The organism is Martinezella paranaensis (genome assembly GCF_014200235.1).
GTDB lineage: Bacteria > Pseudomonadota > Alphaproteobacteria > Rhizobiales > Rhizobiaceae > Rhizobium > Rhizobium paranaense.
Genome location: NZ_JACHBI010000006.1, coordinates 1 through 112,629 on the forward strand (window position 1 = coordinate 1; position 112,629 = coordinate 112,629).

115 protein-coding genes and 9 pseudogenes are annotated in these 112,629 nt (G+C 59.3%); 59 read left to right on the forward strand and 65 right to left on the reverse strand.

The features are described from left to right. The first annotated feature begins 161 nt into the window (after window positions 1-161). The 5 genes from GGD50_RS15810 (at window position 162) to GGD50_RS33490 (ending at window position 4,031) form a co-directional block, all read left to right on the forward strand. The gene (locus GGD50_RS15810; protein ID WP_183938314.1) at window positions 162-854 is read left to right on the forward strand and encodes an aspartate/glutamate racemase family protein; all 693 of its coding nucleotides are present in this window, start codon (window positions 162-164) and stop codon (window positions 852-854) included. A gap of 313 nt (window positions 855-1,167) precedes the next feature. Then, the gene (gene tnpA / locus GGD50_RS15815) at window positions 1,168-1,605 is read left to right on the forward strand and encodes an IS66-like element accessory protein TnpA (protein ID WP_183938315.1); all 438 of its coding nucleotides are present in this window, start codon (window positions 1,168-1,170) and stop codon (window positions 1,603-1,605) included. Next, the gene (tnpB, locus tag GGD50_RS15820; protein WP_183938316.1) at window positions 1,589-1,942 is read left to right on the forward strand and encodes an IS66 family insertion sequence element accessory protein TnpB; all 354 of its coding nucleotides are present in this window, start codon (window positions 1,589-1,591) and stop codon (window positions 1,940-1,942) included. Before tnpA ends, tnpB begins: the two co-directional genes overlap by 17 nt. Window positions 1,943-1,986: 44 nt before the next feature. Beyond that, window positions 1,987-3,585, forward strand: coding sequence for an IS66 family transposase (gene tnpC, locus GGD50_RS15825; RefSeq protein WP_183938317.1), 1,599 nt, complete (start codon window positions 1,987-1,989; stop codon window positions 3,583-3,585). A gap of 308 nt (window positions 3,586-3,893) precedes the next feature. Further along, window positions 3,894-4,031, forward strand: a complete 138-nt coding sequence (locus GGD50_RS33490; protein WP_425503983.1) for a hypothetical protein — start codon at window positions 3,894-3,896, stop codon at window positions 4,029-4,031. Between the two features lie 296 nt (window positions 4,032-4,327). Here GGD50_RS33490 and GGD50_RS15835 read toward each other — a convergent pair whose 3' ends face one another. Continuing rightward, window positions 4,328-5,125, reverse strand: coding sequence for an alpha/beta fold hydrolase (locus GGD50_RS15835; protein ID WP_183938318.1), 798 nt, complete (start codon window positions 5,123-5,125; stop codon window positions 4,328-4,330). Between the two features lie 307 nt (window positions 5,126-5,432). Between GGD50_RS15835 and GGD50_RS15840 the strand changes: the two genes are divergently transcribed. Together GGD50_RS15840 and GGD50_RS33495 are read left to right on the forward strand one after the other, a co-directional pair. Beyond that, a complete protein-coding gene (locus GGD50_RS15840; protein ID WP_183938319.1) occupies window positions 5,433-6,023 on the forward strand; it encodes a TetR/AcrR family transcriptional regulator in 591 nt (196 codons plus the stop codon). A gap of 142 nt (window positions 6,024-6,165) precedes the next feature. Continuing rightward, a pseudogene (locus tag GGD50_RS33495) lies at window positions 6,166-6,402 on the forward strand (SDR family oxidoreductase); the annotation flags it as partial. A gap of 242 nt (window positions 6,403-6,644) precedes the next feature. Here GGD50_RS33495 and GGD50_RS33500 read toward each other — a convergent pair. Continuing rightward, window positions 6,645-6,794, reverse strand: a pseudogene (locus GGD50_RS33500) (IS256 family transposase); the annotation flags it as partial. A 333-nt stretch (window positions 6,795-7,127) separates the two neighbouring features. On the opposite strand from GGD50_RS33500, the pseudogene GGD50_RS15850 reads away from it, so the two are divergent. Continuing rightward, window positions 7,128-7,660, forward strand: a pseudogene (locus GGD50_RS15850) (transposase); the annotation flags it as partial. Between the two features lie 47 nt (window positions 7,661-7,707). Continuing rightward, window positions 7,708-7,965: pseudogene (locus GGD50_RS15855) on the forward strand (ATP dependent DNA ligase); the annotation flags it as partial. Between the two features lie 132 nt (window positions 7,966-8,097). On the opposite strand, the gene GGD50_RS15860 reads toward GGD50_RS15855, so the two are convergent. Continuing rightward, window positions 8,098-8,667: a helix-turn-helix domain-containing protein gene (locus GGD50_RS15860; RefSeq protein WP_183938320.1), complete on the reverse strand. Its 570-nt coding sequence runs from the start codon at window positions 8,665-8,667 to the stop codon at window positions 8,098-8,100. Window positions 8,668-8,785: 118 nt separating this feature from the next. Between GGD50_RS15860 and GGD50_RS15865 the strand changes: the two genes are divergently transcribed. From GGD50_RS15865 to GGD50_RS15945, 17 genes are all read left to right on the forward strand, one after another. After that, complete coding sequence (locus GGD50_RS15865) at window positions 8,786-9,727, forward strand: ornithine cyclodeaminase family protein (RefSeq protein ID WP_183938321.1); 942 nt, start codon at window positions 8,786-8,788, stop codon at window positions 9,725-9,727. A gap of 23 nt (window positions 9,728-9,750) precedes the next feature. After that, complete coding sequence (locus GGD50_RS15870) at window positions 9,751-10,884, forward strand: aminotransferase (RefSeq protein ID WP_183938322.1); 1,134 nt, start codon at window positions 9,751-9,753, stop codon at window positions 10,882-10,884. Between the two features lie 77 nt (window positions 10,885-10,961). Continuing rightward, window positions 10,962-11,741 carry a substrate-binding periplasmic protein gene (locus GGD50_RS15875; protein WP_183938323.1) on the forward strand — a complete coding sequence of 260 codons (780 nt, stop codon included), beginning with the start codon at window positions 10,962-10,964 and terminating at the stop codon, window positions 11,739-11,741. A 48-nt stretch (window positions 11,742-11,789) separates the two neighbouring features. After that, a complete protein-coding gene (locus tag GGD50_RS15880; protein WP_183938324.1) occupies window positions 11,790-13,160 on the forward strand; it encodes a M20/M25/M40 family metallo-hydrolase in 1,371 nt (456 codons plus the stop codon). Continuing rightward, a complete protein-coding gene (locus GGD50_RS15885) occupies window positions 13,153-13,824 on the forward strand; it encodes an ABC transporter permease subunit (protein WP_183938325.1) in 672 nt (223 codons plus the stop codon). The genes GGD50_RS15880 and GGD50_RS15885 overlap by 8 nt, the downstream gene beginning before the upstream one ends. A gap of 4 nt (window positions 13,825-13,828) precedes the next feature. Then, on the forward strand, window positions 13,829-14,512 hold the full coding sequence (locus GGD50_RS15890) for an ABC transporter permease (protein ID WP_183938326.1): 684 nt from the start codon (window positions 13,829-13,831) through the stop codon (window positions 14,510-14,512). Window positions 14,513-14,535: 23 nt separating this feature from the next. Then, window positions 14,536-15,456 (forward strand): arginase, encoded by a 921-nt coding sequence (gene rocF / locus GGD50_RS15895; protein ID WP_183938327.1) that lies wholly within the window; start codon window positions 14,536-14,538, stop codon window positions 15,454-15,456. Then, entirely contained in the window at window positions 15,456-16,523 is a 1,068-nt protein-coding gene (locus GGD50_RS15900) for an ornithine cyclodeaminase (RefSeq protein WP_183938328.1), read from the forward strand. The genes rocF and GGD50_RS15900 overlap by 1 nt, the downstream gene beginning before the upstream one ends. A gap of 133 nt (window positions 16,524-16,656) precedes the next feature. Further along, entirely contained in the window at window positions 16,657-17,187 is a 531-nt protein-coding gene (locus GGD50_RS15905; RefSeq protein ID WP_210318870.1) for a hypothetical protein, read from the forward strand. 84 nt (window positions 17,188-17,271) lie between these two features. Next, window positions 17,272-18,159, forward strand: coding sequence for an amino acid ABC transporter permease (locus GGD50_RS15910; protein WP_183938330.1), 888 nt, complete (start codon window positions 17,272-17,274; stop codon window positions 18,157-18,159). Then, window positions 18,156-18,917, forward strand: coding sequence for an amino acid ABC transporter ATP-binding protein (locus GGD50_RS15915; RefSeq protein WP_331371146.1), 762 nt, complete (start codon window positions 18,156-18,158; stop codon window positions 18,915-18,917). Before GGD50_RS15910 ends, GGD50_RS15915 begins: the two co-directional genes overlap by 4 nt. Before the next feature lie 26 nt (window positions 18,918-18,943). Next, a complete protein-coding gene (locus tag GGD50_RS15920) occupies window positions 18,944-19,768 on the forward strand; it encodes an ABC transporter substrate-binding protein (RefSeq protein ID WP_183938331.1) in 825 nt (274 codons plus the stop codon). Between the two features lie 64 nt (window positions 19,769-19,832). Further along, on the forward strand, window positions 19,833-20,711 hold the full coding sequence (locus tag GGD50_RS15925; protein WP_183938332.1) for a polysaccharide deacetylase family protein: 879 nt from the start codon (window positions 19,833-19,835) through the stop codon (window positions 20,709-20,711). Then, window positions 20,708-21,598, forward strand: a complete 891-nt coding sequence (locus GGD50_RS15930) for a polysaccharide deacetylase family protein (RefSeq protein WP_183938333.1) — start codon at window positions 20,708-20,710, stop codon at window positions 21,596-21,598. Before GGD50_RS15925 ends, GGD50_RS15930 begins: the two co-directional genes overlap by 4 nt. Beyond that, window positions 21,591-22,958, forward strand: coding sequence for an MmgE/PrpD family protein (locus tag GGD50_RS15935; RefSeq protein ID WP_183938334.1), 1,368 nt, complete (start codon window positions 21,591-21,593; stop codon window positions 22,956-22,958). The genes GGD50_RS15930 and GGD50_RS15935 overlap by 8 nt, the downstream gene beginning before the upstream one ends. Before the next feature lie 34 nt (window positions 22,959-22,992). Continuing rightward, a complete protein-coding gene (gene argH, locus GGD50_RS15940) occupies window positions 22,993-24,381 on the forward strand; it encodes an argininosuccinate lyase (RefSeq protein ID WP_183938335.1) in 1,389 nt (462 codons plus the stop codon). Between the two features lie 71 nt (window positions 24,382-24,452). Then, window positions 24,453-25,358, forward strand: coding sequence for a LysR substrate-binding domain-containing protein (locus tag GGD50_RS15945; protein WP_183938336.1), 906 nt, complete (start codon window positions 24,453-24,455; stop codon window positions 25,356-25,358). Window positions 25,359-25,706: 348 nt separating this feature from the next. Here GGD50_RS15945 and GGD50_RS15950 read toward each other — a convergent pair whose 3' ends face one another. The 9 genes and pseudogenes from GGD50_RS15950 to GGD50_RS15980 all read right to left on the reverse strand — a co-directional run bounded on the left by GGD50_RS15950 (window position 25,707) and on the right by GGD50_RS15980 (window position 30,777). Further along, entirely contained in the window at window positions 25,707-26,609 is a 903-nt protein-coding gene (locus GGD50_RS15950) for an amidohydrolase family protein (RefSeq protein ID WP_246451226.1), read from the reverse strand. Window positions 26,610-26,631: 22 nt separating this feature from the next. Further along, window positions 26,632-27,030, reverse strand: coding sequence for a lipocalin-like domain-containing protein (locus GGD50_RS15955; RefSeq protein ID WP_183938338.1), 399 nt, complete (start codon window positions 27,028-27,030; stop codon window positions 26,632-26,634). 102 nt (window positions 27,031-27,132) lie between these two features. Next, a complete protein-coding gene (locus GGD50_RS15960) occupies window positions 27,133-27,822 on the reverse strand; it encodes a type 1 glutamine amidotransferase domain-containing protein (RefSeq protein WP_183938339.1) in 690 nt (229 codons plus the stop codon). Window positions 27,823-27,834: 12 nt separating this feature from the next. Then, complete coding sequence (locus GGD50_RS15965) at window positions 27,835-28,884, reverse strand: NAD(P)-dependent alcohol dehydrogenase (RefSeq protein WP_183938340.1); 1,050 nt, start codon at window positions 28,882-28,884, stop codon at window positions 27,835-27,837. A gap of 33 nt (window positions 28,885-28,917) precedes the next feature. Beyond that, window positions 28,918-29,169 (reverse strand): alpha/beta hydrolase family protein, encoded by a 252-nt coding sequence (locus GGD50_RS32560; RefSeq protein WP_210318871.1) that lies wholly within the window; start codon window positions 29,167-29,169, stop codon window positions 28,918-28,920. Between the two features lie 45 nt (window positions 29,170-29,214). Then, complete coding sequence (locus tag GGD50_RS32760; RefSeq protein ID WP_246451227.1) at window positions 29,215-29,412, reverse strand: hypothetical protein; 198 nt, start codon at window positions 29,410-29,412, stop codon at window positions 29,215-29,217. Window positions 29,413-29,510: 98 nt separating this feature from the next. Then, a pseudogene (locus GGD50_RS33505) lies at window positions 29,511-29,828 on the reverse strand (alpha/beta hydrolase); the annotation flags it as partial. Between the two features lie 51 nt (window positions 29,829-29,879). Next, complete coding sequence (locus GGD50_RS15975; protein WP_183938341.1) at window positions 29,880-30,179, reverse strand: YciI family protein; 300 nt, start codon at window positions 30,177-30,179, stop codon at window positions 29,880-29,882. A 28-nt stretch (window positions 30,180-30,207) separates the two neighbouring features. After that, window positions 30,208-30,777 carry a flavodoxin family protein gene (locus tag GGD50_RS15980; protein ID WP_183938342.1) on the reverse strand — a complete coding sequence of 190 codons (570 nt, stop codon included), beginning with the start codon at window positions 30,775-30,777 and terminating at the stop codon, window positions 30,208-30,210. Between the two features lie 188 nt (window positions 30,778-30,965). Between GGD50_RS15980 and GGD50_RS15985 the strand changes: the two genes are divergently transcribed. Next, window positions 30,966-31,880 (forward strand): LysR family transcriptional regulator, encoded by a 915-nt coding sequence (locus GGD50_RS15985; RefSeq protein WP_183938343.1) that lies wholly within the window; start codon window positions 30,966-30,968, stop codon window positions 31,878-31,880. 14 nt (window positions 31,881-31,894) lie between these two features. Here the strand turns inward: GGD50_RS15985 and GGD50_RS15990 are convergent, their stop codons facing one another. After that, window positions 31,895-32,788: a LysR family transcriptional regulator gene (locus GGD50_RS15990; protein ID WP_183938344.1), complete on the reverse strand. Its 894-nt coding sequence runs from the start codon at window positions 32,786-32,788 to the stop codon at window positions 31,895-31,897. A 133-nt stretch (window positions 32,789-32,921) separates the two neighbouring features. Further along, entirely contained in the window at window positions 32,922-33,716 is a 795-nt protein-coding gene (locus GGD50_RS15995) for a carboxymuconolactone decarboxylase family protein (protein ID WP_183938345.1), read from the reverse strand. On the opposite strand from GGD50_RS15995, the gene GGD50_RS16000 reads away from it, so the two are divergent. Next, window positions 33,694-33,861, forward strand: coding sequence for a hypothetical protein (locus GGD50_RS16000; RefSeq protein WP_183938346.1), 168 nt, complete (start codon window positions 33,694-33,696; stop codon window positions 33,859-33,861). The genes GGD50_RS15995 and GGD50_RS16000 overlap by 23 nt on opposite strands. A 3-nt stretch (window positions 33,862-33,864) precedes the next feature. Here GGD50_RS16000 and GGD50_RS16005 read toward each other — a convergent pair whose 3' ends face one another. Both GGD50_RS16005 and GGD50_RS16010 read right to left on the reverse strand, forming a co-directional pair. Then, on the reverse strand, window positions 33,865-34,848 hold the full coding sequence (locus tag GGD50_RS16005; protein WP_183938347.1) for an aldo/keto reductase: 984 nt from the start codon (window positions 34,846-34,848) through the stop codon (window positions 33,865-33,867). A gap of 115 nt (window positions 34,849-34,963) precedes the next feature. Next, the gene (locus GGD50_RS16010; protein WP_183938348.1) at window positions 34,964-35,341 is read right to left on the reverse strand and encodes a DUF2255 family protein; all 378 of its coding nucleotides are present in this window, start codon (window positions 35,339-35,341) and stop codon (window positions 34,964-34,966) included. 461 nt (window positions 35,342-35,802) lie between these two features. On the opposite strand from GGD50_RS16010, the gene GGD50_RS16015 reads away from it, so the two are divergent. Together GGD50_RS16015 and GGD50_RS16020 are read left to right on the forward strand one after the other, a co-directional pair. Further along, entirely contained in the window at window positions 35,803-36,045 is a 243-nt protein-coding gene (locus GGD50_RS16015; RefSeq protein ID WP_183938349.1) for a type II toxin-antitoxin system VapB family antitoxin, read from the forward strand. Beyond that, on the forward strand, window positions 36,045-36,458 hold the full coding sequence (locus GGD50_RS16020) for a type II toxin-antitoxin system VapC family toxin (RefSeq protein ID WP_246451228.1): 414 nt from the start codon (window positions 36,045-36,047) through the stop codon (window positions 36,456-36,458). The genes GGD50_RS16015 and GGD50_RS16020 overlap by 1 nt, the downstream gene beginning before the upstream one ends. Before the next feature lie 260 nt (window positions 36,459-36,718). On the opposite strand, the gene GGD50_RS16025 is transcribed toward GGD50_RS16020, so the two are convergent. The 18 genes from GGD50_RS16025 to GGD50_RS16105 form a co-directional block, all read right to left on the reverse strand. Further along, window positions 36,719-37,585 carry a nucleotidyl transferase AbiEii/AbiGii toxin family protein gene (locus GGD50_RS16025; protein WP_183938351.1) on the reverse strand — a complete coding sequence of 289 codons (867 nt, stop codon included), beginning with the start codon at window positions 37,583-37,585 and terminating at the stop codon, window positions 36,719-36,721. Further along, the gene (locus GGD50_RS16030; protein ID WP_183938352.1) at window positions 37,582-38,400 is read right to left on the reverse strand and encodes a type IV toxin-antitoxin system AbiEi family antitoxin domain-containing protein; all 819 of its coding nucleotides are present in this window, start codon (window positions 38,398-38,400) and stop codon (window positions 37,582-37,584) included. The genes GGD50_RS16025 and GGD50_RS16030 overlap by 4 nt, the downstream gene beginning before the upstream one ends. A 190-nt stretch (window positions 38,401-38,590) precedes the next feature. After that, complete coding sequence (gene qatD, locus GGD50_RS16035) at window positions 38,591-39,346, reverse strand: Qat anti-phage system TatD family nuclease QatD (protein ID WP_183938353.1); 756 nt, start codon at window positions 39,344-39,346, stop codon at window positions 38,591-38,593. After that, complete coding sequence (gene qatC, locus GGD50_RS16040; protein WP_183938354.1) at window positions 39,343-40,713, reverse strand: Qat anti-phage system QueC-like protein QatC; 1,371 nt, start codon at window positions 40,711-40,713, stop codon at window positions 39,343-39,345. The genes qatD and qatC overlap by 4 nt, the downstream gene beginning before the upstream one ends. Next, the gene (qatB, locus tag GGD50_RS32565; protein WP_331371149.1) at window positions 40,710-41,411 is read right to left on the reverse strand and encodes a Qat anti-phage system associated protein QatB; all 702 of its coding nucleotides are present in this window, start codon (window positions 41,409-41,411) and stop codon (window positions 40,710-40,712) included. The genes qatC and qatB overlap by 4 nt, the downstream gene beginning before the upstream one ends. A 27-nt stretch (window positions 41,412-41,438) precedes the next feature. Further along, window positions 41,439-41,606 carry a hypothetical protein gene (locus tag GGD50_RS32570; RefSeq protein WP_210318874.1) on the reverse strand — a complete coding sequence of 56 codons (168 nt, stop codon included), beginning with the start codon at window positions 41,604-41,606 and terminating at the stop codon, window positions 41,439-41,441. After that, the gene (gene qatA, locus GGD50_RS16050; RefSeq protein WP_183938355.1) at window positions 41,606-43,057 is read right to left on the reverse strand and encodes a Qat anti-phage system ATPase QatA; all 1,452 of its coding nucleotides are present in this window, start codon (window positions 43,055-43,057) and stop codon (window positions 41,606-41,608) included. The genes GGD50_RS32570 and qatA overlap by 1 nt, the downstream gene beginning before the upstream one ends. 159 nt (window positions 43,058-43,216) lie before the next feature. Continuing rightward, window positions 43,217-44,032 carry a heavy metal-binding domain-containing protein gene (locus GGD50_RS16055; protein WP_183938356.1) on the reverse strand — a complete coding sequence of 272 codons (816 nt, stop codon included), beginning with the start codon at window positions 44,030-44,032 and terminating at the stop codon, window positions 43,217-43,219. A gap of 2 nt (window positions 44,033-44,034) precedes the next feature. Then, window positions 44,035-44,973, reverse strand: a complete 939-nt coding sequence (locus GGD50_RS16060; protein WP_183938357.1) for a heavy metal-binding domain-containing protein — start codon at window positions 44,971-44,973, stop codon at window positions 44,035-44,037. A gap of 9 nt (window positions 44,974-44,982) precedes the next feature. Further along, a complete protein-coding gene (locus GGD50_RS16065) occupies window positions 44,983-45,369 on the reverse strand; it encodes a hypothetical protein (protein WP_183938358.1) in 387 nt (128 codons plus the stop codon). Then, window positions 45,366-45,755 (reverse strand): hypothetical protein, encoded by a 390-nt coding sequence (locus GGD50_RS16070; protein ID WP_183938359.1) that lies wholly within the window; start codon window positions 45,753-45,755, stop codon window positions 45,366-45,368. The genes GGD50_RS16065 and GGD50_RS16070 overlap by 4 nt, the downstream gene beginning before the upstream one ends. 44 nt (window positions 45,756-45,799) lie before the next feature. Then, window positions 45,800-46,516: a toxic anion resistance protein gene (locus GGD50_RS16075; protein WP_246451288.1), complete on the reverse strand. Its 717-nt coding sequence runs from the start codon at window positions 46,514-46,516 to the stop codon at window positions 45,800-45,802. 830 nt (window positions 46,517-47,346) lie between these two features. Then, window positions 47,347-48,555, reverse strand: a complete 1,209-nt coding sequence (locus tag GGD50_RS16080; protein WP_183938361.1) for an FAD-dependent oxidoreductase — start codon at window positions 48,553-48,555, stop codon at window positions 47,347-47,349. A gap of 3 nt (window positions 48,556-48,558) precedes the next feature. Beyond that, the gene (locus GGD50_RS16085; protein WP_183938362.1) at window positions 48,559-49,272 is read right to left on the reverse strand and encodes a gamma-glutamyl-gamma-aminobutyrate hydrolase family protein; all 714 of its coding nucleotides are present in this window, start codon (window positions 49,270-49,272) and stop codon (window positions 48,559-48,561) included. A gap of 25 nt (window positions 49,273-49,297) precedes the next feature. After that, on the reverse strand, window positions 49,298-49,960 hold the full coding sequence (locus GGD50_RS16090; protein ID WP_183938363.1) for an amino acid ABC transporter permease: 663 nt from the start codon (window positions 49,958-49,960) through the stop codon (window positions 49,298-49,300). Then, on the reverse strand, window positions 49,957-50,616 hold the full coding sequence (locus GGD50_RS16095) for an amino acid ABC transporter permease (protein WP_183938364.1): 660 nt from the start codon (window positions 50,614-50,616) through the stop codon (window positions 49,957-49,959). Before GGD50_RS16095 ends, GGD50_RS16090 begins: the two co-directional genes overlap by 4 nt. A gap of 10 nt (window positions 50,617-50,626) precedes the next feature. Next, window positions 50,627-51,379, reverse strand: a complete 753-nt coding sequence (locus GGD50_RS16100) for an amino acid ABC transporter ATP-binding protein (RefSeq protein ID WP_331371143.1) — start codon at window positions 51,377-51,379, stop codon at window positions 50,627-50,629. A gap of 65 nt (window positions 51,380-51,444) precedes the next feature. Further along, a complete protein-coding gene (locus GGD50_RS16105) occupies window positions 51,445-52,326 on the reverse strand; it encodes an ABC transporter substrate-binding protein (protein ID WP_183938366.1) in 882 nt (293 codons plus the stop codon). A gap of 167 nt (window positions 52,327-52,493) precedes the next feature. Here GGD50_RS16105 and GGD50_RS16110 point away from each other — a divergent pair, with 167 nt between their 5' ends. Next, window positions 52,494-53,552 (forward strand): GlxA family transcriptional regulator, encoded by a 1,059-nt coding sequence (locus GGD50_RS16110; RefSeq protein ID WP_183938367.1) that lies wholly within the window; start codon window positions 52,494-52,496, stop codon window positions 53,550-53,552. 469 nt (window positions 53,553-54,021) lie between these two features. Here GGD50_RS16110 and GGD50_RS16115 read toward each other — a convergent pair whose 3' ends face one another. The 3 genes from GGD50_RS16115 to GGD50_RS16125 all read right to left on the reverse strand — a co-directional run bounded on the left by GGD50_RS16115 (window position 54,022) and on the right by GGD50_RS16125 (window position 55,483). Continuing rightward, the gene (locus GGD50_RS16115) at window positions 54,022-54,387 is read right to left on the reverse strand and encodes a type II toxin-antitoxin system VapC family toxin (RefSeq protein ID WP_040112719.1); all 366 of its coding nucleotides are present in this window, start codon (window positions 54,385-54,387) and stop codon (window positions 54,022-54,024) included. After that, complete coding sequence (locus tag GGD50_RS16120) at window positions 54,381-54,596, reverse strand: ribbon-helix-helix domain-containing protein (RefSeq protein ID WP_183938368.1); 216 nt, start codon at window positions 54,594-54,596, stop codon at window positions 54,381-54,383. The genes GGD50_RS16115 and GGD50_RS16120 overlap by 7 nt, the downstream gene beginning before the upstream one ends. A 536-nt stretch (window positions 54,597-55,132) precedes the next feature. After that, entirely contained in the window at window positions 55,133-55,483 is a 351-nt protein-coding gene (locus GGD50_RS16125; RefSeq protein ID WP_183938369.1) for a response regulator, read from the reverse strand. A gap of 112 nt (window positions 55,484-55,595) precedes the next feature. Between GGD50_RS16125 and GGD50_RS16130 the strand changes: the two are divergent. From GGD50_RS16130 to GGD50_RS32765, 4 genes and pseudogenes are all read left to right on the forward strand, one after another. Continuing rightward, a pseudogene (locus GGD50_RS16130) lies at window positions 55,596-57,174 on the forward strand (transposase). Window positions 57,175-57,180: 6 nt separating this feature from the next. Further along, window positions 57,181-58,061 (forward strand): annotated as a pseudogene (locus GGD50_RS16135) (TniB family NTP-binding protein). Beyond that, window positions 58,061-58,873 carry a TniQ family protein gene (locus GGD50_RS16140; RefSeq protein ID WP_246451229.1) on the forward strand — a complete coding sequence of 271 codons (813 nt, stop codon included), beginning with the start codon at window positions 58,061-58,063 and terminating at the stop codon, window positions 58,871-58,873. The pseudogene GGD50_RS16135 and the gene GGD50_RS16140 overlap by 1 nt, the downstream one beginning before the upstream one ends. Window positions 58,874-58,879: 6 nt before the next feature. Further along, complete coding sequence (locus GGD50_RS32765; RefSeq protein WP_246451230.1) at window positions 58,880-59,092, forward strand: hypothetical protein; 213 nt, start codon at window positions 58,880-58,882, stop codon at window positions 59,090-59,092. 33 nt (window positions 59,093-59,125) lie between these two features. Here GGD50_RS32765 and GGD50_RS16145 read toward each other — a convergent pair whose 3' ends face one another. Continuing rightward, window positions 59,126-59,758 (reverse strand): TetR/AcrR family transcriptional regulator, encoded by a 633-nt coding sequence (locus GGD50_RS16145; RefSeq protein WP_343069941.1) that lies wholly within the window; start codon window positions 59,756-59,758, stop codon window positions 59,126-59,128. A 297-nt stretch (window positions 59,759-60,055) separates the two neighbouring features. On the opposite strand from GGD50_RS16145, the gene GGD50_RS16150 reads away from it, so the two are divergent. The 3 genes from GGD50_RS16150 to GGD50_RS16160 all read left to right on the forward strand — a co-directional run bounded on the left by GGD50_RS16150 (window position 60,056) and on the right by GGD50_RS16160 (window position 64,051). Next, a complete protein-coding gene (locus tag GGD50_RS16150; RefSeq protein WP_246451232.1) occupies window positions 60,056-60,883 on the forward strand; it encodes an MBL fold metallo-hydrolase in 828 nt (275 codons plus the stop codon). Window positions 60,884-61,317: 434 nt separating this feature from the next. Beyond that, complete coding sequence (locus GGD50_RS16155; protein ID WP_183938371.1) at window positions 61,318-62,691, forward strand: NAD-dependent succinate-semialdehyde dehydrogenase; 1,374 nt, start codon at window positions 61,318-61,320, stop codon at window positions 62,689-62,691. Between the two features lie 166 nt (window positions 62,692-62,857). After that, on the forward strand, window positions 62,858-64,051 hold the full coding sequence (locus tag GGD50_RS16160; RefSeq protein ID WP_183938372.1) for an MFS transporter: 1,194 nt from the start codon (window positions 62,858-62,860) through the stop codon (window positions 64,049-64,051). Between the two features lie 73 nt (window positions 64,052-64,124). Here the strand turns inward: GGD50_RS16160 and scpB are convergent, their stop codons facing one another. Further along, window positions 64,125-64,811 (reverse strand): SMC-Scp complex subunit ScpB, encoded by a 687-nt coding sequence (gene scpB, locus GGD50_RS16165; protein ID WP_183938373.1) that lies wholly within the window; start codon window positions 64,809-64,811, stop codon window positions 64,125-64,127. 10 nt (window positions 64,812-64,821) lie between these two features. Beyond that, the gene (locus GGD50_RS16170) at window positions 64,822-65,775 is read right to left on the reverse strand and encodes a DUF1403 family protein (protein WP_183938374.1); all 954 of its coding nucleotides are present in this window, start codon (window positions 65,773-65,775) and stop codon (window positions 64,822-64,824) included. A gap of 262 nt (window positions 65,776-66,037) precedes the next feature. On the opposite strand from GGD50_RS16170, the gene GGD50_RS16175 reads away from it, so the two are divergent. From GGD50_RS16175 to GGD50_RS16200, 7 genes are all read left to right on the forward strand, one after another. Continuing rightward, window positions 66,038-66,292: a type II toxin-antitoxin system VapB family antitoxin gene (locus GGD50_RS16175; protein WP_183938375.1), complete on the forward strand. Its 255-nt coding sequence runs from the start codon at window positions 66,038-66,040 to the stop codon at window positions 66,290-66,292. Beyond that, entirely contained in the window at window positions 66,292-66,678 is a 387-nt protein-coding gene (locus GGD50_RS16180) for a type II toxin-antitoxin system VapC family toxin (RefSeq protein ID WP_007538498.1), read from the forward strand. The genes GGD50_RS16175 and GGD50_RS16180 overlap by 1 nt, the downstream gene beginning before the upstream one ends. Continuing rightward, entirely contained in the window at window positions 66,675-67,745 is a 1,071-nt protein-coding gene (locus tag GGD50_RS16185) for a site-specific integrase (RefSeq protein WP_183938376.1), read from the forward strand. The genes GGD50_RS16180 and GGD50_RS16185 overlap by 4 nt, the downstream gene beginning before the upstream one ends. A gap of 372 nt (window positions 67,746-68,117) precedes the next feature. Continuing rightward, entirely contained in the window at window positions 68,118-68,357 is a 240-nt protein-coding gene (locus GGD50_RS16190) for a type II toxin-antitoxin system Phd/YefM family antitoxin (protein ID WP_183938377.1), read from the forward strand. Then, window positions 68,333-68,776, forward strand: a complete 444-nt coding sequence (locus tag GGD50_RS16195; protein WP_343069943.1) for a type II toxin-antitoxin system VapC family toxin — start codon at window positions 68,333-68,335, stop codon at window positions 68,774-68,776. Before GGD50_RS16190 ends, GGD50_RS16195 begins: the two co-directional genes overlap by 25 nt. Further along, window positions 68,766-68,900: a hypothetical protein gene (locus tag GGD50_RS33230; RefSeq protein WP_281397173.1), complete on the forward strand. Its 135-nt coding sequence runs from the start codon at window positions 68,766-68,768 to the stop codon at window positions 68,898-68,900. The genes GGD50_RS16195 and GGD50_RS33230 overlap by 11 nt, the downstream gene beginning before the upstream one ends. Continuing rightward, window positions 68,890-70,032, forward strand: a complete 1,143-nt coding sequence (locus tag GGD50_RS16200) for a site-specific integrase (protein WP_183938378.1) — start codon at window positions 68,890-68,892, stop codon at window positions 70,030-70,032. The genes GGD50_RS33230 and GGD50_RS16200 overlap by 11 nt, the downstream gene beginning before the upstream one ends. A gap of 80 nt (window positions 70,033-70,112) precedes the next feature. Here the strand turns inward: GGD50_RS16200 and GGD50_RS16205 are convergent, their stop codons facing one another. From GGD50_RS16205 to GGD50_RS16230, 6 genes and pseudogenes are all read right to left on the reverse strand, one after another. Next, entirely contained in the window at window positions 70,113-70,439 is a 327-nt protein-coding gene (locus GGD50_RS16205) for a helix-turn-helix domain-containing protein (RefSeq protein WP_183938379.1), read from the reverse strand. 18 nt (window positions 70,440-70,457) lie between these two features. Then, window positions 70,458-70,796, reverse strand: a complete 339-nt coding sequence (locus GGD50_RS16210; RefSeq protein ID WP_343069944.1) for a type II toxin-antitoxin system RelE/ParE family toxin — start codon at window positions 70,794-70,796, stop codon at window positions 70,458-70,460. A 580-nt stretch (window positions 70,797-71,376) separates the two neighbouring features. Continuing rightward, window positions 71,377-71,502, reverse strand: a pseudogene (locus GGD50_RS16215) (DUF932 domain-containing protein); the annotation flags it as partial. A 79-nt stretch (window positions 71,503-71,581) separates the two neighbouring features. After that, a complete protein-coding gene (locus GGD50_RS16220) occupies window positions 71,582-71,857 on the reverse strand; it encodes a hypothetical protein (protein WP_183938380.1) in 276 nt (91 codons plus the stop codon). Window positions 71,858-72,060: 203 nt separating this feature from the next. Further along, window positions 72,061-72,642: a flagellar biosynthesis protein FlhF gene (locus GGD50_RS16225; protein WP_183938381.1), complete on the reverse strand. Its 582-nt coding sequence runs from the start codon at window positions 72,640-72,642 to the stop codon at window positions 72,061-72,063. A 30-nt stretch (window positions 72,643-72,672) separates the two neighbouring features. After that, window positions 72,673-73,068, reverse strand: coding sequence for a transposase (locus GGD50_RS16230; protein WP_183938382.1), 396 nt, complete (start codon window positions 73,066-73,068; stop codon window positions 72,673-72,675). A gap of 545 nt (window positions 73,069-73,613) precedes the next feature. On the opposite strand from GGD50_RS16230, the gene GGD50_RS16235 reads away from it, so the two are divergent. Next, the gene (locus GGD50_RS16235) at window positions 73,614-73,775 is read left to right on the forward strand and encodes a hypothetical protein (RefSeq protein ID WP_246451236.1); all 162 of its coding nucleotides are present in this window, start codon (window positions 73,614-73,616) and stop codon (window positions 73,773-73,775) included. A gap of 646 nt (window positions 73,776-74,421) precedes the next feature. Here GGD50_RS16235 and GGD50_RS16240 read toward each other — a convergent pair. The 6 genes from GGD50_RS16240 to GGD50_RS16265 form a co-directional block, all read right to left on the reverse strand. Then, the gene (locus tag GGD50_RS16240) at window positions 74,422-74,691 is read right to left on the reverse strand and encodes a hypothetical protein (RefSeq protein WP_183938383.1); all 270 of its coding nucleotides are present in this window, start codon (window positions 74,689-74,691) and stop codon (window positions 74,422-74,424) included. 60 nt (window positions 74,692-74,751) lie between these two features. Beyond that, entirely contained in the window at window positions 74,752-75,660 is a 909-nt protein-coding gene (locus GGD50_RS16245; protein WP_183938384.1) for a homocysteine S-methyltransferase family protein, read from the reverse strand. Between the two features lie 159 nt (window positions 75,661-75,819). Further along, window positions 75,820-76,509: an ABC transporter permease gene (locus GGD50_RS16250; RefSeq protein ID WP_183938385.1), complete on the reverse strand. Its 690-nt coding sequence runs from the start codon at window positions 76,507-76,509 to the stop codon at window positions 75,820-75,822. 12 nt (window positions 76,510-76,521) lie between these two features. After that, complete coding sequence (locus GGD50_RS16255; RefSeq protein ID WP_183938386.1) at window positions 76,522-77,247, reverse strand: ABC transporter permease; 726 nt, start codon at window positions 77,245-77,247, stop codon at window positions 76,522-76,524. Window positions 77,248-77,259: 12 nt separating this feature from the next. Further along, window positions 77,260-78,033, reverse strand: coding sequence for a transporter substrate-binding domain-containing protein (locus tag GGD50_RS16260; protein ID WP_183938387.1), 774 nt, complete (start codon window positions 78,031-78,033; stop codon window positions 77,260-77,262). Window positions 78,034-78,077: 44 nt separating this feature from the next. Then, a complete protein-coding gene (locus GGD50_RS16265) occupies window positions 78,078-78,857 on the reverse strand; it encodes an ABC transporter ATP-binding protein (protein WP_183938388.1) in 780 nt (259 codons plus the stop codon). Between the two features lie 176 nt (window positions 78,858-79,033). On the opposite strand from GGD50_RS16265, the gene GGD50_RS16270 reads away from it, so the two are divergent. From GGD50_RS16270 to repC, 5 genes are all read left to right on the forward strand, one after another. Beyond that, window positions 79,034-79,516 carry an Lrp/AsnC family transcriptional regulator gene (locus tag GGD50_RS16270; RefSeq protein WP_183938389.1) on the forward strand — a complete coding sequence of 161 codons (483 nt, stop codon included), beginning with the start codon at window positions 79,034-79,036 and terminating at the stop codon, window positions 79,514-79,516. A gap of 484 nt (window positions 79,517-80,000) precedes the next feature. Further along, entirely contained in the window at window positions 80,001-80,399 is a 399-nt protein-coding gene (locus GGD50_RS16275; RefSeq protein ID WP_246451238.1) for a DUF488 domain-containing protein, read from the forward strand. A gap of 311 nt (window positions 80,400-80,710) precedes the next feature. Beyond that, window positions 80,711-81,934, forward strand: coding sequence for a plasmid partitioning protein RepA (gene repA, locus GGD50_RS16280; RefSeq protein WP_183938390.1), 1,224 nt, complete (start codon window positions 80,711-80,713; stop codon window positions 81,932-81,934). Beyond that, window positions 81,931-82,959: a plasmid partitioning protein RepB gene (gene repB / locus GGD50_RS16285; RefSeq protein ID WP_183938391.1), complete on the forward strand. Its 1,029-nt coding sequence runs from the start codon at window positions 81,931-81,933 to the stop codon at window positions 82,957-82,959. Before repA (GGD50_RS16280) ends, repB (GGD50_RS16285) begins: the two co-directional genes overlap by 4 nt. Before the next feature lie 383 nt (window positions 82,960-83,342). Continuing rightward, window positions 83,343-84,653, forward strand: a complete 1,311-nt coding sequence (repC, locus tag GGD50_RS16290) for a plasmid replication protein RepC (RefSeq protein ID WP_183938392.1) — start codon at window positions 83,343-83,345, stop codon at window positions 84,651-84,653. Window positions 84,654-85,328: 675 nt separating this feature from the next. On the opposite strand, the pseudogene GGD50_RS33510 reads toward repC, so the two are convergent. Then, window positions 85,329-85,901, reverse strand: a pseudogene (locus tag GGD50_RS33510) (IS66 family transposase); the annotation flags it as partial. A 494-nt stretch (window positions 85,902-86,395) separates the two neighbouring features. Between GGD50_RS33510 and GGD50_RS16300 the strand changes: the two are divergent. Together GGD50_RS16300 and GGD50_RS16305 are read left to right on the forward strand one after the other, a co-directional pair. Next, window positions 86,396-87,304, forward strand: coding sequence for a GGDEF domain-containing protein (locus GGD50_RS16300; RefSeq protein WP_183938393.1), 909 nt, complete (start codon window positions 86,396-86,398; stop codon window positions 87,302-87,304). A 178-nt stretch (window positions 87,305-87,482) separates the two neighbouring features. Then, window positions 87,483-88,583 carry a heparin lyase I family protein gene (locus GGD50_RS16305; protein ID WP_183938394.1) on the forward strand — a complete coding sequence of 367 codons (1,101 nt, stop codon included), beginning with the start codon at window positions 87,483-87,485 and terminating at the stop codon, window positions 88,581-88,583. 40 nt (window positions 88,584-88,623) lie between these two features. On the opposite strand, the gene GGD50_RS16310 is transcribed toward GGD50_RS16305, so the two are convergent. After that, window positions 88,624-89,790: a M20 aminoacylase family protein gene (locus tag GGD50_RS16310; RefSeq protein WP_183938395.1), complete on the reverse strand. Its 1,167-nt coding sequence runs from the start codon at window positions 89,788-89,790 to the stop codon at window positions 88,624-88,626. A 326-nt stretch (window positions 89,791-90,116) separates the two neighbouring features. Here GGD50_RS16310 and GGD50_RS16315 point away from each other — a divergent pair, with 326 nt between their 5' ends. The 4 genes from GGD50_RS16315 (at window position 90,117) to pepT (ending at window position 96,093) form a co-directional block, all read left to right on the forward strand. Next, window positions 90,117-92,222, forward strand: coding sequence for a putative bifunctional diguanylate cyclase/phosphodiesterase (locus tag GGD50_RS16315; protein ID WP_183938396.1), 2,106 nt, complete (start codon window positions 90,117-90,119; stop codon window positions 92,220-92,222). A 253-nt stretch (window positions 92,223-92,475) separates the two neighbouring features. After that, window positions 92,476-93,738 (forward strand): adenylate/guanylate cyclase domain-containing protein, encoded by a 1,263-nt coding sequence (locus GGD50_RS16320; protein ID WP_183938397.1) that lies wholly within the window; start codon window positions 92,476-92,478, stop codon window positions 93,736-93,738. Window positions 93,739-93,984: 246 nt separating this feature from the next. After that, window positions 93,985-94,503 (forward strand): DUF992 domain-containing protein, encoded by a 519-nt coding sequence (locus GGD50_RS16325; protein WP_183938398.1) that lies wholly within the window; start codon window positions 93,985-93,987, stop codon window positions 94,501-94,503. Between the two features lie 357 nt (window positions 94,504-94,860). Beyond that, window positions 94,861-96,093: a peptidase T gene (gene pepT / locus GGD50_RS16330; protein WP_183938399.1), complete on the forward strand. Its 1,233-nt coding sequence runs from the start codon at window positions 94,861-94,863 to the stop codon at window positions 96,091-96,093. 71 nt (window positions 96,094-96,164) lie between these two features. On the opposite strand, the gene GGD50_RS16335 is transcribed toward pepT, so the two are convergent. The 11 genes from GGD50_RS16335 to GGD50_RS16385 all read right to left on the reverse strand — a co-directional run bounded on the left by GGD50_RS16335 (window position 96,165) and on the right by GGD50_RS16385 (window position 109,989). Further along, entirely contained in the window at window positions 96,165-97,259 is a 1,095-nt protein-coding gene (locus GGD50_RS16335; RefSeq protein WP_183938400.1) for an LLM class flavin-dependent oxidoreductase, read from the reverse strand. A gap of 89 nt (window positions 97,260-97,348) precedes the next feature. Then, a complete protein-coding gene (locus GGD50_RS16340; protein ID WP_183938401.1) occupies window positions 97,349-99,232 on the reverse strand; it encodes an MFS transporter in 1,884 nt (627 codons plus the stop codon). Window positions 99,233-99,759: 527 nt separating this feature from the next. Continuing rightward, complete coding sequence (locus tag GGD50_RS16345) at window positions 99,760-100,959, reverse strand: MFS transporter (RefSeq protein WP_183938402.1); 1,200 nt, start codon at window positions 100,957-100,959, stop codon at window positions 99,760-99,762. Between the two features lie 298 nt (window positions 100,960-101,257). Beyond that, window positions 101,258-101,629 carry a hypothetical protein gene (locus GGD50_RS16350; protein WP_183938403.1) on the reverse strand — a complete coding sequence of 124 codons (372 nt, stop codon included), beginning with the start codon at window positions 101,627-101,629 and terminating at the stop codon, window positions 101,258-101,260. Between the two features lie 93 nt (window positions 101,630-101,722). Next, entirely contained in the window at window positions 101,723-102,847 is a 1,125-nt protein-coding gene (locus GGD50_RS16355; RefSeq protein ID WP_183938404.1) for an NADH:flavin oxidoreductase/NADH oxidase, read from the reverse strand. Between the two features lie 135 nt (window positions 102,848-102,982). Next, window positions 102,983-103,939, reverse strand: a complete 957-nt coding sequence (locus GGD50_RS16360) for a S1C family serine protease (protein ID WP_183938405.1) — start codon at window positions 103,937-103,939, stop codon at window positions 102,983-102,985. Window positions 103,940-104,182: 243 nt separating this feature from the next. Next, window positions 104,183-104,599, reverse strand: coding sequence for an organic hydroperoxide resistance protein (locus GGD50_RS16365; RefSeq protein WP_183938635.1), 417 nt, complete (start codon window positions 104,597-104,599; stop codon window positions 104,183-104,185). A gap of 239 nt (window positions 104,600-104,838) precedes the next feature. After that, a complete protein-coding gene (locus GGD50_RS16370; protein ID WP_183938406.1) occupies window positions 104,839-106,605 on the reverse strand; it encodes a cytochrome c biogenesis protein DipZ in 1,767 nt (588 codons plus the stop codon). 182 nt (window positions 106,606-106,787) lie between these two features. Further along, complete coding sequence (locus GGD50_RS16375) at window positions 106,788-108,110, reverse strand: ATP-binding protein (protein WP_183938407.1); 1,323 nt, start codon at window positions 108,108-108,110, stop codon at window positions 106,788-106,790. Beyond that, window positions 108,107-108,847 (reverse strand): response regulator, encoded by a 741-nt coding sequence (locus GGD50_RS16380; RefSeq protein ID WP_183938408.1) that lies wholly within the window; start codon window positions 108,845-108,847, stop codon window positions 108,107-108,109. The genes GGD50_RS16375 and GGD50_RS16380 overlap by 4 nt, the downstream gene beginning before the upstream one ends. Window positions 108,848-108,936: 89 nt before the next feature. Beyond that, on the reverse strand, window positions 108,937-109,989 hold the full coding sequence (locus GGD50_RS16385; protein ID WP_183938409.1) for an alpha/beta fold hydrolase: 1,053 nt from the start codon (window positions 109,987-109,989) through the stop codon (window positions 108,937-108,939). Between the two features lie 426 nt (window positions 109,990-110,415). On the opposite strand from GGD50_RS16385, the gene repA (GGD50_RS16390) reads away from it, so the two are divergent. Together repA (GGD50_RS16390) and repB (GGD50_RS16395) are read left to right on the forward strand one after the other, a co-directional pair. Next, entirely contained in the window at window positions 110,416-111,591 is a 1,176-nt protein-coding gene (repA, locus tag GGD50_RS16390) for a plasmid partitioning protein RepA (RefSeq protein WP_183938410.1), read from the forward strand. Then, entirely contained in the window at window positions 111,588-112,613 is a 1,026-nt protein-coding gene (gene repB / locus GGD50_RS16395) for a plasmid partitioning protein RepB (RefSeq protein ID WP_183938411.1), read from the forward strand. Before repA (GGD50_RS16390) ends, repB (GGD50_RS16395) begins: the two co-directional genes overlap by 4 nt. Window positions 112,614-112,629: the final 16 nt, after the last annotated feature.

Sequence of the window (112,629 nt, forward strand, 5' to 3'; positions counted from 1 at the left end):
CTCGTCAGGTACTCTTCGGTGAGCTCATTTGACGGCCGAAAATCCGCCTCAGGTCGCTGCAACTGAAAAATCGATGGGGCGTGGACGCCGCATACGTTCATATCAACCCTGCTGCTACAGAACATTGAAGCGCATGCACAATCAAAAACAGAGATGAAGCCATGAGTACAGAGGTTCATGAGTCCCCTGCGCTTGCCATGATCCACACGGTCCCCGGGATCATCCCCGCGTTTAACGAACTCGTTGGCCGCCATCTGCCCGGTTGGCGCTCGTTCAACATGTTGGATGAGAGCCTGCTGGAGAACACGATCCGCGAAGGCACGCTGTCACGCCAGACCATGCGGCGTCTTGCGACTCACATCTGGTCGGCGGCGGACGCGGGGGCTTCGGCTCTCCTCGTCACCTGTTCCTCGCTCGGTCCTGCAGTCGATGCGGCAGTGCCGCTCTGCCCCGTACCCCTCTTCCGCATAGATGACGGGATGGCGATTGAGGCGATCCAGCGCGGGAACCGAATTGGCGTCCTTGCAACTCTGGCTACAACAATGAACCCTACAACCCGCCTAATTGAACGCCATGCTCAAAGAATAGGTCATAACGTTTCTGTAACCGGTCGTCTTTGTGAAGGAGCCTTTGATAAATTGCGCAACGGGGACAGGGCGGCGCATGATGCGATGATACGTGAAGGCCTCGCTTCCCTCGTGGGCAGTGTCGACGTGGTTGTTCTTGCTCAAGCATCAATGGCAAATGCTCTAAATGAGATAAGCGAGACATCGGTGCCAGTACTCACTAGCCCTGAACTTGGTGTGCTGCATATGTCCTCCGCACTAAGCGTCCAAGACAGTGCGCACAGTTAGGCCAGCGGTTTGCCGGTTTTCAGCAGTCCCGAACAGGCCGTCTTAAAGCTGCGCGATCTGATCGCAAAGCAGTGACCAAAGAAGGCTTCGCGTAAGGGCGGCGCGGGGCGATAAGAGGCAGTTCGCTGCAAGCCGCCCGTCGGGTGGTGTCTCGCGGGGAGAAGGGAAAGAAGTGCTTTTAGGAGTGATTGCCCACGATTTTACAGGCGCAAGCGATATTGCAAACGCACTTGCAAGGTAAGCGCGCAAATCGCTGCACCTGTTCATTGACGGAGCGTTGAGCGAATCTGTGTCCACAACGGAGACTGTGGACATGAGATTGGATGGCGCGGGAATTTCAGGAGAGCTTCGGGTCGTCAAGGTTCTTCGCAATGGCAAACGGCGGTTTGATCCGGTCGAGAAGGAGCTCTTGATCAAGGCATGCCTTGAGCCGGGGGTATCGGTTGCAGGGCTTGCGCTGAAGTACGGGGTGAACGCCAATCAGTTGCGCAACTGGATCAAGCTGCGTCAGCGCCGGCAGGCGGAGAAGGCGTTGACGGTTATTCCTTGCGCGCCATCGGCCTTCGTTCCGGTGGTTGAGGCAGCGCCGACTGCGAGGCCGCCGGCCATGTCGGCTCGGCCGACATCGACAGGGGTGCGGTTGAAGGCGAGGCTACCGAACGGTGTGCGGCTTGAGCTTGAAGATGCGGATGCTGAGGCTCTATCGGTAATGATCGAAGCGCTAGGACGTTGCTATGTTCCGGCTGGCTGACGATCTGCGTGTCTATCTTCACCGGGATCCGATCGACTTTAGGGTCGGGATCAACAGCCTCGCGATTTTGGTTGAGCAGTCTATGGGCCTCAATCCGTTCGAGCGGGCGGTGTTTGCCTTCTGCAACCGTCGTAAAACCCGGATGAAATTGCTGTTTTTTGATCGATCGGGCTTTGTGCTAATTTTGAAAGCGCTGACCGAAGACAAGTTCCGCTGGCCTCGGCGACAGGAGGCTGTGGTGTCGCTTGATGCCGAGCAATTGCACTGGTTGCTCGACGGCATTGATCTCGACGCGATGGTTCGCCATCCGGTGCGGCAATATGAATTTGTCGGGTGAATTTGCCTGTTGACGGGGGGTGCCGGTTCAGATTCAAGAATGCGATGACGAGAACCGGCACCCCGACCGTTGAAGAATTGATGGCGCTTCTGGCGGCGAATGCTGCCGAGATTGCCGCGCTGAAGGCCGAGAAGGATATCCTTGCGCAGCGCGTCTTCAAGCTTGAGGAAGAGCTGGCGCTGGCGCAGTTGCATCGTTTTGCGCCGCGCAGTGAAAAGCACGTGGATCGCATCTTCAACGAAGCCGAGCAGAGCGCCCTTGAGGGGGACGAGGACTGCGACCTCGCCGACGAGGCGGTTACCATCGATCTTCCGGACACGGGATTGCCGCAGACCGACAAGCCGGAACGCAAGAAACCCGGCCGCCGGCCTCTGCCGGAAAACCTGCCACGCCAGCGCGTCGAATATGACCTTGCCGACGATCAGAAGGTCTGCCCGTGCTGCAGCCACCCGATGCATCGCATGGGCGAACTGGTCACGGAACAGCTGCATATCGAGGTGAAGGCGAAGGTTTTGCAGAATGTCCGGGCCAAATACGCATGCCGCAACTGCGACCGGACCGGGATCACTACGCCTGTTGTCATCGCGCCGATGCCGAAGCAGCCCTTGCCCGGCAGCATAGCCACGGCCTCGACGCTGGCCTTCGCGCTCGTCCATAAATACGTCGACGGCACGCCGCTCTATCGTCTGGCGCAGGCCTTCGAGCGTGCAGGCGTTCCTGTCAGCCGTGGCGCTCTCGGCCATTGGGTGATTGGTTCGAGCGAGAAACACCTCGTTCGCATCTATGACGCGTTGAAACTGCAGCTCCAATCGCAGACTGTCATCCATGGTGACGAGACCACAGTCCAGGTGCTGAAGGAAGAGGGCAAGGATCCCACCAGCATCTCTTACATGTGGGCCTATCGCAGCGGCGAAGACAGTAAACAGCCGATCGTGCTGTTCGATTATCAGCCCGGCCGCGGACAGGAACATCCGCAGGCCTTTCTTGGCGACTACCGCGGCATCTTGATGAGCGACGGCTATCAGGCCTGGCGCACGTTGAAAGGTGCCACGCATGTCGGGTGCCTGGCCCATGCCAGGCGGCGCTTTGTCGATGCTCTCAAGGCGCGCAAGAAACCCGGCGGGCCGCCGGCGCAGGCCATCAAGCTCTTCGACCAGCTCTACCGGATTGAAAGGCAGGTGCGGGACGAAAAGCCCGATGACGGCGAAACGCAGGCCGATTACATGCGTCGCTTTCGCCAGAAACACGGCATCCCGGTGCTTTCCGCCCTCAAGGAATGGCTCGACAAAATCGCGCCAAAGGTCGTGCCCGACACCAAGCTTGGCGATGCCGTTTCCTATACGCTCAATCAATGGGAGTACCTGACGCGCTACACCGAAGACGGCCGAATGCCGATAGACAACAACATTCTCGAACGCGAGATCAGAATTTTTGCAACTGGAAGAAAATCCTGGCTCTTCTCTGACACCGTCGACGGAGCCAAGGCCAGCGCCGTCATCTACAGTCTTATGCTGACATGTCGCGCCAGCGGTGTCGAACCATTCGCATGGCTACGCCACGTCCTCACCGAACTGCCGCAGCGTCCAGACGATGCCGATATCGACGACCTGCTGCCCTTCAACTTCAAAAAACAGACCGACTGAGCCGCAGCCACCTCAAGCCGCTTTACGACGTGCAGCAAAATGCGCGCTTACCTTGCAAGGGCGTGGCGCCTAACGGTGGACTGCGCACCGCGCAGTTTAAGATTGGACCATTGGACCCGTGGGCAAAGCGCTCGCAGCCGCGCTCGATTCCCCAGGTGTTGGCCGCACTGTCTACATGGCGCACCATCGTCCATGACCAGCTTCTGAGTGAATCTGGCATGCAGAACCATCCGCTTAAACCCTTGACGGACCCCGAAATTCGCCGATAGCTGCGATACCAGACCCGATCGTCCGTTGGGCACGTCGCGCTGGATACGGTTCGCAAGGGTGCCGAGGAAGTCGCCCCTGCGCTTGCCGAGAAGGATGATACATTGGTGATCGTCGATGCGACATTCGATCAGGATCTGATTGCAATAGGGCAGCGATTGACGACCACAAGCTGGTAACAGGCGGGTCTGGCACAGCGATTGGTCTAGCTGGGAATTTCATTCGGCGCGGCCTCGCTTCAGGAAACTCTGGCAAGTTGATCGGAACAAACGAGCTGGAAGCGTGCTGGCGGGCAGCTGCTCTGGTGCGACCCGCGGCCAGATCGATGTCCATGTCCTCCTCTTTTACGCAGCTGCGTACGCAGCTACTTAGCATGTTGTCAGTTCATCGAACCTCCTTCTGCTTGATGCAGCAATGGACGGGCACTAGTCTAATGACGCGTCAACTCCTAATAGGCCATCACCGAGATCGCCATTCACCTTGCCTCTCTGGCCGCCTTAGCGATGAGATCCGCGACAAAATAAGGATGCGTGATCATCGACATATGACTCGACTTGATAGTCGCAGTCTTGGCTCCGATGTGTTTAGCAATCCATTCCTGCACATGTGTCGGTAGAGCATTGTCTCCCTGCGTCACCAGATACCAGGTGGGTTTATCTAGCCACGCGGCGTGGGTGATGCTTTCGCCGAATGCTTTCGCGGCCATCGGCTGTTGGGTCGCAGCAAGTACCGCAACGCGTTTGCGAGAAACATCCCCTGCCATGACGTGAGCAAATACGGTTGGATCATCGAGCCAAACGAGACCATTCTCGTCCGGCAGGAGACTTTCCATGGGCGCATCGCGCTTTTTTAGTAATTCTGCGACAGATTCATTGCTATCCGGAGCGAGCGCCGAAAGATAAACAATACCCTTCACATTCGCAGCGTTCCCTGCTTGGCTCACAACCGCGCCTGCCCAAGAATGACCCACCAGCAGAACATTGCCTTCCTGCCTTGCGAGAACCCGGCGAGTTGCCTCTACGTCGTCAGCTAGCGATGTCAAGGGATTCTGAACGGCTGTGACGTGGTAGCCTCTAGCCTGCAACAGTCGGATGACATCGGACCAAATCCCCCCATCTGCGAATGCTCCATGCACGAGGACAATGTTCTTCACTCCCGGCGCCCTTTCAGCCGCCCATGCCGAAGTAGCAAGCAGCGTCGTGGTCGCGGTGAACGATAGCGCCAAAAGCCGCGCGAGAACTGCAATTCGTCGTGGTGGGAAGAAATTGAACATGGATAATACTCCATTGCGATATCAATGTTGAGGAGGCGTGCTGCTTCAAAGACGGAAAGTTAGGCCGCCTGCGTTTTTACGCACCGGCCAGCATCATTGCCCCCGATTCACGACCTCACGTGCCCGGTGAGAGAACGTACCGAAACCATCACCCGTTTTCTGACGACCTTCTGGCGAGTTTGGGCCATAATCAAAGCAGTCACTTTCATCTTCCTGAATGGAGGCTCTATGTCCGTATTGCCGCACGAATATTGTATTTCGATTGTTTTGTCCATATATGTACAAAACTAAAATGTGAGATCGAAAATTGGCACGACCAAGTAAGTTTGACCGCAACGAAGCTTTGGATATCGCCACAGAAGTCATCCGACGAGGTGGCTACGAGCAAGCGTCCGTGAAGTCTCTATCCGAGCGACTGGGCATTCCGCGATCAAGTTTCTACAACGCCTTCGGTTCGCGCGATGAGCTGTTTGCTGAAATCATCTCCCGATATGCCGCCACTGCGCCGGACGCACCACTATATGCCGAAGTGGAAGGACCTATCCTACCTCTCCTTCATGGTGTCCTGCGAAACATTTGCCGTATTCGTGCCGCTGATCCCGAGGGCAAAGGCTGCATCATCGTGAATTCGATTGCCGAGCTCTGCCCGTCAGACGAGGGACCGGCGCCAATGCTGACCAGCTTGGCTACGAGTTCAACGAAGCGCATAGCAGAGCTATTGGCCATAGCGCGCGAGCAAGGCGAAATTGACAGTCATGCAGATGTTCAAGCTCTGGCGCTTGCCCTGCAAAATCTAATGGTCGGGCTCAATGTCCTCTCTAAAGTTGTGCGTGGCGAAAGTGACCTGTGGCTGCTGACAGAGACGACATTGCGGGGTTTAGGCCTGATTAGGACGTGAACCGTCTCGCAAATAGCTCTAAAAAGTCGGCGGTGCGTGAAAATCGCCGGAAGAGCCACAGGTGAGCGGCTAGTTCTCGGAGCGCGTTCGGGCCCCCAAATTCACGGAATCCGCCCTCGATGGCGTTTTCCTCGCAGCATTTGGAATTACGAGTAACGCAATTGCTCCTGGCCCGGTTGACACGCCTCTGACCGAGACTTTGCATTCTGCGGAATTCCGCGCCACGTATACTGCAGCGATCCCGAGCCGACGGTATGGGAAACCCCATGAAATAGCCGCGGTAGTTGCGTTTCTTTCGTCAGAAGGCGCTAGCTATGTGAACGGTGCAATAATTCCGGTAGACGGCGGCTTTCTCGCAGCAGGAGCCCTCCCGCAATAGGAGGGCGACCACCCAGACATTCGCGGACGTGGCAGAACGCTTGCCGAGCTTCATCGGCGCTTCGTTCTCTATGGGCACAAAACGCATAGGCGGTTGAGTGACCGCCTCGCAAATTGATCAATCATACAGAGTGGCCGCTGATCGAAAAAGCTGGAGACGTCGGATCGCTGGAGCTTCCTCCGCCAAACAGAAGCCGCTCGGGGTACGGGCCTGATCGCATAGCGACGACCGTCGGCGTCCGCGCCGACTCGGGTTTGTTCAATGTGAGGTCGCAGCGGGTTCTGCTCGTCGAATTCAGCACCCGTGGCCAAAATGACCTCCAACGGTTCAGCGGCAAAGCCGATCATCTCGCGCAACAAATCCGCATCGGCGCTCTTCTCATCCGACCGCATCTGAGATGACGTCCTGGCGACCACACCAAACTTTCTTTGTCTTCGGGCACTCGTCTTTCGAGTTAGCGGTGACCGAACGTGGCAACTGCGAAATCGGTAAACTGATCCATGTAAAGGTCAGAAATCGGGAACGAATTGGAACTGAAAAGCCGCGCTCATTTGTTTGCGCGAAGATGCCGAGTCCAAAGTCCGTCCGGAGATTCCGCGCGCTAATCGATTTTGGAAGATAATAGGCGCAAATTCTCCCTGATCATCGCGCGAAAGTCGCGAAATGTTCGAAATCCCATTTGGTGCGCAAGACGATGAACCGTTGTTTGAGAGCCGGCGAGTTTCAGGGGTGTGGAGTTCGTCGTCTCCGACGACCATGCCGGACTGGTCGCGGCAATCGGCGAAGTGATACCGGAAGCGGCCTGGCAGCGCTGTCACGTGCATTTCCTCAGGAATGCGCTCGACCACCTGCCGCGCAAGCACGGCGACGATTGCCTGCAGGAACTCAGATGGATCTACGACCGACGCGATCTCGCCGAGGCCAAGGCCGACCTTTCGACCTGGCTCGCCAAATCGTCGGGCAAATATCCTCGGCTGACCGGCTGGGTCGAGGAGGTCATCGAGCAGACGCTGACCTTCTTCCGCCTGCCGCGTACCCATCACAAACATCTCAAGAGCACCAACATGCTTGAGCGCCTCAACGAGGAGATCAGGCGCAGGACCTATGTCGTGCGCATCTCCCGAACACCGAAAGCTGCCTGCGCCTCGTCAGGGCGCTTGCTGTCGAAACCCACGAGAACTGGATGGAAGCCAATCGATACATCAACATGGACGACCTCAGAGAGCACAAGAAAATCGCCCTCCGACAAGCCGCTTGACCAGCATCATGGCCGCCACATTTTGCTGAACTTGACGCACAGAACCCTATGTCGGCGGTGTAGGCACCGGTTTCAAAGAACGCGAGGCAATCCGTCTCCGGCAGGATCTCGACGAGATCAAGACGGCGAAGCCGCCGTTGGACCTTAAGCGCAAAGGCGCGATCTGGGTTCAGCCGACCCTCATCGCTGAAATCGAGTATCGAGCGTGGACGCATGACGGCAAGCTTCGGCACCCCTCATACAAAGGCCTGCGTGAAAGACAAGATAATGCGGCAGTCTATCGAATTGGCGAGGGATCAATATGAAGGGCATTTCGCAAGCATCAGCGATCCGGATATCTTCTCGTCTTTGCGACGCTGCGGCACGGAGGAATCTTCGTCATACGGGGCGTGCGCACGGTTTAGCTCTATCGGCGCCTGCCACGAGTATCCTGCAGTCTAGGACACCACGTTCCTGACGAACCTTGTGACCCCGGCGCTTCGGTTCAAGTAGGAATACTTCTGGGCCGAGCTATAGATGGCGAAGCTGCCTGCGGGATATTCCTTTTCCTCTCCGCTCAGGACGAGAGTCAACGCTCCTTCCGTGACGACCAACATCTCGTGCCAGCCTTGCGGATCGGGCTCAGCATTGTACCTGTCCCCGGCTTCCAGCGACCACATCCACAGCTGCGTTTCCTGTTCGGCGGGAGCTATGCCGAGGAGCACTCCCTTGCTCTCGGGTCCTTCGCCACGCCAGGTCACCTCGTTAATGTCGGAAGACGACTGCCGGTCCGGATCGCGTACGAGATCCACGAATCCGACGCCCATCGCCGCTGCCAACTTGTCCAGACTCGACAGGCTGATGTTCGCGTCCCCGGCCTCTACGGCGATGATCATCCGGCGGCTGATGCCCGACGCCGTAGCCAGTGCGATCTGGCTCAGACCTGCCGACTGACGCAATCTGCGAAGGTTTCCGGACACATGTGCCAAAACATCGCCTCGCTCTTGACTGTGCAATATATTGCTCATAAGGTCCTTTTACTCTTAACGGGCAGACAGAGCAACAGCGATTTCCACCGTGCGTCCACCATGGCGCGCGACAGATCCGTCGCGTCCTCCTGCCGCCCATTTAACGTGGAGGTACCTGGTGACGCAACCGATCGTGCTCGGCGAAACCGAGATCAACCAGCTTCTGACCAAGGTCGACATTCGATCCGTGCTCGAGCGCATGTTCCGCTCTCTCGCCGATGGAAACGCGGTCCAGCCGCCGCAGACGCTCAGCTTGTTTCCGCAGGATGCCGGCGACTTCATCACCTATCTGGGAGTCCTCGCCGACGAGAAGGTGTTCGGAGCGAAGCTGTCGCCGTACATTCCAGGCACACGCGGGGCGCTTGTCACCGCCTGGACGCTGCTGATGTCTATGGAGACCGGCACGCCCATCCTTTTATGCGATTCCAAGAAGCTCACCACGGAGCGCACCGCTGCAACCTCGATCATCGCGGCCCACGCGCTCGCCCCAAAGGAAGCTTCCGTTCTGGCCGTGGTCGGATGCGGTCCGGTGGGCCTCGCCCATCTTCGCTACGCTGAAGGCATCCGCAACTGGTCGGACGTGCGCGTGGCCTCGCCGGACGTGTTCTCCAGAAACGACGTGCCTTCGCACACGAAGAGCGGCGTCGCGATCACCAAGACCGCCGACACCAACGAGGCGATCAACGGCGCCGACGTCGTCCTTCTCTGCACGTCCTCGGGCACTCCCGTGATCAATGCCTCAGGCCTGTCGAAGGCTGCCGTCGTCACGTCGATCAGCACGAACGTCGCAAACGCGCACGAAGTCGATCCGGCTGCGCTCCAGGGTTTCGACGTCTACTGCGACTACCGCGCGACGACGCCCGCTTCGGCCGGCGACATGAAGCTTGCAGCAGCAGCCGGCACGTGGTCGCCGGAAGCCCTTTTCGGAGACCTGCCGGAACTGATGGCGGGGCGGGCAAAAGTACCGAGCCGCGAGCGTCCGGCCTTCTTCCGTTCAATCGGGCTCGGTCTCGAAGACGTCGCCGCCGCCGTCGCGCTGCTCTCCGCAGCGCGCGTCTGAACACCTACATCACGGAGCACAAAATGAAAATCCGCGACTTCGGCGTCGAAATCTGGATGAACAAATACGAGACCAAGTGCGAGCTGAACCTCGCCGAGACGTGTGTGGAGTCGCTGACCATCGCGGAACTCCTGGACATGTCTGGTATCAATGACATCGGCCAGCAGCTTAAGCCCCTCAAGCTGACCTACGGCGAGATCGAAGGCAGCGTCCGGCTCCGCTCGCTGGTCGCTGACCTCTACGAGAACCAGAAGATCGAGAATGTCGTCATCACCCACGGGGCGATCGGTGCGAATGCACTGGTACACCAGACCCTGGTGGAGCGCGGCGACCGCGTGATCTCGGTCCTTCCGACCTACCAGCAGCACTACTCGATCCCGGAAAGCATCGGCGCGGACACGCAGATCCTGAAGCTGACAGAGAAGACGGGCTTCCTGCCGGATCTGGAAGAGCTGAAGAAGCTCGCCACGCCCGGCACGAAGCTGATCGCGATCAACAACCCGAACAATCCGACCGGCTCTCTGATGGACCGGGCCTACCTGGAAAGGATCGTCGAGATCGCCCGCGCCTGCGGTGCCTGGATTCTCTGCGACGAGGTGTATCGCGGCACCGACCAGGAGGGCGAACTCGGAATGACCGCCTCGATTGCCGACCTCTATGAAAAGGGGATCAGCACGGGCAGCATGTCCAAGACCTATTCGCTCGCGGGCCTTCGCCTCGGATGGATCGTTGCGCCGAAGGAACTTATCCACGCGGTCTGCATCCACCGCGACTACAACACGATCTCGGTGGGGATGCTCGACGACCATTTCGCTGCGATCGCTCTCGAGAACAAGGACAAGATCCTGGATCGCAGCCACCGGATCACGCGCAACAATCTCGCGATATTGTCCGACTGGGTGGACGGCGAGCCGCTGATCTCATGGGTCAAGCCGAAGTCCGGAACCACCGCCCTGCTCAAGTACGACCTGCCGATCTCCTCGGAGGAGTTCTGCGTGCGACTTCTCGAGCAGACAGGCGTGATGCTGACGCCTGGAAGTGCCATGGACATGGAGGGCTATCTCCGGATCGGCTACACGAACGGTGAAGAAGTCCTTCGCGAGGGTCTTGGACGCCTCTCGCAGTTTCTGAAGAACGTCGCCGCCTCGGCCGCCTGATCCACCCAATTCCGGAATTCCCGCGCGTTCTCTCCAGAGCGCCGGGATGTGTTTGTCTACAACAAAAGGGGAATCTCATGAAACGACTGACTATTGCTCTTGGTATTTCGCTCCTTGCGACGGCAGCGTCTGCGGCCGATCTTCGCGTCGGCACGAGCGCCGACTATCCGCCATGGGAATCGGTGGACGGAAGCGGCAACATCGTTGGCTTCGACAAGGATGTCGGCGACGAGATCTGCAAGCGAATCGGCGCCACCTGCAAATGGCAGAACCAGGCCTATGATGGCCTTCTTCCTGGCCTGCAGATCGGCAAGTTCGATCTCGTCATATCGGGCATCTCAATCAACGAGGAACGCTCGAAGAAGGTCGACTTCTCCGCGGCCTACGCCGACGCGCCGAACTCGATCGTCGTCGCGGCCGGCGGCAAGGCCGCTTCGGACAAGACGGCGGACGATCTGACCAAGACGCTCGCGAAGGCCGCTATCGGCGTGCAGACTGGCACGACCCACGAGCAGGTGGTGCGGGCTCACTTCCCGGATGCCGACGTACGCGTCTACGACCGCCCCGACCAGATCGCCGACGACCTACTCGCCGGACGAATCGACGCGGGCCTGATGGAACGCTCGGCATGGGAGCCGCTAGTCAAGGAACGTGGGGCCGACAAGCTTGTCTACGCGGGTCCGCTGCTCACGAGCGCCGACTTTGCTGAGTTTGGCAAAGGACAGGGCGTCGCCATGGGCAAGGGCAAGACCGAGCTCAAGGGCAAGATCGACATGGTAGTCGGTGCCATGCTGAAAGACGGAACCATAAAGATCATCTCCGAAAAGTGGTTCGGATACGACGTTTCCAAGAAGTGACGCGTCGCGGGAGGCGGCCCCACGGCCGCTTCCCGTAAAGGAGGAAGTATGCGCGTGCCATCCGATCTTCTAGCCGCGGCGACAAAGGACCTCGCCGATCTGGTCTCCATTCCATCCGTCAGTACCCGCGGAGACGGACTCGGGGCATGCGCCGACGCGGTCGAAGCGCTGTTGCAGGATGCAGGTTTCCGCACGGAGCAGCATCCTGGCGACGTCGGCCCGTTCGTTGTGGGCGAGACAGGCGAAGGCCCGTTCACCCTCATCATCTACAATCACTACGACGTGCAGCCGGAAGAACCGGTTGATCTTTGGACTGATCCGCCCTTCGTCTTGTCGGAACGTGACGGACGCCTATATGGGCGGGGTGCTGCGGACGACAAGGGGGAGTTCGTGAGCCGTCTCGCTGGATGGCGGTTGTTTCGTAGCAAGCACCCGGAGCCGCTGCCATACAAGCTGATATGGATCGTCGAGGGCGAAGAGGAAATCGGTAGTCCGTCCCTTACACGCTTCCTGAAGACGCGTTTTCCCGACACGAAGGCTGACCTTTGCTGGTGGGAATACGGCGAGGTGGACAGAACTGGTCGACCCATCATCCTCATGGGTTTCAAAGGCGTGCTGGCGGTCGAGCTGGATTGCCGGACGGCGCGCGCCGATCTTCATTCCAGCCTCGGGGCGATCTTCGACAATCCCCTATGGCGGCTCGCATCGGCCGTCTCCTCCCTTCGGGATGCTTCCGGGCGCATCCTGATCGAGGGCTTTTACGACGACATCGTCGCACCGGAGCCTTACAGCCGAGAGCTCACGGCGACGGCACCGTTTCCGCTGGAAGACCTCCAGGCCGAAACCGGCGGCCACCGCCTGCTCAACGGCGTCGATGCCACTACTTTCTACGGGCATCTGAACTTCGAACCGTGCCTGAATGTGAACGGATTCCACGGCGGCTTCGGCGGAGAAGGTGCGAAGACCGTCCTGCCGTGCAGCGGCGTCGTGAAGCTCGATTTCCGGCTCGCCCCCGGCCAGCATCCAGTCCGCATCGCGCAACTACTTCGCGCTCATCTGGACGAGATCGGCTTCGGCGATATCGAGCTGAGAGTTCTTGATGCCGAGGTTCTGGGCGTCCGAAGCGATCCTTCGCACGTGGCGGTCGGCATTGGTGCCGCCCTGCTGGAGAAGTCCTTCGGCCGCCCTGCGATCATACAGCCGAGTTCGGCTGCATCGGGCCTCGCCCATCCCTTCGTCCACGCGTTTGGCGCAACCTTGTTCGGTGCAGGCCTCACCCATCACGGCGCAATGCTCCATTCCCTGGACGAGAACATCATCGTGGAGCAGTTCGAAAACATGATCGGGTTCTCTTCCGATTTCTTCGCTGCGCTGGCGGAGAACGTCGGAAAGCAGTCTCCGGAGGCGCCGAATGATTGACGCCATCCAACAATACCAGGGCCAGCTTCTTCAAGGGCTTGTCACGACCATAGAGGTGGCGATCGGGAGCTTCGCCGTCGGATTTCTGATCGCCGCCGTCCTCGCACCGCTTGCGGTCTACGGCAAGCCGCTCGTCCGGCGGATCGTCATGGGCTACGTCGGACTGATCCGAGGCCTTCCCGAACTTCTGGTCATCTTCCTGATCTTTTACGGCGGCACGGTTCTGCTGACGAAGCTGGCGGGCAAGTATGTCGAGGTCGACGCCTTGAGCGCAGGCATCGCCTCGCTGTCGATCGTCGCTGCCGCCTACCTGACCGAAATCCTCCGAGGAGCGCTACTCAGCGTCTCGGCCGGCCAGTGGGAGGCGGCCCTGTCGCTCGGCTTCCGCCGGCCTCGCGCCTTCCGGCTGGTGGTTCTGCCGCAAATGCTGGCGCGCGCGCTGCCAGGTCTTGGCAACCAGTGGCTCGTCATCCTGAAGGAGAGCGCGCTCGTTTCCGTCGTCGGTCTCGAGGAGCTGATGCGCAAGTCCGTCGTCGCGGCAGGCGCGACGCACCAGCCTCTCGCTTTCTATCTCACCGCCGCCGCCCTCTACGTGTTCGTCACGGGCATTTCGACGGTCCTGTTGAAGGCATGCGATTTCCGGCTTTCGCGGCATCTGAGGTGACGTCATGTTTTCATTCGAACTTTTCGCCCCGGCATTCATGGCCGTCAAGAACGGCTTCCTCCTGACGATCGCGATCACGCTCGCAAGCTTCGCGCTGGGACAGGTGCTGGCCCTCCCGCTGTCACTGGTACTCACGTCGGAGAAACGGTATCTGCGCCTGCCGGTCGCCACCTACACGTTCCTCGTCCGCGGAAGCCCGCTGCTCGTTCAGCTCTTCATCCTTTACTATGGCCTTGGACAGATCGAAGCGATCCGCCACAGCGTGCTGTGGCCCGTCCTGCGCAGTCCCGTCAACTGCGCCATTCTTGCGATCGGCCTCAACTCGGCGGCCTATTCGGCGGAGCTTCTGGCCGGCGCCATCCGGCAGATCCCGCGCGGGCAATGGGAAGCCGGAAGCGCGCTCGGACTACATCGCGGCGTGCTGCTTCTGAAGGTCATCATGCCTCAGGCCTACAGAGCCGTGCTGCCAGCCATTGGAAACGAGCTCGTACTCGTGATGAAAGGGTCCACCCTGGCGAGCGCGGTGACAGTCATCGAGATGACCGGCGCTGCCCGCGTGTTCGTCGCCAAGACCTACGCACCCTTCGAGACCTTCCTGATTGCCGGCGCGATCTACCTGCTCATGGGCGCCGTGTTCGGCCGCCTGTTCAGAACAATCGAGGCCCGCATCGCCATTCCAGGGCGCTGAGGCCGACTGCCAAGGAGGAGTTCATGCTTTGCAAGATCGTCGGGATACCGCTGCAGGTCGGGGCCTCCCAGCTCGGCTGCGAGATGGGACCGAGCGCCATCCGGGTCGCCGGCCTGTCGGACGCTCTCCGTGAGCTCGGCCATGAGGTCGTGGATCTCGGAAACATCGCGCCTCCGGAGCCCGGTGAGCAGCGGCATCCGAACGCCGCCGTCCGTGCGCTTCACGAAGTTTCCGGATGGATCCGGGCCACCACCGACGCCGCCTTCGCTGCTAGCGATTCGGGGATGCCGATCTTCCTCGGCGGTGATCATGCAATCGCAGCGCGGACCGTTTCCGGCATGGCGAAGCGCGCCGCCGCGAAAGGCCGTCCGTTCTTCGTGCTGTGGCTCGACGCCCATACGGACTTCCACACGCTCGAGACGACGGTCAGTGGCAATCTTCACGGTACCCCGGTCGCCTATTTTACAGGCCAATCGGGTTTTGAGGGCTACTATCCCGACCTGGAAGTACCGGTCGACCCGGCCAACCTATGCGTGATGGGGATCAGAAGCGTCGACCCTGCGGAACGCGCGGCGATCAGTCGGACGGCCGCCACCGTTCACGACATGCGGGCTATCGACGAATATGGATTCGTCTCTCTGCTCCGTTCGTTTCTCGAACGCGTCGAACGCGAGAACGGCCTACTGCACGTCAGCTTCGACGTGGACTTCCTAGACCCGTCGATCGGTCCCGGCGTCGGGACGACCGTACCGGGCGGCGCGACCTTCCGCGAAGCCCATCTCGTGATGGAGATGCTACACGAGAGCGGGCTGGTCGCCAGTCTCGACCTTGTTGAACTCAACCCGTTTCTCGACGAGCGCGGCCGCACCGCACAACTCCTCGTCGATCTCACCGCAAGCCTCATGGGACGCACCGTCCTCGACCGACCCACAAGGAGCTACTGATGTCCCAAACGCAGAACCTCAACATCGTCCCGTTCGTCAGCGTCGAGAACATGATGGACCTCGTCCTCTCGATCGGCGTCGAGAAATTCCTCCTCGAGCTGTGCGCCTATGTGGAAGAAGACTTCGCTCGCTGGGAGAGCTTTGACAAGACCCCGCGCATCGCCTCCCATTCGCATGACGGCGTCATCGAACTGATGCCGACCAGCGACGGCAAGCTCTACGGCTTCAAATATGTCAACGGACATCCGAAAAACACGAAATCCGGACGGCAGACGGTGACGGCGTTCGGCGTGCTTGCCGACGTCGACAACGGATATCCGGTGCTGGTGACAGAGATGACCATCCTGACCGCGCTGCGGACGGCGGCGACATCGGCTGTCGCTGCAAAGCACCTCGCGCCGAAGGGCGCACGGACCATGGCGATCATCGGCAACGGCGCGCAGAGCGAGTTCCAGGCCTTCGCGTTCAAGGCGCTGCTCGGTGTCGACCATCTCAGGCTCTACGACATCGATCCGTCCGCAACCGAGCGATGCGCCCGGAACCTCGAATCCTTTGGGTTCCGGATTGATGCGTGCCGCTCGGCCGAGGAGGCTGTCGAAGGCGCGCAAATCGTGACCACTGTCACGGCTGATAAGAAGAACAGCACGATCCTGAGCGACAATATGGTCGGTCCTGGGATTCATATCAACGCGGTCGGTGGCGACTGCCCCGGCAAGACAGAGCTCCACCGGGACATTCTCCTGCGCTCGGACATCTTCGTAGAGTTTCCGCCGCAGACGCGGATCGAAGGCGAGATCCAGCAGCTTCCCGAAGACTATCCGGTTCAGGAGCTCTGGAAGGTCGTCGCCGGCACTGAAACCGGCCGACGCTCCGAAACGCAGATCACCCTGTTCGACAGCGTCGGCTTCGCCACCGAGGACTTCTCCGCGCTACGATATGTCAAGGACAAGCTTTCCGCTGACTCCCGGTTCCAGAATCTCGACCTGCTGGCAGATCCCGACGAGCCGCGCGACCTATTCGGCATGCTGATGCGCCATCAGGCTCGCGCCACGCAGGCGGTTGCTTGACGGATGAAGGCTCAAGGGAGGATTTGCTGTGCGCGGGACCCGCGCCGGCCGTGCGCGGCCCTCTTGCGCGATAGACGGGCTCGTTCGCGCTTCTGAGCGTGCCCAAGGCGGCGGGACCGAAGCGTTCTCCGTTATGTCGCTACCGCTCACCGGCAACCCCACGAGCGGCGCATGGATCAGCTTCAGCAACAGGATGATCCACCGAGAGCGCGTTGCGCTGCTGCTCCTGTCGATGGCGACCGGGTCCGCGATGGTCGCCTTGGAGCATTCCGTCGTGATGACGGTCGTCGGATGCCTCCTCGTCGGCGCCGTCATGGCACCGCTGAGCACCATTTATTCCGTCGCGGTCGAAGACCTGCCACTACTCGACAAAAGGGCAGAAGCCCTCGCGCTGCTGAGGACGGCGAACTCGTTCGACCTGGTGCTTGCCACGGCGATGCTCACCTGGGCGACGCTTGAATACGGGCTTGTCCTCGGAATGGCGTTTTCAACGATAGCGTTGATGGCCGCAACTGGAGCAATTATGGCTGGGCCCCGAGCTCATCCGCAGCACTATAATTGCATCGATCACGACCGCTCCGCTTGCGACCAATCATATTGGCGGCCGCCAGATCCACGTCCGCTGAAATTAATGCGTTTGTGGCATAAATCTCATGAGGGATAGTCGTTTGTGAGACGAAGATCCCCCGCCTATTCTTGGTCTCAAGAGCTCAAGAGAGCCGGGGAACCTGCAAAACTGAGGATGCCAATGCTGACAACCAGTTCTGGCGAGTACAACCAGCTTACGATCGTCAAGCCGGTAAAGTATGCCAATCATATCGGCGCAGCGATCATCGTGATCGCTCTCGCGTTCATTGCGAACGCCTTCTGGAAGGGCGATATCGCCTGGAGTTACGTCTCGGACAATCTTCTGGAACACAAGGTCCTGAGCGGCGTGGCGAACACTATCGTCATGACGATCTGCGCCATGCTTCTGGGAATATCGCTCGGTGTGGTCGCCGCCCTCATGAGGATGTCCGACAACGTCGTCCTGCGCACGGTGGCGGTGGGCTACATATGGCTCTTCCGGGGGACCCCCGCCCTGCTGCAGCTCTTGCTGTGGTTCAACCTCGCGCTCATCTTCCCGACGATAAGCCTGTTCGGCCTGTTTCCAATCCGCACCGTGGACGTGATGACGCCGTTCGTCGCCGCGCTCTTGGGGCTCGGCATCCAGCAGGGCGCCTACACCGCCGAAGTCGTGCGTGCCGGCGTGCTGTCGATCGACAAAGGACAGACGGAGGCGGCGCAGTCGGTAGGAATGACGAAGTTGCGGGCCATGTTCAGTATCGTTCTTCCTCAGGCTATGCGCGTGATCGTGCCGCCCATCGGGAACGAGACGATCGGGATGGTCAAGCTGACTTCCCTCGCCAGCGTCATCCAATTTGCGGAAGTACTTCGGAGCGTTGAAGACGTCTACTACGTCAACTCGCGGGTCATCGAGCTCCTGATCGTCGCGGCCATCTGGTACATGATCATCGTCACCGTCCTCAGCATCGGCCAGCTATATATCGAGCGGCATTTCTCGCGTGGGTGGGGCCGCAGGGTCCATGCGGAAGCTGTTGCGGACGCCGCCCCGATTGCGGAGGAGCAGCAGTGAGCGCCCTGATCACCGTAACGAACCTTCAGAAATACTTCGGCACCTTCCATGTCCTCAAGGACATCAACTTCGAGATCACCAAGGGTGAGGTTGTGTGCGTGATCGGACCATCCGGTTCGGGCAAGAGCACATTCCTGAGATGCATCAATCAGTTGGAAAAGATTGACGGCGGAGTGATTTTGATCGGCGACGAAATCGTCGGCTACCGACGAAAAGGCGACAAGCTATATCCTTTGGCAGACAGGGAAATCGCGAGGCAGCGCCGCCGCGTGGGCATGGTGTTTCAGAAGTTTCACCTCTTCCCTCATAAGACAGTCCTTCAGAACGTTATTGAGGGTCCCATAAAGGTACAACGACGAGAGGCCTCGACATGCCGAAGCGAAGCGATGGCTTTGCTGGACCGTGTAGGAATGGCTGCGAAAGCAAACTCCTACCCCAGCGAATTGTCCGGAGGTCAACAGCAACGCGTCGCAATCGCCCGCGCTCTTGCCATGAAACCGGAAGCAATGCTGTTCGATGAGCCGACATCGGCGCTTGATCCGGAGCTGGTGGGCGAGGTCCTCAGCACCATGAGAGAGCTTGCGACAAGCGGCACGACGATGATCGTGGTGACGCACGAGATCGGCTTCTACCGAGAGGTCGCTGACCGGGTCCTATTCATGGATCACGGTCGTATCGTCGCCGAGGGAACACCTTCCGAAATTCTGACTGACCCGCAGAATCCCAGAGTCAGGTCGTTTGTCTCTGCGGTGCTTTAACGAGAACAAATCCAGAGGAGATCGAAATGAAGTCAATGCTATTTCTCGCCGCCGCCTTGGCCGCGTCGGTAGCGTCTCTCGCCCACGCAGCGGACGTGAAGCTCATCAACCCCAAAGAATTACGTGTTCTGACGAACCCGATTTATCCGCCGATGGAATTCGTAGATCCAAAATCCGGCACGATGGCCGGGTTCGACGTCGATCTCGCCACCGCAATTGCCAAGAAGCTCAACCTTACTCCACTGTTTGTGGCATCGTCGTTCCAGGAGCTTCAAAGCAGCCTCCAAACGGGACGTGGCGACATCATCGTGTCTGGAATGAGCGACAATCCGAAGAGGCAGGAAGCCATGGATTTTGTCGATTACATCACCAGCGGTCCGATTTTCTTCACCAGCAAGGCGAGTGCCGCCAGCTATAAGTCTAATGAAGACGTTTGCGGCAAGAAGGTATCCGGAAGCCGGACGGGCACGTTCCCGGACAACGTGGCGAAGTGGAGCGAGGCGAACTGTGTCGCCAAGGGCAAGCCAGCAGTCTTGTTCGAAGGCTCGGCCGACTCTAACGCTGCACGTCTTGGCATGAAACAAGGCAGGTTTGACGTGGTCGTCCAAGGGATCGAAACCATCGCATACCAGATGAGTGTAGAGCCAGACACGTACGCGCTCATCGGCGACCCGATCCTGAACAACGACGTGTTTGGCATGGGTTTCAAAAAGGACAATCCTGGTCTACGCGACTCAGTTGCTGGTGCGCTCGATGAATTGATCAAGGACGGCACCTATGATCAACTTCTCAAGAAGTGGGGACTCATCCACAACGCGGTCCCTAAAGCCGTCGTGAACGGCGTCAAGTAACAGACCGCAGCGCGCCGCCAACCCGACGGCGCGCACGCTCATCCACATAACGAAGTCTCTTTTGATGTTGAATCTGAATCCGATTCCGACAGGAAGCACACGTGCGCGCTGGCCTAACAACTTTCGGTCGTCCGTCGCGCTGGCGTTTGACGTCGATGGCCCCACTGGCGACGCGATGCTCGATCGCAGCCTGCTTGAGAACCCGCGCTACTTTACCGAAGGAGCCTTCGGCCCTTGGCGGGCGCTGCCTCGCCTCCTTGATCTTCTTGAGGAACATCGTCTGACGGCGACGTTCTTCATCCCCACCTGGGTTGTCAATAACTGGACGGCGCAATGTCTCGAAATCATTCGAGCGGGGCATGAGATCGGCTACCACGGCCATATCCACGAGTGCTTCATCGACCTGGCGGTCGAAGAGCAACGCGCGGTGATGACAACGTCGCGCGAAATTTTCGAGACGAAACTCGGGGTCACTCCGACCGGTTTTCGGACGCCGTCGGGAGATTGGTCTCCCGATACTGCGGATCTGCTCGCCGACTTCGGGGTCCAATATTCAAGCTCCATGCGTGGGGACGACAGACCGTATTTCCACACGAAGCGAAACGGAGACCGGGGCCTCGTTGAAATTCCGGGCCGCTGGGACATCGATGACTATACGGCTCTTGCTTACTTCGAAGATCCCGATTTCCCCTCGGGACAGGATAGGATCTCGGACTACGAGCAGGTCGCCCGCAACTGGATTTACGAGTTTGAGGGTTTTCATTCGGAAGGGCTCTGCTGGACGACCATCCTTCATCCAAAAGTCTGCGCGAAGCCGGGCCGGCTTGAAATCCTCAACAAGCTCTTTACGGCGATAAGTGCCCATGACGACGTCTGGGCGACCACCTGCGGAGAGATCGCCCATTGGTGGATCGAACAGACCCACAAGGACGAAGCACGATGAGAATTCCTCCCTATTCATGGCCCGTCGGAAAAGCATGCGCCGTCGCCGTCCAGGTGCTCTTCGACGACGGACTCGACGCCGTCTTCAAGGCACCGGATCTCGTCAACAGGAGCAAAAGTTTCTCAGTCTGGGAGTATGGAGCCAAGCGCGGGGTGGAGCGACTTGCCGATACACTGCAGGAGATGCAGGTGCCTGCCACCTGGTTCGTTCCAGGGGTGGTGGCGGAGAAGCATGAAAGTCTGCTGAGAAACGTCGCGGGGCGTGGTCACGAACTCGCGGCGCGGGGATGGGCATTCGAGCGATACGACTCCCTGCCAGCGCAACAAGCACTGGAGCGCCTTAAAAGGTCGGTCGCGGCGCTCGCCGATCTGACCGGGACGGAACCTAGGGGTTTCAGGCTCCCGGCAGGAAACTGGCCCGCAGGATTCGACGGACTGCTCCTCAGAGCCGGCTTCGAATGGTCCGCAACGCTTAGCGGAGACGACCGGCCGTATTTCCATCGATCAGGTCTCGTCGAGATCCCGGTGCATCTGGAGCTCGAAGACCGGCCGTATTTTCAGTTCAACTTCAACCCGCCCTTTCCGAAGGGACTGAGCCGTCTTCCGAGCTACGACAGCGTCCTGCGGAACTGGAAGGCCGAGTTCGACGCCTATCGGAAATACGGGCTGTGCTTCGTTCTTCAGATACGACCCGAGATGATCGGGACACCTGGGCGTATTTTCATACTGCGCGAACTTCTCGCATACGTTCGGTCCTTCGACGATGTTTGGATCGCCAGGAGTTCCGAGATTGCGGACTGGCATCGCAGCCACGCGCAGGCTGTCGAGGACGGTCACCCGATCGAGGTCTACCGCTCCTATCGTCGTGAGAACGGTCTCCATGACTAACAACTACCTTCAGGAACTGGCGTCCCTCGTCCACGGCACGAAGTTCGCGGACCTTCCGGCAGCAACTGTCGAGAAGGCGAAGCTCCATCTCCTCGACACGCTCGGCGCCGGCATAGCCGGAGCAGGTTCGGACGAGGCGCACAAGGCACTGTCTGTCGTCTCCTCCGCTTCAGGCCGCGGCCCTTCGCAGATTTGGGGAAGGACCGAAAAGCTCTCACCCCGCGACGCCGGATTCCTGAACGGCGTTTCCTCGCATGCATACGAACTCGACGACTGCGGCGGTTGCGACCATTCGGGCGCGGTCGTCGTACCGGCTATCCTTGCTCTTCTTCCGGTACTGGATGCACCGCTTTCCGGGATGGAGTTGCTGCTCAGCATGACCATGGGCTACGAAGTGGGCAGGCGGGTGCTTGAGGCCTGCGGGGGATATGAGGCTCATAACGCCCTCGGCTGGCACTCGACCGGAACATGCGGCGCGTTCGGAGCGGCCGCCGGTGCCGGCGTGCTTCTTGGGCTGGACGAAACGAAGCTCGTCTCCTCAATGGGAATCGCCTGTTCCTTCGCCGGCGGAACTTGGGCGTTCATCCATGACGGGAGTCAGGCGAAAAAGCTGCATTCCGGCCGCGCGGCAGAAGGAGGCGTGATGGCGGCGCTGCTTGCCGCAGCCTCGTTCCGCGGCCCGACGTCAGTGCTGCAGCCGGACACCTGGGGTAGCTATATCTCGACCTTTGGACAGAACAAGGGCGCGCCGCCCCTCCTGACAGCGGGGTTCGGCGAGCGGTGGCGTCTCGACCGCTGCTCGGTCAAGCCATACGCCACATGCCGTGGAACGCACTCGGCCATCGACGCCGTCGAGGAAATGCTGGCACGACATTCCTTGTCGCCCGCGACCATCGCGTCCATCGAAGCGAGGATGAGCGTTTTTCAGGCCGGAATGTGCGGGGCCACCTCCGTAGAGACCCGCGCGCAGGCCCAGATGAGCCTGCCGTATGCAGTAGCGGCGAAGCTTGCTTTCGGGCGAGTCTTTCTGGCCGAACTCGAAGAGCTGGCATTTCAGAGTCCAGAAGTGTCGTCATGGCTGGAAAGAATCTCGGTTCATGTCGATCCGGACATGGCCGACGACGCGGAACCCGAGATCACGCTGGTGACCACATTCGGAGAGCGGTTCTCGTTGACGGTCGACGAGCCTTTGGGAAGCCCCCGTTCGCCTCTTCCACAGCAGCGCATCGTCGACAAGTTCAGCAATCTCGCCGAGCGGCGCCTAGCTCCTGATCGAGTCCGCCAGGTAGTGGACTATGTCCTGGAAATCGACAGCCGCCCGGATGTCCGTGACCTACCCATGCTTCTGGCTCAGCAGTGAGTCCCGATCAAGAATAATAACGAAAGGCAATCCAATGACAGCTCAGGCCGCAAAGACATGGTCGCCCTTGTTCAAGGAAGCTCTGGCGACCGACTTCCGAGACTTCCAGGAGTGCCTGGATCAGGACAAGCGTATCGCTCTCTACGACGTCGAAGGCTCGCGTGCCCATGCCGACATGCTTGCTAAGTGCGGCATCATTTCCTCTGAAGACAACGATGCTATCCAGTCCGGCCTTGCGACGATCGCCGAAGAGATGAAGGCGGGCACTTTCGAGTGGAAGAAGGAACTGGAAGACGTCCATATGAACGTCGAGGCGAGGCTTACCGCACTCGTCGGTGACGCGGGAAAGCGGCTGCATACCGCCCGCTCCCGCAACGACCAGAATTCCACGGACGTCAAACTCTACGCCCGCGCCGAACTGGATCAACTTGCTCGGGAGCTGAGGCAGTTGATCGCGGCGTTCGTGGACCTTGCTGAGCAGCACGTCGATACGATCATGCCTGGGTTCACTCATCTCCAGGTGGCGCAACCGATTACTTTCGGCCACCATCTGATGGCTTATGTGGAGATGTTCCTGAGGGACGTGGAACGCGTCGAACAGGCAACGGAGCGTCTTAACGTTTCGCCGCTCGGCGCCGCCGCGCTTGCAGGTACCGGCTTCCCGATCGACCCTGAATATACGGCAAGAACCCTGGGCTTCCGCTCCGTATGCCGCAATTCGCTCGACGCCGTCTCCGACCGCGACTACATCGTGGACATCACGGCTGCGGGCGCGCTTATCATGGGCCATCTTTCCCGCTTCTCGGAGGAAGTCATCATGTGGTGCACGCCGCTCTTCGACTTCATCGAGGTCGGAGACGCGTTCTGCACCGGTTCATCTATCATGCCGCAGAAGCGGAACCCGGATCTTGCCGAACTCATACGTGGCAAGGCGGCCAGAATGATCGGCAATCTTGCGTTTGCTGCATCGCTCATCAAGAGCCAGCCTCTTGCATTCAACAAGGACATGCAGGAATGCAAGCCCCCGCTGACGGATACGCTAGAAAACGTCAGAGGTGCCGTAACAGTGACCGCGCAGATGATCGCCAGTATCACTGTCAAAAAGGCTAAGATGCTGGCTGCCGCGGGGCAAGGCTATTCCACCGCCACCGATCTTGCAGACTATCTCGTGCGGGCCGGCCTGCCATTCCGCGACGCACACCATGTCGTAGCAACAATCGTAGGAGCCGCACGTGAGCGGAACTACGAGTCGCTTGCAGACTTCACCTTGACTGACCTTCAGAGCTTCTCTGACGTCATCAAGCAAGACGTTCAGGCGGTGCTCACTGTGGAAGGTTCGGTCGCAAGCCGCGCCGGCATAGGTGGCACATCGCCCGAGCGCGTCAGGAAAGCCATCGAAGAAGTCACTAACCTCCTTGGCTGAACTTGCGTTCCATAGCGGGGGGAGATCCTATAGGATCCGCTCTGGCTTCATGTGATACGAAAGGCGACGCCTTGGACTTTAGATTCGATGCGAATCGGCTGCCTCCGCTGCAGACGCTCCAGGCCTTCTCGGTTGTTGCCGCGACCGGGAGCTTTACCGCCGCCGCGGAGCAGTTGAACCTAAGTCAGAGCGCGGTGAGTCGCCAAATACAGCAGCTCGAAAACTACTTCGGGTGTGTCCTTTTTGAAAGGCACACCCGGATGGTCTCCATTACCGAGCGTGGTCAGACTATCCTTCCAATCGTCGAAGGACTTTTGTCTTCGTTCAAGAACTCAATCGAGGCCAGCAGAATCGGCACTCGATCGATAACAGTGCGTATCACACCAACGTTTACCCGCCGATGGTTGCTTCCGCGCCTCTCGGATCTGAAGCAGCTTTATCCTGACCTCAATGTGAACATCGACACGGCATGGTTCCAGAAACCGACTTTTGGTCTAGGCGAGGTCGACGTATTTATTACCTATGGAAATGGCTTTTGGCCTGGAATGGACGTCATTCACCTAATGAAAGAGCGTTTGACGCCCATGTGCAGCCCCTCTCTCGCGTCAAGCCTCGCTGATGACGACGACCTTTCCTCTTTGGGGAAACAGACTCTGATACATTCGAATCCCCGCCAGAGCGATTGGATCCTCTGGCTGCAGGCCGAGGGGGCGTATTCGTTCCAAGCCTCATCCCATCAGGTTTTCGATACTCAGGACTTCGCACTTACAGCAGCGGCGAGTGGCCTCGGCGTCGCAATGGGCGACCTAACCCTCTTCCGTGAGGATATTGAGGAACGAAAGCTTGTCGCCCCTTACTCCCGAGTCGTCGAAACCGGCTACGGCTATTATGCACTGTATCCGGCCCGGGACGAAGCGCGGGTTAAAGTTAGAGATTTTGCAAAATGGCTCGAGTCAACCTGCCGACCGGACTTGTGAAATTTAGGCTTGCAGTTTGAACTTAACTCATAACTTTCACGTTCTTAGGATTTATATCATTTGCAACGGTATTGCTGAAGTAAGCTGGCGTGCGACTGAAAACGAGAAGGCCGCAAGCCGGCTGGCAGATCGAATGTCCGCGATGGGTTTGCTCGCCAGTCTGGCGCTCTTGATGGGATCCGGATCAATGACGCGGTTGTTTACCAATGGCGCGATTGTTTAAATGCTAGACACCGGCCTAGACAACCAATTCCGAATCTTTGCGTGGTAAAACTTCTTTCCAGCTCAGTACGGCGCGACACGCTCTCAGTGCCTGCATCGACGCAAGAGCGTCCATAGTTGTGCTCGTCAGGGATGCGCTGATGCAGTAGGCCCTGGATCCTCGAGACCGCCGGCAGTCAAGCGTTCCCAGTTGCCATAAGCGAGCTTCGATTTGCTGCTATCGTCGAGCTCCAGACCGGCCACAAATCGCCGTGCATCGCCTCCAGGGCGGTATTGGTACGGGTAGTCTGTCGAGAACAAGATTCGATCAATCCCAACGGCATCGACTGCCTGCCACAGGTAGGTCGGGCTGAACATACCGCTTGCGGTCAGGTAAAGATTGTTCCGGATATACTCTATGAACGGCCGCTGGAGCTTTGAGACCCGATCGAGCATGACAAGCCGTTCAAGATAGAAAAGCACCAACTCGCCCCAGTGGCCAAGGATCACCTGAAGCTTCGGATAGCGGTCGAAGACGCCCCCCAAGATCAGGCGCACGAACTGGATTCCCGCCTCGAAATGCCATCCCAGCGCGAATGTGGACAAGGCGAGATCGATGGGCCCGCCGAAGCCCGCGTAATAGGAGTCACGCACGCTCGTCTGTGGAATCTGCGGGTGGATCAGGAGCGGGATACTGAGCTCGGCCGCACACGCGAATGTCGGTTCGAAAATCGGATGATCCAGATTTTGGTCGCCGACCCGGCCAAAAAGAACGGCGCCCTTGCAGCCGAGCTCCTCGACGGATCGTCGCAACTCCAGCGCCGCCGCGTCAGCCTCCGCGGAGGGCAGGGCCGCCATAGCCTGAAAACGAGACGGATTGGCAGCGACGGCTTCGGCCAGCAAATCGTTGGCGCGACGAGCGAGGTCGATGCCGTGGCGACCAAGGTTGTTGAGGCCCGGGGCCGTCAGAGAGAGAACCTGAACATCGACGCCTGTCTCGTCCATCAGAGCCACCCGCTCTTCTCCAAGATCTGCGAGCCGCTCGCCCATCTCTGAAGTCCTTGAAGCTGTGTCATCCGCGGCACCAAACGACGCGCCACTTTTCATCATCCTGCGGGGATGTCAGGATGAGCTGATCATCCATGAAGCTGTATGCACGCGGGAAATCGTGGACCACAAACTCGCGAACCAACGCGCCTTCGACCCGATAGACGAAGATGCCATTCGGGACATCGAGGCTAATCGTACCGAAGCTCGCTTCGTATCCACCGCTGCTATAGTCAAGGTTGCGAACCTGAACCGCCATGTGGCCATCAGAGGTAAAGACTAGAAGACCTTCAACGTCGGCGGCCCTTATCGCTCCGTTCGCGTCGGGCTGCTCGATCGCCGCGAGGTGCCAAGCGCCCTCAAATCGGGCAAGGATCTCAGCATCGGCGGTCGCCTGCGCGTGCGCACCAGTTACGGTTTTCATCGATTGAGCTCCTCTGTGTCTATGCCCTGCCGCACTCGGATCCCCAAAAGCCTCTCAGAAGGAGTTTCCTCGCTGAGACCAAAGACATGCGGCGATCGTCGTTCAGCGCTTTGTGGCCAACTGATCGACGAGAGCTCGGCCGACGCCATGCGCGGAAGCAGGGTTCTGGCCAGTGATCAGACGACCATCGGTCACCACATTCTCCGACCAGTTGGGCGCGGGCTGATGCAGCGCGCCGCGCTGCTTGAGCGTGGTGGCAAGGAGATAGGGCACCACCTTCGTGTAGTTGACTTCGGCCTCCTCCTCGTCGGTGAAGGAGGCAAGCTTCTTGCCGGCGACGAGATAGCTACCGTCGGACAGCGTCGCATTCACCAGCGCGGCCGGGCCGTGGCAGACCGCCGAGACAATACCGCCAGCCTCCCAGATTTCACGGATGACCTTCTGCACGGCCTCGCTGTCGGCGAAATCCCACATCGTACCGTGGCCGCCGGCGAAGAAGACCGCCGAGTAGCGCGACGGGTCGAGACCTTTCAGCACCAACGAGTCACCCAGCGCGCTGCGGAAGCCCTCGTCCTTCCAGTAATGGGCGTTGGCCGCATCAGACAGATCGAAGAAGTCGATCGGCGGATGGCCGCCCCTGATCGAGGCGATCTCGTAGGGAATTCCCGCCTTGTCGAAGACATCGAGCGGATGGGTGAGTTCCACCATAGCGAAGCCGGTCGGTTCGCCGCTGTCGCCGCGGATCGGGTGGCTGGTGACCACGCATAGGATGGGCTTGATCGTGTTTGCCATGTTTCGGTCTCCTCAGGATTTGAGCGAGGCCATGTCGATAACAAAGCGATACTTCACGTCGCTCTTCAACATGCGCTCATAAGCTTCGTTGATTTTCTGGATGGGAATGATCTCTACGTCCGAGACGATGCCGTGGCGCCCGCAGAAATCCAGCATCTCCTGGGTTTCCGGCACGCCGCCGATAAAGGAACCCGAGATTGCCCGGCGACCGCGCACGACACCGCCGGCGTTGACTGGCGTACCGAGCGGTCCGAGATAGCCGACGAGGACGAGCACGCCCTCCAGCGCCAGTGTTGGCATATAGGGATTGACGTCGTGATCGTAGGGCACGGTGTCGACAATGACGTCGAAGCGGCCGGCGACGGCTTCCATCTGCTCCGGATCGCTGGACAGCACGACATGGTCCGCGCCGAGACGGAAGGCATCTTGCTCCTTGCCAGCCGAGCGCGTGAACAGGGTGACATCGGCTCCGAGTGCCTTGGCGAGCTTCAAGGCCATGTGACCAAGCCCGCCCAGGCCGATCACCGCGACCTTGCTGTCCTTGCCGACGTTCCAGCGGTGCAGCGGCGACCAGGTCGTGATACCAGCGCATAGCAACGGAGCGGCACCCGCCGGATCGAGTCCGCCGGGCAGCGACAGTACGAATTTGTCGCGCACGACGATGGAATCCGAATAGCCGCCATAGGTGATGCTGCCACCCTGCCGGTCTTGGCCGTTGTAACTGAACGTCGGCCCCTCCACGCAGTCCTGTTCCCAGCCTTTAAGGCAGGGTTTGCAATGCTGGCAGGAATCGACCATGCAGCCGACCCCGACCATATCGCCGGCCTTGAAGCGGGATACGCCCGGTCCAACCTCACGCACCCGGCCGATAATCTCGTGGCCCGGCACGATTGGATAGGTCGTGAAGCCAAAGTGGTTGCGGGCCATATGGACGTCCGTATGGCAGACGCCGCAATAGAGGATGTCGATGACGACGTCGTCCGGTCGCGGCGCGCGCCGCTCGAAAGCAAAACTTTCGAGCGGGCTGGCGGCCGATTGAGCTGCGAAGCCAAGTGCGTTCATGTCCTCGATTTCCTTCATTGGGACGGTGTTTGATCAAAGTTGGCCGAAGAAGAACGCGAGTTTCTCGACGGCTTGATCGACATATCCAGGCACGTCATAGAGGGCGATATGAGAGGCGCCCTCTATGACGAACAGTTCCTTCGGCCCACTGGAAAGCCCATAGGCCTGATCGCTGTAGATCTTCGTGTCTGCCTCGCTTCCGGCGATCAGGAGCATCGGTTGGGTCAGCAAATCCGGACGCAAGGCGAAGGTCGAAAACGCCAGCATTCTGTCTAGGCTGGACATCAGGAAACGGCCCTTGGAATTCGGATGCCAGCCCCGCGGTGTCCTTTAATAGTCGTAGCCTTCCCGCAGCATCGTCGGGGTGTTTGCGTCAATATCTTCCAGCTTTTCCGGCACGAACGGGGCATAAACCGGCGCCCCTCCCTTCGCTTCCGCATTGCGCTGCCTGGCAGCTGCCTCAAGCGTCTTGATTTGCTCGTCGACCGGAATTGGGCGACCGAAGAAACTCCTGGCAGCCTCGCCCATTGGGGTCGCGCTGACCCCCGCCACCGCTTTGAAGCGGCGCTCGGTCTGGCTACAGCGATTGCATATCCGCCGCCTGCGCAGACGCCGAACACGCCCAGCCGTGTAGCGTCTACATAGGGGAGCGTCGTCAGGAAGTCCGCTGCACACCGCGCATCTTCCACTCTCGTCGTCGGATCCTCAAGGAGGCGCGGTTCGCCTCCGCTCGCGCCTTGATAGGACGAGTCGTACACCACAACGACGAAGCCACGGGCTGCAAGCCTTTTGGCGTAGAGGCCGATCGTCTGCTCTTTCACGCCACCCGCCGGATGGATCCCAACGAGTGCGGGATACTGTTTACCGTTCTGAAAGTCGTCCGGCAGATGAATATGTGCGGCAATTTCTACCGCTTGGTTCCTGAAGGATACGTCCTGGATCATCGCTTCTTCCTTTTCCGAAGTGACGGCGCGGTGCGAACGCGATGCACATTGTCAGGCGTTGCCTGGGGCGAACAGCGATTCCCAGTTCGTAAAGGGGCCGAGCGGGATCACGTCCCAGCCGATCAGGCCGGCCTTGGCGAGGGGAAATTCGGCAAGCGCCGTCTTAGCCGCTTCGACGGAGGGGGCTTCCGCGATGATTGCGACGCCGGGGCGATCCTGCCGGAAGTAGATGTCACGGATGACGCCGCCTTTGTACATCTGCCAGGCGTGGCGAGCCTCATCCTGCATATGCGGCTGATACTTCTCCAGCGAGGCGCCGGGCTGTGGGACGTCGAGACAAAGCAATTTCATGGTCAGGCTCCTTGTTTTGGATTTGCTGTTAGGCGGGTTGAAACCGGCTGGTCGTCTCCGCCACACGCCGGCCGAGATACTGAGCCGTCCTCAGGTCGCTGCCGATCAGCGCGACGTCGGGCGCCTGGTCCACGTTCGATTGGGTCATGACTCCCAGCCAGCTTCCGAGCCGATTGAGATCGTCGACGCTGCCGGTGCTGCTGCTGTTGCCGGGCATCATATCGAGGCCGACCCAGATCATGCCGTGCTGGGCTGCAAACAGCGCCATCGATACGAGCGAATTCAGCTTGTCGCCGTGCTGGGCTCCGGAATTGGTAAAGCCCGCCGCGATCTTGTTGCGCCACTTCAGGGCCGACCAGGCCGCCCTTGTTGAATCTTCGAAGAACTGCTTGAGCTTGGCGCTGATCAGGCCGTTATAGGTCGGCGACCCGAAGATGATGGCATCGCTGCGCTCAAGCGTCTCCCAGTCCACCGGGCCGTCCGCGACGGCGATAAGCTTCGCCTCAGCCTCTTTTACTTCGCTAACGCCAGCGGCGACGGCTTCAGCGACGCGGGCGGTGTGACCGAAGCCGCTGTCGTATACGATTGAAATCAACAACTCGATCGCCTTCCTGCAATGAGAATGCGCATGACGGAAGGAACGGTCGGGGCCGACCGTCCTGAAAACGTCACTTGCCTGATCTCCTCATTACAGTAGAATGACATTCAGCAGTGGCGATTGTTTTTCACTTGTTTATTTCCTCGAATTCCGCAATCGCGTCATAAAAGCGTCCGAAAGGTTTCGCCTTGCGCGACAGGTTTGACGGGATAGAAGTTTTTGTGGAAGCAGTCGAAGCTGGAGGGTTCAAACGCGCGGCCGATCGGCTGTCCCTCACGCCTTCGGCGGTCGGCAAAGCCATTGCGCGCCTGGAAGAGCGGCTTGGCGTGCGCCTGTTTCAACGCACGACGCGCACGCAATGTCTGACGGAAGATGGTCAGCAATATTATGAGCGGTGCCTGCGCGCCATCGAGGAATTGCGCACGGGCGAATCCCTTCTGGAAACCGGACGGCGCGAGGTCGCCGGCAAACTTCGCGTATCGCTGCCGGTACTGTTCGGCCGTTACTGCGTCGCGCCCATACTGCGTTCCTATGCTCGCCAGCATCCGAAGCTTGAACTCGAACTCAGCTTCAACGATCGCCAGGTCGATATGATCGCCGACGGTTTCGACCTTGCGGTGCGCAACGGCGCACTTGGCAATGGAACGTCATTGCGCGCTCGGCGACTCGTCGGCCAACGCAAGGCGCTGTGTGCGTCTCCGGCCTATCTGGCGGCACGCGGAGAGCCGCACTCCCTTAGCGATTTAGGGGACCACGACACGCTCGTTTATTGGCGCAACGATTATGCGTTACCCTGGCGGCTTCCGGACGCATCGGGGGACCTCGTTGATGTGCCCGTCAGTTCCAGGCTCCGTTTCGATGACCTTGAAGCCATTACGGATGCCGCGGTCGAAGGAATGGGTCTTGCCTGGCAACCCCATTGGCTCATCAGCGATCACATACGCGCTGGCAGACTCGTTGAACTTTGGACGGACAGGCCAAGTGCCACGATCGAAGCCTATGCCGTCTGGCCGGCTGCACAGCATCTGCCGTTGCGGTCCAGGCTGGCGATAGACGCTCTTGCGAGCGAATTGCCGAAACGGTTCGGTCAGGAGGCCGCTTAATTCATCCAGCCGCGTCAGCCAGAATGGCGTAACGCGTTCACGAGCAGGGAAAAGGCCGACGAGGACTGACGACGGCTGGGATAATAGAGGTGAAACCCCTCCCAATAGGGCGAATAATCCTCGAGAAACCGATGCAGGCGCCCGGTTTCCAGATAGGGTTTGGCGATATCTTCCGGGACGTAGGCGAAACCAAAGCCGTCGAGCGCCGCCTCCAGAACATTATAGATCGTGTTGAAGACGAGTTGTCCGTCCACCTTCACTTTGATCTCTCGTCCATTCTCCTCGAATTCCCAAGCGTAAAGGCCGCCATGAGTTGGAAATCGAAGATTGATGCAGCGGTGGAGGGTCAGCTCCTTCGGGTGAGCCGGAATGTCCCGAGACGCAAAATAGGATTTCGCCGCCACGACCGCGAAACGAACATCTGGCCCGATCCGGACGGAGATCATATCCTTGGCGATCTGTTCACCAAGCTGCACGCCGGCATCATAACGATCGCTGACAATGTCCTGCAGACCGTAATTCAGATCGAGTTCGAGCCTGATGTCCGGATATTGATGGAGAAAGCCGCGCAGCTTCGGCCAGATGTAATGCTGGATCTGATAGTCCCCGGCGGTCAGCCGGATGGTTCCGGCAGGCCTTTCGCGCAACGCGTTGAGCTCATCGATCGCCATTCCGATTTCGTCAAAAAGCGGACCGATACTGATAAGCATCCGTTCGCCGGCCTCGGTCGGCGAGACACTGCGTGTTGTCCTCGTCAGCAGCCGCACGCCGAGCCGCTCCTCAAGTTGGCGGATCGTGTGGCTAAGCGCCGACTGCGAAACGCCGAATTTGGCAGCCGCTTTCGTGAAACTGCGCTCTCTCGCGACCAGCAAGAACACCATCAAATCGTTGACGTTCTGCCGCTCCATTTATGATTCCCTGTCATGACCACGTGCTCATTTATAAAACACATGGCCATAAAATAGTAGCAGCACCGCTTGGAACGGCGACGATGCCGATCACCTTCGCCCGTCTGCATGCCGCCGGCCACCACTTCGGAATTCATTTCGCCCGGTTGCGCAGGACCTCGCCGACAACGGTCGAGGCGGAGAAAGCGTTCGGCCATCCGGCATAGAAGGCCGTGTGGGCCACGATTTCTCCGGCTTCTTCGGCGGTGAGGCCGTTATCCATTGCCCGGTTAAGGTGATAGGTGATCTGGGCACTTTGCCCCGAGGCGATGAGCGAGCTTACGGTTACAAGGCTGCGGTCGCGTGGTGCAAGACCCGGCCGCTGCCAAAGATCGCGAAACAGCGGGTCGGCGGTAAACAGCACCAGTCCTGGCGAAATCTGTCCGACATTTTTCTCGACGGACTCGGCGCGCCGCTGCTCCACCTCCTCATTCAAAGGCAGCAATTGCGGCGAGGCGGCAGGGAGTTGATCGGCCGTGATGTTTCGGGCGGTAAACACCTCCTTCGTCGCGGCGATCGCAGACATGGCGTTCGACCAACCCGAATAGAAGGCAAGATGGGTTATGATCTCCGAGACTTCACCAGGGGTGACGCCGTTATCGAGAGCGACATTTGCGTAGTGCTTGAGGTCGACAGCCTGGTTTCGGGCGATCAGGACCGACAGCGTGACAATGCTGCGGTCGCGTCGCGAGAGCTGCGGCCGCTGCCACAGGTTTCCAATCACGTCTTCTTCGGCATACCGGCTAAGAGCCGGCGATACGGAGCGAATGTCGCCGACCGGCAGCGACGAAGCCCTTTCCGGCATACCTCCGCTTCCCGTTCCTTCCTGAGCGAAGACAGGCTCACCTGTGGTGAGCGAGATCGCCGTGGCCGCCAAGATCCGTTTCATGGATATTCCTTCCGGTTTGATTGCTATCGCGCATCGCATCGAATGGCTCTCCAGCCGCGTGAACGCGGCTTTGGCGACGCTTTGCGATACTCGTGGAAACATGCCGCTGCCGGCAGTGGCAGCGGCCCGACATTCAGACCAATGACACCTAAAGCCCCGAACGGCGCAGCATCGCTTCGGGGTAGCGGGCGCCCTTTATGGCGATATCAGCCTGTTCGATCTCGTCGAGATCGGCCTTATCCAGAGCGACATTCAACGCGCCGATATTCTCCTCGAACCGCTCCAGCCTGCGTGTGCCGAACAGAGGAACAATCCAGGGCTTTTGCGCCAGCAGCCAGGCAAGCGCGACCTGCGCCGGTGTCGCATCATGCTTCTCGCCAATCTTGCGGATCAGATCGATCAGCTTCTGGTTGGCGACACGAGCCTCCTCGGAGAAACGCGGGATGTCGGCCCGGATATCGGAGCTATCGAATGTGGTGCTGACGTCGATCTTGCCGGTCAAGAACCCCTTGCCCAGCGGGCTGAAGGGAACGAGCCCGATACCGAGTTCCTCGATGGTCGGGATGATTTCGGTCTCCGGTTCGCGGGTCCAGAGTGAATATTCGCTCTGCAGTGCGGCAACCGGCTGCACCGCATGCGCCCGGCGAATGGACTGTGCGCCAGCTTCCGACAGGCCGAACCACAGCACCTTGCCCTCGGCAATCAGTTCCTTCACCGTTCCCGCGACATCTTCCATCGGCACGTCGGGGTCGACCCGATGCTGGTAATAGAGATCGATGTGGTCGGTGCGCAGACGTTTCAGGCTTCCTTCGATGGAGCGGCGGATCTGCGTCGGCCTGCTGTTGACGCCGCCACGATGCCGGCCGGTTTCCTGGTCGATATCCCAGCCGAATTTCGTGGCGATCTTGACCTTATCGCGGACGGGGGCGAGCGCCTCGCCCACCATCTCCTCGTTGGTCCACGGGCCATAGACCTCGGCGGTGTCGAAAAAATCCATGCCGCGTTCGACCGCGGTGCGAAGAAGGGTAATCATTTCCGCCCGGTCGGGAAGCGCGCGCGCCTTGCCATAACCCATGGCGCCGAGCGACAGGGCAGAAACCTCAAGGCCTTGGCCCAGTTTGCGCTTTTTCATGTTGCAGTTCCTTCCTTGGAGTTGGTGTTCGACGGCCGGCATCATCAAGATGCGGATGAGACGCCGTGCTTCTCAGGATTGCGCGCCCCGAACTTCATGCGATCCGACCTCACCCTCAGCGTTTCTCGCGGAGGTCGATCCTCATGGTCGCCGAGCGTGCCCGAGCGCTAATCATAGGCGCCAGATACGGGCTCTTGCCGTATTTTGCGCGATAGGCGTCGTCGATGCGGTCGTTGATCGGCCCGTCGATCGGCTCGAAGGCGACTTCCCGCGTCATGCCGGCGGCAATAATCCGGCCGGCTTTCTGATGATGCGCGGCCTGGTACCAGCGCGACTTCTGGCCATGGTAGCCACGCACATAGAGACTGCCATCAACCACGACTTCCCAGATCCATGTCGGGGTGCCGTAGGTCGCGCCATCCTCGCGAAATGGTGCAATCTTCAGATCGTCCGCCTGATCAATTTTCGCAAGCTCATCCTGTGACCAGTTCATGGCCATCCCTCATTAATTATTCGGCAGTCAACAACCGCATTCGCGGGACAGAAGCCCATGGGAGCCGTCGATACTCCTGCAGATGGCCGAGGCGGACTTGTTTTCGTCGGAGCCTCAAACCGCCCAATGATCTCAGCGTTCCACTTTCGTAGTCACGAGCCCAGTTGAATATAGCGTGGTTGCCATCGTTCGATTAGGCGCAGCAATTCGCATAGGCTTATGAGCGTGCCTAATCAATGGAGACTTTTCATACGGGACGGCCCCAATTGCCCCACGCTTTATTAACCAAATGAGACGAGGCGGAAGGCCACTCGAACTACCCGATGCCTGCCGTGCAGTAATGCTGCGGCGACGATTTTCTCCCGATGCGTGGCGAGCAATATAATCTCGAACGCGCACGCGTATGGACAAATGGCGTCCATGCGTATATACGCTCATTGTCATGACAACAAGGACGCCACATGCTCAGTATCCGAGATCAGGAAGTTCGTACCCTAGCGGAAACCGTTATGCGCAAACGTGGCGCCTCCAACCTGACCGCGGCTATCAAGCTTGCGTTGCAGCACGAGATTGAGCGGGCTGACGAAGCTGTGCCCTTGAAACAGCACGTCGCAGAGATCCGTGCGCGAGCACTTGCCAAGGCAAAGCTCCCACCTGCCCCACCCTTAACGAAAGAGGAACGTGACGCACTCTGGGGTCAATGATGTTCATCGAGACCTCAGCCTTCGTCGCCATCCTTGCCGGAGAGCCGGAAGCCGATATCTACTTGGACGCGCTCGATGGCGCCGCACGGCGGCAAACTGGTGCGCATGTCCGGCTTGAGGCGCCCATCAATCTGGCGCGTATTCTTGGGCTAGAGGTCCTTGATGCCCAAGAGATGTTCGACGCTTTTCTTCAAGCGGCCAAAATCACCGTGGTTCCGCTCACCGATGCCATCGCCCGGCGCGCGGTGGAAGCCTTCGCCATATACGGCAAGGGAAAGGGCCATCCCGCCCAACTCAACTTCGCCGACTGCCTGTCCTATGCTTGCGCGGACACTCTCAAGATGCCGATCCTGTTCAAAGGGCGTGACTTTATAGAAACAGATCTTAAGAGCGCACTATCCAGCGAGAGCTGAGCCGCGGCGATCTCTCGATAGGTGGACCAGGACCGAGATCTCGAGGAGCCGCAGAGCGACTAATATACGTCCCTACACTTTCAGTTGAGGGGCGGAAATCTTTCACATCGAGGTGTCCCTCATGGATGTCGAATCAATCGGCTTTAGGAAGCGCCAGAATACATGTCGCCTTGAAGGGAATCGAACGACTGACTCGGTTGCTAAGCCGCCCGATCAGGGCACCCAACGTAGTTGTTTCAGTGTTATAGCCGGCCTGCCGACTACAGCAGAAGCGTAGGGAATTTCTTCTCCCGAAGTTGCTCTATCGCCCTCTCCGACGACTTCCATGCCTCGCCTTTGAGAAGCGGTAAAACATGATTCCAGATCACACCGAACGCATGAATAGCATCGTCGTCGGTGAACTCGACGCCTGGGGGAAGCAACGGCGCAATGTCCTCGGTCAGACTCTTCGTCAGCTTTTCGAGCATTCGTTGCTCCGCGTTCGCCCTGGTGATTACATTTTCTTCGAGCGCAAGGTAGTGCTCGAAAGCTGCGACGAGTCGCCCAGCGTCGAGGGAAAGCTCGCGCCAACCTTCATGTAGGTCAAAGAGATCGCGGTTCTTTCGCCGCTGCAGGAGAGCCCTGAGTTTTGTGCCAAACAACTCTTCCTTGTCGTAGGATACGACGTCGGCAGCACCGGCGAACCACCCATTCTCGACCTTGAAGGGGTACGCCTGAGTCCCAAACAATGATTTGTGCTCGCGTGTATTGATCTCCACCTTCAGCTTAAGCCAGGAATCGGGCTCCGCCTCTGGTGCGAAACGGAAAACCAAGTGCGTAGAATGACCAGCCTGCTCTCTTTTGAACTTCCCCAGCCATGACAGTGCGTCGCGGATTGCGTCGATCGTCGGTCCAATAGGCTCGGCAGTGGTCTGAACCAAATCGATATCTTCCGAATAGCGCAAAGGCCTTTTGAAAAGCAGTTTGTTGATTGCCGTGCCACCCCGGAAGGCGATCTTGCCCCGAAGCTTCGGCGCCGAAAAGAGATCACAGAGGGCGCGCGAAATAATAAGATCTTGTTCGATCTGACGAGAGTCAGGCCAAGGCGCCTGAGAAGCCCAGGAGGTAAGATGCGAGTTCGGGATCAAAAGTCGATCTCCACAGTTTCATTAATGTCGAGACGCCAACGGTCATCCCTCGTTCCGGAAATTGAAAGACCCTCGATCAGGGGCCTCACCGATGGATCGAGGGGTGTATATTTGTCGGTTTGCCGGGCGAATGGCTGCAATGCATTAGCCTGCCTCCTGTGATCCGACATATCGAGCAAGTAGCCGAGACGTCGGATGGACGTATTCTCGAAGTGCTGCGCAATGGATGCCAACTTCTTGGGATTCGCTCTGTCGCCAATATCCTTCGCAATTTGCGCAACGCCGTTAATTCCGGTGGCCCGCTTGAAATAACGGATGCAGTCCAAGAGGGTGAGCTCGACGCCTGCTGCTTGGGCGTAGCCGGTATCGGTTTTCAGGGACGCCAGCCATTCCTTTTGGTTGGTTGCACTGAATATGGCAGGCGCCAAATAGATGAACTGGACACGGTGGCGCCCGATCACGATTGAGCGAAACTGCTGCGGAACAACAACTTGAAACACCATGGCAGCCTGGTGCGACGAACCATGCATCGCGGCCGCGCGTAAAAGGGATATCCGGTAGTCGAGGCCGAGGTATCTCATCAACGGGTCAATCCAGCGGGCAGGATCCGGAGCACCGGTAATCTTGTCCTCGGGCCGCAGGATGACGTAAAATCCATGTTTCGGGTTGGCTAATCTTTTCCTGGAGATTTGCCGCGTCAAAGCTGCAGTGAGGGCGTCAGGTTTAAGCGGCAGCTCAGCCAAAACCTCTTCGCGGGTGAACGTTGAGAACCCGTTGATGAGCTTTCTTTCGATGTAATCGTCCAGTAATGACATGCGCTGATCATACGCAAAAACAAACAAATTAATAGGGTTTTTGCATATGATTGACGGAAAAGCACCGGTAGAAATGAGAGAAACAACCCGCCCGAATTACGCCTCGTCCCTCGTTCAACGTAGCTATCTTCGGATGACGGCATCAACAGAAGAAACTTCGTCAACGGCGGTGCGAAACTGGGTAAACACCTCAGCCGAGTAAGGCACGGAGATTCGACACGATGACTTTCGTCATTGCGTCTGGTGATAGCCCGAGAACGCCACCCAGTGCACTTGCGGCAAACGGCGCGTCGCTGGGTTCAGCGGCACGGCCTTGCTGTTTTGTGAACGGGCCATCGGTTTCGGTGAGGATCCGGTCCCGCGGTAGGCTTCCGATCAGTTCCCTGCCACGGTCGGTCCGGGTCATTTCGGCGTTGACCGAGAAATAGCATCCGAGAGCGGCCGCTCGGCGGGCGTCGCTCCTGCTGCCGGTGAACCAATGAAGCACGACGCTGCCGCGTTCTCGCGGAAGATGCGCTTCGATCATATCCAGGACAGCTGGAACGCTCCTAACGCTGTGGACCGTAAGGATCTTGCCGCCCGCTTCAGCGCATCGTTCGAGGATGTGCCGGAACACTTTCTTCTGAGCCTCGAGCGACTTGTAGAAACGAGGGCCCGCGTCGAGACCGACCTCGCCGACATATCGTGTCTCGGGTAGGTGACGGTCCCACAAGCACAGCTCGGAGGATCGGTCTGCGACGAGTTGCGGATGCAGCCCCAGCGCTGCGCGGACATAACGGGTGTGTTGCGTCAGTTCATAGTTGCGCGGCCAGGCTTTCGGCGTCGTCGTTACCGTCAGCGTATAGATCCGTCCGGCTTCGGCTTTTGCAATCGCCGCCTGATGGTCGGGATAGAGATCGAGATGGCAATGAAAGTCCACTCCCCCAATCGACGATATGTCACTCATCCGGGCCGCGTCCTCACGCCCGTCAGAAGCGCACCCACTTCCTCAAGCCCGCGACGGTAGACGTCAGCGAGGGCTGCTTGGCGCTGGGGGGACTCGTCGAACAGAGGGCCCGGTTTATGGATCAGTATCGGTGCCAATGCCGGGCGAGCCCGAAGGCGCTCGATCGCGAGCTGGAAAGAGCGAACCTGCACGCCTTCCGATTGGCGAGTGTCGAGCGCGTAGGCTGTGAGATTGGGTACGGTGTAAACCGTAGGGTCGATATCGGGGCGCAGGCCCCTTAGGAGCGCGGCACGTCGGATCAGGCGTGGCAGGCAGTAACCGCAGTGCTGGGTACCGTGGCCCCGCCATCTGCCCTTCGTCGGCGAGGCGCAGGAGAGCGACGACGGAGAGAGCCGCCGAAGGAGCGCGGGATTGGCGCAATCCTCGGCCATCTCGCCTTTCGTCCGATCCCAACAGGGATTCTCGATCCGGCCCGACATGCCGAGCGTATGCAACGCATCGTTCCAACGGGCGATATAGAACGGGTGCGTGGTCCGGGTGCTCAAGGCGCCGAGGCGCAGCGGGTCGAGGGGCACGTTGACGGCGATCAGCCCGTTCTCCGGCATCTTGAGGGTGAAGGACTGATCGAGCCCGGTTCCGGCGAAGACGCCAAGTGCGAAGAAGAGGAAGGACCTCCCCCTGGTGGTGTTCTCACCGGCTGAACCTCGGACGAATCCGTCGGGAAAGGCCATCCAGAGGCGGAGCCTATCAAAGGCTCTGCCACGGTAGTTCGCTTTGAGCGCCTCAAAGATCGTAGACTGCGCGTCGCTGGTGGCGCCTTCGCCGGCATGGCTGATGAGGAGCGGCGTGCGGCCCGCCTCGAGTGCGTCGATTGCGCCGATTAGGCTGTCGAGGCCGCCCGAGAAGAGAGCCAAATCGTCAAAGGCTGGGCCAAGGAGCCGTGCCGGGGGCGTTGGAGCGACCCGCGCGAAGCCCCGCGGTCGAGCGCGAAAGCCTAACGACCAATGGTCGCCGGTCAGGAAATTCAGCAACCTGACAAAGATGGGAGCGGCCGCCTGCCAGCGATCCGGATCCGCGACGGGGACAACGAGGCGCAACTCGCGCGTCCAGCCATCTTGAGACTCGCTGTCGCGCGAGACGCGGGTGTCCGCTGCGTGAACATGCGCCGCCAGCACGAGCACATTGACGCCCATCTCCGAGGGGAAGACACCGAGCCGCGACAGATCCGTGAGCGCTCGCCCAATGCCATGGCCAAGTGACCGCTCGCCGACCACGAGATCGAGGCGGGTTTCCTCTTCGCCGTCACCGAGTGGCATTCTGCTGCGATCGCTAGGGCCGTAACGGCCAGTGATGACGTGTCGTCTCATGCGCCTTCCGCCTCCGCATCACCCGTGATCTGCAAGATACCGAACGCCTGCTCGTAGACGCGTCCCACGAAGGCGAGCACGCGATCGGGTGTCAGCGCGGCAGCCGCCGCTCTGGCTGTAGTGAGTGCATCGGCAACGCCGCGCCTGATGAAATCGTTGAGCTGCGCCTGGACCCGCGTCGCTTCCCGGGCATCGCTTGGCTGTGTTACGGTTCTGGCCCCGATGTCATTACACAGCCGGGCTTCGATGGCATTCGTCGCGTAGAGTTCGAATACCGTTTGCATCTGCTCGGCGGTGAGGCCGTCGAGATCGGTGATGCCGGCGCCGGCGAGGGCGGCGATAGTTTCGATGAAAGCTTCGCGGGCGATGCCTTCATCGATCGAGCCCCCGTCGGGGCAGACATAATCTGCGAGGCCGAGAAAGATCTCCTCAATCGGCCGACCGGCGAGACCGTCTAGGTTCAGCGCGCGCAGCGCTTCGGTGGCGCCGCGGGCCACGGCGTCGGAAAGGAAGCCGAGAAGACGGCTTCCCGCGCCCCGCGCCGATCCCATCCTGGCCGCCGCCGAGCGCGCGCCTCCGGAAGATGAACCGACATAATGTGAGACAGCTCGGCCGAGACTGCGGCGGTCGTCGCCTCCTGACCCTGCGAAACGCGAGAAGTTGTTGCGCGCGGCCGAGAAGCGAGTCGGATCGGCAATCGGCGGAACTGGAGGTCTGACTGGAGGCTATGGAGTCTCGTGTGGAGCTCCATCGGCGGGAGCGCCATCTGGCGGCTGGCCGGGATCCGGTGGAGCGCCATTGGGCGCCGCCGCTGGCGCGCTCTCGTCGCCGAGCCAGCTTGGAATGAGCGGGGTGCCACCACCTTGGCCACCAACCGCGCTGGATGTGCCCATCAGCGTCCTCCCAGGCGGGTGCGCAACACACCGTTGGCGGCGGCCCTCAGCATGGCGCCACCTTCCTTACCCCAGGTCTGGAGTAGGCGATCGAATCGCTGCACCGCTTCGCCCTCCTTGAGGACCCCTTCCCAGCCAACGCACACCCACGGGCCCAGCCGGTCTCGTGGCAGCGGTTCCAGGAAGTCGACCAGTTCACCTTGGAGCGTGGGATGCGCTTTGACGAGGACAGCGAGTCCAGCCGTACCCGGTGGCTCGGTCTCGATAGCATCCGCGCCGACGATGCGGCCGCGCACAGCCTCGAATACCTGAGCCGCTTCCGGCGGGGCGAGCCGCTTGAGATCGGCCTCGAGCCCTTGGACAGCGAGCTTACCGCCAAAGAGCTGTTCGACCACGGCGGCCAAGTGCCCGAGCACTGAGGCTGCACCAAAATAATCCTTCCGGTCCTTGGCGACGAACAGGTAGGGGCGAAGATCTTCCTCGCCGATTATGGTGGGAACCGTTGCCCACGCCTTGATCACCGGAGAGGAGAGCCATTCGCCGAGCAGCGCACTTTCGGTCGTCTTCACGGCTTCAAGCTTGGGCGCGGCCTTCGCCGCTTCGCCGTCCTTGCCGCCAGGCTTCGAGGCTTTCGCCTTTGGCTTGTCATCTTCTGTCGCCGTTGCGGCTGCTTCAAGGGCTGCCAGGTCAGGACATTTGCCGTCGGGCGCGGCGGCCGCGGCCGCGGCGATCTGATCAAACAGCCGAGGGATGAAACGTTCTGCAAGCATGAGCTTTGCCAGGACCGGGAGCTTTACGTCATCGCCGAACCCGCGTGCTTCGGCCGTGCGTTGGCGCAGGACAAGGGTGTTGAGAAAGCGCTTGATCTGGCGCGGGTTGCCTTTGGTACCACTCGCCAGGATCGGCCCTATCTGATCACTTAGGGCGAGCGCGTTGTTCGCACGGGAAGCTTTGGCGCCGAGGGCGGCTCGCACTGAAGCCGAGTCTAGTGCGCCCGATGTCCAAGGGCGCTTCAAGCGCTCGCGTGCGACACCGATTAAGGCGTTGAACGCGGGATCGCTGTCACCGAGTTCGGCGCCCACGAGCAATAGGGTCACGTAGATGCGGGTTTCTGTATCGCCCAAAGCGGGAATCCGAAACGGCACCTGGATTAGTTTCTCGAGGTAGTTCCGCGCATAGGTCTGCGGGCCTGTCGTATCCGGCAGGTCCGGGAAATGTTTGCGCACGGCGTATTCGATCATCGCCTCATCCGCTGCGACGACGAACGCGGTCCGCGATGTGAACACGAATAGCCGAACTGCTTCCAGGGTTTCGATCGCGGTGTCCGGAAGGCAGCGGTCAAGGTCGTCGATCAGGACCACGAGCTGTTCGACACCAGCTTTTTCGAGGAGGTCGTCGAAAGCCTTTCGGAAGGCATTGATTTCTTCTGGGACGTTTGCGCTACTTGGCATGACAGTAGGTTGTTGGCATTAACTTCCGATAAGTATCAAATATTACGATCATGCGGCGAGGAACGGGCTGCGCCTATTCACAGTTAGATGGGCCCGCTGCCATCGCAGCATTCAATTCGATTCCGGAGTTCACCGAGCACAATTGGCGAATGGGAAAATCTAGTCGTTGACAGAAAGCACCATGATCGGGTCTGCGATTTTCTCAGGTGCCAATTCTTGCGCAAGGGGCAGGACGGCTGTGCCGATCGCGAAAAACTCGATCACATGCGTCTCCCACCCGTGGCTGCCTTCATGAATATCAAGGCCGACAACACCTTCGGCTTTCGCGGCTGAAGCCTCGGCCTGCATTCTGTCAATGGCGATTTCTCGCGCCTCATACATGGCGGCAGTGTAGTTCTCCAGCTCGACGTTGCTCCCTGCGGAGGCCACCGTCGCAAACATGCCTCGATGCGCCACATGATAGACGCAGGACCCCATCACCATCTCGACGGGGCGATAGCCGGCGTGAAGAAGTGACCAGAAATCCTGCCCGGACAAATCGGATGTAAAGGGGCCGCCGTCATGGGCTCGAAATCCCGGATGGCCTTCGGCATGCACCACGCCGGTACCCAGTGCAATGAACTCCAGCATGTGATCATCCCATGCCATTCTCTTTATCGTCAGCTTGACGCCGACGATACCGTCGGCACCCATCGCCGTCGCCTCGGCACGCATTCGCGACATGGCTAATTCGCGGGCGTGATACATCGCCTTTGAAAGGACCTCAAGTTCCTGGTTTTTGCTCCACGAACGATATTGGATGCCTACATGATAGACGCAACTGCCGACACAGAGACCAACAGGCTCGAACCCGGCTTTACGCACCAACAGAAATTCGTTGACACTGAAATCCGAGGTGAACACGCCCGACGGGTGCATTGAACTGCGCAGGCCCTTGAGCCGTTCGAGGACGCGTGCGGGCATCGGGTTCGTCATTCTCAAATTTCCCCTTTTTCATGAGACCCATAAGATTGGTGATGAAGAACGCGCCCGTTTAAAGGGGTTCTCCCGGCGTGCATGTCCACGACTATCCCCGTATCGAGGCCACGATCTTTCATTGCCTTCGTGGCAACCTCGGCGGCGATGTCTACCACGGTGCCTATTATAATATGGCGAAACAGAAAATCGGGTGGTTGCTTGTCGCGTTCGATTTTGAACGACTGACTGAAATTCACATGGGCGAGCACGCTGCCATGCTGACGTTGAGCGCTATTGCGAAGTTCGCTCATCGCCCGCGTTCTGACCTCTCCCCAGAGGCGAGACAAATCGAGACATTCGATGTTGCCCATGAACGTTAGCCGGGTTCTGCCAGACCAGTCAGTTCGCCTTTCGTAGGCGGCGCCGACGGCGATGCCAACCGGAATGATATCAGCGTCCAACAGCTTGGCGAACTCCAGCGCCGAAACAGTAGAGATGATGGGCGCGCCACTGGGCGGCAGGCCATCCACCTTGACGGCAGTACCAACGAGCGTGAAGTCCATACTCTGTTCGATACGGAGCGGCACGGTACGCATCTTGACATCAATAACAGCGTTGGCGCCCGCTGCCTTTGCCTCTTCGCTCAATCGTCGCAGGGCACTGTTCCAGCCCTGCATATGACCTGTGGTCCAAGAAAATCCATAGTGGAGCCAGCATGTCGCCGAAACGGACGAGATGGGTCGGATGCCGTGCGAGCGCATCACAAGCAATTCCGCAGGTGTGAGCGTTGCTAGCCAGGGTAGCGTTCTTGCCTGAATGCCATCGAGCCTTTTGCGCGTCATCTCCGGAACGCTATTGTGCCCTATTGCCCGTCTGATATCTGCTTGTCGTTCGGCGGCTGCCTGGTGGCGAGCGACCACTTCCGGATCCGGCTTCTTGAAAAAATCGAACAGGCCCAAGGGAACCTCCTAGGACGCCATGAAAGCGGAGAGGGATTGGCTAAGGCTCTGCGCCTGCGCACTGGCGGTCCTCGTTTCCGCTGTCAATCGCGTGAACCAATCTGCCGGCGCGACACTCTTGGTGTTGAGCGTGATGCCCCGCACCACCATCGCTATGCACGCCTTCAACTCGCCCCGCGCGATTTCAAGCGTGTATCTGTGTTCGCCAATGTCGACGCTGACGCCGGTCAGCCTCGGCTTGCTAAAAAAAGACTTGCTTTCGTGGATCGATACTTGCTGCGGCAGAGCTTCCTTCAGCCTCAAGGCGAGGGCCTTCAGATTGCTTTCGGCGTCGGAATTGAACCGTCGCAGCCATGCCGCCTGCATATCAAAATCGATGTTGCGTTCCTCGCTCATCCAGCAGGATTCTCCAGGGCGTGCTGATTGACGCCACGCATACCGAGCGATAGCCGGTCGCGAATGGCTGCGAGCTTGGCTTCACGTTCGCGATCCCCTTCCGCAACCTCGCGCTCGATATCGATGACTTCATTCATCGTGCGAATAGCTTCGTCGGCAACCTGCGACAGCACATCAAGGTTGCGCTGATCTCCGCCAAGGCTACGCGCTGCACTCGTAGCGGCGTCATGGGCGCCCTTGGAGGCAAGCAGCGTAATTTGGCGCGACGCCTCGTCCAGCCGTTCCGCCTCGTCGGCGGCGCGTTGGAGATCGACCTGCACCACCGCCTGCGAAGCGACCGCCATCAAGCGCGGGATGACGACCAGCATCCCGTTCGATATTTTCATCAAACGCGTTTCTGCGGCTTTCTTGTTCTGTCCTATGATCGGTATCAGTAACGCCGAGCCAACCAGGTTTTCGCGCATTTCCGCGATCTTGCCGCGGAAATTGGCCAATGCGCTGCGATATTCCATGACATCGGCTGCATCGGCCGGTCCCCGGACTTTAACGCATTCTGGCGCAGCAGTTCCAATTCTTCGTGACCGCGATCTAAGGCGATTTGTCCGCCGGCAATCTCGATTTTCAGACCATAGAGGCTCCTGCGTATAGCTGAGGCCTGCTGATCGAGCAGATCTATCGATACGGCAAGGTCAGATTTCGTCTTCCGCGCCTTGGCCTGTTCGGCGTCCATAAGATCCAGAAACTTCTTGCGATTTTCCTGAAAGCTCCTGAATGCCGTATGGGCGTTGGCGGCCGCCCCCAGTAGTTTGCCGATCAGGCCGAAGCGAGGGGCGGCCGATTTCGGGCCGGACGATTCCGCCTGCAGTTCCTCAATCCTTAGAATTTTCACACCGTCAATGACACTCGCAGCTATACGCCCTACTTCGCCGGTATCGCCGAGACTCACTCCAGTGAGCAGTTGGCGCGAGGCTTGCGCGATCTCGGCGAGCGTGCCTTCGCCATGTGCCAGAAGTGTGTTGGTTTTCCTGAAATCCAGGTTTGCCGCCGAGCGATTGGCTGCGGCGAGATCCTCAGGCGAAAGGGTGGAAACATCCACGAGGCGAGCCGGCGGCGCTTCCGCCAGCAGCCGTGCGTCCGTCACCGGCATCAACGCATTGTCGGAAGGCAGAGACGGCGACGTTTGCGGCGAACCAGAATTCACCTTCAAATCATCGAAGGCGGAAAGATCGAGCGGTTCCGTCGCTTTTTCTTCAGTCATCGCCGTGCTCCTCGCGAGATTTCAAATCCGTAGACGTGTGTCTTATCCCGAACGCCGACAACTTCCGAGTGCCAATTCTTAGACCGAAAGTTATAGAAACAACAGAGCAAACATCGGCGCCATTTTGAATCTTGAAGCAGAATTTTGCTGCGGTCCACGGTGCGCTGGTTGGCGACACAACAAATTGTCTGCCCGGTGGTCTAGTGGAGTGGAAGCTGAGCGTGATGGCGCTGACCACTACCGGCAACTCGGAAGAATGTGGTGTGAGATACGCGTGATTCACTCACCGCCCGGATATCAGACCCCAGCAGACTATGCCGGAAGCATTGCCGCCACCGGCTCCAACGCTGCGCAAGATCAAAGCGGTCGCGTTTCGGCCGGTTGCTCACACCGGGTCAATTGGCGGACTCAAAACCGCCTGGGCACAATCGCCAAACAGAAACCCTCTCTTGTCCGTAATCTATGAGCTAGCTCCAGCTACATGCGAGTTTATTCGCCCGATAGTTGCGTAAATCGTTACCTTCGTAAAGGCGAGAACCATGCAGATTAGCACTGCAAACAGCGCAACCTCCTACCGGTCCTCTTCCAAAGAGCGATATTTCCTACGACCTCTCTAAGGACGAAATATTCCAGAATCTCATGAAGGATCCTGATGTTTCCAAATGTCGTTTGAGACTTGGCTGAAGGGGCGCATTCTTACAATTAAATGCCAAACGACATCAGTCTAGGAAGCCAGCAATCCTGCGAGCGGAGCCAAGCGCCAAAGTCCAACCAAGCATGCCGTGACCAACGTTAATGTAGAGCCCGGCCAAGTTGCGCGACGGACCTATCATAGGCCTCGATGAGGGCGTCATCGGCCGCTCGCCGGACCAACGCATGAATTCCCGTCTGTCATCGAAACATCCCGGTAGCACCGATCGGGCGGCGGCATGGAGCACATCGAAGCGCCCGGCATCGAAACCCGCACCCCGACGCTCGATATCGGCCAGTCCGGCGACACGAAAGCGGTCGCCGATCGCCACGAAGGCAAGCTTGCGCTTCACGTCCGTGAGGCTGACGAGCGGTGTATCGGCACATCTGGCCACGGTGAGCGAATAGCCACGTACCGGCTGGATGCCGGCTGCCTCAGGCAGATCGGCCATGAGGCCATGGATCAAAGGGCCGGCGGTGACGACGGCGCGCTCAATCCCGAGAGGTTCGCGGTCTGCAAAGCGCAGAGCCCTAAGCTTTCCTTGCCTCTGTTCGAAACCTGTGACCAGTCGGTTAAAGCAGGTGACGACACCGAGATGATCGACCATATGACGCGTCAGCTGCCGGCAAAAGGCCGCGGCATCGCCCATGGCATCGCCGGGCGTGTAGACCGCACCGGCGATTTCACCTTGATAGTTCCTCAATGCAGGCTCAACCGCCAGGGTCTCCGGCATCGAGAGGACCGATTGTTCGAAGCCGAGCTGCCGTTTGCGTTCCACACCCGGTCTCGCCGCGACAAGGCTGGCTTCATCGGGATAAAGATGCAGCTTGCCCGCCACCCTATAGTCGAAATCGATATCGACTTCGGCCAACAGTTTTGTCATTTCCTCCCGGGACTCCCCGGCAAGCCGGAGGATCGCATCCGTATTTCCGCGCCAGCGCCACCCAGGCGTGTTGGCCAGGAACCGCAAACCCCAGAGAAGAAAATCGGGATCTAGCCGCCACCGGACACGAAAGGCCGGGTCCCGACCGCCTATGATCGTCGGCAGATGGCGAAGCAGGGCGGGGGACGCCATGGCATCGGCATAGGCCCAGGACAGCTGCGCCGCATTGCCGGCGCTTGCTCCCCTGCCCGGCTCGCAAGCGCCATCGATCAACGTTACCTCATGGCCCTCACGGGCCAGAAGATAAGCCGTTGCGACACCCACGACACCCGCCCCGATGACTGCGATCCGCACGGGTCAGAGCCTCTCATGCCGGGCCGTGGAGCGCGCGACGAAATCCTGCAGGATTGCCTGGTCGAAGCGCGTCAGCCCGTATTCCGGATGCCATTGCACCCCGAGGCAGAATGTCGGTGTCAGCCCCTCGAATGCCTCGATAACCCCATCCGGCGCGCGTGCAACAACGCGAAAGCGCCCCTCTCCGCTCAGTCGGTGCAGATGCAGGCTGTTGACCGATGTCTTGGTCTCTCCGAGTAACAAGGCGAGTTCGCTCTTTGGATCGAGCAGCACCGCATGCGCAAGATGATCGGGGATTTCACTCGGCTTGTGTGAAATGACCTCGGCATCCGTCTTCGGCAGAGCGGCGACGAAGGTGCCCCCCAAGAGTTCCCCGATCAGCTGCATGCCGTGGCAGATGCCGAGCAGCGGCTTGCCCGCGTCAAGAACCCGGCCGACCAGCGTCCTCTCGAAGTCCCGCCTCTGGGGCTCGACTTCCACGCCCGGCGTCGTGCCCGTGATCACTACGCCATCGGCAAGGGCGAGCGCGGCGTCGATGGTCTCCTCCTCGTAGGGTAGGATTAGCGGCACCCCGCCAGCCTTGCGGATCGCTTCCATGTAATTGGCGCGGACGACATATTGGCGCTCGCTCCACGGACCTGGCTGGATTGTCAGATCCGGCGTCATCAGGATCACGGGCAGGCGCGGTACGCCGGTATCTTGGGTCGAAACCGTCATTGTCTTGTCTCTTGCAAGGATGAATTCAGCGGGCGCTCGCAACGGCCAGGCGCCGGGAGAGCAGCGAAAAAGGCCAGGCGATGACGAAATAGCAGAGGCCGACCATCAGGAAGATCTGCAGCGGCAGGAAATACTCGGTCGACATAGCCCTTCCCGTCAGCATCAGCTCGTTGACCGTAATCAGCGATGTCAGGGACGAGTCCTTGAGTAGCGAAACGAAGGTGACGACCAGCGGCGAGAGGATGACCCGCACGACTTGCGGCAGGATGATGAAGACAAAGCTTTGCGCCGGTGTCATGCCGACGGCAAGGGCCGCCTCCCGCTGGCCTTTCGGGATCGCTGCCAGACCGGCGCGGAAAAGCTCGGCCACCTGGGCCGCGAAGGCCAGGGCCAGGCCGATGACGCCGGCGGTGAATGCGTCGAAGGTGATGCCGATCCCCGGCAGGCCGAAATAGAGCAGGAACAGCAACGCCAGCAGCGGGACGCCGCGCACGACCGTAACATAGAGCGCCGCGAACTGGCGCAGCAGTGGCGACCGGGCATTGCGGCACATGGCGAGGATGAGGCCGAGTACCAACGAAAGGACAAATGCACCGATGGACAGAAGCGTGGTAATGCGCATGGCATCCAGCAGCAGCGGAAGCCACTCGGCACCATATTCATCGAAGGGCTGGAAGAAACTGGTCATGCGCTCAATCTCCCGACGCGACGCTCGAGCAGGCGGATAGCCTGCATCAGGGGCAGACCAAGAAGTAGGTAAAGTCCGGCCGCCGTCACGTAGATCAGCGTGGTCTGAAATGACGAGGTCACCATGGAGCGCGCATAGAACATGACTTCGGGTGCGGCGATGGCAGACACGATCGACGTGTCCTTCAGGAGCTGCACGGCATAGTTTCCAAGGGAAGGCAGCGCGATGCGCAGCGCCTGTGGCGTGAGGATGGAAAAGATCGTCTGGTAGGGGCTTAAGCCGACGGCAAGGGCCGCCTCGCGCTGTCCCTTGGGCAGGGCTGCAAAGCCGGATCGGAAGAGGTCACAGGTCACCGCCCCGCCGATCAGGCCGAGCCCCGCGATCGCCGCCGTCATGGGAGACAGGCGGATGCCGATGCTGGCAAGGCCGAAATAGAGAATGAAGAGATGCGTCAGCGCAGGCACGTTGCGCATGATCTCGCAATAGGTATCGATGGCGGCATTGGCGGCGCGGATGTTCGAGAACTGGCGGATCAGCGCGAGCGCGAAGCCCAGCGTCACGCCCAACACCAATGATCCCAGAGTCACGGTGATCGTCACGCCGACGCCGAGCAGGAGACCCTCTAGCACCATGAGGAATGTCGCGATTGCCGTCATGACGCGGTCCTCAGTGCCTGATCTTGCGCAGGAAAGCCTGGGTTCTGGCCTCCCTTGGGGAAAGGATCAGATCTCGCGCCGGCCCTTGCTCGACGATCGCCCCTCCATCCAGGAAAAGCACACGGTCGGCGATATCGCGGGCAAAGGCGATCTCATGGGTGACGATGATCATGGTGCGTCCTTCGGCCGCCAGCTCTTCCATCACCTTCAGCACCTCGTTCACCAGCTCGGGGTCGAGCGCGGATGTCGGCTCGTCGAAAAGCATGAGCTTCGGCTTCTGGGCGAGCGCCCGGGCGATTGCCACGCGCTGCTGCTGGCCGCCGGAAAGCTCCAAAGGGGAGGCATCGGCGCGGTGCGTCATGTGTACCTTCGCCAACATCTCCAGCGCCAGTTCGCGCGCGGCCTTGGCGGAGAGCTTGCGGACCTTGCGGGCGGCAATGGCCACATTCTCGGTGACCGACAGGTGAGGCCAGAGATTGAATAGCTGGAAGACCATGCCCATCTCGGCGCGCTGCGGCGCGAGATGGCGATCCCCCATGATCCGGCCGTTGTGTACACCGATCCGCTCGCCATCCAGGCGGATCTCGCCGTCCGATGGCTTCTCCAGGAAATTGAGACAGCGCAGGCAGGTGGACTTGCGGGAGCCCGAAGGGCCGATCAATGCGATCTTCTCCCCTGCCCTCACGTCGAAATCGATGCCTTTGAGGACCTCGACAGGTCCGAAATTCTTGCGCAGGCCCGTTACGCTCAGGAGCGGTGCCACGGTTCTTCCTTTCCGCGATGATGAAGCAGATGGGAGCCCGTCTCGGGCTCCCATCGAACCGACTCTCAGCCCGAGGTCTTGCAGGAGGGCAGCTTGTAGTCGGCCGGGCGATCGACGCCGGCGCGGAAATTCTCGCCTGCAGGCGTGTACCAGACGTCGTCCGAGAGACCGTAGCGCTCGCCAATGGACTTCATCTCGCAGGTCTTCCACATGTCATTGATGATGGCGTCCACCTGCTTGCGCAGATCGTCATTCTTCTTGTTGAAGCCGTAGACAACCTGCCCGAGCCCCGTCAGCAGCGGATAGTTCGGATTGCTGTCGGTGAAGGCCAGGAAGTGCATGTTCCATTGCGGGTTCTGCTTGATGGCATAGGAAACGACCGGCGGATCGCCGATGACGGCGTCAATGCGGCCGGCAATCAGGTCACGCACGGCGGCATCCGCCGTATCGTAGAGCGATAGCTGCAGGCCGTTGATTTTCTTCAGCTCCGGCACGAAGGAGAAGCCGGTGATCGTGCCGACCTTCCTGCCCTCCAGATCTGACAGCTTGTCCCAGCTGGTCTTCGTCGACTGCATGATGCCGTTCTTGAAATAATGGATCGGCTGCGAAAGCGACATGATCTCGGTACGCTTCTGCGTCCATCCCATGGTGCCAAGCATGACATCCACCCGGCCGGACTGCACCGAGGCGATGGTGCCGGACCATTCCATCAATGCCGGCTGGACTTTCAGCCCGAGCTTGTCGGCGATCCGCTGCATGATCTCGCCGTCGTAACCGATCAACTTGCCGTCCTGCCAGCCCGAGCCGGGCATGTCGCCGGTGAAGGCGACCGTGAGCTTGCCGGCTTCCGCCAGCTCTTCAGCCCGTACCATGGAGGAAAATGCGGAAAGGCTTCCGCCTGCCAGCAGCGCGCACACCACCAGCCTTCTCGAAAGAGAAAGTGCCATCTGTCTGATCCTTGATGTCTGAGTTCCCCGATCCGGTTGCGGTGTCCGCCCCGGATACTTGCTTCAACGAGGACAAGCTTGCCACCGCCGTCGCCGATAGAATTTTAAAAAACGGACTTTTTCTTTGAAAATTCGACACGTACAGTGGCAAGGTCCAGGGAGGCACCATGACGTCGAACACGCAGGATACCATAGCCCAGCCGGAGACCGACTATGTCAGCTGGCTCGATGGGCTCTGGGCACAACGGCTCCTGTCCGCGCGCGACCGAAAGCCGGATATTTCAGTGGGCATCCTGCCGTGGCCGACCTTTCCGATGATGTCGCTCACGGGGGTCATCGAGCCTCTGCGGCACGCCGCCGATTTCGGCGACAACTCCCGGCCGTTGCACTGCCGGTGGTCGATCATGGGAAAGCCGGGCCATGCCGCGGTGGCGAGCTGCGGTATCCGGGTGCAATCCGACGGCGCCTATATCAACCCGACCGACTTCGACTACATCGTCGTCATCGGCGGCCTGCTGCCGCACCTTCGCACCGCGCCGACCTCACACAGGGATTATATCCGCGTGGCCGCCGCCGCCGGCGTGACGATCATCGGGGTCTGCACCGGCGCCTTCGTGCTGGCGCAGGAAGGGCTGCTGACCAGCCGCAAGGCTGCGATCCACCCCTTCCACGCCGAGGATTTCCGGATCGCCTTTCCGAACCAGCCGCTCTCCATCCGTGATGATTTCCTGATCGACAACGGGCGCATCACCGTGCCCGGCGGCATATCGATCCTGTCGCTGATGACCGAGCTGATCCGCGGCCATTGCGGCCCCGACCGCGCGGCCAAGGCCGTCCACCAGCTCTCCCTGACCGAGCAGCGCAGCATGAGCGCCTTCGACCACGAGCGTGCCTCCTCCTTCCGCGATGCCGGCGACATCAGGATCCAGCGGGCAATCGTGCTGATCGAAAGCCGCAAGGGACGAGATGTCTCGCCGGAACTGGCGGCGGAAACGGCTGGGCTTTCGCCGCGGCAGTTCGCGCGGCTTTTCCAGGAGCATATCGGCATGACGCCCAAACGCTTCATCCTGGAGACCCGGCTGAGATATGCCCGCTTCCTCCTTGAAAGCAGCCTGATGCCGATCACCGAGATCGCCTTCGAGACAGGGTTTTCGGACTCCGCGCATCTGGCAACGGCTTTCAAAAGCAAATACGGTTGCAGCCCGCGGAGCTTGAGAAAGACGTGATTAACATCCCCTCGTCCTGCTGCTGGCTGCCGCAACTGGTGCGATCGCGTCGGTCAGCATATCCAACCGGTCGCCGCTCTTCTCTTGGCATTGTCGATCGCGACGATCATAGTCTTCGGTCGTGACCTACTCGCGTATACAGAAGGTGCTCCCATAGACGGCAATCTGCGGCTTGACGTTTTCGTGCTGATCCCCCCGATGTTTCCTCCCACGTACCAAATCCAGCTGTGTCAGCTATACAGCAGCGCGCTGGCCTAGCGATGCCGTCGGCTGGCAGACAAGGCACGCTCCGGATCGTCTTGTCGCTCATCGCCATCGCAATGAACTACGCCATGCTCGCAATAAAATAGCGTTCTAAGACCTCAGTATCATGGAACGACCGACGAACACACGCCTGTCGCCTTGAACGGAATCGAACCGCCGTTACGTGAGGGGCTCTCCTACTCACGCGTTGGCCCCAGACATTGCGTCAAATTTCGTATGGCACTCGAATGTCCGGCATTTCACGAGGGAAATCCTTCGTGTTTCGGGTAATCAGCAACATCGAGTGAACATTGGCCGTTGCCCAGATGATGGCATCTGGAAGCTTGATACGATGAAGTTGTCGCAGAGAAACTGCTCGTTCGGCTATGGCGTTATCGACAGCGATGACTGCAAAGCCGGCCAGGAAAGCGCGCGTTCCGATTGCCACCTCAGGCTTGGCACCGACGAGAACCTCCATCCAGGTGATAATGCTAATCGCCTTTTCGCGATATCTCCTCAGTTCGTCTCGCGCTTGTGGAACTGCGTTGAGATAATCGATCAAGACATTAGTGTCGAACAGAGACTTTACCATTCGCTGCGCATGTTTTCCTGATAGGCCAAACCATCGATCTTTCGATCGCCCCAGAGCCCGAACGCTTCTGCTTCGATATCGGCATTGTTCCTTGCCAGAAAGTCATTGATCGCCTTTCGGATCAGCGCTGCTCTCGACATTTTTTCCCGCTGTGCCAGCCGGTCCAGCGCTTTGACTTCTGGGTCGCCGATATCTACCAACGTTCTCATGAGATAAGCTCCGATATATGATATCGGCAGTATATATCATCGCTGTTCGGAATCTTCAATGATTCACCAGCCGTCAGCGACGGAACCCTGCATCATTCGCCAACAGGCGCGGTGTTGGAAGTGGCTGGATCCTGAAGATCTGTTTGGCTCCTGCGCCAAGGGTGGCTGGGTGGATGAACCCATCACAACGAAGGGCTATCGGGTATAGCGCGGCGATCTGGGAGGAACTTGCGCGGCGATCTGGGAAATGAAAGAGCAATTTGCCGCCTATATCATCAGGATGTCTCGCCACGGAGAAGTCGACATCGATAACCTGCGCAAGCTCTAATGGCCGCGTCAAGGCATCTCGTAAATCGACGGAGTAGCTTCAACATCAATGGGGTGAAGTGAACAGGTCTTTTGCCAAGGAGCCGGCGTACAGATTTCGCCACATAGAAAATGATTGGGGGCCGACTTTGCCATGATTGCTCCTCGTGAATATGGTCCAATCGCAGCCTGATGCAGGTCATCCCGCATCAGAGCGCCGAGATTGATGTTTAAGCGTGTTTGAGACAGGTGGGTGGCACGACGGCTTCACCCTTGCGGCAGGCGATGGCATACTCGATCGCGCTGAGTAGATCAGGGCCATAGATGGGCTTGGGAAGCACACCGATTGCATGCGGATGCGCGACGACCATCTCCGGATTGGCAGTCGTGAATATGACGGTGACACCGTGCATTTGGTTCAAATAGGCAGCCGATGCGGGGCCGGTAGGTCCATCGCTGAGATTAACATCGATAAGGGCGATATCAACGTTTGCGCCAAGCCGCTGATCGCCGACCGGGGAGCGGGCGATGCGCTCGTCCAAACGCGTAAGCGCGATACCGGTGTGGCTTTTACCTCCCAATTTCAAATCGCAAAATGTCGTACGCCAGTTAGGCTTAGTCGATAGATTCGAGCCGATTTTCCGCTAACGATTTCAATGAAGTTCTCTTTTGACCAAGCAATCGCACGATCGAATGGCCGTAAGTCGACCGATTGCGGACGAGCAATGGTCGGCCGCGCGCCGCACGGCCCGGGAGTTGGACAAAATTCTCGATGGTGACGGTAGGCGGCAAGCGGCTATCATGCGTGCTGCAGCCGAATTGCAGCTAACGACGCGGCAAGTCTACAACCTCCTTGCCCGTTATCGGACAGACCGAACGGTGACTGCCCTATTGCCTCGCACCACCGTCAACCGGCAGAAACGGCTGCCGGAACAGGTCGAGGAAATCATCAAAACGACATTGCGCGAGCAATGGCTGACGCTAGAGGCGCCGCCCCTCGCTCCCGCTGTCGCTGAGATCCGCGCGCGCTGTGAGGAAACTGGTCTTGCTCTGCCATCCTACGTCACAGTTGCAAGGCGCATACCGGCATTGTTCACGGCTGAGGAGATTGCAAAGAAGCGTTCTGCCAATCCGAAACATCTGCTACGGCTCAAGCCGCGACCGGGTTACATCCATGCACTGCACCCGCTCGATGTCTGTCAGATCGACCATACCCCAGCCGACATCAACTTCGTGGAAGTTGTCGACGGGGCTGGTGTATTCGTCGGCCGTCCGTACCTGACGATCGTCACCGATGTCGCGACACGGGCCATTCTCGGGTTCTGCCTCACCTTGGAAAAGCCGTCGGCCCTGTCCGTGGCACTTTGCCTTGCCCAGACGATTTGCGCGAAAAATCTTTGGCTTGCATCCCGCAATATTGGTCACACCTGGCCAATGTTCGGCCGACCGCGTCTGCTTGTCACGGACTCGGCGAAAGAGTTCAAGGGACATGCCTTCCAACGCGGCTGCGATGATTATGGCATTCGGATCCGATACCGCGATCGCGGTCGGGTCCATCATGGCGGCGTCGTGGAGCGGCTCAGGGCGCTCGGTGGCCGATCGTGACGAATATCCCTCCGAGCAACGCGCCTGCCTGAGCTTCGCCGACTTGGAACGTTGCGTTGCGCTGGCGGTCATCGACCATAACCTCCAGGAAAATCAAAAGACATTGAAGGTGCCGCTCGCGGAGTGGCAACGCCAAAGTTCGAATTTACTCGACTTCCGCGACGATCCGGAACGCGTGCTTTTGGTGTTTCTGTCCGGGGCCGAACGCCAATTGTCCCAGCAGGGAATCAGCATGTTCGCCCTACATTATTATTCGCCATGGCTCGGCATATTCGTTCCCGATCGTGACCGGCTTGGAAAACTCGAAGTGCGGTATGATCCTCGCGACATCAGCCATATCTACGTTCGCGACCCGGAAACCCTGCTCTTTCGACCAGTCGAGCGACGCGACGGTCAATTCGCGCCAGTAACACTGTGGGAACACCAGGCCGAGCGGGTCTGTCGTCGTGCAGTAAATCAGCGCTCAAGCGTCGAAAAGGTGGCATTTCGCCGGGAGATTACCGCCATTGTCGAAGCCGTCAAGCCGATTAAGCGACGGCTGCGCGACGCCGTACGCAGCGCCCATGCTGCTGCAGCAAAACCTCACGCAGCGACGGAGGCGCAGCCGACGGCTCTCGCCGAGCATCCGGTGCGTCAAAAGAAACGGCTGCCGGTCGAGGATTGGTAACCGGGCATGTCGGATCATCTGCTTGACCATGTCCGCCCGTATCTCGATCGGGACCGCGAGGAACGGATTGCCTATATTCGTGCACCGCGATGGATCGGTCACGACGTTGCGAAGGACAGCCATCGCCGCCTGGCCGAGCTGCTGACACGGCCTGCGTCATTGCGAACCCAGGGCGTGATGCTGCTCGGCCCCTACGCCAACGGCAAGACGATGATTGCCGAGCGGTTGGCCGTCGAACACCTGAGAAACTCGCCTGAGCAAAACGTATGGATCGTCCAGACCCGAGAGGGCGCCGGGCTCGGCCACTTCTACGCCAGCATTCTCCAGGCGCTCCGGGCGCCGGGAGGCGATCTATGGGATGTGGGCCGCAAGGCCGAGCAGCTAGATCACCTGCTGGCAACCCTCAAACCGAGGGTGCTGATTTTCGACGAATTCCACAATGCGCTGCGCGGCCGCGCACGACGCGATATTAAGCTGTCTTTGCCTTTCTGCGGCGGATCGGCCGGCAGTACGACATTTCGCCAGTGCTGATCGGCGAAGTCGCGATCTACGATTTTATAAACGCCACCAGTGAGATGGCGAGCCGCTTTGACCTGATAGCGGTCCCTCGATGGCAATATGACGAGACCTATCTGATGCTGCTCGACAGCCTTGAGGCAGCTTTGCCGCTTGCCCGAAGCTCGGACTTGTCGAACCAGCCCTTGGCGCGCCTAATCTACAGCCTCTCGGAAGGCTTGATCGGCGAGATCGTCGCCATCGTCACTAAGGCGGCGGTAGCAGCGACCAGATCGGGAAGCGAGCGCATTACTAAGGCTACTCTCGACGAACTGCGGCACGTGCCGATCTCGCAACGGCGCAACTCGGCTCTGCGCGAGAGCCTTTTGTGATGGCGATTGCACCCCTCGCGCCGGCAATCAGCATTCGCGAACGATATGGTGACATCGTTTCCGAGCGATGGCCGGTGATTGTCGAACCGCTGCACGAAGAGATGCTGTCAAGCTGGCTGCACCGGCTAGCTTACGCGAATGGTGTTGCGCCTCGTGCGTTTGCCCGCGTACTCGGGCTGACACCGGGAATGTGGTCCGCATCCCTTGATCTCAAGCTTCCAGGCGATATCGCAAGACAGCTCTGTGCGAATACCGGCGTTTCGTCCGATCAGCTTTCGGCGATGACATTGTCACATGCACTTCCGAAGCAACTCCTGCTGCCGCTTCGCAACAGCCGACGGCGCGATCGCTCGACCTGGCTACAATTCTGCTCGCAATGCCTTGCCGAGGATTCACAACCCTATTTTCGGAGGAGGTGGCGACTGGCGACCAGAGTTTCGTGCACAAAGCATGGCTGCAGATTACGCGACCGATGTCCTTGCTGCCGCAGCCGCATTGCGGTCTTCAACGGCAACCGCCTCGTGCCGCAACATTTTTGTGCCCGCTGCGGCTACGACCTACGTCGCGCATCGATCATTGCCCTCAGCCCGGGAGCAAAATGGTTCGACCGCTGCATCGACGATATCTGTCGACCGGAAGCACTGACCCGTTCACCGTCAGGACGTGCGCTCATTCGGCGGCTCTTGAGCATGCCGACCCTCGTGGGCATTTATTCTGCAAAGGTTCTGACCAGCCTGTCCACTGCCGCGCGCACGCGCTGTGTCGAAAAACTGACATGTCAACTGAGTGACTGGCTGATGGATGATGGATGATGGATGATGGATGATGAGGATATCTGTTTTGGCGAAAGGGGATATGCCATTCCTCCATTGAGCAGTAGCGGCAGGATGGTCGAGCTGCTTGCGGCCGCGCTCACGCGAAGAATAGGGCGGCCGATTACGGCAATCCATCGCCAGCCTCCGGCGACCAACACAGAGCTGCTCAAAGCCTATCTACAAACTTCGCCCAGCTACCGGTTGAGCATCACCTGATGGTCAAACCGTTGGGATCGTTGCGCGATGCGTTCAAACAAGAAGCGATCGGAAGACGACTTCCATAAATTCCTGAAGGGGAGCGTCGCTCTTCTCCACCCGCATTCGGATGAGCGCGCCCTCCCAACTGTTCAGGAGAAACTGGGCGAGCATCGGCGCCGGCAATGAGTTGCGGATCGCGCCCGTTTTCTGGGCTTGGGCAATGCAGCCCTCGAAAAGACTGCCCCATGTTCGGAAATGCATGGCAAGCCGATCGCGGATCAGCGCGCTGTGATCGGCCACCTCGAGACTGAGATTGCCCATCAAGCAGCCGCGCGTATAGTCGACCGTCCGATAACTGCGGATTTTCTCATCAAAAAAGCGGCGCAAGCGTTCCAGCGGCGGAATGCTGCTGTCGCCAAGGAGAGCGCGTAGTTCGACGAGGCCGCTATCGAAATAGAAGTCGACCACTTCTTTGCCGAAAGCTTCCTTGCTTTCAAAGTGGTTGTAGAAGGAACCCTTGGGCACGTCCGCGGCGTCGACGATATCCTTGATCCCGGTGGCCGCGTATCCCGCCTCGTGCAACATTTGTGTGCCAACCTGGATGAGGTTGTGCCTTGTATTGGGGTTGGGCTTGGGTCCACGTCGCCCAGTGGTCGCTTTTAGCGGTTCCATGTCGCTCCTCATATCATGACCGGTCGTCTCTTATTTCGGTGTGGAGACGCCGTCTGTCAAGATCGACTCACATTCGCGTCAAGCGCTGCAGACGAGTTGAGTTTTCCAGGCTTTTGGTCGGCGGCCAGTCAGCGGCTCGCCGAGCGACAACGAGCCTAAAAAAATCGGCGGTGCCGTCTTGACTAATCTAAGACGACCGGTCATCTTTAAATAGTCAACTGAGAGCCGCTTGGAACCTGGCTTAGCGCAACCCGTGCGTAAGCTGCAGGCAGACGAGTGGAGAGCGCTAACCAAAAGGGATCAATCAGCATGTCATCCACGCTGAACTTCAACGTTTTCACCGCACCGGAAAAAGCAATGGTCGGCGAGCGCGCCCGGCCGCTGGGGCCGCCGCCGGCTTTTGATCCGGGCACCGCGACGCTGATCTACGGCGACAACGATGCCGTTCTCGTCGACACCCTCACCACAACCGCCGAAGCCGAGGCGCTCGCCGCCTGGGTCGCCCTGCATCACCGCAATCTCACCACGATCTACATCACCCACGGACATCCCGACCATTTCATCGGCCTCAGTGTGCTGCTGCGACGGTTCCCCGATGCTCGGGCCATCGCCACGCCGAAGGCAGTAGAGCTGATGGGCGCGTATTCCCAGGCGGTTCCGGCGCTCCGTAAGCGCTGGCCCGGTCAACTCCCGACCACGATCGCGCTCGCCGAACCCTACGAGGACAAAGTCTTCCTCTTGGAGGGTCACGAGCTACGCATAATCGAACAAGGCCAAACCGACGCCATCGACACGACCTCTCTATACGTGCCGTCGATTGATCTCATCGTCGCCGGTGACGTCGTCTACAACCAGTGCCACATGTATGTCGGTGAAACGACGCCGGAAAGCCGCGCGAACTGGATTGCTGCACTCGACCGGTTGGCGGCGCTGAATCCGAAGATCGTCGTCGCCGGCCACAAGAAGACGGGCGCCCCTGATGTCCCCGCGACCATCGAGGCCACGAAACGCTATCTCACCGATTTCGGCCGGCTGCAGCAGACGACATCCAGTGAGCGCGAACTCTACGACGCGATGACTGAGCTGTACCCCGATTGGGTCTGTCATCAGGCGTGGCTGATGTTCGGCTTCAGCTAAATATCAGCTGCGGATTGCGCCGGTCTTCAGATGAATTCGAAAGGCCGGCGCATGCGCTGTGCTGTTGCACCATTGGCACCAATAGCTGAAGAGCGCCGCCCGGGCGGGCTCCTCTCGAGCCGCGCAGCGCCCACCGGAACCATTCAGCGGCTATTCCTGCCGAGCGCAACCGGATCGCGCGATTTGCAAGAACAGAGAGAGCATTGCACTGCCGATGAGCTCAAGCTGCCAGGCGGGAATGCTATCTACATGGTCTGTTCGTTTAGCACAATTTCGCACGCTGGCGAGGCCATCCGACCTTGTCACGCATCCTCAATCCGTGAGGTTGCGATGCTAAGCGCCGCCACGGTGGCGGTACCCTGAAGGCCGTTCCAGGTCTTATTCCATCAACGAACTGCCACCACCTGTGGCCCCACAACACCCGAGGAGCCATCATGGCGTACAGAACCCTCAATCCCTTCACCGAGCAAACGGTCCAAGTATTTTCAGATCATAGCGATCGCGAGGTCGAGGCAGCGCTCGCCAAGGCGGATGCTCTCTATCACTCGAGCTGGTCCAAAGGCGACATCGCCCTCCGGCTCGCGGTCCTTGAGAAGCTTTCGACACTTCTGATCGACAATCGTGAAAGACTGGCCCAAATCATGGCGTTGGAAATGGGCAAACCCATCGCGCAAGGCGAGAAGGAAGTGGATCTTTGCGCATCGATCGCCCGCTTCTACGCCACGAATTCGGCGGCGCTGCTGAAGCCAAAACCGGTCACCAGCGAGATTGGCGAGGCCTGGATCGAGTTCCACCCGATCGGCGTCCTGCTCGCGGTGGAACCCTGGAACTTTCCGATCTATCAGCTTATCCGCGTGATCGCGCCGGCGATCGCCATCGGAAATCCGGTCATGTTCAAACACGCGGACATCGTGCCCCAATGCGCAGCTTTGTTTGAAGACATCGTCCGGCAGGCCGGTGCGCCGGAGGGCGCCGTCACCAACCTGTATGTGTCCCCCGCCAAGATCGCCGAACTCCTCGGAGATGTCCGCATTCAGGGCGTCGCGTTGACCGGCTCGGAGGGCGCAGGCAGTAAAGTCGGTGCACGCGCATCGGAAATGCTCAAGAAGTCCACGCTGGAGCTGGGTGGTAGCGACGCCTTTATCGTACTGGACGACGCCGATATCGACAATGCGGTTCGGGCCGGCGTCTCTGCACGGCTCAACAACGCCGGCCAAGTCTGCATTGGCGCCAAGCGGTTCGTTGTCCAGCGCGGCGTTGCCGACAACTTCATCGACGCGTTTGTTGCCGGGATGAAGACCACGCCGATGGGTGATCCGATGGCGCAAGAGACTGTGCTTGGGCCGTTGGCGTCACCAAAGGCCTTGGCGGATCTCGGTCGACAGGTCGAGGAAGCCGTGCGGAACGGTGCGCAGGTTTTGACTGGAGGAAAGCGTGCGGATCGCACCGGCTTCTTCTACGAACCCACTGTGCTTGCCGACATCACAAAGGGCAATCCCGCTTATGACCAGGAGTTCTTCGGCCCCGTCGCCCAGATCTTCGTCGTCGATGACGACGATGCCGTCGTGACGCTGGCGAACGATTCGCCGTTCGGCTTGGGTGGCTCGATCTTCTCGAGCGACGTTGAACGTGCGCGCCGACTGGCGTCGCGGATCGAAACCGGAATGGTGTTCATCAACATGCCGACGACATCGCGCGCCGAGCTGCCTTTCGGCGGCATCAAGCGGTCGGGTTATGGCCGCGAACTTGGCGACACCGGGCTGAAGGAGTTTGCAAACCGAAAGCTCGTGGTCGTTCGCAAGGATTGAACCACCGACCGGGCGGACCTGCCTCTCCTCTGCCATCGCGCTCGCCGGCAATACCAGAGCTGGCGAGCGCGTTACCTTCGCCAGAAAGAGACAATCGGGTTGCCGACGAAACCGTCTGCAGCGATCGGCGAGAGCGCGCCATCCTCACTCCAATGGAAAATCACTCATGGACAAGCGTCTTCTCGTTCTCGCCTGCGGCATGTTCGCCATTGGCACCGACAGCTTTGTCGTTTCCGGCCTGCTGCGCCAGGTTTCCGTTTCACTCGGCGTATCGATTGCACTGGCCGGGCAAATGGTCACCGTCTTCGCGCTGAGTTATGCGCTGTTGTCGCCGGTTGTCGCTGCCGCCGCCGCCCACTGGCCCCGCAAGCGTTTGCTGCTGGCTGGACTCGCGGTATTGGTGGTCGGCGACATCCTGACAGCCGTGGCACCGACCATCAAGCTGGTCTTGGCGAGCCGCCTGCTGTCTGGTTTAGCCGCGGCCATGTTCAGTCCAACGGCAAGCGCCACCGCTGCATCGCTGGCGGTGCCCGAGCAACGTGGCCGTGCGCTCTCCATCGTCATCACCGGCCTGTCTTGCGGGACGGCATTCGGTGCGCCGCTCGGCGTCTTTGTTGGAGGTCTTCTCGATTGGCGAGCAACGATGTGGTTCGCAGCCGGCCTCGGCACGCTGGCCTGGACGGGCGTAGCTTTGCTTCTGTCAGATACTCCGTCGGCCCCGGTCGTCGACCTCGCACGCCGGCTTGCGCCGCTTCGTGACACTCGCGTGGTGTTGACGTTGCTGACCATCTTGCTCGTGTTTACCGGGCTGTTCATCGTCCATACCTATATTGATCCGAGCTTCGACCGTGTCACCGGCGGCAATCAGGGGATCTTGGCTGCACTGCTGCTGCTGCGCGGCGTGGCGGCAACCGCCGGCAGCCTTGTTGCCGGCCGCCTGACGGACCGGTTCGGGAGCCGCGGCATTATCAATGCGGCCGCCGCGATCCTCTTCCTGGACTTTGCGCTGCTACCTTGGACATCTACTTCACTGACGACAGCCGCGCCGGCTCTCGTCGTTTGGGGACTGTTCGGTTGGGGCCTTCTTGTGCCGCAGCAGCTCCGCTTGATCGGCATCACGCCATCCGCAGCTCCGCTGCTTCTCGGTCTGAACCAGACGGCTATCTATCTCGCCGTGTCGGCATCGGGCGTCCTTGGCGGAGCCGCCGTCACCTGGTTTGATCACCATACGCTCGGCATCATCAGCGCGGTCTTCATCGGAGCCGGTCTGGTGACCAGCGAATTGGCGCATCGACATATCATCCGGTCGCACGGCTCAATGACGAGTTCGGCCGCGATTCCGTCGGGCAACATTCCCTGATGACACGGAGTGCGGTCGCTGGCGCCATCACCGATCACAGCAAATAGTTCGACAATGACGGCAATTGCTCAAACTAGGCAACGGCCTCCCCATCGAGGTCATCCGCCGGGTCAAATGGCTCCGCTGCGATTGTCTCTCGTCCGGAAAGTCCCGCATTCTCCAGTGCTTCGATGTTCGGTAGGTCGCCTAACGTCTCCATCCCGAAGGCCGAGAGGAAATGCTTCGTCGTCACACAGCTGTAAGGCGCGCCCGGCGTCGGGCTCCGCGGTCCGGACGCGACGAAACCGGCGTCGCGGAGACTGGCGATCGTGTCGCGGCTGACCTCCTTGCCAAAAATCTTGGAAAGGTCGCCGCGCGTGATCGGCTGCAAATAGCCGATCGCCATCAGCACCATCGCCTCGAATTCCGACAACACCGCGGCGGCCGAACGCGTCGGCGCCGACGAGGCGCGGATGGTCTCCCCGAACCGCACGCGGGTGCGGTGCTGCCAGCCGCCGGCGACCGATACCAGCTCATAGGGACGGTCCCGCAGCTCCTCAATCAGATCGTCGATCAACAAATCGACGCTGCAGTTTCTTCCCACCACCCGCGCCAACGTCTCGCGACTGACTGGCTGATCGCAAGCAAAAATCACCGCCTCGACCCTGGGCATCCATTCGCGCCAACGCAGCGCTGCCGGCAAATCCTCCAGCTCCCGATCAAACAGGACATCGTCCTGGGGAGTTTTTTTGGCGTTGCTGCGTGGCTGCGTCGCGCTCATCCCGGCCTCCTCACAATCCGTAAATCCGGAAGGACGACCGGCCGGAAAGCTCGCGCACCGCCCCGAGCGCCTCCAGTCGTTCGAACAGCCGGGCGCTCGCCCAGCGCGAAAGGTTGGCACCGGGCGCGGATGCCGACAGCGCATCCTCCTCGAGCAGTTTTTGAATGACGGTCTCGCCGCCCTTGGTTCGGACCTTTGAGGCGACGGCGAGGAGGCTTTCCGCCCGTCGGCTGATCTCGCCGGCCGAGCGCAGCGCCGCGCCGGCGCCGCCGGCCAATGCCAGGCAGACGGCGCGTGGAAAACCGGGCTCGCCCGGCCGCACCCGCCCTCGCCCGCCGATCGTGCGAAACGCCGGGCCGTACCGCTCTCCCATCAGCAGCGGCACCGGCCGCTGCCATTGCAGCATCATAGCGACCAGCGTGTCGGCCAGTGCCCAGGCGAGCGGCTCGGCATCGGGGCGGGCGGCATAAATGGCGGCCACCAGATCGGCCGCGGCGAACGGCGCCGGCCGGCCGGACTGCAGCGCATCATCGGCAAAATCGACGGCGCCCGCCAAACCATCGTCCCAGGCCAGGCCGAGCAGGTCGGCAAGTTCCGCCACGATTTTCGTCGAAACGTTGGGTTTTCGGCTGCACAGCCTTTTGTGGGCCAAAAGCACGCGTCCGGCCGGACCGGGATCGTCCCCTGGAGCGGTGAGCAAAACCGCGTCGCGCAGCTCGCCTTCGCTCTCGCCGCGACCCATCAGCCGCACGGTGGCCGCGGCGCTTTTCAAGGCTTGGCGGGACCGCCAGCAACCGCTCCAGGCCGGGTCGAAACGAACGAGATCGTCCAACGATTTCAGGGCGATGCCGGCGGCGAAGGCAGCGCCGACCTCAGTGGCGTCGCCACCGCACGGCCGCGCCCAGTCCGGCAAGCGGGGCAGCCAGGGGAGGGGCGTCGAGGTGGCATTGACGGGCGAATCCATGGACGGAAGCATAGATCGGGCGTGCAGTTTTTGCCAGCATTTTGCGCCAAAACCGCACAGCTCGTCGACAGGGAATAATGTCCAATAATCTTGCCTTATCGGACGTATTGTGTTTTATATAGGGAATGGCCGTTTTCGCGGTCCTCAACCCCGTTAGCGCATGCTTGCCGGGCTGAGCGTGCCAGAATTCGCGTCCGCAGGTGTCGCCTGCGTCGCAGGTCATTAGGTAGATTATATATATCAAGGAACCCGGACACCTGCAATGGCGCTGAGCATCAAAGACCCCGAGACGGAGAAGCTCGCGCGCGCACTCGCTGCGCGCACCGGCGAAACCATCGCCATCGCGACGCGGCGCGCGCTGGAAGAGCGCCTCAAGCGTATGGGATCGCAAGCGAAGAAGGCTGCCCTCCTCGACGACATGGAGGCGATGCGGCGACGCTTGAGCGCTCTGCCGGTTCTCGATGATCGCAGTCCGGATGAAATCATCGGTTACGACGAAAACGGTATTCCGAACTGATGGTGATCGATACGTCAGCGATCGTCGCGATCTTTTTCAATGAACCGGATGCCCTCTACTACAGCGAACGCATTGCCGACGATCCCGTCCGGCTGATTTCGGCGGCAACGCTCGTCGAAGCCGCGATGGTCATCGAGGGACGCTTCGGCGAGGCAGGCGGAGCAGAACTCGATCTCTGGCTGCACAAGACCAATCTGGAGGTCGTTGCGGTGACCTCCGAGCATGCTGACCAGGCCCGCCGAGCCTGGCGCCGCTACGGCAAGGGTCGCCATCCTGCTGGCCTGAATTACGGCGACTGCTTCTCCTATGCCCTCGCCGCGCTGACCGGCGAGCCGCTGCTCTTCAAGGGGAACGACTTCAAACAGACAGATGTCGAGGCGGCATGAAGAATAGCGGCGAAATCGTTCTTGAGACGGAGCTGCTGAAGGCTCCGCCCTCCCCTGCCCCGCAGCCGGCGTCCAGCCTACCGGGTCATCTGCAAGATCTCACCGATCGCGCGCGCGGCTATGTCGAGGCGGCCAGCTCCGCCAACACACGCCGCGCCTATGCCAGCGACTGGAAGCATTTTTCCGCCTGGTGTCGGCACTCGAACCTGACGCCCCTTCCAGCCGATCCACAAATCGTCGGCCTCTACATCACCGCTTGTGCGTCCGGCACCGCCGAACGTGGTATGAAGGCCAACTCTGTGTCGACCATCGAACGGCGGCTGTCCGCCCTCACCTGGAACTACACGCAACGCGGCATGCCGATCGATCGAAAGGATCGCCATATTGCCACCGTTCTTGCCGGTATCCGCAACACCCACGCCACCCCACCCCGCCAGAAGGAAGCGGTGCTGCCGGAGCAACTGATCGCCATGCTCGAAACCCTGGATCGCGGCAGCCTGCGCGGCCTGCGCAACCGCGCCATGCTGCTGATCGGCTTTGCCGGCGGCCTGCGCCGCTCGGAGATCGTTGGCCTTGATCTCGGCCGCGACCAGACCGAGGACGGGCGCGGCTGGCTCGAGATCCTTGACAAGGGCCTGCTCGTCACCCTGCGCGGCAAGACCGGATGGCGCGAGGTCGAGATCGGCCGCGGCTCGTCCGATGCAACCTGCCCGGTTATCGCGGTCGAGACCTGGATCAGGTTCGCGCGGATTGCCAAGGGTCCTCTCTTCCGCAGGGTGACGGGTGAAGGTAAGGATGTTGGGCCGGATCGGCTGAACGATCGCGAGGTCGCTCGTCTTGTCAAGAAGACGGCGCTCGCGGCCGGCGTCAGGGGCGACCTCAGCGAAGCGGAGCGCGCCGAAAAATTCTCCGGTCACTCGCTGCGCGCCGGTCTGGCATCCTCCGCGGAGGTCGACGAGCGCTATGTCCAGAAGCAGCTCGGCCATGCCAGTGCTGAAATGACGCGGAAATACCAGCGCCGGCGTGACCGCTTTCGCGTCAACCTCACCAAAGCCTCAGGGCTTTGAGGCCCCCTCCCTGCCTTGCCGTGAAAGCGTTAGGTCAAAATCGGGTGTCCGATTTTTAGCTTACCGCCTCAATTGAAATTGTTAGCTAAAAGCCACAACCGGCGCGAAAAGCCGGCTCAATCAGGGCTGTCATGCTGATTTTTGCAAGATTGTAAGCCATCGAATTCATGGTAAATGATTTGCTAAACGAACTCTATCTTAAAGTTAGTGTTCCATACTTGGTATGACAGCAAGTTATTCGCATCACTTCCGATAAGTATCAATTATCGGAAGTGAGATAGCCAACCCCTTGACCAGATGCCGGCGTGCACCTAATCTCTAGCAGTGGCGGATGGCAAGCGCCGCAAGCCAATATCATCTGGGAGTCCACCAATGACCGTCACCGTCAAGGTCGCCGAGGCCAAAACGCATTTGTCCGAACTGCTGGCGCGTGTCGAGGCCGGCGAGGACATCGTCATTGCGCGCGGCAACGATCCGGTCGCCCGCCTCGTCGCCATCGACGAGCGTCGTCAGCGCCTGGCCGCCATCGAGGCGGTTCGTGCGCTACGCGCGCAGGCCAAGCCCGTCACGCAAGAGGAAATTCAGGTGTGGAAGCAGGAAGGCCGCCGCTGATGGCCTTCATCGTCGATGCCTCGATCGCCGGCGCCTGGCTGCTGCCGGACGAGGAAAACACGGTCGCCGAACGGGCGATGGCACGCATGGCCGATGAGGATGCCTGGGCACCAGATCTGCTGCGCCACGAGATTCGCAGCATCCTGTTGAGCGCCGAACGACGTGGCCGGATTTCCGATGACCTCGTCCATTCTGCCTTGGCGCGATTCCGCGGGCTGCCGTTGAAGCTCGTAGGCCCGGGCGACGACATCGAGGTGGTGCGGCTGTCGCGCAAGTATCGTCTCAGTGCCTATGACGCGGCCTATCTTGCGCTGGCCCTGCTGGAGCATCTGCCGCTCGCCACGCTCGACCGCCGATTGGCGGAAGCCGCCGGCGCTGAAGGGATCCCCCTGTTAGGACCGATCGAGCATGAGCACTAGTCAGTCCTCCGGCCCTCGTTCGCCGCTAGCGGCAGCGACGCTGCCATCCCGCAATTCCAAACTTGCCACCGCTACCCGCAACGAAGGGGTAACGGTGCTCGGCCCGTCCGCCCATGGCGACTGACCGTCAGCGACAAGTTTCGACACGTATAGAGACGCTCGATACGATCGCCGCGGTGCTGCCGATCGACCGGCGCGACAAGCTCGCCGAGTTGTTGACAGACCAGGACGTCGAAACGCTCAAACACCTCGTCAACCGCGGGATGGGCGACAACACGCTCAGGGCGCTGACCTCCGACCTCGCCTATCTCGAAGCTTGGTCGCTGGCGTCGACCGCCGCCCCCCTGCCCTGGCCACCGCCGGAGGCGCTGCTGCTAAAATTCGTCGCCCATCATCTCTGGGATCCCGCGAAGCGGGAGAGCGATGCCGATCATGGCATGCCTGATGCTGTCGACCAGGCACTGAGAAGTGCCGGTTTTCTCAGGTCAACCGGGCCGCACGCGCCCGAAACCGTGCGCCGACGGCTCGCCAACTGGTCGACGCTGACGAAATGGCGCGGTCTCGACGGCGTCTTTGCCTCCCCTGCCCTCAAGACCGCCATTCGTCTCGCCGTGCGCGCCGTGCCGCGGCAACGCCGCCGCAAGAGCGCCAAGGCGGTGACCGGCGACGTGCTGGCCAAGCTATTGTCGACCTGTAGTGGCGACAGCCTGCGCGATATCCGCGACCGTGCGATCCTGATAGTTGCCTTCGCCTCCGGCGGCCGCCGGCGCAGCGAAGTCGCCGGCCTGCGCAACGAGCAGCTGACGGTCGAGCCTTCAGTGAAAAGTGACGATGATGTCCCCCTCCCCTCGCTCTCCATTCACCTCGGCCGCACAAAAAATTCCGGCGCCAGCCAGGACGAGGTCGTCTATCTCACCGGCCGGCCCGTCGACGCGTTGAACGCCTGGCTGGCGGCCGCGAAGATCGATAGCGGCAGTGTGTTTCGGGCGATCGACCGCTGGGGCAATATTTCTCGGCGCGCGCTCGACCCGAAGGCGGTCAATGATATCGTCAAGCAGCGGGTGAAGATGGCGGGGCTGGAGGCTGGGGAGTTTTCAGCGCACGGGTTGAGATCCGGCTATCTGACCGAGGCTGCCAATCGCGGCATCCCCCTACCGGAGGCAATGGAGCAGTCGCGCCATCGGTCGGTGCAGCAGGCATCGACCTACTATAACAACGCGACGCGTAGAAGCGGGCGGGCTACTCGAATGTTGTAGCTGTGGCTCTCTGACATGCACCTGCCCTTCCGGCGAAGATGGCGAGGCTATGGAGTCTCTGCTCTGGTGACGACGGCAGCTCAGACCTTTGAACCGTGCCGCGAGCGCTCCGCGATGCTGGACAGATCAACCTTCTTGCCCGCGACATCCGCAACGATTTTCAACGTGCCGCCGAGCGATTCGACATAATCTCGAAGCGTTGATAGCTTCATGTCGGCCCGCTTCTCCAGTCTTGAGACGTTAGTCTGCTTGAAACCGGTCGCAGCAGAAACGTCTTCTTGTGTTCGCCCAGCAAGTGCCCGCAATTCCCGCAGATTGTGCGCCGTGACGAGCTCGTCGGCACGTTTCGCAACGGCGCGCTGTTCATCCTCAGGCAGCGTCTGCATTAGCTTATCGAGATCATCCATGTCTCTTCTCCAACTCGCTCAAGTGCTCGTCGTACCGTTGTCCGCCAGATCGATCAGCCATTTATAGAAGAGCTTCTGGCTCACACCGCTCTTCGCACCACCGCAGCAAACCACAGCCTTTCGCTCCGGATCGAAGGCGAAAGCGAACCGCCATTGCGCCTTCAACACCTTAACGCGCAGTTCTTTCATGTTCGCGTGTCTGGAGCCGTCGAGGGTGTCGACCTCAGGTCGTCCCAGTCGAAAGCCCTTCTCGCGAAGCAGCACTAAATGCGCTAGCGACTCCACCCGGACATCGGCTGGAAGGTCTGTGATCTCGCCTTTGAAGCGGTCATGAAATTCGACCTTCCATTCCGTCATTTCATATCCTGATTGATATAGATACTTTAGGATATATAGTCCACGTCTTCCCTCAAGGCAATAGTTGTTGGCATTTGCTCAGGAGACGTCAGTAACCGATCCTTTACAAGCGTATTTTATCGTTCACTCGCAGTAAAAGACACGCCACATGGCCCGGATTTCCGGGCCATTCGAGCGCCGCAGGAGACAGGCCGCCGGAGAATATCCCGACCTGGTTGTCTTTCGGTTCTCCCTCCAGACAGGGAAAACATCCATGCGACCGCCATTTCTGCTCAAGCGACAAGAGGGTGCGCTCAAGCTCATTCCTCTCGGCGTCCAAAGCCGCCAAGCGTTGCTTGATACGCCTAATCTCACGCTCAACTTCTTCGCCGCTCACCGGTCAAATCGACCGTGCCACACAACTCTCTTTGCGTAGCTTAGAGCAGAGAATGTCCAAAGATAACACGTTCTCGTTCGGTCGAACGAGCTCTTATCATGCCGACCAAATCAGTTGGATTTAATTGGCCTGACGGCAATTAGCACAGCGTGATCGGCACAATCAGAAACTCCACATATTCGGTCTTGGCCGACGTCGGCATAGGACCGATTCCGGCGGTCGTCCCTCTTCGGACAAGACCATCTCGATCGCCTTGGCAGTTTCACCTTTCGAGAAGCCTTGGCGACGCGAGAAGGTTTCGCGATCTTCGTCCTTGCGGGCGACGATCCGCGCTCAGCCCTTCCAAACCAGGGCAGCGGCTGATTGCACCGGAGCGATTCTGCCTTCTGAATATCTGGCTTGTGCCGGATCAATCGGCGGGTGCGCCGAGATGAATGACGTCTCCCCTCGACCAGCCTTCGGCGAGGCTCATCAGAAACTCCATCTCCCGTCTTAGCGTGACGGTCCGACTGACATCGTCTGCATATTCGGTTTCGGCGCGCACGTGATAAAATTCTCCGACCGCAATTCCGGCCAGCTTTCGTTTGTCCTCAAGCGCGGACTTCAAACCGACAAGCTCCTCCTTAACAGCAAAGTAGCGCCGCATAACGGCGATCAAACGCAGGTCGTTTTCTGCTCCATCCATATTAGCACCTTCCAAAATATCCTGATTAGGAAGGAGCAGATTCGCTCGCGTCTGTCACGCCCAAGCCGAGGCGAAGAGTGCCGTAACGGCCGCAGGCCACCCTCATCACGACAAAGGTTCGCTGGCTCAAGCCGTTTTGTATAAAGCGACGGGACGATCCGTGAAGAACGAACCAACGGCGATGATCCACGGAAAACGCCCGGCTAGGCGATGCCAAACCGTTGCAGCATCGCGATCAGCCTGGCGTTCTCAGCTCGGAGTTTCTCCGTCAACATTGCTCTGAGCCGTCTGTTCTCGGCCTCGAGGGTCGCTAGATCGGCCGGAGTGACGATATCCGCTCTGGCAAGGCCAACGTTGATGGCAGTCTCGGGCATCGAAGCGGTGGGACCTGCTGCAGCGATGACGTTCGGCCGGCGAGTGTTGTTTCCCTCAGCACGTGGAGGCTTTGATTTCGGCGCGGCGTCACCGGTCGGCCGCACCGACGGTTCGGTTGCCGGTGGCGCTTCCGCGGTGTCCTTGTCCTGAGACTTAGCTTGGTCTTGGCTGTCGGTTGGACCAACGTCGTCAAAGACCGGTACCGACGGAGCCGGTTCCAGCGGGATGTCAGGGCAGCCCACCGAAGGCGGTTCTAACGGCAAAGGAGCGCCAGATGGGAAGGACGTTTCGCTCTCGATCTCCTCTACCAACGCTTTGAGATCCGTGTTGCCCCAGATTGAGTTGGTTTGGGTCTTGAGCGGCCGTCGATTTGTTTTGTATTCGACCACGAAATTGCGATTAGGTTTCATTCGGTGCTCGGCATGACCGTTTTGAGTTACTTAAAGGCCCAGCCGCCGGCGGAGCTCCGCATTCTCGGCACGCAACTTCTCGGCCAGCAGCTTTCGCAGACGAGCGTTCTCCGCCTCGAGCTCTGTGAATTCGGCCAGATCGTCGACTTCGCCAGCAGGCGTCGCCTCGACCTTATCTGCCGACTTGGCTGCCTTCTTCCATTGATAATAGGTCTGATCGGAAATCCCGAGGCTCTTTACGGCATCCTTCAGCGTCGTACCGTTTGCTAACTGAGCGTCGATCTGACCAAGCATCTCGACCTTGTCTTGGCCGCTGTACCGTTTGGATCTCGTTCGCGAGGCCTTGCCAACAGCAGGTGTCGGTTCAGCACTCGTCTTCTTGCGCCGAGATTTCGTCGAATTCGTCGAAGGCGCAGGTCCAGACATTGCTTGCGCGCTCGCCGTTTCGGCGCTCACAATCTGTTCTTCGTTAGCCAAGGGTATTTACTCCAGCAGTGGATGTCCTTGTCCGCTGTTACTCATCGCAAGTCAAGTGAAGCAATAGGCCAATCGATGATCCGCGCTCGATGTCGAAAATCGTACCACGCAATTCAATGCCGCTTGTACAGCTTCTGATTTATCTCTGCTTCGTCCCTATTAATTAAAAGCGGAGAAACGAACGGCTTTTCACGAAACAACTTCTTCTCGTGTATGCCGCTGCTTCTCAAGCCCCTGACTGACTTCGGCCGTTATGCTCGGCGGAAACGGGATATTGCCGCAAGAATCTAGGATATCCTCAGCTGCCTAACAGCCGCCATCCTCATTCCGTCATCCGGATGGCTATGGCGATATCCAAGGGCGTTCTGTTCAACCAACCGTCGTTCGTCGGTGATGGCAAAAACTGTATAAAACAGTTCATCTAATAATCGAACCCATCACGAAAATAAATCGATGGAAGTGAACCCAAATGTCTGGAACTGCATGCGGCCTTCGTGATCATCATCCCGCAGGTGCTTCCTTTCCTGCAGCGACAATTGTTTGCCCTCATTCTGCAGGATTTGGTTGGGGCGGAGGATATCGTCAACGAAGTCATCGAAGTGACAGATGGAAATGACAGTGCGATTCTCACTCGCTATTCGCTTCCCGACACATAGTCGCTCCTGCTGAGTAAAAACCCACTTTGCTTCGATCCTCGAAAGCGCAATTCGCATCTTTAGCGATCCGACGCTTAGGCTTTTCTCGAGCTTTCGGCGGCGCCCTCCTGAAGAGGGCTATCGCTCCTGCCTTCGTTCGTCGTCGAAGGACGGCCCGTTCCCTCCAGGCGCAGCACCCCGGGGAGTCGTTTGGATAAACGCGAACTCGCTGCGCCAATGGCAAGCTGCCGCTCTTTGTCCAACTGGTCAGCCTGAAACGACGAACCCGTTGTTCTCCCCTCGGTTTCGCTACCGATGGATCAAGCGCCGCCTTGAGGTCAGCGAGCGCGGCCGCACCAGCCTTAGAATCATTCACTTGCCCGACGCCACGCGCATCAATCGCAACGCCGCCGACCTCAGCCACCATGTTTGCCGCAGCCGAAAATTCCAGATCCAATCGGTTCGTTTCGTCTTCCGGGAGATCGAAGCCGTCACACCCGCTGCCAAATCACCGCTCGCCTGGATCTGCAGCTTCATGCCGCCGCCCAACGTGCCCCGGAAATCACCTTACGCAGCGACCCGACCCAGGCCAAAGCCTGCTCTCGTAACTGCAATCCCTTGCGGCCGAACAACCCCCGTGTGCTCCCCCCTGAGGTCAGCAACCGTCTCAGGTGCCACGCGCAGCCGAGACAGGATCGGCAATCGGCCGGTCCTCGGTGGCCGCGATTGCAGAGCTGTGCCGGTGCATGAACAAGGTAGGTTCAACAAAGACGGCTTTCGCATGCTCCAGGACGACCGGATCATAGTCGATGTCTTCGGTCTCCCCTTTCTCGACATGCGCCGCCGGCACTTCCGAAGCTGGTTCGAGAGGCTGCCGCGTGAACTGCGACCATTCCGGGCGTCCGTGTAGAAAGTTGAGCTTGTTCAGCACCGCCACGCTTTGCATCCTCGTCCCAATTCGGATCCACCCAGACGGACGCCTCAGGCCGTGCGCGTATCAGCCCAGCAATGCCTGTCTGAGCCGGTGAATATGGCCGGTGCCGATGCCGCAGCAGCCACCGACGATCGTTGCGCCTGCTTCAACCCATGAACAGGCGAAGCGCGAATAGACATCGTCATTCAGATCGTCGCGGGTGTCGTGCAGGCCCTCGTTGGCAGCAGAATCGCCTTGCTCGCCTTCGAAGGCGTTGGCATAGACGCCGATTTCGAGCGTAGCACCTTTACCTTTGAACACCCGGGCTGCGGTTTCGACCGCCGGCCGCATCACTTCCGGCTTACTGCAATTGAACAGGAGCACGCTTGCTCCCGAAGAGGCAGCCCAGATCGCCGCATCCTCGACCCGTTCGCCGGAGCGCAGTTTCGGTTCGCTGCCGTTTCTCTGCGTCGCATTATCCGCGAGCGTAAACGAGATCCAGAACGGCTTGCCGGTCGCCGCAACCGCGGTGCGTACGGCTTCTCCTTCCGCGACCAGGCTGAGGGTTTCGCCGAGCCAGACATCGATATAGGGATTGAGATTTTCGACCAGTACCTTGAGATAATCCTGTACGCGCGAAGGATCGAAATTCTCCGGTTCATAGGAGCCGAAGATCGGCGGCAACGAACCGGCGACCAGCACCTTGCGATCGCTGCAGGCATCGGCTGCTTCACGCGCCAGTTGGCCCGAGCGCGCAATGAGCTCTGCACCTTCCTTCCGGAAGCGCTCGTCGCCGATATGGAAAGGCACGAGTGCGTAGCTGTTCGTCGTGACGACTTCCGAGCCGGCGGCGATGAATTCCTCATGCACCTTTCGGACGATGTCGGGCGAATTGATCAGCGCCAGCGCCGACCATTCCGGCTGCTTCAGTTCGGCGCCGAGGCGCATGAGTTCGCGGCTCATGCCGCCGTCAAGAATGCGGAGTTTGCTCATAAACGGATCTCCCAGAATGGATTAGGCGGGTATCAAAGTCTGGCCGCACGATTCCTGTATCGACGGCCGGCGGTTCCAGATCGGACGGTCGGTCTCTGCGAGTTCGGCAGAAGCCTTCAAGCAGCCGTGAGGGCATGGCCTTCCTTTTGCATTGTGGCGTCAGCGTCGCACCGGCACCTGCGCCTCCAGGCGGCGGAAGGTTCGGGCGATGATGGCCGTTAGAATGAGATAGAAGACCGTGACGACGATCAGCGGCTCATAGACGAGCAGCGTGTCCTGACGCACCTTGCTGGCGACGGCGTAGAGATCCATGACCGTGACGGTAAAGGCCAGCGGTGTCGCCTTGAGCTGCATGACGATCTCGCCACCGATTGTCGGCAGCGCAATACGAATGGCGCGTGGCAGCCAGATGCGCCGCGTCAGCGTGAAGGGACGCATGCCGAATGCGCGGCCGGCCTCCAGCTCGCCCTTCGGAACGGCAAGCAAGGCACCGCGGAGCACCTCCGCCTCATAGGCCGCATAGTTCAGCGTGAAGCTCACAGCCGCGAAGAAGAAGCCCTCACGCAGGATCGGCCAGAACAGGTTCTGACGGATGCCCGGGATCATCGGCAGCAGCGATCCGACGCCGTAATAGAGAAGCCAAAGCTGGATGAGCAGGGGCGTGCCGCGGAAGAAAGTGCAGTAGGCGCGAGCGGCATATCGCACAACTGGACCACCGCTGACCTGCGCGAAGGCAAGGCCGATTGCGAGGATGAAGCCGAAGACGACCGAGATTACCAGCAGCGATATCGTTTGCCCCGCGCCGGCCAATAGAAGCGGCCAATAGGAGACGATCCATGAAAAGGTCATGTCGTGCGCTCCTCAGGCGAGCTTCGGCTGACCGCGCCGCAGCCGGCGTTCGATCAGGTTGAAGACGACGTTGGAGGCGAGGGTGAGCGCGAGGTAAAGAAGGGCAGAGGCGAGAAAGAAGATGAAATAATGCTTCGTGCTCGCCCCGGCCAGGCGTGTGGCGAGCGCCAGCTCCTGGTAGCCGACGACGGCAACCAGCGCGCTGTCTTTGGTGATCGACATCCACAGATTGGCAAGGCCCGGCAGGGCGTTCGGCAGCAATGCGGGAAGCACGACACGGCGAAAACGTAGCGTGGGGCTCATGCCGAACGCCTTTGCCGCCTCGATCTGACCGACAGGGATGGCGAGGATCGCGCCTCGCAGCACTTCCGTCATGTAGGCACCCTGCACGAAGCCGAGCACTGCGACTGCGACCGCGAAGCCGTTCATCTCGAATGTGGGCAGATTGACGGCGGCCAGAAGCCGGTTGAGCCCATCCGTTCCGGCATAATAGAGACCGACGATCAGAATGAGCTCCGGAATGGCGCGGATCGCTGTCGTGTAGAGATCAAGTATCAGGCAAAACGGCCTGTTGCCGGAAAGCTTGCCGAGAGCGCCTGCAGTGCCGAGCACCAGGCCGATCAGAAAAGCACCGGCGGAAATGGCAATCGTGGAGGCGGCACCCGACAACAGCACGCCCCCCCATCCTGGCGGATAGGGGGAAAGCAGCTCCAAAATGGTTTGCTGGGTGGCCACCATCGTTCGGTTGGCTTATTTCGCGCCATAGATGTCGAAGTCGAAATACTTCTTGGTGATTTCGTCGTACTTGCCGCTGGCGCGGACTGCCGCAATCGCCGCGTTGAGCTTCGCCTTCAGCTCTGTGTCTTCCTTGCGCAAACCACCGGAAACGCCGGCTCCAAGGATTTCCTTGTCGTCAGCCACATCGCCCATCTTGGCGCAGCAATCCTTGCCGCCATCGCTTTTCAGGAAGGCATCAAGAGCAAGAGAATCGCCGAAGACATAGTCGATGCGACCGGCTGCCAGATCCTGAAACGCCTCGTCGAGGGTTTGGTAGGTCTTCTGCTCTGCGACGTTGGCAAAATACTTCTTGTAATAATCCGACTGGATGGTGGACACCTGAATGCCGATGGTCTTGCCTTTCACGTCATCGGCAGTCGCACCGGGCTTTCCATCCTTCGGGCCGATCAGTGTGCTGGGTGTGTTGTAATATTTGTCGGTAAAGTCGATGACCTTGGATCGCTCTGCGGTATTGGACATCGACGACCAGATCACGTCGAACTTCTTGCTCTGAAGGGCCGGAATGAGGCCATCCCAGGAGAGCTCTACGATCGAGCATTTCTCCTTCATCTGCTCGCAAACGGCGTCCATCAGATCGATTTCCCAGCCCTGCCACTTGCCCGAAGCGTCTTTGGCGAAGAAGGGCGGATAAGATTCGTTCATGATGCCGAAACGAACCTCGGCCTGCGCAGTGATAGTGGAAACGACAAGCGTGGCGCCGGCAAGAAGGATGGGCAGCAGTTTCATTGGCAGAAGTCTCCAGATGAGGTTGTTTGTGATGGCGGTGTGGATCAGTGGACGAGCATTCCGGTGAATTCCCGGCACCGGGCGCTGAGGGGAGTATCGAAGATCTGTTTCGGCGGCCCCTCCTCCTCGATCCGCCCCTGATGCAGGAAAAGAACGTGGCTGGAGACATCGCGGGCAAAGCGCATCTCATGCGTGACCAGCAGCATGGTTCGGCCCTCCTCGGCGAGGTCGCGGATGACCTTAAGCACTTCCCCGACCAATTCCGGGTCCAGCGCCGAGGTTGGTTCATCGAAGAGCATCACGGCGGGATCGACGCAAAGCGCACGGGCAATTGCGGCTCGCTGTTGCTGGCCTCCGGAGAGGAAGGCGGGGAAAGCATGGCGCTTTTCGTAGAGGCCGACCTTGTTGAGCAGAGCTTCCGCCTTCTCGACAGCCTCGCGGCGCGGAACGCCCAAGACATGCACCGGGGCTTCAATGACGTTTTCAAGCACGGTCCGATGTGCCCAGAGATTGAAGCTTTGGAAGACCATGCCAAGACCGCTGCGCAGCCTCTCGATCTGCCGCCAGCTCTTCGGCTGCATCTGTCCGCCGCGACTAGGTTTCCAGGCGATTTCCTCGCCATTCACAACGATGCGTCCACGATCCGGTATTTCCAGTAGGTTGATGCAGCGAAGAAAGGTGCTCTTGCCGGAGCCCGAGGAACCAATGATCGAAATGACATCGCCCTTGCTGGCTTTCGCCGAAACACCTTTAAGGACTTCATGCTGGCCAAAGCTCTTGTGGAGATTATCCACCTGAAGTGCTTGGAGGGACGGTTCTGTCATGCGTGGTTCCAGTGAAAAGCAATTTGCGGAGAATATCGCTAAGACACGCTGTTTTTGCGCGCAAATTCTGATCATTTTGGGTAAATTATGCAGAAATTCGTTTCTAACGCATCAAATATGACGCAATGCCTATCTCAGAGGGCAAATTAGCCACCAGAAGGACCGAAGGAACAGATATGGAAAGACTGGATCGTTTCGATCGCGATATCCTCGACATCGTCCAGCGCGATTGCCAGCTCACAGCGGAAACCATCGCCGAAAAGGTCGGGCTTTCGACCTCGGCCGTGCAGCGGCGGCTGAAACGTCTCCGCGAAGACGGGCTTATCAAGGCGGAAGTCGCCATCATCGACCGAAAGGCGACCGGCACGCCGATGGTGTTCATCGTCGGAATGGAAATCGAGCGCGACAATTACGACGCCTTGGCGAAGTTCCGCATTTGGGCGGAAAAACAGGATCACATTCAGCAGGTCTATTACGTGACCGGGGCGGTGGACCTGATTGCCATCGTCACCGCCTGCGACGTCGAGCACTATGACGACATCGCAGCTTTGATCATGGCGGAAAATCCGCAGATCCGCCGCATGCACACCAACGTCGTGTTGCGCGATGTTAAACTCGGCATGTTTGTGCCGCTGACGGAGGACGATCGCAGTCAGTAGAGTTTAGTCGGCTAATCACTGGCTCTTCGGCTGGGCGGTTCTAACCGCCTTTAGATCGTCGACATCAGCCTATCGTGGGACTCGCTATGAGCTTCAATTTCGCTCAAATTCTCGACCACCCAGCCTGCTAGATGACATTGCGGACGAAATCTGGACCCTCGTCACCAAGCGGGATCGCCCGGAAGCGATTCTGCCGCCACTACCCCACGCCTAATGGCACGTTAAGGCGAATGCGAGCTTCTCCTGCGATAGTCTCCACAAGCAAATTTCGCCATCACCGTCAGCTTCTCGCCAGCGGGAAGCTGACCTTTCCTTCTTTTTGGGGCCGGGAGACCGCATTCGAGAGATCGAACTTCACTGGAAGCAATAATCCTACTCGCAGACCTGGACTTACAGCCGATGGCAGAAAACGCGGATATATAGAATTCGATGGCGATTGCCGCGCGAATGGTCGCAGCCTATGTAATCAGGGATACGCTCTGAAATGGCGGTGGCTTTCGGAATGGCTCATGCGCTTCTAAAGCTGAAACGGGTATACGACGAACCCTCGAACGAAGATGGTCGAAGGGTGCTTGTCGATCGGTTGTGGCCGCGCGGCCTTTCCAAGAAAGATGCGAAACTGACCGACTGGATCAAGGACGTGGCTCCATCGCGGGAGCTCAGGAAGTGGTTTGGGCACAGGCCGGAACGGTTCACAGACTTTCGAGAAAAATACCGGCAAGAATTGGCGTCTAACCCGGCGGTGCAGGCACTGCTCCATTTCAACGATGAACCGGTGACATTGGTGTATGGCGCCAAGGATCCGGATCACAACCACGCGGTCGTGCTTTTGGAGTTTCTGAAGGGGCTGGAGGATCGTGGCTCGTTAGCCAGCGAAATTTGAACCGGAAAGAGGGAATGACACCTGGCGATCGAGTCGGAGACGAGTCGCGACTCAGCATAATATTGGAGACCAGTTCGAGCCGTTCGAACGCACGCGGCTCTACCTGTGCGAAAGTTCTAACCCAAAAGGCAGCTTCATCGGGCGGAGCGTCTAACAGGCCGAGAACACAGCGAAAATCCTGATTCGTTTCTTAGCCGGGAAATGGCGTTAAGATGGCGCTAACCTGATTTTGCTGGACGAAAACACAGAATCATGTCCTTTGTTAGCGGGTGGTGGCCGATAGAACGAGTGTAGGCCGCCAAGAGGGACAAATGGCGCTAACAAAACAAACCGAGCAGGAGAATGCTTTTCCCGAGGATGCTGCGACGAAGATCGTCCGGCATGCCGGCATGCTTTCGAACCAGCTCCAGGCTTTGCGGGCCCGCATGTATCCGCCGAAGGCGGAAAAAAGCCTGCGACATTTCATGACGAATGAGGTCTCCAAATTGACCTCCATTCCCGACTCGACTCTGAAGCTATTGTCCAATGAAGGCCGCGGGCCGGTTCCGAGCCGGCTTGAAAACAATCATCGCGCCTATACGCTGCAGCAGATCAATCAGTTGCGCACTATGTTCGCCGAGCAGAAGCCCTCGGATGCACTGCGGTTCCTGCCTTATCGGCAAGGCAATGAGCATCTTCAAGTGCTCGCCGTCGCGAACTTCAAAGGCGGTAGCGCCAAGACGACGACCAGCGTCCACCTCGCACAATATCTCGCACTCCACGGCTATCGTGTTCTCGCGATCGATCTCGATCCGCAAGCCTCACTCTCTGCGATGTTCGGTTTCCAGCCCGAGATCGACGTGCAAGCCAACGAGACCATCTATGCCGCCTTGCGGTATGACGACGAACGCCGTCCGATGAAAGAGATTATCCATCGGACCTACTTCGATGGCATCGATCTCATTCCGAGCAATCTCGAGGTTATGGAATACGAGCACGAGACGCCTCGCATTCTGGCGCAGCGATTGGGCAGCCGCGAAGGCATGTTCTTCGAGCGGCTGAAACTCGCCTTGGACGAGGTCAAGCATCGTTACGATGTGGTTATTCTCGACACGCCCCCTTCCCTCGGCTTTCTGACGCTTGGCGCCATTCACGCTTCGACGGGTATGCTCGTCACTGTCCACCCGGCAATGCTGGACGTATCGTCGATGAGCCAGTTCCTGTTGATGATGGGCGACCTCATCCAGGTTCTCGGCGAAAGCGGTGCTGTGTTGAAGCAGGATTTTTTCCGCTACCTCATCACCCGCCATGATCCGAACGACCAGCCACAATCGCAGGTCGTGGCCATGCTTCGTCATCTTTTCGGCGACGATGTCATATTGCCGACGGTGGTTGAAAGCACGGCCGTTGAGGCCGCGGGGCTTGCCAAGCGAAGCCTGTATGAATTGGAGATGGGTCAGGTCGGCCGCGATACGCATCGCCGTGCGCGCGATGCTATGGATGCAGTCAACGATGCCATCCTGGACTTGATCAGAAGCAGTTGGGGACGGCGATGACGAAGTCCCCAAAAAGATCATCGCTAGCCGCGAGCTTTGGACTGCTCGCAGCTGATATCAATGCCGATACGCAGAAGCCCGCTGAACAACAGGCGCCTGCTTCGGCGCCTGCACGCGTGGGCGCCGGCGTCATTGGCGCCGCCCACAAGGCCATTAGTGACATTAGGGGCGAACGCGACCGGCTTCTTGCCTTGCTCGAGGCAGGCTCAGGGGGCTCGACCGAGATCGATCCGAGTTTGATCGATCCCTCGCCCTTTCCTGATCGGCTTCCTGACGACAATGACGGATCGTTTGCCGGATTCAAGAAGAGCATCGAGGAAGATGGGCAGAAGATTCCCATCCAGGTGCGCCTTCATCCGACGTTGACGGGCCGGTATCAGGTGATCTATGGGCACCGCCGTTTGCGTGCCGCGCGTGAGCTTCAGCGTCCCGTCAGGGCGTTGATTTTGGAAATGTCCGATCGAGACCTTGTTGTCGTTCAGGGTATCGAGAATGCTGCGCGCCAGGATTTGAGCTGGATCGAACGAGCGCTTTTTGCATGGCGCATGGACGAAGCCGGCATCCGCCCAAAAGACATTTATGCGGCGCTGGGGATAGACGATGCCGAGCTCGCGCGTATGCGATCCGTCTATCGTGTCGTCCCTCTCGACGTTATCGAGGCCATTGGCAGAGCGCCAAAAATCGGACGCCCACGATGGGTCGAATTCGGTGGGTCGTTAAAAGCCAGACCTGATGTACTTAGGGTAATCAGAGAAACCCTGTCATCTGACAGGGTTTTGCACTTGATGTCGAATGAGCGATTCAGCGAGGCCATGGGGATGTTGAAAACCCCCACGGCCCGCTCGACTGGTCGCGATATTCGTGATGGACACGGCAAGTCCCTGGCAAGGCTTCAGATTACGAAAAAGGAGCTTAAGCTTGTGCCCGAGACTAAGCGAGGCATCCGGTTTGCAGCCTTCTTGGAAGGTGAAATACCGGCGCTAATCGCAAAGTTCGAGGCGGCTGACAAACAGGATGATGCATAAACCCTGTCAACTGACAGGGTTTTATCAACGCGTTCGCGCGGACTTGGAAAAACTTATCAACGGAAGAAGCCCTCACGGCGAACCATTTGAGAGCCTTTGTATTCTTGTAGCGAAGATATCATTGCTCTTTTGCCGCGACCTTCGATCTGTTTGGTATCCGCTAACCAGCGGAAATAACTCGGCCAAACGCCGGGAAACCATGACTGAAACGAAGAGAGAAAGGTAAGCGACGGCAAAAAGAAAAGGCCCCCAAACGGCGAACCATTCGAGAGCCTTTGCATTCTTGTAGCGAAGATATCAATAGCTCCCCCCGAATCAGTTGTCAATGCATCGAAGTCGTTTCGGTGGCCGTATTCGCTTTGCCTGCGATCAGAGGCGAAGATATGAACAATACGAATTTCATAACGACGCCGTTTGGGCGGCGATCGATGACACTTGGCATGTTGTCAAATCAGTATGACGCCAAGGATATTGAGCCGGGGAAATCCATCGACAAATGGAAACTGTTTCGCGCCCTTTGCGAAGCCAGAAATGTTTACGGAATTTCCGATCGCGCTCTTGCGGTCTTAAACGCGCTGCTGAGCTTTTATCCGGAAAATGCCCTATCGGAAGAAAACGGTCTGGTGGTTTTCCCCTCCAATGCGCAGTTGTCTTTGCGGGCGCATGGCATTGCTCCGGCGACGCTCAGACGTCATCTCGCCGCTTTGGTGGCGGCAGGATTGTTGATCCGGAAAGACAGTCCGAACGGCAAGCGCTATGCACGGCGCGATCGCTCAGGTGAAATCGACGAGGCTTACGGCTTCAGCGTAGCGTCTCTCATCGCACGCGCCGATGAAATCTTTGCCCACGCCGCAGTCATCGTTGCGGATCGTCAGCGCTTGCGCATCACCAAGGAGCGTTTGTCGATTTGCCGCCGTGACATCACAAAGCTGATCGAGACCGCGCTCCAGGAACAGGCCCCGGGAGACTGGATGATGATCCAGGCGACATTCCAGTCGATGGTAGAAGCCATACCGCGCGCGCCGCATATCCGCGATTTAGACAGCGTTCTCGAAGAACTGGAGATGCTCCGCAGCGAAATCGTTATCCGTTTGGAAAAACAGCTGGAAACGCAAAAACAAAGCGCCATAGAATCCCAAACTGAGCGCCATATACAGAATACAGATCTTAAAAACATTCTTGAATCTGAACCAGCCACCAGCACGCAGCCGGTTCAGGACTTCATGCCAGACCACACCGACAATGGATCCAGCAGCGAGAAAGATTCATATCGCCCTTCCGCATCCATGGACGACAAACGTCGATTAACCGTCTCCGAAGGGTCTATCATCCCTTCTGTTCAACCGCTGAAGTCTTTCCCCCTCGATCTTGTGATCCAGGCTTGCCCCGAAGTCGTGTCCTACGGTTACGGCGGTAGGGTCCAGAGTTGGCGAGACCTCATGGCAGCGGCAACCGTCATCCGTACGATGTTGGGCATCAGTCCGTCCGCTTACCAGGATGCTTGCGATATCATGGGGCCCCAAAATGCAGCAACCGTCATTGCCTGCATGCTGCAGAGGGCTGAGCATATCAATTCCGCAGGCGGTTATCTCCGCAACCTGACACAAAGGGCACAACGTGGTGAGTTCGCCATTGGCCCAATGTTGATGGCTTTGGCGCGCTCGCACAGCTCGATAGGGCGAGATGCGGCATGAAACACCTCGTCCCACGTATCCTAGTAAAAATCCGGCTGAATATGGTCTCTGCCAACAATCTCGGAACCGCGCGTCCTCAGATCTCTGGAGAGAGCGTCGCTACAGCCAAGCATGACGAGACATGAGAGCCTATTATGCGATGAAGATATCGGGCGGTGAGTTTGAGACCAATCGGCGAAGACGCCGTGCGCCTCTCCCACCAGTCGAGAGAGCCAAAGCTTGAATATGGAAAGGACATTTACATGAACCAACGCGAGCCCTCGAAGGAAAGAGGATCTTCGGCTCCTCGCGATCGCCGCTTAGATACCGTTCGGCACCACACCGGCGCCAAAAGATCAGCTATGTCACCTATTTCACTTTGCGTTTGGGCGCTATTATAGTAACCTCCCTCTCGTCAAATCGATCTCAAATCAGCGCTTTGCGCGGCTAGAGATCGCTTCCATCCCAAACATCCAAGTTGATCGAAATAAGCCCCAAAAGGGGAATAACGAGTGACGGAAGCTAAAGCTTAGATTATTTCCGTTTGGCAGCTTAGCTTAAATTTAACAGGCATTTAGCCCAGGCGATAATTTGCATCCGCACCGGGTAAAAGGGGCACGTGGGGCAGATTTGGTGGCGGTGCCGGTTGATTGGGTAACGGTGGTGGCGCAGCCGGGCCGAAGCGGCCCCAAGTGCTCAAGCCCGAGCGAGAATGATCGCCGACAGGGGCGGAACCGGTTGGCCGACGTTGACGATACCAAGCCGGTCACCGAGATAGTGGTAAAAGAACAGCCCAAGCTCCTGGCAGGTCTTCATAAGACCAAGCATGACGTCGCCCGCAACACGGCCATCCGGGCGACAAACTACGTTTGCGCTGGGCTCATCGTGCCGCCGGAGATCTTTCGCTTCGTGACAAAACTCCGCAGAGCATTTTGGGATGCATTGGTGTGCAGCGGAATCTCGGGATGATCGAGCACTTTGAGCAGCTCGTTCTTCCTTCGATGCAGCCGCTCAAGCAGCTTATCCAGTGCCTCATGTGCGCAGGGCGAAGATCCGGTCGAACCGTCGTCGGAAGGCAGGAGCAGCATGCGGTGAGGGCGTCTACTTCCAGGCCTTCACCGCCTTGTAAAACCGCCAGACGAGATCGCGAATAAGTGCGAGGGATCGCTCCTCCTTGGCAGTGGCCGGCATAAGCTTTTGCAGAAGACGTTCGGCGTGGATCCAACACAGCGCGTGATTGCCGACGCGGAACTGGCCGGCGTCGTCAGCGTATCGGCATGCTCGGGGGAGGGGAGCCGTTTCGTCATGACAGATTCGAATCGTGATTTGCCCCGATCCGGAATCCCCGACCTCAGCCGCGTCCCTCAACGGGCCCGGTTATGCACACTTCTATGCTCGTGTACTGAAACGCTGCCACCGATTTTGCCCCACGTAGGTAAAAGGGGCAGATTTGGCGGCTCTCGCTTTTGGTTCAGAATTTCATTGAAGCACCCTTTCTGCGACCAGCGAACCGCAACAACCGATTCCGCTCGCGGAAAGAGGTTGCGCTCCCTAAATATTAAGGCTTTTCAGCTATTTCCTCCGATAGCTTGTAAGGACGTAGGCCAGGGCATGGTGCCGCGGTGACCGGCGCACACGTTCAGTCTTGAGCTAAAAGCGTCTATGCCAAACTAACCTCGATGCGGAGGGACGGTGTGTACGGAGGGCTGACAGCATTGCGGGAAGACCATCGAAGCCAGAGGAGTAGCCATATCGAGGCCCCTTTGTTTTCTCCGGAACAGTGGCTCGACTCCCTGACGCCAGTCGCTGCTTGGCGACTGCTGATCCTCAGCTTAATCTGTGTCGCAAGCTTGGATTGGCTTTTCCAAGCCAGCGGCATCCACAATGTCGGTCTGCTTTATATGCTGCCAATTTGCGTTGCGTGCTGGCGTTTCGGTTTCAAAACTGCGATCGGCGTCGCGGTAGCGGAAATCATGTTGTCGACTGTAACCTTACTGAGAGCTTCCGGTCATCTGGACGCGAGCGCGATGGTCGAGCTGGCAATGCAGCTTATCAAGTTCGGATGTGTGGCTGCTGTCGTGTCGCGCTTCCGGCAAAGTTTCGACCGGGAACGCTTCCTTGCACGGCGAGATTGGATGACAGGAATTTTAAACAGGCAGGAGTTCCAACGTCAGGCTGAAGGAATGCTAGCATCGGCAACGACACGCAAGCAGTCTTTGCTACTTGCCTATTTCGATCTCGATGGCTTCAAGGCCGTTAATGATCAGTTCGGACACCAAGCAGGAGACCGGCTCCTGCAATGCCTTGCAGAAAAGGGGAAGTCACTAATAGGCTCGGAGGATTGTTTCGGGCGGATGGGCGGCGACGAATTCGCTGTGCTGATGGAGCTGGCAAAGGCAGAGTGCGCCCTGGAAGTGACGGAGCAGTTGCATGTGGGATTCACCGCGGCATTGGAGAGCACTGGTCACAGGGTTACATGCAGCATGGGCGCGGTGGTCGCCCTCCCGGGTGACGGCGCTTCGCTGCACGAGCTGATGCGCCACGCTGATCAGCGCATGTATGCCGTGAAACATGACACCAAAGCTGGCTTCAGCTTGGCAGGCCATGCTCCTCAATTTGACTTTGACCCCTTGCTGTCTCCAAGACAGCAGACATGTTCGCATCAATCCTGAAGGTGATCGAGGAGTTCATCTCGAATTGGTCTCTTGGCGATAGATTGAACCGCCCGCAGCATGACAACGATGCAACGCGAAGGGACAGGGCGCTCGTCCTTTTCGCTACATTTCAATTGGCGAAATTCTGTGTTTAAACCTTCTTCCAAGGTGCAATACGTGGCCTTGGGGGACGAAGATGCGGCGCTTGACGCCTGTTGCTGTGTTTCTTTCGCTTTTTGCCGCAGCGATATCCAGTGCTTCGGCAGCCGAGCTTCTCTACAGTGATTTCAGCTTGCCGGTGTTAGATCAGAGGCAATGGTGTTCCTGCCAGATCGACGACAAAAATACGCCGGTAACATTCTCCGCCAATCCAGCCGAGAAGAAGGATTATGTTGCTGGAATCACCGTCAACGAGTCCTCACTTGGCGGCAAGAAGTGTGAGCCCGCCTGCGAAGTGCCGCAGGAGACGGTGACTACGCAATACAACTTCGTGGCCGATGTCAGCAGACCGGAGTTTCTCGGAACGAATTTCTTTGCGAAAGCGAAACCGATATGGGCGCCAACGGCGGGCCAGCCCGATCGCTATTGTAACGACGCCGCCTGGAGCCGGGTCAAGGCAGCCAACCAAGAGAACGAATGCATTCAGCGCGAAGAGCTTCGTTTGCAAAAACCGTTCTTTCGAAGATCCGATGTGCCACTCGTCTATTCCTTCCGCTTTCGCATGCCGAAGGAGGTTTTGAACGACAAGGATTCCATTCGCTGGATAACGGCGCAATGGAAACAGGAGCCCATCAACGGCAAGTATGGTCGGGAGTTTGCCGGCTGGTCACCAAGCCCGTTCCTCGCCCAGCGCTATGACGACGGCATCCTGCATGTCACGGTTCAAGATGATATGTGCAGGTGCCTGATCGCCTCTGCGCTCGCCAAGGGCAGCGATCTCGCCTGGAAAAACGGAACGCCGCAATATTGCCAATCCATCCGGCCGGAGGACAGCGACGGCAAGGGTTGTACGCCCGATTTGAACGTGGAGTATGGGCGTGATCCGATCCTGTCGACGCCAGCGGGGAAATGGGTCGAGATGCGTTATCGTGTGCAGGCCGGCCGTGATGGCAAGGCTTTCATCGAGATCCACCAGGATGGCAGGTTCATTGCCAGAGTAACCGGCAAGATCGGGTATGAGCCCGACCCATCCTCTCCGCCGATGACCAAGTTTAAGATCGGCCAGTATCGCGACTACATACCGTCCTCGGATACGTTGGAGCTGGACTGGATCAGGATCAAGACCGCCCGGAATTGAGGCGGCCCCTTTTGCCAGAGGTTAATGACGATCGAAGCAGCTACGATAGCTGCTGCGCAACCAGGGCGGCCCAATAGTCGATGCCGTAAGCGATCGCATTGTCATTGAAATCATAGGCCGGATTATGCAGACCGGCGCTGTCGCCATTGCCGAGCCAGATGAGTGCACCGGGCCGCTTTTCGAGCATATAGGAGAAGTCCTCCGAGCCCATCGTCATCGGCCAGTTGCCATTGACGCGCTCAGTGCCCACAACGCTGTTGGCTGCGGCGATCGCAACCGCGGTCTTCTCGGCATTGTTGACGGTCACCGGATATCCCGGACGCCAGTCGATTTCGGCCTGCGCGTCATGGAGCTTCGCTGTCCCCGTCACCACTTCGCGAAACCGTTGTTCGACGGCCCGGCGCGTCGCCGGCAACATCGTCCGGACCGTGCCGCCGACTTCGACTGCGGGAGGAATGACGTTCAGCGCTTTCCGATCGCCGCCGCTGATGAAGGTGACGGAGATGACGACAGGGTCGAACGGATCGGTAAAGCGCGAGACGATCGATTGGAGCGCGACAACGACATGCGACGCGACGAGCACGGGGTCGCGGGCAAGATGCGGCGAGGCCGCATGACCGCCTCGTCCGTTGATGGTGATGACGAAACGATCACCGGCAGCCATCATCGGGCCGCTGCGGATGGCGAACGAACCGACGGCAAGCCCCGGCTGATTGTGCATGCCGTAGACTTCATCGATGCCGAAACGATCGAGCAGCCCCTCCTCCAGCATGACGCGCCCGCCACCGCCGCCCTCTTCCGCCGGCTGGAAGATCAGAACGATCTTGCCCGCGAAATTGCGATCGGCGGTAAAGCGTTTGGCGGCGCCCAGTAGAATGGCGGTGTGGCCGTCATGTCCGCAGGCATGCATCATATTCGGTATCTTCGATGCATAGGGCAAATTCGTCTGTTCGGACATCGGCAGAGCGTCCATGTCACAGCGAAGCGCGATTGTCTTGCCACTGCCTCGGCTGCCCGTGATCACTGCCACGACCCCAGACTTGGCCATCCCCGTCACCACCTCGTCGCAGCCAAACGCCTTCAGCTTCTCCGCCACCATCGCCGATGTGCGTGGCAGATCGAATAGCAGCTCAGGATGTTGGTGTATCTCGCGACGCCAGGTCTTGGCCTCATCCGCTATGACGCGCGATGCTTCGGACGGGTTCATAAATAGTCTCCTTCAGAAGGGTCTTGCACTAGCGCTCAAATCGCCGCCGTGCCGGCGGAGCTGATCTGCATCAGAGATAGCGATGAGCAGCACACGAGTACAGTCACCTTTTGCAGACGGGCAGAGAAGCGGAGGTGAAATGCGATGCGAACCGGAACGTGCCGCCAGGGATCCTGAATGGTATGATGATTTCAAACTGAGGGAGGGTACCGGTTCTCATAGGTGCACTCGTCCCCTAATTGCTGCCTCATCTTCACCAGAATTAAAGAAACGGAAATTAGAGAATAAAGCTAAGCATACCTTTGTATCTCGAAAGCTGTTAGGCGATGATGACCGTATTGGGCTGTATAGTCAGCAAACATGATATCTGGCTGGTGATCGTTGCCGCAATTGTATGCATCGCGGGCTCCTGGGTTATCATCCGCCTATTCGACCGAGCAGCCAGCACGACCGGTGTACAGCGGATCGGATGGCATCTTCTGACGACGGTCGCGGCCGGTTCCGCGATCTGGTGCACGCACTTCATAGCGATGCTGGCCTATTATCCGGATGTGCCTGTGGGCTTCGATCCGGTCATGACCATTATGTCGCTATTGATCGCAATGGTCGGTGTTCAACTAGGCCTTGTTGTAGCGGCGAGTAGCCTAACGCAGATTGCACCGGCCGTCGGAGGCGCGGTCGTCGGCCTTGCGATTGTCGCGATGCACTATACCGGCATGATGGCCTATCGCGTGCAAGGCATCGTTTCGTGGGATAAGCCTTACCTTGTAGCGTCGATCTTGCTCTCTGTCGTGTTTTCCGGCTTGGCCCTGCATTTCGCGATGCGCCGTGTCTCTCGCAGCGATAAATATAGTGCGACGGGCGTTCTCGTTCTGGCGATCGTCAGCATGCATTTCACCGGAATGACGGCGTTCCGTGTTTCCCCAATGCTGATCGACGGCACTTTTTCGAATCCGGCAGCTCTGCAGGCGCTTGCACTGGCCGTTGCCGGGGTTGCGTTAATCATCGTCGGCGCGGGGCTTGCCAGCTATCTCATAGATAACAGCATGCGCGCAGAGTCGTATGAACGACTTCGGCACATGGCCATGAATGATAATTTGACGAACCTGCCGAACAGGGCGAGTTTCAATGATCATCTCGATCAAGAACTCCGCATTGCCGACGAAACAGGAGGTCAGGTTGCGCTGATTGGCATTGATCTCGACCGTTTCAAAGAGATCAACGATCTTCGCGGTCATGCCACCGGCGACGAGGTGCTGAAGATCCTCGCGCGGCGCATGAGCAACCTTCTGGGTGATGGCGAGTTCGCTTCCCGGCTCGGCGGCGATGAATTTGCCGCCATTTATCGCATGCGGCACCAGGCCGGCCTTGCCGATTTTCTGGCGCGTCTCGAAGCCGCTCTCTTCGAGCCCGTTCGCGTTGATGATTATGAGGTCGTCCCGGGAGCCAGCCTTGGCGTTGCCCTCTACCCCGATAATGCCGACAGCAAAGAGGCTCTGATCAATAACGCAGATCTCGCCATGTACCGCGCCAAGACGGACGTCACGCGAGCGGTTTGCTTTTATGAGCAATCGATGGATGAAACCGTCAGGGCTCGCCGGACTCTGGCAAGCGAGCTTCGGCAAGCAATCGAAAACAACCAGTTGGATATTCACTACCAGGTGCAGACGTCCATCTCGACCGGCGAAGTCTGCGGATATGAGGCTCTGCTTCGCTGGGAGCATGCGCAACATGGTTTCATCCCACCTTGCGACTTCATCCCGCTTGCAGAGGAAAATGGCCTGATCCAGCAAATGGGGGAATGGGTGCTGCGAACCGCCTGCTCCAGGGCGGCGTCCTGGGAGCCTCCCTACAAGGTTGCTGTCAATCTTTCTCCGGTTCAATTCGCGCACACCGATCTGCCGAAGCTGGTCCTCGAAATCCTGATTGAAACGGGACTGCCAGCCGATCGATTGGAACTGGAACTGACGGAATCGACCATCTTCGCCGATCGGGAGCGCGCACTGCATATGCTCCGCCAGATCAAGGCGCTCGGCGTCAGCATTGCTCTTGACGATTTCGGGACGGGGTATTCGTCGCTCGATACGCTGCGCTCCTTCCCTTTCGACAAGATCAAGCTCGATCGCTCCTTCATGAGCGAAATCGAATCCAGTCCGCAGGCCAAGGCGATCATTCGTGCTGTGCTGGCTCTCGGCAAGAGCCTCGATATTCCAGTGCTCGCCGAAGGCATCGAGACACAGGGCCAACTTTCGCTTCTGAGCGCGGAAGGCTGTGATGAAGCACAGGGATATTTATTGGGTCGCCCGGTACCTCTGCATCAGATCATCACCAGCGGCCAAATCAGCCTGACGCGCTCGGAGTTTTTGGCAGGAAAGGCCACGACAAAACGTTCGCAGGAACCGGCGGTTCATGCTGCCGCTCGTTCGGCCTGACCAGAGGCCTTCCGGCCAAGATTGCGAAAAGCAGGCACACAGGCCAACCATCTCGCTCTTAACAAACGTCAAGCTCGATCTTATCTGCATCGAATACGCCGCGTGCGAAGGCGATATACCTTCGCGCCGCGGTTTATAAAATCGCCGGCTGAAGCCGATTGTCGTTCCCGGCAAATGACAATCGGCGTATATTCGCGCTTCGGCGTGGATCGTTGCGCGACAACAGAGACCAGCTATTCGTGGGGTATGGATAATGCAATTTTCACCGGAAGCGGCGGCCCGCTCGCATGTCGAGAGCCAGGGTATGTGGCCGATAAGGCGGAGTGATATCCTTGATTGGCTGATGCATGACACCCGCGACCAACGCTTCATCGACAATATCCTCGTGGATTTGTGCGAGAGGCTGCGGGCCGCGGGCATCCCCGTCGCAAGGGCGACGATGCATTTCAGAACGCTTCACCCGCAGTGGCTCGGCGCACGAATCCTCTGGCGCACGGGGTTGAAGGAGGCGAACATCAGCACCTTCAGCTATGGCGTCGAGACGACGCCGCAGTTTCTGGCAAGCCCGATCAACGAGATCTTCAATGGTGCCACCGAGGTCCGGCAGAACCTTGAAGAGCTGGATAAGGCCGATCGGCCGGCCTATTCGCTTTACGAGGAAATGCATGCCGAGGGATTGACCGACTATATCGCCTGGCCGATCTACCATACGCTCGGCAAACGCCATATCGTCACCTTCGCCGCCGACATACCGGGCGGCTTTACCGAAGAGCACGTCACCTTCCTGAAAGACCTGTTGCCGGCCCTGACGCTGGTAAGCGAGATCAGGCTGAAGAACATCCTGGCCCGGACGCTTCTGCGCACCTATGTCGGGCCGCATGCCAGCGAGCAGATCCTGGCGGGCGCCACGACCCGCGGCAGCGGCACCACCGTCGGCGCGGCCATACTCATCTGCGACCTGCGCGACTTCACGACGATTTCGGACATGTGGCCGCGCGACGACGTCATCGATCTTCTGAATGGCTATTTCGACGCGATGTCGGAGCCGATCGAGAAGCATGGCGGCGAGATCCTCAAATTCATGGGTGATGGATTGCTGGCGATTTTTCCGCTGAGCGACCCGATGGCCTGCGCCAATCTTCTCCAGGCGATCAGCGAGGCGGAGGCTGCGGTCGGCGCATTGAATGAAGAAAATAGCCGGCAAGGCCGCGAGGTGCTGCGCTATGGCGTCGGCGTGCATGTCGGCGATGTGATGTACGGCAATATCGGTTCGCGGACCCGCCTCGATTTCACCGTTATCGGCCCGGCCGTCAATGTCGCTTCGCGGCTTGAGACGCTGACTAAGGAGGTCAAGCGGCCTGTGCTGTTGTCCAAGGCTTTCGTCGAGATGGCGGGCTGTGAAATCGAGATGGAAAGCCTCGGTGCCTTCCCTCTCAAGGGACTTGGCGAACCAGTCGACGTCTTTGCCTTCGCGACGAATGGCAACAGCTCAGCGCGCCATCAAGCCCGGTCGTAATATCGCGGCCAGGACGCCTGCTCGAGCCGATTGTCGCATGTCGAGATGTGATAACGCGGATCGCAAAACGTGAAGCGTCTGGGGCTTTTGTCTTTTTCGTAATCGCTTATATTATGAATGGGATAACTACGATAGCCGCCTCAATTTTGTGGGATCGTTCTGCAAAGACGGACGTTAGTTAGAGCCGACTCAACGGCTCGACGAGCGGGGTGCCTTGCGCCCTGAATACTCTGACAGGAGAGAAAGATGAAAAAATTACTCGCGACGGCATTTTCAGCAGCATCATTGATCGTCATGGGTGCGGCGGCGGCGCACGCGGCCGACCTGCAGACCACCTACCGGGAGCCGGACGAGCGCAACGGCGTGAAGATCGGCTATCTCACATGCGACATCGGCGGCGGTGTCGGCTATGTGCTCGGATCCGCCAAGGAAGCCGATTGTGTTTTCCGCTCGACCGTCGGAAGAGAGCGTATAGACCATTATAGCGGTGCGATCAGAAAATTGGGCGTCGATCTCGGCTTCACGACCCGCAGCCGCCTTGTCTGGCTCGTCTTTGCTCCCACAGCCGGCTATCATCATGGTGCGCTGAGCGGCCTTTATACGGGCGTTACCGCCGAAGCGACCCTTGGTGCGGGCGTCGGCGCCAACGTCCTTCTCGGCGGCTCCTCCGGCTCCGTCCATCTCCAGTTAATCAGCGTGACCGGCCAGCTCGGGCTCAATGTCGCCGCTACCGGTACGTCGGTGACGCTGAGCACGGTAGAATAATCTCCACTGCTATTTTCGCCCTGGGCGTATGCTCCTTCTCGAGGAGGATACGTCCGGGACATGATTTACAGGATAAATGATGGCCGCAGGTTTCGAAGCGTGGCCGTCACGCAGCAATCGCATTCCGTACCGCCCCTGCGGGAGAGCACGCGCAAAAGCAGAGTCCTGGATGCCGACGGATGCGGGACGATTAGGCTCAATTAATTGAGCCGGCTAATCATGGTATTGAGGACCGGGCGCGCAAAACCGGGTTGCCGCACCGACAAAACGCCTCAGCGGAACGAAAATGCATTCACGATCAAACCTACGGGGGCTATAGCTGAGTTATCGCCGATAGGCACATTGGACCCAAAGCTCATGACTGATACCGTTACCGACCGCTTCCTTCGTTATGTCGTTGTCGACACCCAATCGGATCCCAAGTCATCGACGCAGCCCTCCACGGAAAAACAAAGGAATCTTGGCCGCATCCTGGTCGAGGAATTGCTGGCGATCGGCCTTTCCGACGCGCATCTCGATGAGCACGGCTATGTCTACGCAACCATTCCCTCCAATGTCGATAGGCCGGTCCCGGTCATCTGCTTCTGTTCGCATATGGATACCGCGCCCGACTTCACCGGAACGAACGTCAAACCGCAAATCCTTCGAAATTATGGTGGCGGTGACATCCAGCTCCCAGGCGAGCCGCAACAGATCATTTGCGTCAGCGACAATCCGGTCCTGCGCGACCAGATCGGCAACGACATCATCACGTCAGACGGCACGACGCTGCTCGGCGCCGATGACAAGGCCGGCCTTGCGGAAATCATGACGGCAGCGCAATTCCTCGTCGACAATCCGGAGATCAAACATGGAGCGATCAAGCTCCTGTTCACGACGGACGAGGAAATCGGGCGAGGGGTCGACAAGGTCGATCTGACGAAGCTCGGCGCCGAGTTTGCCTACACCGTCGATGGCGAAACGGCCGGCCATATCGAGGATGAAACCTTTTCTGCCGACGGTGTCGAAATCACCATTCAAGGTGTGGCCATCCATCCCGGTTTCGCCAAGGGCAAAATGGAGAACGCCATCAAAATCGCCGGCGACATCATCAGCCGACTGCCGAAGGATATGGCGCCGGAGACGACAGAGGGCAGGGATGGCTTCGTTCACCCGACCGGCGTGACCGGTTCGATGGAAAAGGCAGCCCTCGGCTTTATCGTCCGCGACTTCGACGACGGCGGTCTTGCCAGCAAGGAGACCATGCTTGAGGCGATCGTAAAAGAGGTGATGACGGGCTATCCCGGCTCCACCTATTCCTTCAACGTCAAGCAGCAATACCGCAACATGAAGTCCATTCTCGACCGCCATCCGGAAATCGCCGACAACGCCATCGAGGCCGTCCGGCGCGCTGGCATGACCCCTGTACGCGGCAGCATCCGCGGCGGCACCGATGGTTCGCGGCTGTCGTTCATGGGCCTGCCCTGCGCCAACATCTTCGCCGGTGGCCATGCCTTTCACTCGCCGCTCGAATGGGTCAGCCGGCAGGATATGGAGAAGGGCGTCAAGACGCTTGTCGAATTGGCAAAGATCTGGGCGGAGCGGGCTTAAGCGCCTAGCAAACGCAATGGCGGCGCTGTTTCGTCCTCGTCAGGTGTCGTCATATCGATGACGACGCCTTTTCATTCGACGCGAAGCCCCGCCTTTTTCAAAAGCGGGATGACCCGATCGCAAAAATAGGGTAGTTCCTGCGTGTAGTTGACGAAGGATAGGGCGATGCCGGCATAGCCTTGGGCTGATATGGCGATCATGTCCTCGACGATTTTTTCCGGCGTGCCAATCAGGGGATAGCTGCCGGCGCCACCGGCAAAGCGCTGGCGGTAGCGGTCATAGGCATCCCTGTCATGCGATTGCGAGAACTCTTTCTTGCCGGCCATATGCTGATCGACGGCGGCGTGATCGGCCATGATGACGGCGTAGCGGGTGTAATAGTCCTCCGCCTCCTGCTGGGTCTCGCGGCAAACCACATGGCAGACGGTGTAGACGCCGACATCCCTGCCTTGCTTTTCCGCCCGTTCAGCTATGTCGATGACGTGTTTCCCGGCATCGGCGATCTCGGTAAAGGTGGTGAAAAGATAGTCGCAGTTTGCTGCCGCAAAGTCGCGGCCCGGGCCACCGAAAGCTGCGTTCATCGTCACCGGCCGCGGTGTCTGCAGGCTCGCCGGACGGCTGACGGCTTCCTTCAATGTATAGTAGGTGCCGGCGTAGTCCACGGGTTCATCGGAGGCGTAGACCTTTTCGACGATCTCCAGCCATTCTGCCGCCTGATCGTAGCCCTTCTCGACCAAGGGAACGCCGAACATGCCGAATTCTTTCGGGTTCCAGCCACAGACGATGTTGAGGCCGGCCCGGCCCTGGCTGATGTGATCGACGGTCGCCAGCGACTTGGCGCCATAGAGCGGATGCACCAACGGCACATGCACGGTCATGAACAGGCCGATCTTCTCGGTCGCTGCCGCCAGCGCCGCCGCCCAGGTGAAGGTCTCGAACGACCATTCGCGCACCCGGTTTTTGCCGCCGAAGCCGCGCCAACGGGCAATCGGTAGAAAGAATTCGAGGCCCGCACGATCGGCGATCTGGGCTGCAGTCAGATTGTCCTGCCAGCCGGCGGCCCAGCGTTCCGGCACATCGGTGATCGCCAGCCCGCCATCGGCATTGGCGGAGAACACGCCAAGCTTCAGCCGGTTCGGGCCCTTCAGCGGATGCGTCTTGTTCATTTTTCCCTCGCCGGCAGCGACTGCAAATTACCAAACGTCAGGTACAAAAAGCCCGGCGGGATGTCTCGCGCCGGGCTTTGTTTGCGTTGCTATTGGATGGCGTTGAGGTCAACGCCCTTGGTGTCGCGGATAAAGATAAGGCCAATGACAAGGCTCATTGCCGCAACCGCGATCGGATACCAAAGGCCGTAATAAATATCGCCCTTGGCAGCGCTCATCGCAAAGACCGTTGCCGGAAGCAGGCCGCCGAACCAGCCGTTGCCGATATGATAGGGCAAGGACATGCCGGTATAGCGGATACGGGTCGGAAACATCTCGACCAATATCGCGGCAATGGGACCATAGACCATGGTCACATAGATAACGAGAATGGTGAGAATGGCGATGGTGAGCGGCCAGTTTACCGCATTGGGATCGGCGACCATTTTAAACGCACCGCCGTTCGGTATGGTGTAGACGGCCATTTCCGTTGCCCCGGCCGCTTGTTCCGCCGTGAGCAGCTTCGCCTTGACGAGATCGGCCACCGGAGTGACTGTCTTTTCCCCGGCACGGATCGTCGCGGCATTGAGGTTGAGTTCAGAGTTTGCGGCAATGAAGCTATCCAGCTTGACATCCGGTACCTTGGCCGGATCGCGGGCGAGCGGGAAGCCGGCCTTCTGTAAAGCAAGGTTCAGATCATGTGTGAACGTGGCGGTCTTTGCCGCAGCGTCCGCGCCCGCGGCGACGGCATCGAATGAGGTCACCGTCGTATCGGCCACCGTTACCGTTGCCGGCTGGCCGGCCGGGCCAGCGACGATGACATAGGGGACGGAGCTCTTCGACAGGAATGACGTCGCGATATCGCAGGATCTGTTGAATTTCGCCGTTCCGACCGGGTTGAACTGGAAGGTGCAATCGCCGGGCGCTGCGGTGACGGTGGCGCGGATCGTCTGCTCTGCCTGGGCGAGAGCCGGGTTTGCCGCGCGGGTCAATGCGTTGAACAGCGGGAAATAGGTCAGGATCGCCAAGGCAAGGCCCGCCATGATGATCGGCTTGCGGCCGATCTTGTCGGATAGCCAGCCGAACACGACGAAGAAGCCGCTGCCGATCACGAGGGCTATGGCGATCATGATATTGACCGATTGGCCATCGACCTTCAGCACGTTCTGCAGGAAGAACAGCGAATAGAACTGGCCCGCATACCAGACGACGGCCTGGCCGGCCGTGAGGCCGAAAAGTGCGAGCAGAGCGATCCTGGCGTTCTTCCACTGTCCGAAAGCTTCCGACAGCGGTGCTTTGGAGCCCTTGCCCTCTTCCTTCATCTTTTGGAAGGCCGGGGATTCACTGAGCGATAGCCGAATCCAAACGGAAATGCCGAGAAGGACGCAGGACAGGACGAAGGGGACACGCCAGCCCCAATCGGCAAAGGCGCCTTTGCCAAGCCAATTCTGCACCACCAGAATGACGATGAGCGACAGGAAGAGCCCGAGCGTCGCCGTCGTCTGAATCCAGGATGTGTAATAGCCGCGCCGGTCGTTGGGCGCATGTTCGGCGACATAGGTGGCGGCGCCGCCATATTCCCCGCCGAGTGCCAGGCCCTGCAACAGGCGCAATCCGATCAGAATGATCGGGGCAATGATGCCCCAACTGGCCGAACCCGGCAGGACGCCGACCAGGAAGGTCGACAGGCCCATGATCGTGATCGTGACTAGAAACGTATATTTGCGGCCGACGAGATCGCCGATCCGTCCAAAGACCAGCGCGCCGAACGGCCGGACGAGAAAGCCTGCCGCAAAAGCGAGCAGCGCGAAAATATTGCGGGTTGCCTCCGGATAATCGCTGAAAAAGGCCGCACCGATGAATGTGGCCAGAGAACCATAGAGATAGAAATCATACCATTCGAAAACAGTTCCGAGCGAAGATGCAAAGATCACCTTCTTCTCTTCCCTGGTCATACCCCGACCAGAAGCTTCACCCACAGCAGTGGTTGCCATTCTTATTCCTCCCAGTTGCACCAAGGATATGGACGCCAGAACCGTGCATATCCTCCCATGTTGGCATTACGCTTGGTTTTTCGGTCGATCGACGGCAAGCCAAGCGCCGGTGAACGCCCCCGGATTTCCTCCCCCCAGAGGTCACGCACCTGATGCACGAGAGAAGTGTTGACCAAAAATTGAAAAATGCAATGCCAACAACTTGCCTCCACCGTCTAAAACTGTGTGTAAGGCGGTGGGAGGGGTAAGGTATTCCTGCAAAAGCGATAGCCTCGGATCGCCGAGATCGCCCGCAAATCCATTTCGTCAATTCCGGATTGGACGGCGTTAAAATCCGGATTGGACGAAACAAAAATCCGAATTGGACGGAATACCCCTTTGCCTGAAGAAGCTAGCCGACAGCCCTCTTCATTTTCGACCAGAACGAGGTTGATCCTGCCATTCGGCGAACGGCTCTATGCGGCCCCCATCTCATGTCTATGGGGACCGTGATCGTTTCAGTCACATGCGTTGGCGCCGCGTTCGGACTACGCCGGTTGAAGTCCGACGCGCCGTAACGGCGGAAAGGCGAGCGCGATGGCGACTGCACCGAGGCCGACCATGGACGATCCGATGAAGAGCCAGGAATAGTTCGCGAATGTATCGAAGATCCAGCCGCCCACCAGCGGACCGAACGCCATTCCAATGCTCGACAGCATCGTTGCCGCGCCGAAGACGGTGCCGATGACGCGGGGGCCGAAATATTCGCGTGCAAGCACCGCATAAAGCGGCATGACCCCGCCATAGGCGCTGCCGAAGATGACCGCGAGCGCGTAGAATTCGTCAAGCTCGCTGACGAGGAGATAGGTCGCGAGAGCTGCCGCCTGCACCAGTAGACCCGCGACCAGGACTGGCTTGACGCCGACCCTGTCGGCAAGCGTGCCATATAAGAGCCGGCCGCCGAGCCCTGCTAGCCCTTCGACGCTGTAGATGCTGACGGCCGCCATCGGTGCCACGCCACAGATCGTCGCATAGCTTACCATGTGGAATATCGGCCCCGAATGCGCCGCGCAGCAGGCAAAGAAGGTTCCTCCGAGAACGAGAAATTGCGGCGATCGGAATATCTGCCCGAGCGGTACGCTGGGACCTTCGGCCGCGGAATCGGCAGCCGAACCACCCGCAGCAACCGGCGGGCGTCGCACAAGCAGTGCCGCCGGCACCAGCAGTATCCAGGCGAGACAACCGATGAGCATCATGGCGGTCTGCCAGTCATAGGTCGAAATCAGCCAGCGGGCGAATGGCGAAATCGTCATCGGCGCAACGCCCATGCCAGCGGAGACCAGCGAAACGGCGAGGCTGCGGTTTTCCTCGAACCATGCGGTGGTGGCCGCGATCATCGGTGCGAAGAATGCGCTGGCGGCGAGGCCCACGAGAATGCCATAGGTCAATTGAAATTCGAGGAGCGATCCGGCGCGGCTCGCCAGCACAAGCGCAAGGCCCAACAGGACTGCGCCTGTCAACACGACGATGCGAGGCCCGAAGCGGTCGCTTGCCGCGCCCCACAGGAAACCACCGAGACCCATCACCAGAAAATTGAGCGTCATCGCGCTCGCAATGCCCGCATGCGACCAATTGGTGGCCGTAGCGATCGGCATTTGAAAGATAGCCAGTGAAAACATCGCGCCAAGCGCAACACAGGTCATCAGCGCGCCGGCGGCCACGATGACCCAACGATAGGAAACGTTCATATCCGCTTAACCCCTCTATTTGTGCGATCGATCTTAGTGCGGCATGGACGGCCCTCGTCCGTGGCCGTCCATTCCCTTAAGACGCTCGAACCGGCGCGATTTCGACATGCTCCTTTCATTTTTATTCTTGAGCATGCGACTGGGGTGATCGCAGATCAATTCATATAAGAGCATGGCCGCCGAATAAGCGCGAATTGGCCTCGCGGTGCCCCTAGACCTCTCGGTCGGCAGCATCGATGATTTCGATTTCGCAGATATTATGAACTGCGGTCTTCGCTTGTCCGCGTCGCGAAGCCACCTATTTCCAATTCTCGCGCCGCCACTCCTCCACGCGCTCATCCATATCGATGCTTCCCCTTTCAGCCAGGATATTCAGCGCAGCGTCGTGCTGCTCCTTGTTCACTTCCTGCACGGTCAGCAGGACGCCACCGCGTCGAAGCGCCTCCGCGTAGTTCTTGCGTTGCTCTTCCGTAAAGAAGAACCCGGTCAGGGCGTCGATAAAGCCGATATGATCGATTGGCGGTACATCGGGCCGGTTTCCGGGCGTCATGGTGATGGCATCTTTCGGTATGCCGGCCTCTATGAGTTCTTCGGATGCCTTTTCGGCGTCGGCCTCGTCGTCAAAAAATGCGCTGAGCGCATGCGAACCGGGTCGTCCTGCGATTTCCATGGTGTTTCTCCGTCGCTATAGCCTGATGGCATAACGACGGCGACAGTGCGCAGTTCCCGCTGCGGCCGTGATGAGAAGACTGGATGCCCCTCGTTACGCGCGGGTGGCGGTACCGCCCAGCTCGAACAGGTCCTTGAATTGACGCGGCTGACTGCGGAGATATTGATTGGGCGCCCGCACCTGAGCTCCCAATTCGGCCGCTGCGTGCCATGGCCAACGGGGATCGTAGAGAATGGCGCGCGCCAGCGCGATCATGTCGGCATCCCCGGTCGAGACGATCGCTTCTGCCTGCGTCGGCTCGGTGATCAGCCCGACGGCGACCACCGGCATGCGAACGGCAGCCTTGACGGCGCGGGCAAGCGGCACCTGATAGCTCGGCCCGATCGGAATCTGCTGCGCCGGGTGAAGGCCGCCACTGGAGACGTGAATCGCGTCGCAGCCGCGGGCATCGAGCTCCTTGGCGAAGGCAACGATCTCATCGGGGGTCAAGCCGCCTTCGACCCAATCCGTACCCGAGACCCGCATGGTGAGCGCTTTATCGGAGGGGAAGGCGGCGCGCACCGCATCGAACACCTCCAGCGGAAACCGCATCCGGTTCTCCAGTGAGCCGCCATATTCGTCCTCTCGCCGGTTCGAAAGCGGCGAGAGAAACTGGTGCAGGAGATAGCCGTGGGCTCCGTGAAGCTGGATGAAGTCGAGGCCAAGTCGACCTGCGCGGACGGCCGAGGCCGCGAAGGCATCGCGAATCCGCTGCAACCCGTCACGATCCAATGCAGTCGGCGGAACGCGCCCCTCGGTAAAGGGAATGGCGGAGGGCGCCTCCGTCTGCCAGCCATGCGGCGTGCCCGGAGCGATCTGCGCGCCTCCGAGCCAGGGGACTTCGGTCGACGCCTTGCGGCCGGCATGGCTCAATTGAATTCCGAGCGGCATGTCCGACCACCGCCGGATGCCCTCAAGCGTCCTGCGCATGGCCGCTTCTGTTTCATCATTCCACAGCCCGACATCCGCCCAACTGATGCGGCCTTCGGGAAGAACGGCGGTTGCTTCGATGGTCAGCAAGGCCGCTCCCGAGAGGGCAAGCTGGCCGAGATGAATGAGATGCCAATCGTTCATGCATCCATCCTCAGCCGAATATTGGCACATGGGCGCAATGACGATGCGGTTGGCCAAGTCGAGATTGCGAACGCGAAACGGCGTGAAAAGGGCGGGTTGGGCCATGACAGTGTCCTTTGTGCGGTGGAGCGCGTCCACATGGTTACGTGGAAAAATAGGCTCTTCTCAACATTCTCCACCGACCGTTCGTTGCCGGTCAGATCAACTGAACCGGCCGGCGTTGTCATTTTCCTCGGATGCCTACGACCGGGCAACCGGCAGCAAGATCCGTTTCTCAATTCGGCCTGCGACTGAGAAGACGAGCAGGTCGGTGTTTTGACCGATCCTCTCGCCGCCCATCAGCCTTACGATGTCGTCGACACCACTGACCGGGGTGCCGTCGATTGCCAGAATATAGTCGCCGTCCCGCAAGCCTGCGCGCTCGGCAGGACCGCCGGGTTCGACGCGTCTGACGCGCACCGAGGTTCCCTGGCCCGTCCCGGCCTCAAGGGCAATCCTCCGCGGCAGCTCGATCGTATCGCCGGCGATGCCGATGAAGGCACGCCTGACCTGGCCGTAGCGCAGTATTTCCGAAACCACGAAGTTCGCCGTATTGGAAGCGACCGCGAAGGCGATGCTCTGCGCGCCCTGGATGACGGCCGTATTAACCCCGATGACCTCGCCACTCGACGATACCAACGGCCCTCCGGAATTGCCGGGATTGAGCGCTGCGTCGGTCTGAATGACGTCATCCATCAGGCGTCCGCTCGCAGATCGCATCGAGCGACCAAGCGCTGATACGATACCGGCGGTCACCGTCCATTCGAAGCCGAGCGGATTTCCGATGGCGATGGCGATATGGCCCCTGCGCAGACGCTTGGAGTCCCCAAGCCGAGCCCAGGCGCCGACGCCGGAATTCGCTCGGATGAGAGCGATGTCGGTGTCGACGTCGCGTCCGAGCACGCGTCCTTCGGTGACGGAACCGTCAGGGGTGGTGATGCGGACGATCTTGGCGTCGTCGACGACATGGTTGTTGGTGACGATCAGCCCGTCCGGCGAGACGGCAAAGCCGGAACCATGCCCGCCCTTGCCGCCAACACGCTCGATCCGGCTGACCGCCGGTCCAACCGCCTCCACCGCACTTGCTATGGATTGAGAATATGCATCGATCAGTGCCCCGTCGTCTGCGGGCACAATGTTCTTATCTATGAAACCCATCGTTTGATCCTCAAACAGCGGCGCCCATCGTCGCTGCCGCCGGCGACCGATCACAGGGGATGCCCTGGTTCGCCATGGCGCTGTAGTGAGAATTAGATGGATGGGCGTCGGCTTGCGTTCAAGGCGGGACACTTGCTGCGGAAAGCTTTGATCGCTGCCAAGACTTATTCAATCGCACGCCGGCTGTTGTGCCGGCGTGCGATGGTCATTCTATCGCTGCAGCGATTGGGAAGGCAGATCGGGTCAGACCACGTTGATCACGACGTCTATATTGCCGCGCGTGGCCTTGGAATAGGGGCAGGTCTGATGCGCAGCCTCGACGAGCGCCTGAGCCACATCGCGCTCCAAGCCCGGCAGGCTGACATTGAGACGAGCTTGTAGGAAATATGCGCCGTCGATGAGGCAAAGATCCACCTCGGCGTCGATCGCCGCATCAGCCGGAACGGCGACCTTCATCTTGCCGGCGGCAAGCCCGATTGCACCTTCGAAGCAGGCCGACCAACCGGCAGCGAACAGTTGCTCCGGATTGGTGCCGGCGCCAGAGGTGCCGGGGGAGGAAAGCTTGATGTCCAGGCGGCCATCGGAGCTGCGCGATGCGCCGTCGCGGCCGCCGGTGGTGTGGGTCTTGCCGGTATAGAGTACCTTGCCGGTCTGGGTCATGATGTCGGTTCCTTTGATGTCTTTGATGGCGCCCTTATGCGGGCAATGACTGCTCACCAGCCATTGCCCGCATAAAGCAGTGTCGACGTATCCGGCATGTGTCCTGATCGAGCCGAAGTGTAACGGAGTGTGGGGTGCCGGCGGCTTTGTACATTGCCGTACAAAGAGGGCGGCGGGCGGTTGCTAATTCCGGTTTCCGCGCTGCCGCCGCAGGACGTCTCGCTGCATCGTCCTGCTCCTCATCCAAAGGTGAATACGTAGGCTTCGACACCGGGATCGAGGAAGCGGACCGTGAAAGTCCGCTCCCCGAGATCGCCGGCTTGGCGCACGAGCTGATAGAGGCGTGTTTCAGTGATTGTGCCGTTGCCCTCGGCGTCGGTGTCGGCGCCATGGCTGGCAGCCGGCGCCTTGCCATCGACTGTGACCTGAAACCGCACCGGCTTGCCATCGGCACCGGGGCCGAGAACAAGGTGCAGGTCGCGGGCGCTGAAGCGATAGGTGATGCCACCGCCGGCCTTGTTCAGCGTCGCTTGTTCGGGACCGATGGTCCAGTTGCCGGAGAGGCCCCATTCGTTGAGACCGGGTTCACCGGTCGTATAGTTCTGAGCGGCATTCCCGTTCAGACCCTCCGGCGATACGAAGTTCGAGGCTTCCTTATAGCCTATGTAGGTCTCGCCGGATCTGATGTTGCCGAGATCGGGTGCAGCCTCAGCGCCTCGCGCATTCGGCGTGACCATGCTGTTTTCGGGCATCTCGCTGCCGGCGTCCGCCAGCAGTTCCTGGATGACCTTTTCGGAGGTATCGTATTCGCCCTCCCCGAAAACATGGTGCCTGATCTGCCCTTTGGCGTCGACGAAATAGAGTGCCGGCCAGTAGCTGTTCTGGAACGCCTGCCAAATCCTGTAATTGTTGTCGATGGCGACGGGATAGCCGATGTCGAAGTCCTTGAGGGCTTCCTTCACGTTATCGACGTTCTTCTCGAAAGCGAATTCCGGTGCGTGCACGCCGATGACAATCAGCCCCTGATCCCGGTATTTGTCCGACCAGGCTTTGATGTAGGGGATGGTGCGGATGCAGTTGATGCAGGAATAGGTCCAGAAATCCACGAGCACGACCTTACCGCGAAGCTGCTCGGCGGTCAGCGGCGGCGAGTTCAACCATGTAACAGCGCCGTCAAGCGAGGGAAGCCGACCCTCGACGGGAAGTCTGCTTTTGAAGCCAGGCTTGGTGGCGGCCATCATCGGTGTGTTGCTGGCCACCATCGTCGCCGTGGAGTCCGGGCGATCGGCGTTGAAATGATCGAGAACGGCCTGCTCCAGCGTCGAGGTGCTGGCGTAGGACAAGTGCGCCAGAAATCCCGTGTCGAAGCCAAGCGCGATCGCTGCGACACCGGCGAGGACCGCCGCGCCGAGAGCCTGGCGCAGTCTTTCGCCAGATCCGAGCGAATTTTTCATGGCCGCGAAGATCCGGCTGCCAGCCAGAAGGGGGGCCGCGAGCGATGTTGCCGCACCTGCCGCATAGGCAAGAAGCAACAGAGTGGTGCGGGCATTCGCTCCCTGAAGGGCGGCACTCGTCAGGATCAGGCCGAGGATAGGGCCGGCGCAGGGCGCCCACAACAGCCCGGTGGCGATGCCGAGAACCAGAGAACTTCCAACCGTGGAGCAGGAATGCTGGCCGGGCGAATTCAGCAGCCTGTTTCCCAAGGCAACGATCGGCCGGGTCAGGATTGTAGCAATCCGCGGCGAGACGAGGGTTACACCGAAGACGGCAAGCAACGCGAGGGCGGCGTAGCGGCCATTTTCGTTGGCATGGATAGCCCAGCCGCCGCCGATGGCCGCAAGGGTCGCGACTGCGGCAAAGGTTATCGCCATGCCAGCGAGCATCGGCAGGCCGCTTCTGACGAAGGGCTGACCGGCACGGGCAAAGACAAAGGGAAGAACCGGGAGAATACAGGGGGTGAGGATCGTCAGCACGCCTCCGAGATAGGCAATGACAAGTAGCGTCATCTTCGTTTCCTTTGAAGGGATTGATCGGGCGCCAAGGCGCAATGGCCGACGAGCAGCCATTGGCCGCATAAGGGGAAGCGGACGTATCCCCCATGTGTCCCGATGAGGCGAAAGTGTAACGAAGTGTTGGAAGGGAGCGGGCCGCTACGTTGGGATACAAACGTAGCGTGGCTTTCAGCTTCTCAGCGGATGGAGATTTCCGCCGACAGGCCGCCGCCCTCGCGATTGCGCAAAGTGAGCGAGCCGCCAATCGCCTGAGCAAGCTGTCCGGCGATCGCCAATCCCAATCCAGTTCCCCCGGTTCCCCGGCTCCGGGATTGTTCAAGCCGGAAGAAGGGCTGCATCACCGCGTCGAGCTGATCCGCCGGAATGCCGGGACCGCGGTCGAGCACCTTGATAAGGATCGCCCCGGTGCCGTCCTTCTGTACGGATATCTCCGCCGTGCCTGTGAATTTGAGCGCGTTGTCGATGAGGTTTGTCAGGATCCGCCGGAGGGCATGCGGCCGGGTAACAACAGCGCCGTCGATCTTGTCGGCGACCATCACCGCTTTGCCAGTGTCCTGATAGTCATAGGCAAGGCTCTCGACGAACGAGCCGATATCAATGCGGGAAGGTTTTTCGGTATTTCCGTGGGCGCTGCGGGCATAGGCTACCCCCTCGTGGACAAGGCGCTCGATTTCGGCGAGGTCCTGCACCAGCTTTTCTTTCTCCGCGGAGTCTTCCGCGATTTCGGCCCGCAGCTTCATGCGCGTAATCGGTGTCTGAAGATCGTGCGAGATCGCCGCGAGAATCTGCACCCTTTCCTCCAGATAATGGGCAATCCGGTCGCGCATCGCATTGAAAGCGCGTGCGGCATGGGCGACTTCGCTTGGCCCCGCTTCTGCGAGGCGCGGTGTCTTCTTGTTCGGATCAAGAGCGTCGGCGGCATTGGCCAGGTTCACAAGCGGCCGGATCGCCTGCCGGACGACAAGCCAGGTACAGAGAATGAGAAGACCGAGCTGCAGGAGAAGAACGAAGGGCAGCCATACGGCCATCGGCATGATGGGTGCGGGATTGACGTCGATCGTCAGCGGATTGCCGTCGCTGAGGGTCAGATGGGCTTGGAGGCGCTTGCCGTCACCCGGTATCGACACGAAGCTGAGGGGAAAGCGCTTGCCGACGGCGTCTTGTATTCTTCCGGCAATCTGCCTGCCCTGCTCCGTCATATCAGGCACGCCCGGAAGGCCCGGGCCGAGGACAAACCGATAGGTTCCGCGATCGAGGCGATCCAGCCAATCGGCACGTTCGGCCGCCGGCAGGCGATCGAGAACAGCGATCGAGGTCGCCACATCGCTCTCCAGCGTGTTGAGCATCACAGTCTTGGCGGAGATGTAGCGTTCCACGAACTGGACACTGAAGGTAAGCCCCTGAGCGATCATCAACCCGGCCAGAAGGATCAGGAACAGCCTTGATCCCAAGCTGCGTGGCCAAGGCCGGAAACCTCGAAACCCTGAGACGTCGCTCATCGGCGCAACTCGGATATTTCGACCGGCATTGCGAAAACATAGCCTTCGCTGCGGACCGTTTTGATATAGGCGGGCTCGCGGGCATCGTCGCGGAGGCGCTGGCGAAGTCGGCTGACCAGCAGGTCGATAGACCGGTCGAACAGCTCGGCGTCCCGCCCCTGTGTGAGGTTCAAAAGCTGATCACGGTTGAGGACGCGTTGCGGATGATCGACGAAAACGCGGAGCAAGCGATATTCCGCGCCGCTGAGCGCAATCGCCGTTCCTTCGCGATCGAGCAGATGTCGGCCGGTCGTATCGAGCTGCCAATCGCCGAAGGACAAAAGCTGGCCGACTTCCGTTACCTGCAGATTTGGCGGGAGCATGCGGGTGCGGCGCAGGACCGCCTTGATGCGGGCCAGGAGCTCGCGCGCGGCAAAGGGCTTTACCAGATAATCGTCCGCTCCCATTTCCAGGCCGATGATACGGTCCGTCTCGTCGTTGCGTGCGGTCAGCATCAGGATCGGTGTCGACTTGTGCTTGCCGGCGCGCAGCTCGCGACAAAGAACCAGACCGTCGTCGCCCGGCATCATCACGTCGAGGACGATGAGATCGACGGCATTTGTTTCCAGAAATGCCCGCATATGCCGGCCGTCTGCGGCGACGGTGGTGCGCAGCCCGTTCTTTGTGAGATAGCTCGAAACCAGCTCACGGATTTCACGATCGTCATCAACGATCAAAATGTGGTCGATGTGATCCATCGTCGGGTGGCCTCTTCTGTCCAGAACGGCGCAACAGGACGTCGCCGGCAGCGGTAGTCTATACCAACGCCGGCGCCCTGCTCGGAAGATCAGAATCTATCCACGTCGATGATTGCCTGGGCGAAAGCCTGCGGTGCTTCCTGCGGCAGGTTGTGGCCGATGCCGCCTTCTATGGTCCTGTGCTCGTACTTGCCCGCGAACTTATTGCGATAGGCTGCGGGTTCGGGATGCGGCGCGCCATTCGCGTCACCTTCCATTGTGATCGTGGGTGCGTTGATGACCGGAGCCTTTGCCAGCCGCTTTTCCAGATCGTCATACTGCGCCTCGCCTTCCGCCAGGCCCAGCCGCCAGCGATAATTGTGAATGACGATGGCGACGTGATCCGGATTGTCGAAGGATGCGGCGGTGCGTTCGAAGGTCGCATCGTCGAAATTCCACTTCGGCGACGCGATCTGCCAGATGAGTCTCGCGAAGTCGTTCCGGTATTTGGCATAGCCTTCCTGGCCGCGTTCCGTGGCAAAATAATACTGATACCACCATTGCAGTTCTGCCTTCGGCGGCAGCGGCTTCTTGCCGGCTTCCTGGCTGCCGATCAGATAGCCGCTGACGGAGACCATGGCCTTGCAGCGCTCCGGCCACAGCGCCGCAAGAATGTTGACCGTACGCGCGCCCCAATCGAAGCCGCCAAGGACCGCCTTTTGGATCTTCAGCGCATCCATCAAGGCAAGGATATCGGTAGCGACGACCGACTGCTGGCCATTGCGGACGGTGTTGGCTGAAAGAAAGCGCGTTGTGCCGTAGCCACGTAGATAAGGAATGATCACCCGGTAGCCCTGAGCCGCCAGCAAGGGCGCAACGTCGGCGAAGCTGTGGATGTCATAGGGCCAGCCATGCAGAAGAATGACCGGCGGACCATCAGCCGGGCCGGCTTCGGCATATCCGATATTCAGCAGGCCCGCATCAATCTGTTTGAGAGGACCAAAGGATGTATTCGTTCCCGGTTTGATCGCGGGCGGGGCCGTCGGCTTGGTCTGCGCGGACTGTGCTTGCGCAACGCCGAACAGGCCGAGTTGTGCGGCGGTGATGGTCATGGCGGCGGTACCAAAGAAACGGCGGCGATGATGGTTGATATCTTCGGACATTAATCTCTCTCTAATATGGCTTCGGGTCGGCATGAAGAGACCGCCTCCGTGTATCTGCGATGTGTCGCGATACCCTCGGCTTTGAATAGGTATGTAGCCTTCAGGGCTTCAGATACAATTGGCTACAAACGATGGCGTGATGCGCGAGGGGAAATCGGAAAATGATGCGTTAGCCGTGGCGCTACGTTGCCAAGCTTGCTCGTCGCCCTGCGATATTCCCCGCGGGGAACTCCTCCCTCTCGTTTGGGATATCCAAGCAAAAGTTCCCCGCGGGGAACACGCGCGGTTGCCGCCGGCGATAGAATCGCGCTACCGCATTATCTACGCCAAATGTTTGTAATATCGGCATTCAGCGTAATTACGGGATTTTTTATAAAACGTTAACCATCCAGGCGCTTAGTAGGCTTGCCAAAATGGGAGAGTGTGGTGACACGACATCTGAGCAGCCTCGCCTTCATGCAGACATTCTCTGCGAAGCTGGACGTTGCACTGGGCAATCTTAGCCTCGCGCAATTCCCCCCGAATGCCCGCCGCACGATGCGCAAATTCAGCTCCTCCGAAGTTGCCGCGCTGCTCAACGTCACCGAGGCCTATATCAGGCAGATTTCGCTGAAAGAGCAGGGGCCATCTCCCGAGGTCGCAAACGGCCGGCGCCTCTACTCGATGGAGCAGATCCTCGAGCTCAGGATGCACCTTGCGCAAAACGGCCGGAAGAAGTGGATGAGCCCGCGACGTGTCGAGGGCGAACAGTGCCAGATTCTGGCGATCACGAATTTCAAGGGCGGTTCCAGCAAAACCTCAACCACGATCCATCTTGGCCACTATCTGGCCTTGAAAGGGTATCGCGTGCTTGCCGTGGATCTCGATCCGCAGGCGTCGTTGACCAGCCTTCATGGAAGTCTGCCCGATTTCGATTACCGTGATGGCGATACGCTCTATTCGGCCATTCGTTTCGAAAATCCCGTTCCCACCGAGCAGGTCATTCATCAGACCCACATTGCGGGTTTCGATGTCATCTGCGCCGGTCTTGAATTGACGGAATTCGAAACCGCCGTTGCATTGGAAATGCGCAAATCCGGCGGTACGAGCTTCCTGTTGCGGGTTTCGCAGGCATTGGAGCAGATCGCGGATCGCTACGACATCATCTTGATGGATTCGGCACCGTCGCTGAACTTTCTCACCCTGTCGTCCCTTACGGCGGCGACGGGCGTTCTGATACCCGTTCCCGCTCACATGCTCGATGTCGACTCGACAGCAAAATTCCTCGAGCTTGCCGGGTCCTACATGCAGATCCTTGAGCAGGTGGGGACCTCGGCGCAATGGGATTTCGCCAAGTTCCTGATCACCAAATTCGAGCCGAACGATCACCCGCAAGCGAATATGACGGCGCTGATGCGGCAGGTATTTGGCGACGATCTTCTTTTGAATGCGGTGATCAAGTCGACCGCCGTCGCAGATGCATTGACTTGGAAGCAGAGCCTTTACGAGGTGCAGCGGGCCAGGTTCTCCGCGCCGAAGACCTATGACCGGGCAATTGAATCGATCAATGCCGCGAATGCCGAAGTCGAAGAGCTTCTCTGGAAAGCATGGGGGCGTCAATGAGCAGAAAAGATTCCAAGGGCATGTTCGCAAACGTCCTGGTCGGGCTCGCGGAAGAAGCATCCACGCCGCCGCTCGCGACATCGCCGTCGCCGCATCTCCTCAAGGTCGCCGCCGGCGTTCGACAGCTTCAGGAACGCGGTGAACTTGCCGATAAGCTGTTGCGGAATGCGGATCATATTATCGAACTGGATGTAGATGCGGTTTTGCCGTCGCAAATCCGCGATCGGTTCGACGGTGCTTACGAAACCGACCGGTTACAGGATCTCGTAGAGTCGATGCGAGAGCATGGACAGACCACGCCTGGCCTGGTTCGACCCATCAGCGGGGAGGGAGGCAAATTTCAGATCGTCTTCGGCCGGCGCCGTCTTGCGGCCGCAAAGCTTCTCGGCATCAAGTTCCGGGCGATCGTCCGTGATCTTTCCGATGAACAGGCGATCGTCATCCAGGGCGAAGAGAATGCCAATCGCGATGACCTGTCCTTCATCGAGAAGTGCGTTTTCGCCCTCAGTCAGGAAGAGGCAGGGTTTAAACGCGAAGTGATCTGCGCCTCGCTGGCGACCGGAAAATCGCACATCTCCGAGATGCTCCAGATCGCAAGAAGCTTCCCAAAAGCAGTTCTGGCGGGCATTGGCGCCGCTCCGGAGACCGGGCGGCGGCGCTGGGCGCAGTTGGCTGAGCGTTGGAGCGCAAATGCCGATGCTAGAGGGATCGCGGAGCGCATTCTCACGGGATCGGATGTTCAGCCGCTTTCCAGCGACAACAGGTTTGCCGCCGTGCTGAACGCGGTCTCTACTGCCAAGGAGGCTTCTCCAGCCGTTGTGGACCATGTCCAAGAAGTTGTTTCCAAGGGATTGACCCTTGCGGTGGTGAACTATGCCAAGGCGGGAACCAAGCTCACGTTCACGAAGGCCGTCCCGGACGATTTCGTCAAATATCTGCTGCATCGAATCGAGGGACTGCACGAGGAATATCTCGGTGAAACTCAGAAGGCGCAGGACCAAAGCAAGCGGGAAACTCGATAGATCTGGACATAAGGCG

Bases quoted from the DNA above. Each gene is read 5' to 3' on its own strand.
- GGD50_RS16205 (WP_183938379.1), bottom strand. From the start codon at position 70,439: ATGGATGATCTCGATAAGCTAATGCAGACGCTGCCTGAGGATGAACAG.
- GGD50_RS15870 (WP_183938322.1), top strand. From the start codon at position 9,751: ATGAAAATCCGCGACTTCGGCGTCGAAATCTGGATGAACAAATACGAG.
- GGD50_RS16140 (WP_246451229.1), top strand. From the start codon at position 58,061: ATGGCGATTGCACCCCTCGCGCCGGCAATCAGCATTCGCGAACGATAT.
- GGD50_RS15975 (WP_183938341.1), bottom strand. From the start codon at position 30,179: ATGAAATTGCTTTGTCTCGACGTCCCACAGCCCGGCGCCTCGCTGGAG.
- GGD50_RS16170 (WP_183938374.1), bottom strand. From the start codon at position 65,775: ATGGATTCGCCCGTCAATGCCACCTCGACGCCCCTCCCCTGGCTGCCC.
- GGD50_RS15925 (WP_183938332.1), top strand. From the start codon at position 19,833: ATGTTGAATCTGAATCCGATTCCGACAGGAAGCACACGTGCGCGCTGG.
- argH (WP_183938335.1), top strand. From the start codon at position 22,993: ATGACAGCTCAGGCCGCAAAGACATGGTCGCCCTTGTTCAAGGAAGCT.
- GGD50_RS15835 (WP_183938318.1), bottom strand. From the start codon at position 5,125: ATGTTCAATTTCTTCCCACCACGACGAATTGCAGTTCTCGCGCGGCTT.
- GGD50_RS16335 (WP_183938400.1), bottom strand. From the start codon at position 97,259: ATGAACAAGACGCATCCGCTGAAGGGCCCGAACCGGCTGAAGCTTGGC.
- GGD50_RS15875 (WP_183938323.1), top strand. From the start codon at position 10,962: ATGAAACGACTGACTATTGCTCTTGGTATTTCGCTCCTTGCGACGGCA.
- GGD50_RS16005 (WP_183938347.1), bottom strand. From the start codon at position 34,848: ATGAAAAAGCGCAAACTGGGCCAAGGCCTTGAGGTTTCTGCCCTGTCG.
- pepT (WP_183938399.1), top strand. From the start codon at position 94,861: ATGACTGATACCGTTACCGACCGCTTCCTTCGTTATGTCGTTGTCGAC.
- GGD50_RS16360 (WP_183938405.1), bottom strand. From the start codon at position 103,939: ATGGGTTTCATAGATAAGAACATTGTGCCCGCAGACGACGGGGCACTG.
- GGD50_RS16145 (WP_343069941.1), bottom strand. From the start codon at position 59,758: ATGAGGAGCGACATGGAACCGCTAAAAGCGACCACTGGGCGACGTGGA.
- GGD50_RS16095 (WP_183938364.1), bottom strand. From the start codon at position 50,616: ATGACGGCAATCGCGACATTCCTCATGGTGCTAGAGGGTCTCCTGCTC.
- GGD50_RS15955 (WP_183938338.1), bottom strand. From the start codon at position 27,030: ATGAAAACCGTAACTGGTGCGCACGCGCAGGCGACCGCCGATGCTGAG.
- qatD (WP_183938353.1), bottom strand. From the start codon at position 39,346: ATGAGTGACATATCGTCGATTGGGGGAGTGGACTTTCATTGCCATCTC.
- GGD50_RS15935 (WP_183938334.1), top strand. From the start codon at position 21,591: ATGACTAACAACTACCTTCAGGAACTGGCGTCCCTCGTCCACGGCACG.
- GGD50_RS15965 (WP_183938340.1), bottom strand. From the start codon at position 28,884: ATGAACGCACTTGGCTTCGCAGCTCAATCGGCCGCCAGCCCGCTCGAA.
- GGD50_RS16200 (WP_183938378.1), top strand. From the start codon at position 68,890: ATGGCGACTGACCGTCAGCGACAAGTTTCGACACGTATAGAGACGCTC.
- GGD50_RS32765 (WP_246451230.1), top strand. From the start codon at position 58,880: ATGGATGATGAGGATATCTGTTTTGGCGAAAGGGGATATGCCATTCCT.
- GGD50_RS16350 (WP_183938403.1), bottom strand. From the start codon at position 101,629: ATGGAAATCGCAGGACGACCCGGTTCGCATGCGCTCAGCGCATTTTTT.
- GGD50_RS15810 (WP_183938314.1), top strand. From the start codon at position 162: ATGAGTACAGAGGTTCATGAGTCCCCTGCGCTTGCCATGATCCACACG.
- GGD50_RS15995 (WP_183938345.1), bottom strand. From the start codon at position 33,716: ATGAAACGGATCTTGGCGGCCACGGCGATCTCGCTCACCACAGGTGAG.
- GGD50_RS16245 (WP_183938384.1), bottom strand. From the start codon at position 75,660: ATGAGCAAACTCCGCATTCTTGACGGCGGCATGAGCCGCGAACTCATG.
- GGD50_RS16210 (WP_343069944.1), bottom strand. From the start codon at position 70,796: ATGACGGAATGGAAGGTCGAATTTCATGACCGCTTCAAAGGCGAGATC.
- repA (WP_183938390.1), top strand. From the start codon at position 80,711: ATGGCGCTAACAAAACAAACCGAGCAGGAGAATGCTTTTCCCGAGGAT.
- GGD50_RS15880 (WP_183938324.1), top strand. From the start codon at position 11,790: ATGCGCGTGCCATCCGATCTTCTAGCCGCGGCGACAAAGGACCTCGCC.
- GGD50_RS15960 (WP_183938339.1), bottom strand. From the start codon at position 27,822: ATGGCAAACACGATCAAGCCCATCCTATGCGTGGTCACCAGCCACCCG.
- GGD50_RS15890 (WP_183938326.1), top strand. From the start codon at position 13,829: ATGTTTTCATTCGAACTTTTCGCCCCGGCATTCATGGCCGTCAAGAAC.
- GGD50_RS16115 (WP_040112719.1), bottom strand. From the start codon at position 54,387: ATGGTAAAGTCTCTGTTCGACACTAATGTCTTGATCGATTATCTCAAC.
- repC (WP_183938392.1), top strand. From the start codon at position 83,343: ATGAACAATACGAATTTCATAACGACGCCGTTTGGGCGGCGATCGATG.
- GGD50_RS16155 (WP_183938371.1), top strand. From the start codon at position 61,318: ATGGCGTACAGAACCCTCAATCCCTTCACCGAGCAAACGGTCCAAGTA.
- GGD50_RS16270 (WP_183938389.1), top strand. From the start codon at position 79,034: ATGGAAAGACTGGATCGTTTCGATCGCGATATCCTCGACATCGTCCAG.
- GGD50_RS16325 (WP_183938398.1), top strand. From the start codon at position 93,985: ATGAAAAAATTACTCGCGACGGCATTTTCAGCAGCATCATTGATCGTC.
- GGD50_RS16065 (WP_183938358.1), bottom strand. From the start codon at position 45,369: ATGAGCGAGGAACGCAACATCGATTTTGATATGCAGGCGGCATGGCTG.
- GGD50_RS16055 (WP_183938356.1), bottom strand. From the start codon at position 44,032: ATGACGAACCCGATGCCCGCACGCGTCCTCGAACGGCTCAAGGGCCTG.
- GGD50_RS15860 (WP_183938320.1), bottom strand. From the start codon at position 8,667: ATGAGCAATATATTGCACAGTCAAGAGCGAGGCGATGTTTTGGCACAT.
- GGD50_RS15885 (WP_183938325.1), top strand. From the start codon at position 13,153: ATGATTGACGCCATCCAACAATACCAGGGCCAGCTTCTTCAAGGGCTT.
- GGD50_RS16020 (WP_246451228.1), top strand. From the start codon at position 36,045: ATGTTCATCGAGACCTCAGCCTTCGTCGCCATCCTTGCCGGAGAGCCG.
- GGD50_RS16380 (WP_183938408.1), bottom strand. From the start codon at position 108,847: ATGGATCACATCGACCACATTTTGATCGTTGATGACGATCGTGAAATC.
- GGD50_RS16255 (WP_183938386.1), bottom strand. From the start codon at position 77,247: ATGGTGGCCACCCAGCAAACCATTTTGGAGCTGCTTTCCCCCTATCCG.
- GGD50_RS32570 (WP_210318874.1), bottom strand. From the start codon at position 41,606: ATGGGCACATCCAGCGCGGTTGGTGGCCAAGGTGGTGGCACCCCGCTC.
- rocF (WP_183938327.1), top strand. From the start codon at position 14,536: ATGCTTTGCAAGATCGTCGGGATACCGCTGCAGGTCGGGGCCTCCCAG.
- GGD50_RS16185 (WP_183938376.1), top strand. From the start codon at position 66,675: ATGAAGAATAGCGGCGAAATCGTTCTTGAGACGGAGCTGCTGAAGGCT.
- GGD50_RS16220 (WP_183938380.1), bottom strand. From the start codon at position 71,857: ATGGATGGAGCAGAAAACGACCTGCGTTTGATCGCCGTTATGCGGCGC.
- GGD50_RS15990 (WP_183938344.1), bottom strand. From the start codon at position 32,788: ATGGAGCGGCAGAACGTCAACGATTTGATGGTGTTCTTGCTGGTCGCG.
- GGD50_RS16075 (WP_246451288.1), bottom strand. From the start codon at position 46,516: ATGCCGGTGACGGACGCACGGCTGCTGGCGGAAGCGCCGCCGGCTCGC.
- GGD50_RS16175 (WP_183938375.1), top strand. From the start codon at position 66,038: ATGGCGCTGAGCATCAAAGACCCCGAGACGGAGAAGCTCGCGCGCGCA.
- GGD50_RS16375 (WP_183938407.1), bottom strand. From the start codon at position 108,110: ATGAGCGACGTCTCAGGGTTTCGAGGTTTCCGGCCTTGGCCACGCAGC.
- GGD50_RS15930 (WP_183938333.1), top strand. From the start codon at position 20,708: ATGAGAATTCCTCCCTATTCATGGCCCGTCGGAAAAGCATGCGCCGTC.
- GGD50_RS15910 (WP_183938330.1), top strand. From the start codon at position 17,272: ATGCTGACAACCAGTTCTGGCGAGTACAACCAGCTTACGATCGTCAAG.
- GGD50_RS16250 (WP_183938385.1), bottom strand. From the start codon at position 76,509: ATGACCTTTTCATGGATCGTCTCCTATTGGCCGCTTCTATTGGCCGGC.
- GGD50_RS16030 (WP_183938352.1), bottom strand. From the start codon at position 38,400: ATGTCATTACTGGACGATTACATCGAAAGAAAGCTCATCAACGGGTTC.
- GGD50_RS16010 (WP_183938348.1), bottom strand. From the start codon at position 35,341: ATGAACTGGTCACAGGATGAGCTTGCGAAAATTGATCAGGCGGACGAT.
- GGD50_RS16180 (WP_007538498.1), top strand. From the start codon at position 66,292: ATGGTGATCGATACGTCAGCGATCGTCGCGATCTTTTTCAATGAACCG.
- GGD50_RS16370 (WP_183938406.1), bottom strand. From the start codon at position 106,605: ATGACGCTACTTGTCATTGCCTATCTCGGAGGCGTGCTGACGATCCTC.
- GGD50_RS16090 (WP_183938363.1), bottom strand. From the start codon at position 49,960: ATGACCAGTTTCTTCCAGCCCTTCGATGAATATGGTGCCGAGTGGCTT.
- GGD50_RS16110 (WP_183938367.1), top strand. From the start codon at position 52,494: ATGACGTCGAACACGCAGGATACCATAGCCCAGCCGGAGACCGACTAT.
- GGD50_RS32760 (WP_246451227.1), bottom strand. From the start codon at position 29,412: ATGGGCGAGGCTGCCAGGAGTTTCTTCGGTCGCCCAATTCCGGTCGAC.
- GGD50_RS16085 (WP_183938362.1), bottom strand. From the start codon at position 49,272: ATGACGGTTTCGACCCAAGATACCGGCGTACCGCGCCTGCCCGTGATC.
- repB (WP_183938411.1), top strand. From the start codon at position 111,588: ATGAGCAGAAAAGATTCCAAGGGCATGTTCGCAAACGTCCTGGTCGGG.
- GGD50_RS16385 (WP_183938409.1), bottom strand. From the start codon at position 109,989: ATGTCCGAAGATATCAACCATCATCGCCGCCGTTTCTTTGGTACCGCC.
- GGD50_RS16265 (WP_183938388.1), bottom strand. From the start codon at position 78,857: ATGACAGAACCGTCCCTCCAAGCACTTCAGGTGGATAATCTCCACAAG.
- GGD50_RS16015 (WP_183938349.1), top strand. From the start codon at position 35,803: ATGCTCAGTATCCGAGATCAGGAAGTTCGTACCCTAGCGGAAACCGTT.
- GGD50_RS16315 (WP_183938396.1), top strand. From the start codon at position 90,117: ATGATGACCGTATTGGGCTGTATAGTCAGCAAACATGATATCTGGCTG.
- qatA (WP_183938355.1), bottom strand. From the start codon at position 43,057: ATGCCAAGTAGCGCAAACGTCCCAGAAGAAATCAATGCCTTCCGAAAG.
- repB (WP_183938391.1), top strand. From the start codon at position 81,931: ATGACGAAGTCCCCAAAAAGATCATCGCTAGCCGCGAGCTTTGGACTG.
- GGD50_RS16120 (WP_183938368.1), bottom strand. From the start codon at position 54,596: ATGAGAACGTTGGTAGATATCGGCGACCCAGAAGTCAAAGCGCTGGAC.
- GGD50_RS33230 (WP_281397173.1), top strand. From the start codon at position 68,766: ATGAGCACTAGTCAGTCCTCCGGCCCTCGTTCGCCGCTAGCGGCAGCG.
- GGD50_RS15900 (WP_183938328.1), top strand. From the start codon at position 15,456: ATGTCCCAAACGCAGAACCTCAACATCGTCCCGTTCGTCAGCGTCGAG.
- GGD50_RS16310 (WP_183938395.1), bottom strand. From the start codon at position 89,790: ATGAACCCGTCCGAAGCATCGCGCGTCATAGCGGATGAGGCCAAGACC.
- GGD50_RS16190 (WP_183938377.1), top strand. From the start codon at position 68,118: ATGACCGTCACCGTCAAGGTCGCCGAGGCCAAAACGCATTTGTCCGAA.
- GGD50_RS16340 (WP_183938401.1), bottom strand. From the start codon at position 99,232: ATGGCAACCACTGCTGTGGGTGAAGCTTCTGGTCGGGGTATGACCAGG.
- tnpC (WP_183938317.1), top strand. From the start codon at position 1,987: ATGACGAGAACCGGCACCCCGACCGTTGAAGAATTGATGGCGCTTCTG.
- GGD50_RS15950 (WP_246451226.1), bottom strand. From the start codon at position 26,609: ATGGGCGAGCGGCTCGCAGATCTTGGAGAAGAGCGGGTGGCTCTGATG.
- GGD50_RS16260 (WP_183938387.1), bottom strand. From the start codon at position 78,033: ATGAAACTGCTGCCCATCCTTCTTGCCGGCGCCACGCTTGTCGTTTCC.
- GGD50_RS16345 (WP_183938402.1), bottom strand. From the start codon at position 100,959: ATGAACGTTTCCTATCGTTGGGTCATCGTGGCCGCCGGCGCGCTGATG.
- qatC (WP_183938354.1), bottom strand. From the start codon at position 40,713: ATGAGACGACACGTCATCACTGGCCGTTACGGCCCTAGCGATCGCAGC.
- scpB (WP_183938373.1), bottom strand. From the start codon at position 64,811: ATGAGCGCGACGCAGCCACGCAGCAACGCCAAAAAAACTCCCCAGGAC.
- GGD50_RS16355 (WP_183938404.1), bottom strand. From the start codon at position 102,847: ATGGCCCAACCCGCCCTTTTCACGCCGTTTCGCGTTCGCAATCTCGAC.
- GGD50_RS16150 (WP_246451232.1), top strand. From the start codon at position 60,056: ATGTCATCCACGCTGAACTTCAACGTTTTCACCGCACCGGAAAAAGCA.
- tnpA (WP_183938315.1), top strand. From the start codon at position 1,168: ATGAGATTGGATGGCGCGGGAATTTCAGGAGAGCTTCGGGTCGTCAAG.
- GGD50_RS15905 (WP_210318870.1), top strand. From the start codon at position 16,657: ATGTCGCTACCGCTCACCGGCAACCCCACGAGCGGCGCATGGATCAGC.
- GGD50_RS16105 (WP_183938366.1), bottom strand. From the start codon at position 52,326: ATGGCACTTTCTCTTTCGAGAAGGCTGGTGGTGTGCGCGCTGCTGGCA.
- tnpB (WP_183938316.1), top strand. From the start codon at position 1,589: ATGTTCCGGCTGGCTGACGATCTGCGTGTCTATCTTCACCGGGATCCG.
- GGD50_RS16305 (WP_183938394.1), top strand. From the start codon at position 87,483: ATGCGGCGCTTGACGCCTGTTGCTGTGTTTCTTTCGCTTTTTGCCGCA.
- GGD50_RS16225 (WP_183938381.1), bottom strand. From the start codon at position 72,642: ATGAAACCTAATCGCAATTTCGTGGTCGAATACAAAACAAATCGACGG.
- GGD50_RS16275 (WP_246451238.1), top strand. From the start codon at position 80,001: ATGGCGGTGGCTTTCGGAATGGCTCATGCGCTTCTAAAGCTGAAACGG.
- GGD50_RS16070 (WP_183938359.1), bottom strand. From the start codon at position 45,755: ATGAAAATATCGAACGGGATGCTGGTCGTCATCCCGCGCTTGATGGCG.
- GGD50_RS32560 (WP_210318871.1), bottom strand. From the start codon at position 29,169: ATGTCCAGCCTAGACAGAATGCTGGCGTTTTCGACCTTCGCCTTGCGT.
- GGD50_RS16365 (WP_183938635.1), bottom strand. From the start codon at position 104,599: ATGACCCAGACCGGCAAGGTACTCTATACCGGCAAGACCCACACCACC.
- GGD50_RS16320 (WP_183938397.1), top strand. From the start codon at position 92,476: ATGCAATTTTCACCGGAAGCGGCGGCCCGCTCGCATGTCGAGAGCCAG.
- GGD50_RS15920 (WP_183938331.1), top strand. From the start codon at position 18,944: ATGAAGTCAATGCTATTTCTCGCCGCCGCCTTGGCCGCGTCGGTAGCG.
- GGD50_RS16230 (WP_183938382.1), bottom strand. From the start codon at position 73,068: ATGTCTGGACCTGCGCCTTCGACGAATTCGACGAAATCTCGGCGCAAG.
- GGD50_RS16160 (WP_183938372.1), top strand. From the start codon at position 62,858: ATGGACAAGCGTCTTCTCGTTCTCGCCTGCGGCATGTTCGCCATTGGC.